We start from the raw sequence: 112,245 nt of genomic DNA on the forward strand, positions 1-112,245 counted from the left end.
CGGGTGAGGCGGTGACGGTGGGGGTGCCGACCGGGCCGTTGCGCAGTTCGTAGGCGCCCATCAGGTAGAAGTTGCGCCAGGTGCCGTTCTCGCTGCCGTAGCCGAGCTGTTCGAGGGCGTCGGCCTGGAGGGCGCGGGCCTCGGCGTGGTCCGGGTCGGCGAACACGACGTGCCCGACGACCTGTGCCACCCAGCGGTGGTCGCCGTCGGCGTACGACTGCCGGGCGCGGCGCAGGACTTCGTCCGCTCCGCCCATGAACTCGACGTACCGCTTGGCGGCCTCGACCGGCGGGTGTTCCCACAGGTGGGCGGGGTTGCCGTCGAACCAGCCCAGGTAGCGCTGGTAGATCGCCTTGGTGTTGTGGCTGACCGAGCCGTAGTAGCCGTGGGTGTGCCAGGCGCGCTCCAGCGCCGGGGGCAGCTCCATGCGTTCGGCGATCTCGGAGCCGGTCAGACCCTGGTTGAGCATGCGCAGGGTCTGGTCGTGCAGGTAGGCATACAGGTCGCGCTGACCGGACAGGTACTCCACCACCCGTTCGCGGCCCCAGGTGGGCCAGTGGTGGGAGGCGAAGGCTACGTCGGAGGCGCCGGTGAACAGGTCGATGGCCTCGGTCAGGTAGCGGGACCACACGCGCGGGTCGCGGACCTGGGCGCCGCGCAGGGTCAGCAGGTTGTGCAGGTTGTGGGTGGCGTTCTCGGCCATGCACAGGGCCGCGTGGTCGGGGAAGTGGATGTTCAGCTCGGCCGGGGCCTCCGTGCCGGGGGTGAGCTGGAAGACCATGCGGATGCCGTCGACGGTCTCGGTCTGTCCGGTGCGCGTGATGTACGCGGTCGGCGGGATGAGGGTGACCGCGCCGGTGGAGGTGGTCTGGCCGAGGCCGGCGCCGATCTGGCCGCGTTCTCCCTTGGGCAGCGCGGCGCCGTACATGTAGGCGGCGCGGCGGCCCATCGCCGTACCGGCGTAGACGTTCTCGCTGACCGCGTGCTCCAGGAATCCGTGCGGGGCGAGGACGGGAACGCCGGCGGCCACGTCGTCGTCGCCGATGATCCCGCGCACGCCGCCGAAGTGGTCGACGTGGCTGTGCGTGTAGAGGACGGCGGTCACCGGGCGGTCACCGCGGTGGGCGCGGTACAGGGCGAGGGCGGCGGCCGCGGTCTCGGCGCACAGCAGCGGGTCGATGACGAGGATCCCCCGTTCGCCCTCCACGACGGTCATGTTGGACAGGTCGAAGCCGCGCACCTGGTAGATGCCGTCGGTGACCTCGAACAGCCCGTGCTCGGAGCAGAGCCTGCTCTGCCGCCACAGGCTCGGGTTGGCCGTGGCGGGGCACTGCCCGTCGAGGAAGCCGTAGGCGTCCAGGTCCCAGACCACGCCGCCGTCGACGTCCTTGACGACGCGGTCCGCGGCGGTGCCGAGGAAGCCGCGCCGCGCGTCCTCCAGGTCCCGGGTGTCGTCGAACGGGAAGCGGCTCAGCACCTCGGCGTTGGCCCGCTCGACGGCGGGTTCGGCGGGCTTGGCCTCGGTTCGCTGGGGCATCGGCGTCTCCTCCGGGGACCGCGGGCCGCCGTCGCTTCGCCGGACGCGGCCACCGCCACCTTCACCCGGGACGTGCGCCCGCACGACCGCAGTCACGCCGTACGGATGAACCGGGGCCCGCGCAGCCCGGCCTCAGCTCTTTACGTCATATATGACATTTGTGGCAATATGTCCCGTATGGTTTTTGGTGAAGTAGGCAGGCGAAAGGAGTAAACAATGATCGCCAAGCTGCTCGGCAAGCTGTCCTTCACCCGGCACTACGGTGCGTACGGCTCCAACGAGTGGGACGCGTACGCCGGCGACTGAGGACCGACCGCATGGCCGGCGGACGTCCACGGGCGACCGCCGGTTTCCCGCCGCGCTTCCAGGGACGACCTCATGGGCCGAAGGAATGAACCGCCTCGGCTGGCCGACGGCGGCTTCGCGGTCTGGAGCCGCGACCGGCTGGCGTGCGCGCGCCGGGGCGCGGCGGAGTGCGGGGACGTCTGGCAGCTGGAACCGGGGGTCTACGTGGCCTCCGCGGCGGCGCCGTGCGAAGCGGTCCTGCGCCGGGCGCGGGACTTCCCCAAGGCGCCCGCACCGCTCTTCCCGCCGTTGCGGCGGCCCGGCGGAGCGCTCACCCCCGAGGAACGGTCGTTCGCGCACACCGCGCGCATGCGCGGGCTGCGGGCCCAGGCGGTCGCGGCCAGGACCGGCCGGATCGCGCCCCGCACGGCCCGGTTCGCCGACCGGTGGCCCGACGGCGAGGACGTCGAGGTTCTGCCCCGGGTCCGGCAGGCGCTGGCGGAGATCGGCGTGCACTACCTCTTCTCCGAGGACGCTCCCCTCCTGCTGCCCCGTGCCGCACAGCTCTTCCTGGCCAGGGAAGCCCTCGTACGGCCCTCGCGCTGGGTCTGGCCGCGCTGGGTGCCCACTCCGGCACGGCGGTTCCGCACCCGGCAGCAGGTCGCGTTCACCGACGCCCTGCGGCCCGTCGTGCGCCGGCGTCGCTCCTCGGGCCTGCTCGGTGACGACCTGCTGGGACAGATGCTCCAGCCCTCACCGCACCACGGCCTGCTGGCGGAGGAGGCCGTCCTCGACACGCTCCCCGGCATCACCGTCGCCACCTTCGAGACGCCCACCCGGGCGGCCGGATGGATCCTGCTGCAGCTGGCCCGGCATCCCGAGGCGGCCGACCGCGTGGCGGAAGAGGCCGACATGCTGCCCGCGGACCCCGCGGCGACGACCGGCGCCCACCTCGGCGGCCTGCGCTACACCCAGGCGCTGGTCAGCGAGGTGCTCCGGCTGTATCCGCCGAGCTGGCTGCTGACCCGGCAGGTCGCGCGGGAGACCCGGCTCGCCGAGTACACCCTCGACGCCGGGTCCACCGTCCTCGTCTGCCCTTACACCGCCCAGCGCGACCCTCGGGAGTACGCCGAGCCGGACCGGTTCCGGCCCGAACGCTGGCTCCAGGACGGGGACACGCCCTCGGGAGGCGGGGTGTTCCTGTCGTTCGGCACCGGGCCGCACGGCTGCGAGGGAACCGCCCTGGCCATGACGATGCTGACGCTCCTGACCGCGCAGACCGCCCGCCGCCACCGCCTGAGCGAGCCGCCCGGACCGCGGCCCAGCCACCAGGTCACCACGCTCGAAGGTCTCGCGACGGTCGGTCTGCGGCTGCGGGCCACCGCCCGCGGCTGAGGACGGTTCCGCTTGCGGCGGCAGCCCGCACCTCACGGCCCGCTCGTGGCGTGGCGCCGGTCGAACTCGTCGACGAGCATGCCCATCAGGACGAGGTCGTGGTGCCGGCCGGCGGCGAAGACGTGCTCGCGCAGACGGCCCTCCTCGGTGAAGCCGAGCCGGCGGAAGAGCGCCAGCGACGCCCTGTTGTGGTCGAGGACCGCCGCCAGGCACTTGTGGTAGCGGCGCTCGGCGAACATGAAACGGAGCAGCAGCGACACGGCCTCCGCCGCGTAGCCCCGGCGCCGGTGCTCGGCGCCGATGGTGACCTCGCACTCGAACCAGCCCGAGCGGCGGCCGGTGCGGTGCGAGCCGACCATGCCGACCAGCTCTCCGGTGGCCGTCGCCTCGACCGCCAGGCGGAAGAGGTCGTCGTCGCCCGGGGCGACGGCCTGCTCCTTCGCACGGGCACGGTGGCTCTCGGCGGACCGCGGCAGTTCCCGCCCGCTCCCCGGCGTTCCGTCGTCGTCGGCGAAGCTGAGGAACGCCGTCCAGTCCTCGGGTTCGACGGCACGCAGGCGTACCCGCTCGCCGTTCCAGGACGATGCCATGCCTCATTCGATCACGTGTTGCCGGGAGCGGGCATCCGATCGACCGGCGCCGTACGCACGGATGGCGGTCCCGCGTTAGCCTTGATGGTTCGACACCGGCTTGCGGGTCTCCAGCTCCCGACATCCCAGGGAGGCCGGGTTGAGAGTCGTCGCTCACCTTTCCCGACGCGCGGGTCGCGCGCGGTGCGCGTTCCCGGCTCCGGAGGCGTTCCGGACGCGGGGCGCGGGAGCAGTCGTGCACGGCCCGGATCCCGGTGACGCCCGGCGCGGCCGGGCGGGGCGGCGGGCACTAGCCGGGGCGGGAGCGCCGTGACCGGGACCGGCGGCCCGCGCGCGCTCGGGCGGACCGGCTCCGTCGTGGTCGTCGGGGCCTCGCTGGCGGGGCTGCGGGCCGCCGAGGCTCTGCGGGACGAGGGATTCACCGGCTCGCTGACCATGATCGGCGACGAACCCGGCGAACCCTACGACCGGCCTCCCCTGTCCAAGCAGGTCCTCACCGGGTGGGTGCCGGCCGGCGGCACCGCCCTGCCCCGCCGCCGTGACATCGACGCGCGGTGGCTGCTGGGCGTGCCCGCCACCGGACTGGACCCGGCGGCGCATCACGTGCGTCTCGCCGACGGCCGCGAGGTCCCCTTCGACCGGGTGCTGATCAGCACCGGCGTACGGGCCAGGCCCTGGTTCGCCGAGTCCGAGGCGGCGCTGGACGGCGTGTTCGTGCTGCGGACGCGCGCGCACGCCGAGCGCCTGCGGCGGGCGCTGGCCGCCGGGCCCTCCCGGGTGCTGGTCGTCGGCGCCGGGTTCACCGGCTGCGAGATCGCCTCCGCCTGCCGCGAGCGGGACATCCCGGTGACGGTCGCCGAACTCGGGCCGGCGCCGCTCGCCGGGGCGCTGGGCACCGTGATCGGCGAGGTCGCGGGCGGCATCCAACGTGCTCACGGGGTCGACCTGCGGTGCGGTGCGGGCGTGGTCCGGCTGGAGGGCGACGCGCGTGGCCACGTCCGCCGTGCCCACCTGGACGACGGCACCACGGTCGACGCCGACGTGGCGGTGGTGGCGTCCGGGAGCATCCGCAACACGGAGTGGCTGTGGGGGTCGGGCCTCGCGGCCGGGGCGTGGGGAGTCACCTGTGACGCGGGGTGCCGGGTCCTCGACGTCGACGGCCGGGTCTCCGGCGACGTCTTCGCCGCCGGGGACGTGGCACGCTGCCCGCACCCGCGGTACGGGAACCGGCTCATCGCGCTGGAGCACTGGGCGAACGCCGTGGAACAGGCACAGGTCGCCGCACACAACATGGCCGGCGCACCGCCCGACGGCCGATGCCACCTGTCCGTCCCGGCGTTCTGGTCGACCCAGTTCGACGTCGGCATCAAGTCCGTAGGCGTGCCTGCCTTCGCCGACGAAGTGATCGTCGCCCAGGGGTCGTTGGACGACCGCCGCTTCGTCGCCGTGTACGGCTGCCGGGGTCGCGTCACGGCCGCCGTGAGCTTCGACAGCGGCAAGTGGCTCGACCACTACCGCCGGTTGATCGAGACGGGCGCGCCGTTCCCTCCGCCCTCTCCCGCACCGGACGGGCCGCCCGGCGCACGGCCGGTGCCCGTCGACTTCCCCGGCACGGACCCGGCACCGCTCGCGCCGCACATCGGGCCGTACGGCGCGGACCATGACGGCGCGGCAGCCGGGCACCGGCGTCGGCACCGGCGGGCGGGCGGCCGGACGCCCGCGACCGGGACGGCCGGCACGCTGGCACGCCTCTTCGACCACTCCGCCCGGTCCGACCCCTACCCGCTGTACGCCGAGTTGCGCAGGACGCCGGTGGCCCGGCAGGAGGACGGCAGCTATGTCGTCAGTACCTACCGCGAGATCAGGGACGTCCTCAACGACCCGCGTCTCAGTTCCGACGTACGGAATCTGTCGCGGCGGATGCCCCCGGCCGACGGCGAGGCCGCGGCGTCGTTCATCCACCGGGACGCGTCCGAGCACGACCGGCTGCGCCGCATGGCGACGCGGCCCTTCGGTCCCCCGCACAGCCCCGGCCTGGTGACCGGACTCGACGGCTTCCTGACCGCCACCGTCGGCAGCCTGGTCGACGACCTGGCCGGCCGGGAACGCGTCGACGTCGTCGACGACTTCGCGGTCCCGTTCCCCGTCACCGTCGTCTGCCACCTGCTCGGCGTGCCACGCGAGGAGGAGCCGGAGTTCCACCGCTGGGTGAACGCCATCATGAACTCGGTCGACTACGCCCCGGAGACCGACCCGAAGGAGCGGCTGGACAGCGGTGTACGGGCCCGCGAGGACCTGCGACGGCGTCTCGCCGAGCTGGTCGAGGAGCGCCACGGCCGGGCGGGAGAGGACCTGCTGACCCGGCTGGCCAACGACGACGGGCCCGACGGGCGGATGACCGACGCGGACATCGTCGCGACCGCCAAACTGCTCCTCGTCGCCGGCAACGAGACCGTCGTCAACCTCGTCGCCAACGGCATGCTGACCCTGCTGCGCCACCCACCGGTGCTGCGGCGGCTGCGGCACGAACCGGGCCTCGTGGTGCCCCTGGTCGAGGAACTGCTGCGCTACGAGCCACCCGTGCAGATCATTCCCTGGCGGGCCGCGAACGGCGACATCACGGTCGCCGGCACCGTCATCCCCCGCGGTTCGCGGATCATGCTCATGCTCGCGTCGGGCAGCCGCGACCCGAGGCGCTTTACCGATCCGGACCGCTTCGACCCGGACCGGCGGGACAACCAGCACCTGGGCTTCGGCGGTGGCAGCCACCTGTGCTTCGGTGCCGCGCTGGCCCGGCGGGAGACCCAGATCGCGCTGACCGAGCTGGTGCGCAGGCTGGACCGGCCCCGGCTGGCCGCCGACCCGCCGCCGTACCGGCGCAGCCCCGTGCTCCGGGGCCCGGTCCATCTGGTGGTCGAACAGGGCGGCGGCTGACTCCCGTCGCCCGGCGGCCCGCCGGGACCGGACGGCTCACGCCACGACGGCGAGCCGGTCCACCAGCAGCCGCACCCTGCGCTCGGCGTCCTCCGGCGGCAGCCGCCCCGCCCGGGTCAGGGTCGCCAGCCCGTGCAGGGCCGCCCAGAACACCTCGGTGAACAGGCCCGGGTGGACGCCCTCCCCGGCGACCTCGCCAAGGCTCTCCAGCAGGGCCGCGAAGGCGTCCTTCAGGGGTTCCGGGGTGTCCTCCCGCGCGAACGCCAGTCCGCCGTCGAGCTGGAACATGGCGTCGTAGACCGCGGGGTTGCCTTCGGCGAAGCCGAGATAGGCACGGGCGAGCGCGACGACCCGGTCCCGCGGCCCGTCGGCGGCCAAGGCCGCGGCCCGCACCGCGGCGGCCATCTCGGTGGCGCCCTCCAGGGCGACGGCGCCGATGATCTCGCGCTTGCCGCCGAAGTGGCTGTAGAGGACGGGCTGGCTGTACTCGATGCGCTCGGCGAGCCGGCGGGTGGTGACCGCGTCCCACCCCTGCTGCTCGGCGAGTTCACGGGCCGTCGCCACGATGAGGCGTTCGCGGTGCGCTCGTTCGCGCTCCTTGCGTTCCTGTACCGACATACCCCGATCCTAGCATCGCTAGACAATCGAGCTACAGCAGCGCTAGCGTTGCACCATCATCTAGCATTGCTAGCAACGAGGAGTCGTCATGCTCACCGCACTCGAGGTGTTCACCACCGTGGTCGTCGGCGTGATGGTGGGGGTGGAATTCTCGGTCGCCTTCTTCGTCAACCGGATCTTCGACGGCCTCCCCGGCGACGACGGCCTGCGCGCCCGCACCCACGGGGCCCGGCTGCTCGGCAGCGTGATGCCGTTCTGGTACGTCGGCGCGCTCGCCCTCGCCGCGGTCTGGGCCGTCGCGGGCCGGCACCGCGACGGCGCGGGCCTGGTCGTCGCCGCCGTCGCGCTGCTCGTCGTCAGCGTGGCGATGTCGGTCCTGCTGCTCGTGCCGATCAACAACCGGGTCAGGACGTGGACCGCCGACGGTCTCCCGGCCGACTGGAAGCGGCAGATGAACCGCTGGGACCGCCTCCACCACGTGCGGGTCGCCGTCATCGTCGCCGCGTTCACCCTGCTGGCCGCCGCGCTCGCCTGAGCCGGTCAGGGACCGCGGCGCGCGCCCGCCGGGTTCCGGCCGGCGGCCGGGGAGCAGGTCACCGAGCGACTGCGGCACACACCTCGGCGACCAGTCGGTCGGCGTCGTCGAGTGCCGCGCCGAGCGTCCGCGGAGTGGTACCGGGCGACGCGAACAGCGCGTGCGCCCGTGCCGCGAAGTCCGCGGGCGCACCGGCGAGTTCACCCGCGGCCCGGACGGCGCCCTTCTCGTTGAGCACCCAGCACCCGGCATGGGCGTGCAGGGCGTGCGCCAGCAGTCCGACCGCACGGAAGAGGCAGCCGGCGACGTAGAAGGCGTCGCCGCGGGCGGCCCCTTTGCGGGCGCCGGCCAGGATGAACGGCGCCTCCCAGCGGGCGTTGTCGACCAGCACCTCCCTGAGCGGCTCCGGATAGACACGCGTCAGCTCCTGCAAGGCCCGCAGCTCGCCCGCGGGGTCGGCCAGGATCTGCCCCAGGGCCACCTCGCCCGCGTAGGCGTGGGAGTACACGCCCAGGGGGTGACCGGGCTGGGCGCCGATCTCGAACCGTCCGGCCGAGCACTCCCGCCAGATCCGGTGCACGCGGTCCAGGTCACGGTAGATCCAGTCGACGGGCCGGCCGTCCACGGTCAGCCAGGCACCGCCGTCCACCCACGGCCCCCAGCCGCCCGGCTCGGTGACCTCCACCGGGCCACCGCTCAGCTCGGCCGCCAGCAGGCGCAGCGCCGCGGTGTCCAGCGGTCGCCGGTAGTAGAGGCCGAGGTCGTGGTCGGAGTCCGGGCGGTGCGTGCCCCTCGCCCTGCTTCCGCCCAGGCACACGGCCACGACACCGTCGACCTCGGCCAGCCGTGCGGCGATCTCCTCCAGGCGGTCCACGGCCCACAGTCTGCCGAGGCCGGTCATCGGCCGCGACCGATTTGCCGGCCGGTCCGCCCCCCCTCACCGGGCGCGGCGGGCGCCCCGAGGCCGGGCCCCGAGGGGCGCTATAGGGTGAAAACGGGCAGAAGCCTGGGTGGCCGTTCGGGGTGGCCGCGCAACAGTGACCGCCCTGGAGGTGTGTGCCGTGCCCGATGACGGGTCGTTCATGCTGGTCGCGCGGGACGGACGGGTGACCGGGTGGTCCGCCTCGGCCGAGGCGGCCTTCGGGTGGTCCGCGCAGGAGGCCGTGGGCAGACACATCGGTGAACTGGTGGCGCGCGCGGCCGACGGCGAGGGAGGGCGGGCCTCCGCCGTCCTGGACGCCCTGTCGGCGTGCTCGCCGATGATCTTCCATGTGCTCGACGCCGACCTGCGCGTCCTGGGCACCGGCCGGGCGTCCGCGCAGGGGGCCGCCTCCCCGGATCCGGCGATCGGTGAGGTGTTCCCCGAGGCGTACGGCCTCGCCGGGCCCGCCGAGGAGAAGATCGCGCGCGAGGTGCTGAGGTCCGGTGAGCCGGTGCTCGACCACGTGGTGCGGGCCCGCGTGCCCGGCGGCCCCCGGTCCCGGTACTACTCCCTGTCGTACATCCGGGTGGGCGACGCGCGCGACGACGGGAGCGGGCTCGTCGTGCTCGCGCTCGACGTCACCGACCGCGTCCGGGCCGTGCACCGCCTGACCGTGCTGGAGGCGCTGCGCGAGCGCATCGGCGAACAGCTCGACGTCATCGCCGTCTGCCGGGCCCTGACCGACGCGGTCGTGCCGGAATTCTGCGGGATCGCGGTGGTGGAGGTGATCGACGGGATCGTACGCGGCGAGGATCCGCCGCTGGCACCGGTCGACGGGACCGTACGGCTGCTGCGCGCCGCCTTCCGCGGGGTGGTCTCGGCGCACCCCGTGGGAGAGGTGAGCGGGCTGCCCGACGGCACGCCGTTCTCACGGGTGCTGACCGACCTGCGTCCGAGGCTGGTACGCGTGCAGCCCGATGCGCTGTGGCTGTCGGCGGACCCGGCTCGCGCGGCCTCGATCGCGCGGTCGCAGGCCCATTCGCTGATCGTCGCCCCGCTCGCGCTGCGCGGCCAGGCCATGGGGGTGGTCAGCTTCTACCGGGCCGGGACCGAGGAGCCGTTCGAGGAGAGCGACCTCGCCCTGACGGCCGACGTCTGCGCCCATGCCACGCTGTCCGTCGACAACGCCCGCCGGTACACGCGCGAACGCACGATAGCCGCCACCCTCAAGCGCCGGCTGCTGCCGCAGCGGCCCGCGGCGACCCCGGCGGTCGACATCGCGCGCCTGCACCTGCCCGGTCCGGGCGCGGGCGGCGCCTGGTTCGACGTCATAGCGCTCTCCGGCGCCCGCACCGCGCTGGTCCTCGGCGACGTCGCAGGCCGGGGCGTCGCGACCGCCACGACCATGGGCCAGCTGCGGACCGCCATCCATGCCCTGGCCGCCCTGGACCTGGAACCGGACGAGCTGATGGCCCGGCTCAGCGACACCGCCGCGCGTCTCGCGGACGAGCGCGCGGCCCTGCCGGCCGGGGACAGTCTCCAGGCCCAACCACTCACCGCGGGATGCCTGATCGCGGTGTACGACGCGGTCGAACAGCACTGCACGATGGTGCGCGCCGGGCTGTCGGACCCGCTCGTGGTCCATCCGGACGGCACGTCGGGCGTGGTGCCGGTGCCGGAGGGTCCCGTACTCGCCGGACACGGGCACGCCCCGTTCCCCGCCGTCACCGTCGACTTGCCCGAGGGCAGCACGCTCGCGCTCAGCAACGAGGACCTGGTGGTACCGACGGGCCCGGTGGCACCGCTGCTCGCCGCGGGGGCCGAGGAGCCCCTGGAGGACCTGTGCGACACCGTCGCGTACGCCCTGCGGGGCCGGGACGAGACGGAGAAGCTTCTGCTGCTGGCCCGCGTCAGGGCTCTGCCGGCCGACCGGGTGATGGCCCTCGACCTTCCCGCCAGGAACGAGGCCGCCCCGCTCGCGAGGGCCGCGACCCGGCGCCGGCTCGCCGCCTGGAGCGTCGCGCAGGAGCAGAGCTTCACCGCCGAGCTCGTCGTCAGCGAACTGGTCGGCAACGCGGTCCGCTACGGCGCCCCGCCGCTCCAGCTGCGGCTGATCCTGGACCGGGACCTGACCTGCGAGGTCCGTGACGCCGCGCAGTGCGCCCCGCACCTCAAGCACGCGCGCACCGTCGACGAGGACGGACGCGGCCTGTTCATCATCGCCAGCCTCGCCGACAACTGGGGCACCCGCTACGGCCCGGGCGGCAAGACGGTCTGGGCGCAGGTGCCGGTGCAGCCGCCGTCGTGAACCCGGGCACCGCGGCACCCTTGCGTCCGGCCCGCACGCGGCCGCCCGGACCGCTGCCCGTAGCCTGTCGAGGTGGCAAACTCACACGCGTCTCGCGCCCCGCACGCACACGGGAAGCGTCCCCGGGTCGGGCACATCCAGTTCCTGAACTGCCTGCCGCTCTACTGGGGACTGGCCCGCACCGGCACCCTTCTCGACATGGAGCTGACGAAGGACACTCCTGACCGGCTGAACAGTCAGCTGGTCGAGGGGAGTCTGGACATCGGTCCGATCGCCTGCATGGAGTACCTGAAGCACGCCGACGACCTCGTGCTCTTCCCGGACATCGCGGTCGGCAGCGACGGTGCGGTGACCTCCTGCCTGATCGTCAGCCAGGTCCCGCTGGGCGAGCTGGACGGGCGCCGGGTCGCCCTGGGGTCCACCTCGCGCTCGTCGGTACGCCTGGCCCGGCTGCTGCTCGAAGAGCGGGAGGGGGTCCGCCCGGAGTACTTCAGCTGTCCCCCGGATCTGCCGCTGATGATGCAGGACGCGGATGCCGCGGTCGTCATCGGTGACGCCGCGCTGCGCGCCTACCTCCACCAGGCCGAGGACCTCGGCCTGCGGGTGTACGACCTGGGTGAGATGTGGAAGGAGTGGACCGGCCTGCCGTTCGTCTTCGCGGCCTGGGCCGTCCGCAAGGACTACCTGGAGCGCCATCCCCGAATCGTCCGCGAGGTCCACCGCGCGTTCCTGGAGTCCCGGGACCTGTCGATGGCCGAGGTCGACAAGGTGTGCGAGCAGGCCGCCCGATGGGAGGCGTTCGACGAGCAGGCGCTGCGCCGCTACTACACCGAGGCACTGGACTTCTCCTTCGGCGAGCGCCAGCTGGCGGGCGTCCGCGAGTTCGCGCGCCGGGTCGCCCCGGACTCCGGCTTCGATCCCGAGCTGGAGATCTCGGTCCTGAAGCCGTAGCCGTCGCCAAGGTGCCACCGGGAGTACCCTGGGCGGCCCCGACGTGCGCGACGGCGTCCGGGAGGCGGTACGAGGACACTCCGCCGCATGGCTGCGGGAGCGTCCGGAACCGCCCACGGCCCTCCTCACCGGTGCGCGTCCCGTCGCGGACGGGCAGAGCCCGGCGGCGCCCGCGTGAGCAGCGTCGTCCGGCCGGAAGCGCACGTCCGTCCGGCCGGTCCCGGGGCCGGCGGATACAGTGCGCGCGACGGCAGTTCTGCCGTGCGAGGAGGGGAAACGTGACCAACAGCAGTGAAACCCGAGTGGCCGACGACGCGGCGCGGGAGCCCGACCACGGCCGGCTGCGCCGCCTTATGCGGTACATCCCGCTGATCGCCCCCGTCCTGCTGTGGGCCGTGCCCTGCTGGGTGCTGCTGCACGCCGGACAGCAGTGGCCGGCGGCCGTCAGACTGGCCGGCACCGCCGTGTTCGTCCTCGGCCTGGTCGGTATGCCGCTCGCGATGATGCACGGTCACGGCCGGCGGCAGCAGGACCGGGCGGCGATCGCCGGTGACGCCCTGCTGGGCATCAGCTGGGTCCTGTTCACCTGGTCCGTCCTCCTCGGCGTGCTGCTGCGGCTCGCCCTGACCCTGGCGGACGTCGGCGACGGACAGGACCGGGCGCGGATCGTCACCTGGTCCGTCCTCGGCACCGCAGCGGTGCTGCTCGCCTGGGGCTACGCGGAGGCCCGCCGGGTGCCCCGCGTACGCCGCCTCGACGTCGAGCTGCCCCGCCTCGGGGCCGGCCTGGACGGCACCCGTGTCGCCCTGATCACCGACACCCACTACGGCCCGCTCGACCGCGCCCGCTGGTCGGAACGGGTCTGCGAGACGGTGAACACCCTGGAGGCGGACCTAGTCTGCCACACCGGCGACATCGCGGACGGCACGGCCGAGCGCCGCCGCGCCCAGGCGGCTCCGCTGGGAACCGTGCGGGCGACCCGGGCCCGGGTCTACGTCACCGGCAACCACGAGTACTACAGCGAGGCCCAGGGCTGGGTCGACCTCATGGACGAGCTGGGCTGGGAACCGCTGCGCAACCGCCACCTGCTGCTCGAACGCGGAGGCGACACGCTCGTGGTCGCCGGTGTGGACGACGTCACCGCCGAGTCCTCCGGCCTGCCCGGCCACCACGCCGACCTCGCCGGAGCCCTGGACGGCGCCGATCCCGGCCTGCCCGTCCTGCTCCTCGCCCACCAGCCCAAGTTCGTCGAACGGGCCGCGGCCGACGGCATCGACCTCCAGCTCTCCGGCCACACCCACGGCGGCCAGATCTGGCCCTTCCACCACCTGGTCCGCATCGACCAGCCCGCCCTGGCCGGTCTCAGCCGGCACGGCACCCGCACCCTCCTCTACACCAGCCGGGGCACCGGGTTCTGGGGCCCGCCGTTCCGCGTCTTCGCCCCGAGCGAGATCACGCTGCTCGTACTCCGCTCCCCGCAACGGCCCGCCGCGGCCTAGCGCACGGAGAACGCGGGGCGGCGCGAAGTCATTCGGTGACCCACGGCTCGGTGCCCGAGGCGAGCGCGCCCCGGGCACCGAGCCGGGCACCGCATGGCTGCGCGGGAAACAGCCCGCTCTGTCCGAGAATGTGGCCATGACAGAGCCGGTTCAGGAGTTCGGGGAGTCGACGCCGTTCGGCGAAGAGCGTGATCCCGCGCGGGTGGTGGCGTTCAGCGACGCCGTCATCGCCATCGCCGTCACGCTGCTCGTGCTGGAGATCCGCCCGCCGCACGACACCCGGGACCTGCTGCACGGACTCGCCGCGCTCTGGCCTTCCTACCTGGCCTACGCCATCACCTTCATGCTGATCGGGCAGGTGTGGGCCAACCACCACATCATGTTCGACCACGTCCGCAGCGTCGACCGGCTGGTGCTGTTCCTGAACACCGTGCTGCTCATGGACCTGTCCTTCCTGCCGTTCGCCGCTTCGGTGCTGGCCGACACGTTCCGCGACGGACACGGGCAGCGCACCGCCGTCGTCCTGTACGGCCTCTCCTTCGAGCTCACGGCCGTCCTGTTCAACCTCATCTGGTGGCACGCCCGACGCGACCGCCGGCTGCTCGCGCCGACCATCGACGAGGCCGGGGTGCGGGCCATCACCCGGCGCTTCCAGCTCGCGCTGCTGTGGCTCGGCGCCGGAACCGTGCTCGGCGCCCTGCTGCCCGCCCTCGGCGTGGCCGTGATCTTCGCGTTCATCCCCTACTACTGGCTCCCGATCGCCGGCGAGATCCGCACGTCGAGGCGCCACCGCCGCAGGGACCGGACCTGATCTTCCCCGACTCCGCCGCCGGACCCCGTCCGCCGGCAAGAAGGCCAGGTCAGCGGGTACGGAGGTGGGGACAGCCCCATGCCGTGGCGGGGGCCCGGCCCCCTTCCGGATCTCGGGCTGACAGGCTGGTCCCGGCGGGACGGCCGTAGCGAGACTCGACCGCATGACACCTTCCTCCGCCGCCCCGCCCTCCACCGCATCGGCCCCGCTCCGCTCCCGGGGACAACACCCCACCGGGGGCAGCGACTTCGCGCGGCTGTCCCAGCGCATCACGGACGCGGGTCTGCTGCGGCGGCGCACGGGCCACTACGCGGTGCGGCTCACCGCCGTGACCGCAGCGCTGGCGGCGGCCTGGGCGGTGTTCGCCGCGCTGGGCGACACCTGGTGGCAGCTGGCGGTCGCGGCCTCTATGGCTCTGATCTTCGGCCAGATCGCGCTGGTGGCCCACGACCTGGCGCACCGGCAGGTGTTCCGGCAGCAGCGGACGAGCGCGCTGTGGGGCCGGCTCTTCGGCAATCTCGGCATCGGCATGAGCTACGGCTGGTGGATGAACAAGCACACCCGCCACCACGCCAACCCCAACCACGAGGAACTCGACCCTGACGTCGCCCCCGACATCCTGGTGTGGTCCACCGGGCAGGCCCGCGGCAGCAACGGCCTGGCTCGTCTCATCGGCGGCCACCAGGCGTTCCTGTTCTTCCCGCTCCTCACCCTCGAAGGCTTCAACCTGCACGTGTCGAGCGTGCGGGCGCTGTTCTCGCCGTCCATGAAGAGCCGTCGCCTCGAAGGCGCCCTGCTTCTGCTGCACCTCGCGGCCTACCTGTCCGCGCTGTTCGTCTTCCTCTCCCCCGGCAAGGCGGTGGCCTTCCTCGCCGTGCACCAGTGCCTCTTCGGTGTGTACCTCGGCAGCATCTTCGCGCCCAACCACAAGGGCATGCCGACCTTCAGCGGCGACGACCGGCCCGACTTCCTGCGCCGCCAGGTGCTCACCTCCCGCAACGTGCGCGGCGGCCGGTTCACCGATCTGATGCTCGGCGGGCTCAACTACCAGATCGAGCACCATCTGTTCCCGAGCATGCCCTCGCCTCATCTGCGGAAGGCCCAGGTCCTCGTGCGCGCGTACTGCGAGGAGATCGGCGTGCCGTACCACGAGACCGGGTTGCTCCGGTCCTACCGCGAGGCGCTGACGCACCTGCACCGGGTGGGTGCGCCCATCAGGCAGCGGCGGAGGGCGTCCTGACGGGAAGCGGCCGAAAGCGGTACGGCGGGCGGGGATTCAGGAGCGGGGCGTGAAATGGACCAGGATCCGGCTCGTGTTGGCGGTGTCGACCTCCAGCCTGTCGTACAGCCGCCTGATGTGCTTCTGATTGAGGAACGCCAGAACGCGTCCTCTGAGTTGTCCGGTGCCCTTTCCGTGAATGATCTGCACGACGGGCTCGCCCGTGTGTTTCGCCTGGAAGACGATCTGCCGCAGCGAGAGTTCGATGTCGCGGTTGTTCCGGAAGACCGGATGCAGATCCAATGTCAGCAAGGTGCCACCTTCCGCCGCCGCTGTCGCCACCTGTGACGATCCGGTCCCAGTCTGACACGGGGCGCCCTGGGGCACGGTCCGGATTCCGGGGCCGGACGGCGGGCACCGGCGGGACCCGGCCGTACGCGGACCGCCGTATTTGCGACGCGGTCGCGAAAAAGGGCGGCCGCGGAATGACACTCCACATGGAAAGACACTCGACGCGCAATTCACCTTCCGCCCCTTTTCGTCCTTTACGCTTTCTTCACCGCATAACGTGAGGATTGATGTGAGAAGCGTGATCGAAGCGCTGCGTAGTCCGCGGCGCCCCCTCGTGCTCGGCTCCGTGCTGACCGTCGCCCTTGTCGCGCAGTCAGCGCTGATCATCACCCAGCAATTGCAGATCGACGACCTGCAGCTGCAGCCCGTCAACGTCCAGGAAAGCCTTGAGCCCGGTCCGCCCGGGCCGTCCGGTCCGCCCGGACCCACCGGCCCCGCCGGTCCGATCGGTCCGCCCGGGAAGGACGGCACGGACGGCCAGGACGGCCAGGACGGCTCGAACGGACGGGACGGCAAGGACGGAAAGGACGGGAAGGACGCGGTCGCCCCGCCGGCGAGCTAGCCGCACCCCCGTCCGTCACCCGAGGAGCGCCCGGCGCAGCGGCTCGTCCGCGCCGGGCGCTCCTCCCTGACCCCTGTTCGTCACACGACGTGAGGAATGCCGTGATCCGGATCAAAGAGGCCTGGCAGAGTCCGCGACGCCGCCTCGTGCTAGGCGCCGCGCTGGCCGTGCTGCTCGTCGCGCAGACGGCCGTGCTCATCGCCCATCAGCAGCAGCTCGACGAACTCCAGGAACGGCGTATCGCCCTCCAGGGAAGTGCCGCGCACGAAGGCCTGCCGGGACCGCCCGGCCCGTCCGGTCCCTCGGGGAAGCCGGGTCCCACCGGGCCGACGGGCGTGCCGGGACGTCACGGCGTCGACGGCGACCACGGACGGGACGGGCACGACGGGCGGCGGGGCAGGAGAGGGAGGAACGGCGTGGTCATCTATCTCCGATGAGACCGGCCACCGCGGACATCGGATTCACCTCACCAAAGAAATCAAAAGTAATAATTACTTATTGAATGGACTTCGTGGATCCGCCATCTCTTGGCGGATCCGCCGACCTCGCCGCCGAGCCGTTCCGCGCCGCCCGGGTCCGTCCCACACTGACCCAGCCGGCAACGCCGCCGGATCGCGAGGAGAGGTCAGCACGATGCCCATGTTCAACGACGGGATGTCCGAGACCGCGCTGCCGGCCGACTCGGCCGTCACCACCGACGTCGTGGTCGTCGGTTCCGGTCCCGCGGGCGCCTCGGCGGCGCTGCTGCTGGCGACCCTGGGCGTCGACACGATCATGATCACGAAGTACCGGTGGACGGCGAACACCCCCCGCGCGCACATCACCAACCAGCGCTCGATGGAGATCTTCCGCGATCTGGGCATCGAGGCGCAGGTGCTGGCGGACGCCACCGACCACTCCCTCGTCGGCGACACCGTGTTCTGCACCAGCATCACCGGCGAGGAGATCGGCCGTATCCACACCTGGGGCACCCGGCCGGACCGCGAGGCGGACTACCGGCTGGCCTCGCCGTGCCTCACCGTGGACATCCCGCAGACGTACCTGGAACCGATCCTGGTCCGCAACGCGGCCCGGCGCGGCGCGCAGACGCGGTTCTCCAGCGAGTACCTGTCGCACACCCAGGACGCCGACGGAGTCACCGTGCGGGTCCTCGACCGGCTCACCGGACACGAGTACAGCATCCGCGCGAAGTACCTGATCGGCGCGGACGGCGCCCGCTCCAAGGTCGCCGCGGACATCGGCCTGCCCTTCGAGGGCGCGATGGACATCGCCGGCTCGATGAACATCACGTTCAAGGCCGACATCAGCCGCTACGTCGCCCACCGGCCGTCCGTCCTGTACTGGGTGATCCAGCCCGGCTCGAACGTCGGCGGCATCGGCGCGGGGCTCGTGCGCATGGTGCGCCCGTGGAACGAGTGGCTGATCGTGTGGGGTTACGACATCGCGGGCGAGCCCCCGGTCGTCGACGAGGCCGCCGCCGTACAGATCGTCCGCAGCCTCCTGGGAGCGCCCGACCTGGACGTGGAGATCACCGGCACCAGCCTGTGGGGCAACAACGAGATGTACGCGACCCGGTTGCAGCAGGGCCGGGTGTTCTGTGCGGGCGACGCCGTGCACCGGCACCCGCCGAGCAACGGCCTGGGCTCCAACACGTCCGTGCAGGACGCGTACAACCTCGCCTGGAAGCTCGCGGCCGTCCTCAAGGGCCATGCGGGAGCAGAGCTGTTGGAGACCTACACCGCCGAACGGGCCCCGGTCGCCGAGCGCATCGTCCGGCGCGCCAACAGGTCCAGCCGTGAATTCGTCGACATCTTCGAGGCGTTGGGCGTCCTCGGCGCGCCGGACGAGGCGTCGATGACCGCCGCCATCGAGGAGCGCAAGGCCAACACCCCCGCGGGCGCAGCCAAACGGGCCGCGCTGGTGCGCGCGATGGAGCTGAAGAACTACGAGTTCAACGCGCACGGCGTCGAGCTGGGCCAGCACTACACCTCGACGGCCGTGGTCGCCGACGGCAGCCAACTCCCCACACCCGCACGCGACGCCGACCTGTACTACGAGATGTCGACCGTCCCCGGCGCGCACCTTCCGCACGCCTGGGTCGGGGACAGCGCCCGGCGTCAGGCGCTGATGGACCTCGCGCCGTACGACCGCTGGACGCTGCTCACCGGTATCGCCGGCGAGGCGTGGGAGCGGGCGGCCCAGAAGGTCGGCGAGGAACTGGGCATACCTCTCACGGCCGTCGTCATCGGCCCCGGACGTGAGGTGACCGACCTCTACTACGACTGGGCCAAGCTGCGCGAGATCGACGAGAGCGGTGCGCTGCTGGTGCGGCCCGACAAGCACATCGCGTGGCGGTCCATGGAGTTGCCCGCGGATCCCGAGGACCGGCTGCGCACCGCTCTGCTCTCCGTCCTGGGAAGGAACTGATCCATGCGGTTCGTTCACGACACCCTGCCGCAGCGGGTGCGGTTCGCCTCCGGCGCGGCCGCGGAGTCCCTGGCCGCGGAGGTCGCGGCGCTCGGCGCCCGGCGGCTGATGGTCGTCGCGGGCGCGAGCGCGCGGGAGTCCGCCGACCGCGTCACCGCCGGACTGCCGGTGGTCCACCGGCACGACGACGTCGTCATGCACGTGCCCGCCGAGGTCGCCGCACGGGCTCGCGCCGCGGCCGCCGAGCGGGACGTCGACGCCCTCGTCAGTGTCGGCGGCGGCTCCGCCACGGGACTGGCCAAGGCGGTCGCGCTGACCAGCGGACTGCCGATCGTCGCCGTCCCCACCACGTACGCGGGCTCGGAGGCCACCGCGGTATGGGGGCTGACCGAGGACTCTGTGAAGACCACCGGCACGGACCCGAGGGTCCTGCCGCGGGCCGTCGTCTACGACGCCACGCTCACGCTCTCCCTTCCGGTCGGCCTCAGCGTGGCCTCCGGACTCAACGCGCTCGCCCACTGCGTGGACTCCATGTGGGCCCCGCGCACGGATCCGATCGACCAGGCCCTCGCCGCCGAGGGCGTGCGGGCGCTGCGGACCGGGCTGCCGCTGGTCGTGAAGGACCCGCGGGCGCTGGACGGCCGGGAACAGACCCTGTACGGCGCCTACCTGGCCGCCGCGGCGTTCGCCTCCGCCGGGTCGGGGCTGCACCACAAGGTGTGCCACGTGCTCGGAGGCATGTTCAACCTCCCGCACGCCCAGACCCACGCGGTGGTCCTGCCGCACGTCCTCGCCTTCAACGCGCCCTTCGCCCCGGACGCGGAGCGGCGCCTGGCCGCGGCCTTCGGTTCCCCGACCGCCGTCGAGGGACTGACCGGCCTCCGTGACCGGCTCGGCGCACCGCGCTCGCTCGCCGCCCTCGGGATGCCGCGGGAGGGTGTGGCCGCCGTGGCCGAGGCCGTCGTGGCCGCCGCGCCCGCGGACAACCCGCGGCCCGTCACCCTCGACGCGGTCACCGCTCTCGTACGGAACGCCTGGGAGGCCCGATGAACGACACCCGCACCGATCGCGAGCCCGTTCCGGCCGAGCAGCGGGAGCGTGAGGAGCAGGTCACCCGGCAGGTGCTGGCGTCCTTCGACGGCTGCGCCGACCCGAGGCTGCGCGAGATCATGCGGTCGCTCGTCGGCCATCTGCACGCGTTCGTCCGGGACGTCAGGCTCACCGAGGACGAGTGGGCCAAGGGCATCGACTTCCTCACCCGCACCGGGCACCTCACCGACGACCGCCGCCAGGAGTTCATCCTGCTGTCCGACGTGCTCGGCGCCTCCATGCAGACGGTCGCCGTGAACAACGCGGCGTACGGCGACGCCACCGAGGCCACCGTGTTCGGCCCGTTCTTCGTCGAGGACAGCCCCGAGATCGCCCAGGGCGGCGACCTCGCCTTCGGCGCGGCCGGAGAGCCCTGCTGGGTGGAGGGCACCGTCACCGACGACGCGGGCGAACCGGTGGCCGGGGCCCGGATCGAGGTGTGGGAGGCGGACGAGGACGGCTTCTACGACACGCAGTACGGGGACGACCGGACGGCGGCTCGGGCGCACCTGTTCAGCGACTCCGAGGGCCGCTACCGGTTCTGGGGGCTGACGCCGACGCCGTACCCCATTCCGCACGACGGTCCGGTGGGAGGGCTGCTGGCGGCGACCGGCCGGTCGCCGATGCGCGCCTCGCACCTGCATTTCATGGTGAGCGCGGCCGCGCGGCGCACGCTGGTCACGCACATCTTCGTCCGCGGTGACGAACTGCTGGACCGGGACTCCGTGTTCGGGGTGAAGGAGTCGCTGGTGAAGGACTTCGTGGCCCAGCCGGCCGGCATGCCCACGCCGGACGGGCGGGACCTGGGCGGGCGGTCGTGGTCCCGGGTCCGCTTCGACATCGTGCTGGCACCCGACGGCACGTGAGCGTGCGGGGTCCTCGTCACGAGCGGGCGCGGGCCTCGCGCAGGACGTCGCCCGCGCGCAGGCCGTAGTGCTCTCTGAACCGGTGCGAGAAGTGGGCCGCCGACGCGAACCCGCAGCGCGCGGCCACCTCAGCCACCGTCGCCTCGCCCCCGGCGCCCAGCAGGGTGCGGGCGCGTTCGAGGCGGCGCCCCAGCAGGTACCGCGGCACGCTGGTGCCGCCCGCGGCGAACACACGGGACAGGTGGCGTTCGCTGATCCCGATGCCGCGGGCGATGCGGGCCGCCGACAGGCCCGGGTCGGCGAGGTGGTCGTCGACGTAGGTCTTCGCGACGGTGAGGTGCACGGTGGACAGGGCCGGGGCGCGGCCGTTCGCGGAGGAGACGAGCAGGTCCAGGACGGCGTCCTCGTCGACGAGGACGGCGTCGGAGGGTTCCGGCCGCAGCGCCTGGGCGACGAGCGCGGCCAGGGTCCGGGTGTGGACGGCGCCGGCGTCGACGACCAGCGGCCGGGGCAGGGCGGGCGGCCCGCCGAGGTCCCGCCAGACCTGGTGCGGGATCTTGACCGCGAGCTCTTCCAGGCCGTGCGAGAAGCCCCGGACGAAGGGCTGGTCGGCGTCGCAGACGAGCAACTGGCCGGGGCGCAGCAGCCGTACGCCGTCGTCGCAGTAGAAGAAGGCGTCGCCGGCCAGGGTCAGGTAGCAGGCCACGGCGTCCGAGGGCACGCGGCGGATCTCGGCGTCGGGCCGTTCGACGATGTGGGGGCTGCCGAGGACGCGGGCGAGATGCGCCCGGGACAGCTGGAGGTTGATCTCCGTCGCGTCGAGGGCGGTGTCGTGCAGGGAACGGCAGCGCAGGCCTATCAGCGCCTGGGCGTTGTGCTCCTCCCACAGGGCGATGCGTTCCGCCTCGGGGAGACCGGTCGTGCTGAAGCGCACCGGCGCAGCTGCTGTGCCGCTCGTCATTCCCCCAGCGTAGAGGGCGGGGTCCGCCGCCGGTCGGGGTCGTCCACACATTCCCTGATCACCGACGCGACCTGGTCGGTGGCGGGGGTGGCGCGCCGGGCGTGGCCGGCGAGGACCAGGTCGACGGACTCCGTCCGGGCCAGGGGCACGTAGGCGACGCTGGCGAGACGCAGGCTCTGCACGGGCGCGGGCACGAGGGCGACGCCGTGTCCGGCGGCCACGAAGACGACCAGGGTGGCGGTCTCGCCGACCTCCATGAGCGAGGCGGGCCGGAATCCGGCGCGCCGGCAGGCGGCCAGGACCCGGCCGTACATGGAGGAGCGGGAGGAGTGGACGACGAAGGGCTCGTCGGCGAGGGCTTCGAGCGGGATGCGCCGGCGGGCCGCGAGGGGGTGGTGGGAGGGGAGGACGGCTACCAGGGACTCGGTGCGCAGGGGTGTGGTGCGGATGTCCTCGTGGTCGGCGGGGCCGCGCAGGACCGCGAGGTCGTAGGTGCCGGCGAGGAGTCCGTCGACCAGGTCGGGGGTGAGGAGTTCGCCGCGCAGGTCCATGGTGATCCCGGGGAGCCTCGCCCGTACGGTACGGGCGACCTGCGGCAGCAGGTCGTAGGTGGCGGTGCCGATGAAGCCGGTCGAGACCCGTCCGGTGTGGCCGTCCGCCAGCTCGCTCATGTGCCGGCGGGCGCGTTCCTCCTCCGCGACCAGGGTGCGGGCGTGCTCCAGCAGGTGGTGTCCGGCCTCGGTCAGCGCGACGTGCCGGGTGGAGCGGGTGAACAGCTGGGTCCTGAGTTCCTTCTCCAGTTGCTTGATCTGCTGGGACAGCGCGGGCTGGGCCACGTGCAGGCGCGCGGCCGCACGGCCGAAGTGGCACTCCTCGGCCAGCGCGAGGAAGTACCGGATCTGACGCAGCTCCATGCCCCGAGTCTATAAGGGTGGCTTATCAATCCATAGGGATTGGGTCTTGGACGCCGTGCAGTCGGCGCTCCTACCGTGACGGTATGACGGACAGCTACCTCTATTCGGCGGTGCGGACGCCCTTCGGCCGCTTCCGGGGCGCCCTCTCCGAGGTCCGGCCCGACGACCTCGCGGCACAGGTCATCGGCGGGGTTCTCGCCAGGACGCCCGCGCTGGACCCCGGCCGCATCGACGACGTCGTCTGGGGCAACGCCAACGGCGCCGGCGAGGACAACCGGAACGTCGGCCGGATGGCCGTCCTGCTGGCGGGCCTGCCCACCTCGGTGCCCGCCACCACCGTGAACCGCCTGTGCGGGTCCTCCCTCGACGCCGCCCTCATCGCCTCGCGCCACATCGAGACCGGTGACGCGGACATCGTCCTCACCGGCGGAGTCGAGTCGATGACCCGTGCCCCGTGGGTGCTGCCCAAGCCCGGACGCGGCTTCCCTGCCGGGGATGTGACCGCCGTCTCCACGACCCTCGGCTGGCGTTTGGTCAACGAGCGCATGCCCGCGGAGTGGACGGTCTCCCTGGGCGAGGCCAACGAACAGCTCGTCGACCGCTTCGACGTCTCCCGCGAACGCCAGGACGCCTTCGCCCTGCGCTCGCACCGGCTGGCCGACGACGCCTGGAACGCGGGCTTCTACGACGGCCTGACCGTCCCCGTCACGGACGGCGGGCGCACGCTGCTGGAGCGCGACGAGGGCATCCGTCCCGGCTCCACCCTGGAGAAGCTCGCCACCCTCAAACCCGCCTACCGGCCCGACGGCCGTATCACGGCCGGGAACGCCTCGCCGCTGAACGACGGCGCCTCCGCGGTGCTGCTCGGTTCGGCCGGGGCCGCCGACCTGATCGGCGCCGATCCGCTGGCCCGGGTCGCGGGCCGCGGGGTGGCCGCGGTGGACCCGCAGATGTTCGGCTACGCGCCCGTCGAGGCCGTCAACAGGGCGCTGAAGCGCGCGGGCATCTCCTGGTCGGACGTCGACGCCGTCGAGCTGAACGAGGCGTTCGCCGTGCAGGCGCTGGCCTGCGTCGACGCGTGGGGCGTCGATCCGGAGATCGTCAACGCGAAGGGCGGGGCCATCGCGCTCGGTCATCCCCTCGGTGCGTCCGGCGGCCGTCTGCTGGGCACGCTCAGCCGACGGCTGCAGGAGTCCGGCTCCCGGTGGGGTGTCGCGGCGGTCTGCATCGGCGTCGGGCAGGCCCTCGCCGTGGTCCTGGAGAACGTCGCCGGGGGCAGCCGGTGACCACACAGCTGTGTGCCGGTACCGACGAGGCGGTCGCCGGCGTCCAGGACGGCGCCACGGTGCTCGTCGGCGGCTTCGGCATGGCGGGCATGCCGGTGGCGCTGATCGACGCGCTGATCCGGCAGGGCGCCACCGGCCTCACGGTCGTCTCCAACAACGCGGGCAACGGCGACACCGGTCTGGCCGCGCTGCTGGCCGCGGGGCGCGTCCGCAAGGTGATCTGTTCCTTCCCCCGCCAGACCGACTCCTGGGTGTTCGACGGGCTGTACCGGGCGGGCCGCATCGAACTCGAAGTGGTCCCCCAGGGCACGCTGGCGGAACGGCTCAGGGCGGCCGGAGCGGGCATCGGCGCCTTCTACTGCCCCACCGGCGCCGGCACGCTGCTCGCGGAGGGCAAGGAGGTGCGCGAGATCGACGGCCGCCTCCATGTGCTCGAACACCCGATCCGCGGCGACGTGGCGCTGATCGGCGCCCATCGGGCGGACCGCATGGGCAACCTCGTCTACCGCAAGACCGCCCGGAACTTCGGTCCCGTCATGGCCACCGCGGCCACCACCGTGGTCGCCCAGGTCCGCGAGGTCGTCGAGACCGGCGCGATCGATCCCGAGACCGTCGTGACCCCCAGTATCTTCGTCGACCGCGTGGTGCAGGTGGCTGATCACTCATGACCCGGACTTCCCCGACGCCCGGCGGCCAGGGCCCGCTGGACAAGCACGCCATCGCCGCCCTGATCGCCCGTGACATCCCGCACGGATCCTTCGTCAACCTGGGCATCGGCCAGCCCACCCTGGTGGCCGACCACCTCTCCCCCGGTTCCGGTGTGGTGCTGCACACCGAGAACGGGATGCTCAACATGGGCCCCGCCGCCCCCGAGGACCGGATCGACCCGGACCTGACCAACGCGGGCAAGGTGCCCGTCACCGAACTGCCGGGCGCCGCCTACTTCCATCACGCGGACTCCTTCGCGATGATGCGCGGCGGCCACCTGGACATCTGCGTCCTCGGCGCCTTCCAGGTCTCCGCGCGGGGCGACCTGGCCAACTGGCACACCGGCGCACCCGACGCCATTCCGGCCGTGGGCGGCGCCATGGACCTGGCCGTCGGGGCCAAGCAGGTGTTCGTGATGATGAACCTCTTCACCCGGGACGGAGCGCCCAAGCTGGTCGCCGAGTGCGGCTATCCGCTCACCGGCCTGGGATGCGTGGACCGCGTCTACACGGACCTGGCCGTCTTCGACATCACGCCGGACGCGGTGCGGGTGCGGCAGACCTTCGGCATCGGCGTACCCGAACTCGCCGACCGCCTGGGCCTCCCGCTGGAGACCGGTACGCCGCAATAGGGGGAACGGAGGGCCGGGGCGCCGCGCACGCATATGCTGGCCTTCACGTTGTGTGCATCCCGAGGAGACGGAGGTGGTCGCTTGCCACGGAGCACCACCGTGATGGATGGTTGCCTTAGTGCAACGTTTCCGTCGAGGTGAAGAGGTGAGGGATTCGCGCAGCGGGTCCTCGATATTTGGCTTCCACGCAAGCGCAGACCCCCGTACCGGCTAGGGACTTCCCCTGGGGCAGTGCACCCTACCCGGTACTGGTCGCCGACCCGCGGGGCACGCTCGTCCAGCGTAACGACATCGCCGCCGCGCTCCTTCCCGGGGCCGAGCCGGGAGCCCGCCTCGACGACGTGGCTCCGCCGTGGCTGGCCGCGGCCCATCACGCGCTGCTGTTCCCCGGCCCGCGCAGGGAGTCGGATCTCGACGCCCCGCAGCCGCTGACCGGGGCGATCGACGGCCGTCACTTCGAGGCCCACCCGAGCGTCCACGACGACGGAGCGGTGGCCTGGTGGCTGGTGGACGACACCGACCACCGACTGGCCCGGGAGGCCCTGCGCGTGGAGCGGGAGCGGACGGCGTTCCTGGCGAAGGCGTCCAACACCCTGCTCGCCTCCCTCAACCTGGGCCGCTGCATGGACGTGACCGCGCAGCTGGCCGCCGAGAGCCTCGCGGACGCGGCGCTGGCCATCGCGCCCTCGCGCGGCAAGCAGCTGCCGGTGGTCACCTGCCTGCGCGGCGGCACGCCGACGAAGACCCAGGAACGCCTCAACCCGGACGACATCCCGGGCCTCGGCGAGGCCCTGCGCGGGTTCCCGCCGGTCCCGTCCCGGTGGATCGATCCGACCACGGCCCCGGAATGGATGGTGCCCGAGGGGTTCGGCCCGGTCGGCTCGGTCGTGATCACCCCGCTGCCCGGTCACGGCGTCCCCGCCGGTGCGCTGGTCCTGCTCCGCAAGGTGCGGACCGCGGCCTTCACCGAGGAGGAGGAGGTCTTCGTCCGGCTCTTCGCCGCCCGCGCCGGCGCCGCGATGTCGGCCGCCCGCCTGTACGCCGAGCAGACGGCGATCACCGACGTGCTCATGCAGGAGCTGCTGCCGCCGACCCTGCACCGGATCTCGGGCGTCGACTTCGCCGGCCGCTACCGCCCCTCCGCGGACGAGGAGCGGATCGGCGGCGACTTCTACGACGTCCACCCCGCCGCCGTGGACGGCGAACCGTCCCTGGTGACCCTCGGGGACGTGTGCGGCAAGGGCCTGGAGGCCGCGGTCCTCACCGGCAAGATCCGCAACACGCTGCACGCGCTGCTGCCGCTGGCCGACGACCACCAGCGGATGCTGAACCTGCTCAACACGGCGCTGCTGAACTCCCAGCACACCCGGTTCGCCACCCTGGTGCTCGCCTCCGTGGCCCGCAGGGACGACGGGGTGGACCTGAGGGTGACCAGCGGCGGACACCCGGCCCCGCTGATCATCCGCAGGGACGGCACCGTGGAGGAGACGGACACGCGCGGCACCCTGGTCGGCGCCGTCCCGCACGTCAACGCCCGCACCGCCTCGGTCACCCTCGCGGAGGGCGAGTCCTGCGTGCTCTACACCGACGGGATCACCGAGGCCAAGGGCGGCCCGATGGGCGACGCCCTGTTCGGTGAGGAACGTCTCAAGCAGGCCCTGGCCGGATGCGCGGGCATGCCGTCGGAGGGCATCGCGGAGCACGTGCAGATGCTGGCCGCGCAGTGGCTGGGCAACCGCCGTCACGACGACATGGCGGTCGTCGTGATCTCCGCGCCCCGCACCCGTCGTCCGAGCGCGGTGAACGGGCGCATCCGGGGCACATTGACCGGATGAGCACCAGTACCCCGCCCTGCTCCCCCGGCACCACCGGCCTCGATGCGCTCGCCGACCTGCTGTGGGACGCCGTCTACGCCGGGGACGAGTACGCCGCCACCGAACTCGTCACCCAGGCCCTGGACGAGGGCGTCGACGCGGAGAGCGTGCTGCTGGACGTGGTCGCCGCCGTACAGGGACGCGTCGGCGAGGAGTGGGCGGCCAACCGGATCAGCGTCGCCCAGGAGCACGCCGCGACCGCGATCAACGAACGGGCCATCGCCGCGCTCGCCACGCATCCCGTCGCCCGCACCACGCCGTCCCGGGGACGGATCACGGTGGCGTGCGTCGACGGGGAGTGGCACGCGCTGCCCGCCCGGCTCCTGGCGGAGGTGCTGAAGCTGCGGGGCTGGCAGATCGACTATCTCGGCGCCCAGGTGCCCACCCCGCACCTCATCTCCCACCTGCACGCCACCGGGGCCGACGCGGTCGCCCTGTCCAGCTCGATCGCCACCCGCCTGCCGACCGCGCACGCCGCGATCACCGCCTGCCAGGCGGTCGGCGTCCCGGTCCTGGTCGGCGGCGCCGCCTTCGGCCCCGACGGACGGTACGCGCGCCTGCTCGGTGCCGACGCCTGGGCCCCCGACGCCCGTGCCGCGGCCGACCGCCTCGCGCGCGGGCCGCTGCCGCGCCCGCACTTCGACCACCAGCAGGTGGACGACCTGCCGCACCTGGCCGACCAGGAGTACACGATGGTGGCCCGGAGCCGCCCCAATCTGGTGCGGACCGTCTTCACCGCGCTGGAGGACGCGTTCCCCGCCATGCGCGGCTACGACGAGGCGCAGCGCGAACGCACGGCCGAAGATCTCGCGCACATCGTGGAGTTCCTCGCCACCGCCCTCTATCTCGGCGACGAGGACCTGTTCGGGTCGTTCCTCACCTGGACCGCCCGGATACTCGTCGCCCGCGGAGTGCCCGCGCAGTCACTGCCTCCTGCGCTCGCTCTGCTCGCCCGTGAGCTGAAGGACTTCCCGCGGGCCGCCCGCATCCTTGAGCGTGGCACCGAAGCCCTCACCACGACCGATCACATCACCGCCGCCGGGAATCCTGCATGACCACGATGCCACTGCCATCCGACCACCTGCGTCTGACCACGGTCGACGCCGACGACCGAGTCCGCATAGAGATCCACGGGGACCTCGACTACGAGAACGCCTACCTGCTCCAGGACGAAGTCGCCGTCCGGCTCACCGGCCGGGTCGGCGTGCGGCACCTGGACATCCACTGCGCGGGGCTGGGCACCATCGACTCCACGGGCCTGTCCGTGCTGCTGATGATCCACCGCAGGACCACCGCCGCGGGCGTGTGCCTGCACCTGGAGGACCGGCCCGCGAACCTGGAGCGCCTCCTGGACATCACCGGAACGCTCGACCTCCTGACGGCACCGCCCGCCGGCGGACCGGGGACCTCCGGCTGATCCCCGGTCCGGCGGGCCCGCCCGCGGGGTCGGGTCAGCCGGCGAGGCTGAAGTCACCACGCGTGCGGCGCGCCGGGCGCGCTCGCGTGTGCGGTGACCGGGACGAATGCGACGGCGAGGGAGCAGAGCGCGGCGGCGAGCCGGCGGCCGGTACGGCGGGAGAGACGTGCGGACGTTCTTTCCAAGATCACGGACAACGCGTGATCTTCGTAGCGGCCGCGGCCCGCACCGCCCCTCCCGACGCGGCCCGGTTCACGCGGCCTGCGGACCGACCGCGCTCTCCGGTGAGCCGGCCTCTCAGGCGCCGGGCGGCGAGCACTCGACGTCAGCGACGGCGGCGGGCGCCGGGGAGGCGGCGGGCTCGTCGCCTCCGCGCGCGGCGTGGATCCGGAGCAGGCCCTCGATGCCGCGCAGCAGGGTCTCGCCGGCCAGGACGGGATCGCCGAGGCAGCCCGCGCTCATCGCGCCGTCACGGAGCATGACGAAGTGCCGTCCGGCGTGGTCGGCCTGGGCCGTCGTGATCTCGGCGAACAGGCCGGTGATCGTCCGCAGGAACCATGCGCGGTGCTCGACGACGGCGCGGTGGACCGGATGCCCGGGATCGGGGAATTCCGCCGCCGCGTTGAGGAAGGCGCAGCCGCGGTAACCGGGCGAGCCGATCTGCTCGACCAGGGAGGCGCCGATGCCGCGCAGGATGCCGTCGGGCGGCACGTCCGAGGCCGTCAGGGAGCCGATCTGGGTGCGGATCGCCTGGTCGACGCTTTCGATGTAGGCGACGGCGAGGTCTTCCTTGCTGCGGAAGTGGCGGTAGAAGGTGGCGTTGGTGACCTTCGACTCGGCGACCAGGCGGTCGACGCCCACCGTGTGGATGCCCTCCGCGTAGAAGAGCTGTCCGGCGGTCCTCAGGAGCCGTTCCCGTGCCTCGGAGACTCGCTTGCCGGTGCCTGCGCCTGCTGCCGTCGTGGTCATACCGCCCATGGTAGCGGGTAGAACGCTCTCTCTTGTTTCCTCGCCCGGGATGTGCCAGGCTGCGTCGAGAGAGAACGTTCTCTCTCCCACGTGTCTCCCACCTCGTCACTGGAGAACCCCATGGCATCCACCGCTCCCGCCCGGACCGTCGGCGCCGCGCCCGCGCTGCGCCGGCTGTACGTCGCCCGCTTCGTCTTCGCCGCCGCGTGGGCCGCGCTCCTGCTGGCGTCCGGCTCCCACCTCACCGCCGGCACCAAGCTGCTGCTGGTCCTCTACCCGGCCTTCGACGTGGCCGCGGCCGTCGTGGACGCCAGGTCGGCGCAGGCCGCCGGGCCGGTCAAGGCGCTGTACGCCAACATGGCCGTCAGCGTGCTCGCCGCCGTCGGCATCGCGGTCGCCGGTACCTCGGGCGTCGCCGACGTGCTGCGGGTCTGGGGTGCCTGGGCGGTCGTCTCCGGCCTCGTCCAGCTCCTGGTGGGCCTCGCGCGCCGCGCCATGGGCGGCCAGTGGGCCATGATCCTCAGCGGCGGCATCTCCGTCCTCGCGGGCGCCTCGTTCTTCCGCAGCGCGACCCAGGACGACCCCTCGCTGACCGCCCTCGCCGGCTACGCGACGCTCGGCGGGATCTTCTTCCTCGTCTCGGCGATCCGCCTGACCCGCTCGGGCCGCCGGAGCTGACCCGAGCCCGGCGGGGAGCACGAAGTGGGTGCGCGGAAGGCCGCGGTGGAACTCGTGCGCCGTCCCGGCCGGTGGCGGCATGGCCGGCGACCACGCCGCCACCGGAGAACCGGAGCGCCGGTCAGTGACTGCCGGTCAGGTACACCGAACGCAGCTTCAGGCGGTCCGTGGCGGGGTTGCCGTGCGGGCTCAGGGTCCAGGAGTCGCCGGTGCAGTCGGGTCCGGTGAACACGACCGCCCATTCGTCGGTGTCGTTGTGCGGCGCGAACGCGGGCTCGGAGGAGCCCGGGTCCGCGACCTCGGGCAGCACGAGGCAGCCGGGGCTCCGCGGGTCGTGGACGGTCGCCGACTGGGCCTTGCCGTCGAGACCCACGAACTTGTACGAGAAGTCACCCGTGGCGGCGCTCGCGGACGCAGGCAAGGTGACGACGAGGGCGAGCGCGCCGACGACGGCGGCGGCACTGCGGAGAAGACGCATGAGAACCCTGTTCAGGTCGGAGGGACGACTCCCGGGAGAGCCCGGGGACTCGTGAGGCGGCCGGGACCGCCACGAGGTCCCTCCCCCGCGCCCCGGCGCCCGGATACGGAGGGTCACCCGTGCGAGGGCCGGTAAATCGATCCTTCGGACGGCAGACGGGTGAAGCCGCGGCCGAACGCGCCGGCCGCACCGACTGGGGAAATCACGGATTCCGGACGGCGCGGCCCGCGTCCCGGCGGACAGCGGCAGCGGCCCCGAACTCCTCGCCCGCCTCCACGACGACGTCCTCGAATGACGGGCCGACGACTCCGCCGCACGCCGGGCACGCGGGTCCCTCACCCGGTGACCGGATCGGTCCGCCCCCGGACCCGATGAGGCCTGTCGCCGCGTGCGCCCCGTCCGTCAGGCTGGGCCGCATGACCCGAGCACTGATCGTCATCGACGTCCAGGAATCCTTCCGCGCCCGACCGCTGTGGGAGACCATCTCCGACCCGAAGATCGCCGGGCAGGTGGACCGGCTGGTCCGGCTGGCCCGGCGGGCGGGCGACCTGGTGGTGTGGGTGCTGCACGCGGAGCCCGGCAGCGGGGACGTCTTCGACCCCGCCCTCGGCCATGTCCGGCTGATGGCCGAGCTGGAGCGCCGGGACGACACGGAACCCCTGATCCACAAGACCTCGCACAACGCGTTCACCACCACCAACCTGCAGCAGCTCCTCACCGAGCGCGGCATCCGCGAACTCACCGTCTGCGGCATCCGCACCGAGCAGTGCGTGGAGACCACCACCCGCGTCGCCGGCGACCTCGGCTACCTGGTCACCCTCGTCATCGACGCCACCGCGACCAACCCGATCCCGCACCGCGACGCGCCCGCCGACCTCAGCGTCGCCGAGATGCTGTCGGACCCCCGAACCCTGAGCGCCGAGGAGATCATCCGGCGGACCGAGTACGCCCTCGCCGGACGCTTCGCCACCATCGCCACCGTCGAGGAGCTGGAGGCCGCGGCCGGATCTCCGGCATGATGACCGGATCGTGAGCCACGTCGTCTTCCTCCTGCTGCCGGGACTCCACCTGCTGGACCTGGCCGGTCCGGCCCAGGTCTTCTCCACGGCCGCCGACTTCGGGCAGCCGTACGCCCTCAGCTACGTCGCCGAACGGCCCGAGGTGCCCACCGCCCAGGGCCTGCCGCTGGTGGCCCGGCTCGACTGGCCCGCCCTCGGCCCGAATGACCTGATCGTGGTGCCCGGCTGGCGGGCACCCACCCTCGCGGACAGCCCCGCCGTCGGCGGGGACTCCCTGCGGCGCCTGCGGGAGCACCATGCCGCGGGCGGCACCGTCGCCAGTGTCTGTGCCGGGGCCGAGGCGCTCGGCCGGGCCGGTCTGCTCGACGGCCGCCGCTGCACCACCCACCACGACGTCCAGGACGAACTCGCCCGCCGCTACCCGGGGACGACGGTCGTCCGCGACGTCCTCCACACCGCCGACGACCGCGTGGTCACCTCGGCCGGCATCGCCAGCGGCATCGACCTGGCCCTGCACCTGATCGCCACCCGGCACGGCCCGGCCCTCGCGGCGCAGGTGGCCCGGGACATGGTGGTCTACGCACGTCGCAACGGCCACGATCCGCAGGCCAGCGCCATGCTCCGCCACCGGTCCCACCTCGACGACACCGTGCACCACGCGCAGGACCTGCTCGACGCCCGCTTCGACCAGGCGCTGCCGCTGTCCGCCCTGGCCGCGGCGGTGGGGGTGAGCGAGCGGACCCTGACCCGCCTGTTCACCCGCGCCACCGGCGGTCTGACCCCGCTGCGCTACCAGCAGACCCTCCGGCTCGAACGCGCCGAGCACCTCATCGGCCACGGCGCCACGACCGACGCCGCCGCCCGCGCCGTCGGCTTCGAGGACCCCCGCATGCTGCGCCGCCTGCGAGCGCGCAAGCAGTGACGGGCGGCGGTTCCCCGAGTCCTGGACAGCGGCCGACAGCCGGTGGGCCGCACTACTCTGTGACCATGTCGGCGGAACAGGCCCCTGAGAGCGGCTTCCAGGTGAAGTGGGAACTGACGGGCCATGGTTGGGCCAGGTGCCGGCTCGCCGAGGGTGCCATGGAGGTTTCGCTCGTCGCCGGTTACTGCACGGACGCGCTGGCGGATCTCGTGGCCGGCGCGGGTGGGGTGTACGGGGAGCCGCGCACGGTCCGGTTCTTCTTCGACGCCGAACCACGGGAACTCCGCTGGACCCTGCGCGCGACGGGCGAGCGCGTCGAGGTGACCGTCCGCGGCTTCGACGACATCGGGGTCAGCCCCGACCTGCCGGACTCCGAGGGCGAGGTGATCTGGCGGTCGACGCATCCGCGTGCGGTGTTCGTCCACGCCGTTCTCGACGCCGCCCGGCACGTGCTCGCGGAGCACGGTGAGGCCGGTTACCGCGCCACGTGGGCAGAGCACCCGTATCCGGTCGCCCTGGTCCAGGATCTGCGCAGGCATCATCTGCGCGACGACGACTGCACGTTGCCCCACGACCTGGTCCGGCCCTGACGGCGGGTCGACAGGAGCCGGACACGGCCGCCGGGTTCGCCCGCGCGGGGCGCCGTCCGGCGGCGTTGTCAGTGGTGGGCGGCAGGATGCGGGGCATGACATCACCCGCAGCAGAGATCGTTGACGCCGCCGCCTACGCGCGGGCGGTCGAGGACGCCGTCGCGGCGGCGGCCGCCTACTACGCGGGCGGCACGTCCTCGTGGGACGACGACGCCTACGACCGGACGGTGCGCGCGATCGCCGCCTACGAGGCCGCGCACCCCGGGCAGGTGCTGCCCCGCTCCCCCACCGGAAAGGTGGCCGGCGGCGCGGCGGAGGGCGACGTCCCGCACACGGTGGCGATGCTGAGCCTGGACAACGTGTTCAGCGCGCAGGAGTTCACCGCCTGGACCGAGTCGCTGGCCCGCCGTGTCGGACACGAGGTGACCCGGTTCCACGTCGGCCCGAAGCTGGACGGCCTCGCGATCGCCGCCCGTTACACCGACGGCCGCCTCACCCGGCTGGTCACCCGCGGCGACGGGACGGCCGGGGAGGACGTCTCGCACGCGATCGGCACCGTCGAGGGGCTGCCCGAGCGGCTGGCCGAGCCGGTCACCGTGGAGGTGCGCGGCGAAGTCCTCATGACCGGCGCCCAGTTCGAGTACGCCAACGAGGTGCGCACCCGGCACGGCGGGCTGCCGTTCGCCAATCCGCGCAACGCCGCGGCCGGCACCCTGCGCGCCAGGGAGCGCGTCTACACGGTTCCGATGACGTTCTTCGGCTACGGACTGCTGCCCCTGGCCGGCACCGACCCGCGGCTGGCCGAGCGGCTGACCGGGTCCGCGCACAGCGACCTGATGCGGCTGGCCGCCGGCCTCGGCGTCCACACCAGCGCCGGTACCGCGGTCCCGGACACCGTGGCCGAGTCCGCGGAGGAGGTCCTGGCACGCGTGGCGGAGATCGCCGCGGCCCGTGCCGGGCTGCCGTTCGGGATCGACGGCATCGTCGTCAAGGCCGATCTCGCGGCCGACCGGCAGGCCGCCGGGTCCGGTTCGCGGGCTCCCCGATGGGCGATCGCCTACAAGCTCCCGGCCGTGGAGAAGATCACCCGGCTGCTGGCGGTGGAGTGGAACGTCGGCCGCACCGGGATCATCGCCCCGCGCGGCGTCCTGGAACCGGTCGTCATCGACGGCTCCACCATCACCTACGCCACCCTGCACAACCCGGCCGACATCACCCGCCGCGACCTGCGCCTCGGCGACCAGGTCATGGTCCACCGCGCCGGTGACGTCATCCCCCGCGTCCAGGCCCCCGTCGCCCACCTGCGCACCGGCGAGGAGCGGCCGGTCGACTTCCCGGAGGTCTGCCCGCGTTGCGGATCGGAGATCGACCGGAGCGAGGAGCGCTGGCGGTGCGCGCAGGGCCGTACCTGCCACCTCGTCGCCTCGCTCTCCTACGCGGCGGGACGCGACCAGCTCGACATCGAGGGTCTCGGCCACACCCGTGTCGTCCAGCTCGTCGACGCCGGTCTGGTCGTCGACCTGGCCGACCTGTTCACCCTCACCCGTGACCAGCTCCTCGGCCTGGACCGGATGGGCGCCACCAGCACCGACAACCTCCTCGCGGCGATCGAGACGGCCAAGCGGCAGCCGCTGGCGCGGGTGCTGTGCGCCCTCGGTGTGCGCGGCACCGGCCGGTCCATGTCCCGGCGCATCGCACGCCACTTCGCCACGATGGACCACCTCCGTGCCGCGGACGCCGAGGCGATACGGCAGGTCGACGGCATCGGGACGGAGAAGGCGCCGTCGATCGTCGCGGAACTGGCCGCCCTCGCCCCGCTCATCGACAAGCTCGCCGCCGCCGGCGTCAACATGACCGAACCGGGCGCCGTCCCGCCGGCCCCGACGGTCCCCGACGGCGGGACGCCCGAGGCCGCCGCGGAGACCGGGCCGCTGGCCGGGATGACGGTGGTCGTCACCGGCGCGATGACCGGAGCCCTGGAGAAGCTCTCCCGCAACGAGATGAACGAACTGATCGAGAGGGCGGGCGGGCGCGCCTCCTCCAGCGTCTCCAGGAAGACCACTCTCGTCGTGGCCGGGGAGAACGCCGGATCGAAGCGGGCCAAGGCCGAGCAGCTCGGCGTCCGGCTCGCCACGCCCGACGAGTTCGGCGCGCTGGTCGCGGAGCTTCTGGCCTGAGCCGTCGAAGGCGCCGTCCGAGCTTGGGGGTGGCGAGCCGAACTGCTGCCGGTGTGCGGGGTATTGACGCGCAGCTGGTCTAGTCCATACCGTCATCACCCGTCGATGGTTCAGCAGAGGAACCATCGTTCAGCTGTGTGAACAGCTGCTGCAGCTTCCGAACGTGTCTCGTCACCCCCACCTCGCGCGTCCCGCGTTCACGACAGGAGCCGTCCTGTGATCAGATCCGCTGCCAGAGCCCTCGTCGCCGTTCCCGCCGTCCTCGCGACGGCCGCCACCGTCCTGGTCGCCGCCGGCGGCTCCGCGAGCGCCGCGGCCAACCCCGGGCCCGGCTTCCCCGCCCACTACGCCGCGCCGTACGTGGAGACGTGGAACTCGCCCTCGGCCATGACCAACGCCCGCAACGCCACCGGCCTGAAGTACTACACGCTGGCCTTCGTCATCGACGGCGGCGGCTGCAACGCCATGTTCAACGGCGACACGCCGGTCACCGACGCCGGCTGGACCTCGGCGATCAACTCCCTGCGCGGCGCGGGCGGCGACGTCATCGCCTCCTTCGGCGGCGCCTCCGGCACCGAGGAGGCGCAGGCCTGTACCACCGTGGCCACGCTCAAGGCCCAGTACAAGAAGGTCATCGACACCCTCAACCTGACCCGGGTCGACTTCGACATCGAGGGCAGCGCGATCGCCGACACGGCCGCCAACGACCGGCGCAACAAGGCCCTCGCGCAGCTCCAGCAGGACTACGCCGCCGCCGGACGCAAGCTGGACGTCCAGTACACCCTGCCGTCCATGCCCAACGGCCTCGACGGCAACGGCACGAAGCTGCTCTCGAACGCCAAGAGCAACGGGCTGAACGTCAACCTCGTCAACATCATGACGATGGACTACTACGACGGAACCCGGGACATGGGCAAGGCCGCCACCGACGCCGCCACCGCCCTGCGCTCGCAGCTCGGCAGCATCTGGCCGGAGAAGTCCGACGCCCAGCTGTGGGCGATGGAGGGCAACACCCCGATGATCGGGGTCAACGACGACACCAGCGAGATCTTCACCACCGGCAACGCCACCACGCTCGCCAACTTCGCCAAGTCCAAGGGCATCCAGGAACTCGCCTTCTGGGCGCTGGGCCGCGACAAGGCGTGCGCCACCAACGGCCAGCTCTCGGACACCTGCAGCGGCACCCCGCAGAGCGCCTGGCAGTTCTCCAGCACCTTCAACACCCTGACCGGCGGCACCACCACCCCGCCGCCCACCGGCTCCACGGGCCAGATCACCGGCCTCGGCGGCAAGTGCGTGGACGTGGCGGCGGCGAACAGCGCCAACGGCACCGCCGTTCAGATGTATGACTGCAACGGCACCACCGCCCAGCAGTGGACCGTGGGCTCCGACAACACCCTTCGCAGCCTGGGCAAGTGCATGGACCTCGCCGCCGCCGGCACCGCCAACGGCACGAAGGTCCAGTTGTACGACTGCAACGGCACCGGCGCCCAGGTCTGGCAGCGCGGCTCAGGCGACACCCTGGTGAACCCCGTGTCCGGCAAGTGCCTCGACGTCACCGACAAGTCGACGGCCAACGGCGCCCGGCTGCAGATCTGGACCTGCGCCGGCGGCACCAACCAGCAGTTCCACCTGCCGGCCTGACCGACCGGCGGACCGATCAACAGGAACACCCGCTGACGCCCGGCGCGCCGCTTGCGCGCCGGGCGGAAGCGTGCGCGACCCGTCCCGCGATCGACTCGGGCCGCGGCACCCCCGCGCCCCCGCGGCCCGTGCGCCTGCGACGGCCCAGGTGTTACGCGCGTAAATTCTGCCGCCGATGCCTTGCCGAAGGCCCCTGAACTCACGATACTTCAGGATTGAACTTGTCAGGAGCACGTCCGACCCGCCCACCGGCGGGCTCGTGCAGTACCCGCTCGCCCCTCTGACCCGCATCCCCCCACAGGAGGAACGCATGCGGATCAAGAAGCACAGCACCGCGAGACGCACGGGACCGATCCTCACAGCGTCCGACCCGAGGGCGGAAGCCGCACCCACGACACCCGCCACGCGCACCACCGCCCGCCCCGGCGACTCCCCGCCGGCACACCACCCGCCGTCCGCCGGGCCCCGGCCCGCCGTCGCGCAGGCACCGCCCGCGACGCAGGCACGACCACCGGCCACCGCCTCCGCACCAGGCGCAGGGTGCACACTCCCCCTCCCGCGACCCGAGTCCGTGACCGCTCCACCGGACACGTACGGCACCGGCATGCGCTGACGGCCGATCAGCCGCGGCTCCGCGGCACCCGCACCGCCCCCACCCGGTCCGCCGGGGGCGCCCACCGCGCCCTCGCGGCGGTTATCCCTGCCGTATCCGCTCCCCGACCCCGCCACGGGGCCGACAGGGCGCGAACACGGGGTGCCGCCCGAGGGTTGAAATGTCATGCCCACGCCATCTCCACGCTCCGTTCGTGCGCCACCCGCAGCAGACCGGCATTCCCCTTCTGGAGGTCCCGTGAGATCGACCAAGTCGCTGTCCGTGCTCGCCGCCCTGGGCGCCGCGGTACTCGTCAGCCTGGGTCTGGCCGCTCCCGCCGAGGCCGCCGGCCCGGTGTACGTCGCGCTCGGCGACTCGTACTCCGCCGGCAACGGCGCGGGCAACTACGACAGCGCGAGCGGGAGCTGCCACCGCAGCCTCAGCTCCTACCCCTACCTCTGGAAGAACGCGCACGCCCCGTCGTCCTTCGCGGACACGGCCTGCTCCGGCGCGCTCACCACCGACGTGACGAACTCCCAGCTCGGTCCGCTCAACTCCGCCACCACCCTGGTCTCCGTCACGATCGGCGGCAACGACGCGGGCTTCGCGGACGTCATGACGGCCTGCGCCACGGACTCGGACTCCGACTGCGTCAACCGGGTCAACCAGGCCGAGACCTACGCGCGCAACACCCTGCCCGCCCGTCTCGACGCCACCTACGCGGCGATCCGCGCCAAGGCCCCCAACGCCAAGGTGGTCGTGCTGGGTTACCCGCACCTGTACACCCTCAACGTCTTCTGCGTCGGTCTCAGCGACACCAAGCACCGCAAGATCGACGAGGCCTCGGACGTCCTGGACAGCGTCATCCAGGGCCGGGCCGCCGCGCACGGCTTCGTCTTCGGCGACGTCCGCACCACGTTCAACGGGCACGAGCTGTGCTCCGGCGACGACTGGCTGCACTCCATCGTCATCTCGCCGAGCTGGGAGTCGTACCACCCCACCGCCACCGGCCACGCCTCCGGCTTCTACCCGGTCCTGAACGCCAACAGCTGACCGGTACACCGTCGCGCGCGGGCGTCCCGGGCCACCGGGGCACCCGCGCGCGGACCGTCGGACTGCCCTGCGGAAGGGCCGTCGCGCGGCCGGTCGTCGCACTGCTCCGGCCCGGTCATCGCGCCGGACTGAGGCAGAATGTCCCAGGGGCGCCCGCCGTGGCGGGCCGGGGCGAGGGGGCGGCGACGTGGCGCACTGGCAGGGCACCGACTTCACCGTGGACGGCCGCGAGCCGGCCACCGCCGAGGACCACTACCGGATCGGTCTGCACTGCTGGAACAGCGGACAGCACCGCGCCGCGGCCCCCTACTTCCTGGAGACCGCCGCCGGCGCCGGTCACGAGGCCGCCGTCGAACTCCTCGGGCACATCACCTACCTGCAGGGGCACTACGCGATCGCGGTGCCGCTGCTGCGGCGGAGCACGGGGTCGCCGCGTGCGGCCTACTACCTCGCCTCCCTGTACCAGCAGGGCTGTCCCGAGGCCGGACTGGCCCGGTCGCTCGACGAGGCGGCCCACCACTACCGGGCCGCGGCCCGGCTGGGCGAACCCGAGGCGATGCTGGCCCTGGGCGAGCTGTACCTGGAGCGCCTGCTGCCCCTGACGCGGACGCCCGCCGAGCACGCGCTGGAGTACTTCCTGACGGCGGCCGAGCGCGGCCATCCCTACGCCCAGTACCGTGCCGCGGAGCTCTACCACACCCTCTACCAGGACATCGAACGCGCCGCCGCCCTCTACCGGGCCTGCGTCGACAACCCGATGACCGCCCGGCACGCACTGGGCTCGATGATGACCCTGCAGAGCCAGGCGCACCTGCGCGAGGAGGCCGCGACGCGGGCGGCCCGCGCGGCGCGGCAGCGACGCGACGCCGTCAACCCGGTGGAGCGACGCGGCGACTTCATCTGAGGCGGCGGACCGGGGGTACCGGTGCCGCGCGCCGGCAGGTCAGGCGCACGCCAGCGCCCACAGGAAGGCGGAGAGCGACCGGACCAGGTCCCGCGTCTCCTCGGTCCGGTCCCGCAGGGCGTCCGGTACACGGGCCGACTCCCAGTCGGCGGGGTCGCGCGGCCGCCGCGGCTCGGCCGCCCACAGGAACCGCACTTCCTCGGATCCCGGCCGCAGTCCGGCGCAGGCGCGCGCCGTGGCCGCGAGGACCTGGGCCGACGGTGCCCCGCCTTCGCCGTCCGGCAGCGCGGCGGCGGCCGTGGACAGGACGTCGGCGAGGCCGGCCAGGTGCGTCGCACGGGCGAGCCAGTCCGGGATCCTGCCCTCCGGGGTGCCGGTTCCGTCGGCCGGTTCCCGGTCCAGGGCCAGACGTCCGTACAGGGACCGCTCCCCGGCGCCGGGCCGCCAGGCGCCCCGTTCCCGGAGGTCGTCCGCCCGCCGCATCGCCTGCCGGGCCTGCGCGATCACCGCGGGCCAGTCGCCCGCCTCCCAGTCGGGTGTCGCCAGGATCTCCCGGACCCGGTAGCCCACGGTCGCCGCGGGCCGCTCCCCGGCGGAGCCCGCGCGCGGACGGTCGGGGGTGAGGTGGGCGAGCAGTACCTGCCTGGCTCCGGCCACCGCGTCGGCGGCGCCGACCCCGATCCCGCCGTCGCGGGCCCCGTCGTGCATCGGGCCCGCCGCCGCGGGAGCGGACGCGGGGTCGCAGTGGCGCAGGACGTCGGCCAGGAGGACCTCGTCGACGAGGATCCCGGCGTCGCGGGCGGCCCGCCAGAGCAGCAGCCCGAGGGTGTGCGGGCCGCTCCCCCAGGGCCACTTCACGCGTGCGCCCGGATCGGAGGCGGCGGACCGCCGGGACGCCTGCGCTCCGAAGAGAGGATCCTGCTCCCGGTACCAGGCGGTCATCAGGCCGCCCTGACGGCGCGCCCGTTCCCAGGCACCGCATCCGTAGGCGGCCCGGTGGCGCGCCTCCCACCGGTCCGCGTCCGACTCCAGGTCCACGTCCGGCTCCACGTCTGCGTCCACGGGCCGAACCGTAGCGGAGTCCGCCCGGCCGTCGGCGTCGTCCTGGTTCGGCGACGGACCCGCCTCCTACCCGCGTCGGCGGCCCTTGGGCCTGCGGGGGTAGGGGAAGAGGCGTGGGCGGCGCCTGGCCGCCACGTCCTCGATCCAGCCGAAGAGGAGGATCGCCAGGCAGATGAGCGGAACGGCGATCACCAGCGGGGTCCACTGGCTCGCCAGCAGCCACTGCAGGTGGTCGTAGAAGAAGCCGTTGCTCCACAGCGGGTCGATCAGCGGCTCGGTCAGCACCAGCGCGAAGGAGTGCCACAGGTAGACGGTGACCGCGCGGGAGTTGAGCAGGCTGATCACGCCGTTGAACCGCTCCAGGGGTCTGGGCCAGGTCTCCCAGGAGGGGCTCAGGTGGAGCAGCAGCAGGACCGCGCCGAGCGACCAGATCGCCTGCGCGACCGGCACCGCCTCCAGGTCGTGCCCGAGCCGCGGGTTGTCCACCGGCGACCGCAGCAGCCACCAGTAGCCGAACACCAGCATCAGCGGCGCCAGCGACGGCACGACGTACTGCGGGATCCTGCGGAGCAGCCCCTCCTGGTGGGCCATGCCGAGCAGCCAGCAGGCACCGAAGGTGGTGAAGTCGGTGACGGCCTCCATCAGCCGGCCGGACTGGTCGACCAGGCCGGAGTTGACGAGGAACGCGAGCGCGACGGGCACCAGCAGGGTGACCCAGGGCAGCTTCCGCATCGCCTTGAGCATGAGCGGCGACAGCAGCACGTACCAGAGGTAGGCGCGCAGGTACCACAGCGGCACGCATATCTGCTCGGCCCAGGAACTCGGCAGGTGTCCGCCGAAGGTGTGCAGCGTGGCGCCGAACGGCGGCTCGCTGAGCGGCAGGACCCAGTAGGCCAGATCGGCCCACCACCAGGTGGGATGGTGGACGTCGGGCCGCCAGCCCGCCAGGAGCATCAGCGGCACCACCACCGCGCCGAACAGCCACATCGGCGGGAGCAGTCGGCGCAGCCGGCCGCGGATCACGCTCAGCGCCGGCCGTTCGAGCGAGCGCGCCATGAGCGACCCGGCGAGCGCGAACATCACGCCCATGGAGGGGAAGACGATCGGCAGCCAGTTCCAGCTGAAGTTGTGGTAGACGACCACGCGGACCAGGGCGAGCGCCCGCAGCAGGTCGAGGTAGCGGTCGCGGCCGGGCCGGCGCGCGGGCGCCGCCGCGGTGTTCTCGGCCGGGAGGGCGGACCGTGCAGCCGGCGCCGCGGGGTCGATCACCCGCAGGGCGACGGTGGAGGCGTCCTGGGTGCCGAGGGCTCCCGGTTCCGCGGTACTCATCGAGAAGTCGCCCCCGTCGTGACGTCCAGCCCTACCTCGCCGGTGCGCCGCAGCTTCTGCCAGCGCAGCCGGCCTCCGGTCAGTGCGGTGATGAAGGACTGCATCAGCACCATGTACATGAGCACGCGGTAGACCACCTGCTGGGCGGGGAGCGTGATCAGGTGCCACGCCTTCTCCCTGTCCAGGCGGAAGGACCACCAGGCGCAGACCGCCTGCAGCGCCATCACCGCGAACCACGCGGCGAGCGTCCGGTAGGCGTCGACGAAGACCACGCCGTAGACCATGCCGATGTCGATGGCGGGCGCGAGCATCGGCGTGACGACCATGAAGAGGGCGACGAACGGCAGGCCCACCCGGCCGAAGTGGCCGGCCGCACCGCGCTCCAGCACCGCGTGCCGGTGCTTCCACATCGCCTGCATGGTGCCGTAGCTCCAGCGGTACCGCTGCGACCACAGCTGCTTCATGCTGACGGGCGCCTCGGTCCAGGCGCGGGCGTCCTCGGCATAAACGATTTTCCAGCCGGCCCGGTGCAGGGCCATGGTCACGTCGGTGTCCTCCGCGAGCGTGTCGTCGCTCATGCCGCCGGCCTGCTGGAGGGCGGTGCGGCGGAAGGCGCCGACGGCACCGGGGATGGTCGGCATGCAGTCGAGCACGTCGTACATGCGGCGGTCGAGGTTGAAGCCCATCACGTACTCGATGTGCTGCCAGGCACCGATCAGGGTGTCGCGGTTGCCGACCTTGGCGTTCCCGGCGACCGCGCCGACACGCGGGTTGCCGAAGGGCTGCACCAGTTCGCGGACGGTGGCGGGTTCGAAGACCGTGTCGCCGTCCATCATGACGATCAGGTCGTAGGAGGCCGCGGCCACACCGGTGTTGAGGGCGGCGGGCTTTCCGCTGTTCTGCTGCCGGATCAGCCGGACCATCGGCAGGTTCAGTTCCTCGACGATGGCAGCCGTGTCGTCGGTCGACCCGTCGTCGACGACGATCACCTCGATGGGATGGTCGCTCCTGGCCAGGGACAGCAGGGTGTTGGTGATGCACTCCTGCTCGTTGTAGGCGGGGACCACCACCGTGACCGGACCGGTGACCGGGTCGCCCCAGGAGAAGCCCGGTCTGCGGATGCGCCGCACGTGGACGGCCGACAGCACCAGCATCAGCACGAACCGCGCCATGACGAGGACGCCGACGACCGCGAGCAGGCCGACCAGCCACGGCAGCAGCCGTACCGAGAAGGTGGTGCACCACAGGAACGCCTTGCCGACCCACAGGTCGTAGCCGGTGACCGCCGTGTTGGCGGAACCGGTGCCGAGCGCCTCGCCGATCGTCTTGAAGGCGTAGCCCTGCGCCTTGAGTTTGGCGATGATCACCGGCAGCGCGGCCAGCGTCTGCGCCCGGTTCCCGCCCGCGTCGTGGAGCAGGATCATCTCGCCCTGGCCGGGCAGGTCGGGCATCGCGGACTTGACGATGGAGTCGACGCCGGGCCGCTTCCAGTCGTCGGTGTCCTTGTCGATGAAGGCGGTCAGGTAGCCCTCCGAGCCCGCCTGCCGGGTCACCGGCCAGGACCAGTCGTCCAGGGCGTCCACGGTGGAGGAGTAGGGCGGGCGGAACAGGCTGGAGTGGATGCCGGCGACACCGGCCAGCGCGAGCTGCGTCTCGCCCAGTTCCCAGGTGAGCCTGGTGCCGGAGTGCAGCGCGAGGTCGGGGTGGGTGAAGGTGTGCAGTCCGATCTCGTGGCCGTCGGCGACGATCCGGCGGATCAGCTCCGGGTTGCGGGTGACCATCGAGCCGGTGACGAAGAAGTCGGCGCGGACGTCCTCCTTCTTGAGCACCTGCAGGATCCTCGGCGTCCACTGGGCGGACGGTCCGTCGTCGAAGGAGAGGACGACGGTCTTGTCCGGGATGGTGTAGTTGACCGGTCGGCTGTTCTTGTCGCCGCGCGCGTCGACGACCGGCCCTCCTTCCAGCACGCGCGTCGGGACGGTGCCCTTGTCGACCGAGACGGCGATGCGCTCGTCGTGGAAGACCTCGTTGTTCGCCATGCCCCGGAGCACCATCAGCGCCAGCAGGGTCGCCAGCACGGTCACCGGCAGGAAGAAACGCAAGGGAGGCGCGGCCAGCCTGCGCGGCCGCGCGAGGGACTGCCGGGAACGTTGACGGCGGGAGCGGGACATGGACTTCCTGGTCGTTCGCGTCTGGCTACTGCGCGGTGGCGGTGGCGGAGTTCTGGTCCGCCGTACCGGCCGTCGCCGTCACGGCGCCCGGCACGGTGGCGTCGGGCGTGGTCACCGCGGCGGTGTCCGGCGCGGACCGGGCGGTACCGGGGGCCGCGGGCAGCGGCGCGTTCAGGTACCGGCCGGGCGGTGTGGTGTCCGCGGTGCCCGGGACGGTGAGCGCGGGCGCCTGCGACTGGGTGCCGGCCAGGCCCGAGACCATCGCGACCACGAAGCCGGTGCAGACCAGGCCCAGCACCCAGCCGAGGCCGCGCAGACGGCGGCCGCGCAGACCGGTCTGGTCCACAAAGACGGGAGCCGGGTCGACCTCCGTGGAGGCACTGGTCATCGACAGCCTCGAGCTTCCTAGTCGTGGTACAACTGCCGGCCCGGAGCTGCCGAGAACGGTACATAGTACGGAAAAACGTTCAACTCACCGAAAGGGGAGGCCATCTCGGACCTCCCGATCTTGCGGCAAGATTAGTATGGAGATTCAGTGAATGTCACGTGGGTCTCGTAGAGTCCCTGCTACGCAGCTTGACTCCAGCCCGATCGGACACCTCCCGCATGGCCATAGCCCGCCACCGCAGCCGCCGCACGGCCGCCGCGCTCCTCATGGCCGCCGTCTGCCTGTCGGCGAACGCCTGCGGCGGCGCGGGCGACGGGGACGGCACCGAGCAGGGCCGGGCCACCGCCGCGCCCGCGCACTTCCGGGTCTCGTCCATGCTCCGGCCGTCCGGCCGCGCGCTGGGGGTCGTCGACGACAAGACGCCCTGGCAGTACGGCATCGTCACCGCCTTCACCCGGGAGACGGGGCGAGCCCCCGACATCCGCGAGTACTACAGCTCCTGGGGCGAGGACTTCGACCCGGAGGGCAACGCCTTCCTGTGGAAGCACGGCCGGCTGCCGATGATGGCGCTGGTGCCCTCCGACACCTCCCTCGCCGACATCGCGAAGGGCGCGGACGACGCCTACATCGACCGGCTCGCGGACCAGATCGCCGCCTACGACGGCCCCTTGGCGTTCTCCTTCGCCGGCGAGATGAACGGCCCCTGGAACTCCTGGGGTCCCGGGCACACCGGGCCCGCCGACTTCGTCGCGGCGTGGAAGCACGTGCACGACCTGTTCACCGCGCGGGGTGTCACCAACGTGATCTGGGTGTGGACCCCGCACGTCGTCGACACCGGCAGCACCGCACCCCTGCGCCCCTACTACCCGGGCGACGCCTACGTCGACTGGGTCGGCCTCATCGGCTACTACGGGCCGATCGACGGCGCCGCCTTCTCCACCCTGTTCACCCCCACCCTGCGCCAGGTCGCGCGCTTCTCCGGCAAACCGGTGCTGATCGCGGAGACCGGCGTGGCGCAGGGCAAGGACAAAGAGGCACACATCCGCGACCTGTTCCAGGGGGCGGCGCAGGCGGGCGTCATCGGACTCGTCTGGTACGACCAGCGCAAGGACTGGCCGGGCAGCGACCAGTTGATGGACTGGCGGATCGGCACATCGACCGGGGCGCTGGCCGCGTTCCAGGTGGAATCGGCCCGCAACGGCTTCGGCCACTCCTTCAAGAGCGGCTGACCGGAGCGGGCAGGACGCCCCGGGCACGCACCCGCGAGCACGACCCTTTCCACCGCGCGGCGATGCGATCGGCGCATGCGCAAGCGAACACCCGATCAGGGGGGATCACGGAGATGACGACCGATTCGTCACCGGGCCAGGAAGCTCCGCGCGAGGAACCGGGCTGGGCCTTCCGGCCCCGCACGCCGTCGGCCCGGCCGTCCGCGCCGGCCGCGGGCACGCGGTGGGACTCCACCATGCCGCTGCGCATGCCGCAGCCGCGCGACGGCGCCCACGAGGCGGTGCCCGAGGCGGACCGCCAGAGCTGGGGCGCGACGGCGGGCCACGACCCCGGCCCCGTACCGTCCGCCTCCGCCGTCCTCGACCCTCCGGCCGCCGCACGGCAGCAGACCCCGCACGCGGGCACGGACGCCAGGCGCGTCCGGAAGGCCCGTCCCGCGGCCCGGATCGCACTCGTGCTCGCCGTCCTCGTCGCCGCCTGCGCGACCGCCGCCGTCCTGCTCAGGCAGGAGGACGCCGCGGCCGTCGCCTCCCGGACCCGCACGCAGGCGTGGCAGATACCGGCGCCCGCCGCCGACGACACGCTCACCGGGAGCTGGCTCACCGGCCACCTGCTCGTCCGGGCCAGCACCCGGGGCGGCCTGCGGGCCTACGACCTCGCCGACGGCGCACAGGTCTGGAGCCTCGCCCCCGGCGCCCACGCCGCCGGGCGCGGCACGGTCCCCTGCGCCATGTCACCGGCGCTCGGCGCCCGGGGCATCGGCACCGTCGCCTTCGGCGAGGACGGCAGCACCTGCACCTGGCTGGCCGGCGTCAAGGCGTCCACCGGCAGGATCCTGTGGACCATGCCGCTGACCGACCACAAGCACCCCACCGCCGTGACCGCCACGACGTATCTCCAGGACGACGTCGCCACCGTCGTGAGCGAGAACTTCCTCGGCGGCGTGGACGTCCGCACCGGCAGCCGCGTCTGGGGCTACCAGGCCCGCGGCCACTACTGCAACGCCTACGACTGGGGCACCGACGGCACCGTGCTGGTGAGCGACTTCTGCCTCGACCGGAAGACCAGGTTCACCCTCACCGCGTACGACGGGAAGACCGGGAAGAGGATCTGGCGCAGGGCGGAGAGCGCCCACTCCGACGTGACGCACATCCTGTCCGGCTCACCGCTGGTCGCCGCCGTGCACACGGCGCACCAGGACGCCGTACGGGTCTTCGACTCCACCGGGTCCGGCCGCAAACTGGCCGTCGGCGACGACGAACTCACCGGCGGCAACGGCACCGGCGCCGACCACTCCGCCCGGCTCCACGGCGACGTCCTGGTCACCCCGGCCACGCACGACGGCACGGTCCTCGACGGCTTCGACACCGCCACCGGCGCGAAGCTCTGGACCCGGCGCTCCGCCGTGCTCGCGGTGCCCGCGCCGGGCGCGGACGACACGGTGTACGCCGTCACCACGTCCGGTTCCCCGCAGCTCGTCACCATCGACCCGCGCACCGGCCGCACCACACCGGTCGCGGGCCTGCCGGCGGGCACCGGTCCCTGGAGCTTCACCTCGGGCACGGTGTACGTCACCGCGGACGGCGGCGTGCTGGAGCTCAACGCCCTCGGGGCGGACGGCGGCGTACGGATGTACCGGTAGGGCCGGCACCCGCACCCGGCATTCAGCGACGTCGCTTCTCAGTCCCATGCGCAACAAATGTTGGACCTCTGAATCATCGGTTCCTAGGCTCGGTCGGGCAGGCCTTCCGCACGAGAAGGCCTCGTCCACCTGTCCTCCCCGTCCGAAGGAGACGTCCGATGAAGCAGCGCACGATCGGCGGACGGACGGTCTCGGCGATCGGGCTCGGCGGCATGCCGATGTCCATCGAGGGCCGTCCCGACACCGGCAGGTCGATCGCGACGATCCACGCCGCACTGGACGCGGGGGTCACCCTCATCGACACGGCGGACGCGTACCACCGCGACGCCGGCGAGGTCGGGCACAACGAGGAGCTGATCGCCGGGGCGCTGCGCGCGTACGGCCGGGCGGCGGACGACGTGCTCGTGGCCACGAAGGGCGGCCACCTGCGGCCCGGCGACGGCAGCTGGACCGTGAACGGCGACCCGGCGTACCTCAAGCGGGCCGCCAAGGAGTCGGCCCGACGCCTCGGCGTGGAGGCGATCGGCCTCTACCAGTACCACCGCCCCGACCCGCGCGTCCCGTACGCCGATTCGATCGGTGCCCTCCGGGACCTGCTGGACGAGGGCGTGATCCGCATGGCGGGCATCTCCAACGCGACCGTCGAGCAGATCGACGAGGCCGACGAGATCCTGGGCGGCCGGCTCGCCTCGGTCCAGAACCAGTTCTCCCCCGCCTTCCGCTCCAGCCTGGGCGAGCTGGAACACTGCGCCGCCCTCGGGATCGCGTTCCTGCCCTGGAGCCCGCTCGGCGGCATCGCGAACGCACCCGACCTCTCGGCACGGCACGCCGTCTTCCGCGAGGTCGCGCAGGAGACCGGAGCCGGCGTCCACCGCGTGGCCCTGGCCTGGGAACTCGCCCTCGCGCCCGTGGTGGTCCCGATTCCCGGGGCCTCCCGTCCCGAAAGCATCCGCGACTCGGCGCAGGCCCCCGGCCTCGACCTCACCCCCGAGCAGATCGCCCGGCTGTCGGCGGCCTGAGCCACCCGGTACCGGCACCGCACACCCGCAAGGACAAGGACCCGATCGTGAAGACGTTCCAGCTGACCGGCACCGACATGGTCGTGCCGAACATCGTGCTCGGCCTGATGCGCATCCAGGACAAGAGCGACGCCGAGGTGCGCGAACTCCTCGCCACCGCCATGGACTCCGGCATCACCTTCCTCGACCACGCCGACGTGTACGGCCGTGAACTGCACGGCTGCGAGCGCCGTTTCGCCGAGGCCATGCGGCTGACCCCGGCGCAGCGCGAGAACCTGGTCATCCAGTCGAAGGCGGGCATCGTCCGCGAGGGCCCCTACTTCGACTTCTCCTACGAACACCTCGTCGAGTCGGTGGAGGGCTCGCTCAAGGCGCTCGGCACCGACTACCTCGACATCCTGCTGCTGCACCGCCCCGACGCCCTGGTGGAGCCGGAAGAGGTCGCGCGCGCCTTCGACGACCTCGCCACGGCGGGCAAGGTGCGGGCCTTCGGCGTCTCGAACCACACCCCCCGCCAGATCGACCTGCTGAAGCGCCACGTCAGTCAGCCGCTGGTCGTCAACCAGCTCCAGCTGTCCGTCACCCACGCCCCGCTCGTCGCGCAGGGCGTCGCGGCCAACATGCAGGGCCTGGACCAGTCGGTCAGCCGTGACGACGGGCTCCTTGACTACTGCCGGCTCCACGACATCACCGTGCAGGCCTGGTCGCCGTTCCAGGCCGGTTTCTTCGACGGCCCGTTCCTCGGCTCGGACCGCCACCCCGAACTCAACGCCGTCGTCGACCGCCTGGCGGAGCGGTACGGTGTGCCGCCCCTCGCCATCGCCACCGCCTGGATCACCCGCCACCCCGCCCGGATGCAGGTGGTCATCGGCACCACCACACCGCAGCGCGTCGCGGACGCCGCCCTCGGCTCCGACGTGCCGCTGACCCGCGCGGAGTGGTACGAACTGTTCCGCGCCGCCGGGCACATCGTGCCCTGACCGTCACCCGCGCCCCGTCACGCGGCCGTCCCGGAGTCGACGGCACCAGGCGCTGAGAACCCGGCCGTCCCGGTCGCGGAGGACCGAGCCCGGCCGGCCGTTGAACTGCCGCGGCTCGGCGACGCCGCCGTTCCCCGCGACCAGCGGGACGAACGACGCCAGCACCCTGAGCACGTTCGCGGCGCCGAGCACCACGGGCCGGGCCTGCGGGGCCTTGCCGCGGCCGATCCCCCTGTTGGTGCTGGTGACCAGCGCCACCTCTTGGTCCGTCGTCCCGTCGTCCCGTCGTTCATCGTCCGCTCCTTGTCGCCGAGGCCCGTTCGTCTGACGGCCCTGCCTTCACGACCTGGGACGAGACAGCCCGGCCGTCCCTGACACTCGGACCGAGAAGCCCTGCCGGGAACCGCGGTCACCGGCGACGACGCCTACGCCGACTCCGTGAACTCCCGCGCGGTGAGCCGGTAGGTGGTTCCGACGCTGGTCTGCACCCAGGCGTCCGGCAGGGCCGCCGCGAGGGCGTGCTGCGCGCGCCAGCCGGTGCAGTGGCCGGGGACGATCAGCTCGGGGGCGAGGTCGGTGAGCGCGGCCACCGTCGGGCCGATGACCGGTTCGAAGGCGGGGCCGCTCAGATGGAAGCCGCCGACGAGGGCGAGCAGGGTGCCCACGCCGGTCAGCCGCATGGCGTGCCGGACGATGTTGACCACTCCGGCGTGGCCGCATCCGGTGATCACGACGAGTCCCCGGCCGCGTACGTGCACGACGAGCGCCTGGTCGTCGAGGACGGCGGGGTCGTGCCGCCAGCCGGTCCCGTCCCAGGCCTGGTGCGCGGGCGGCATGCCGTGCTCGAACCCGGTGACGCGGTCCACCTCGCCGGTGACCAGGATGCCGCCGGCCAGCAGCGAGGGGTACCGCCGCTCGATCACCGCGAACCCCTCGCGTTCCAGGGCCCCTCGGGACAGCGTGGGCATCTCCAGCCGCTGCCCAGCGGGCAGTCGAAGACGGCGGCGGGTCCACACCGCGGGGTGGACGGTCAGCGGCAGCCCGGAACGCCCGCGCAACCGGGCCAGCCCGTCGAAGCCGCCGGCGTGGTCGAAGTGCCCGTGGCTGAGCACGACGCCGTGCAGGTCTCCGACGTCGATGCCGAGGCGTTCGGCGTTCACCGCCAGCGCGTCCGGGGAGGCGCCGGTGTCGAACAGCAGCGTGCTGCGCGCCCGTTCGCTCCGGACGGAGACCAGGGCGGAGAAGCCGTGTTCGGCACGCAGCCCCGCGACGGTCTCCCCGCCGTCGAAATGGCGCGCGGCCGTCCGCCCGGCGCCCAGCGGTGCCCGGGCGACGCCCTCGGCGGAGGCCAGCAGCGCGTCGAAAGTGTTGTCGACCATCGTCGTGATGGTGACCTCGTCGACCTCGGGGAGTGTCACCGGGTCGACTGCGGGGCCGTCGGCGGGGCGGGGCGCCGACCACGCGGCCTCGGCCGCCGACCGCCCGTGGTCATCGCACATGCCGGACTGCGCCTCCTCGCCCACTCGACCTGCCGGGTCCCGGACCGGCTCCGCCCGCCGTCACGCGTCTCCCGTTGCGGCCGGCACCACGACGTCGACCAGCCCGGTCGCCACGTCGTACACGAGCCCCGTGACGAGCACCCCGGGACGGAGTGCTCCCTTGAGGATCCCGACGTCGGCGCGGACGGCCGCCCTCGGGTCGGTGACCGCTTTGGCGGGCAGGTCCGCGGCCGGGACCTCGAAGTACTCGGCCAGCAGATCGGGGAACGCGGCGAGGTCGGTGATCCCGCAGTCGGTGTGGTGCAGGACCGCGTAGTGGCCGATGCCGGGTCCGGACCCGCCCGTGCGGGCCTGTACGACCTTCGCCAGCATGCCCAGCGTCCTGAGGGTCGCGGGTGTGACGCGTCCTCCGACGTTGCGGATCACCGCCGCCTCACCGAGGTCGAGCCCGAGCACGCCGGACGGGTCGACGCGGGGGTCGACGCATCCGATGACGGTGAGGCCGCCGCCGGGCATGAGCCCGAGCCCGGCGTACGACCCGCGGTCGGCGAACCCGGCGTTGCGCCGGACCAGCTCATCCGTGTCGATCACTGTGACGACAGCCCCTTCCCCTCACGCCCCGGGCTCCGGCGATGCCGACGGAGCCTCGCACACCACCCACCCTGGACCGCCGCCGTGCGCGACGCCACCGGGCCGTGCGGTACGCCGTGCGCGCGAAGGCGACCGGTGGGATTCTGTACTTCCCGGAACCCAAGGGAGGCCGGCCCGACCGCGGGCGCCGGCCGTCGCCCGAGGCGGTGGAAGCGATGGACATCACGAGGACGGGACGTCCACCACGGGGGTCCCTCACGCCGCTGGCCGCCGTCGCGTACGGCGTCGTCGCGGGGGTCGCGGGGACCGTGTGCATGGACGCCGCGCGGTATCTGCGCTATCGGCGGTCGGGAGGCACCGAGAGCCCGAGGGAATGGGAGTTCGCGCCGGTCACGAGCTGGGCGGAGGCCCCGGATCCGGGCAAGGTGGGGAAACGGCTGCTGGAGGGGTTCACCCAGCGCGAGGTCCCGGACCGGTGGGCCTGGCTCACGAGCACCGCGATGCACTGGTCGTACGGGTCCGCGTGGGGCGCGGTGTACGGGATCGTCGCCGGATCGGTCCGGCGCCCGAGCCCGTGGCTGGGCGTTCCCTTCGGCGCGGCCGTGTGGACCACCGCGTACCTGGCCCTGCCGGAGGCCGGTCTCTACGAGCCGATCTGGAAGTACAGCCCGCGGACCCTGGCCGAAGACCTGAGCGCGCACCTGCTGTTCGGCCTGGGAACGGGCACCTGCTTCTGGCTCACCGGCCGTCCGCGCCGGGCGGGCGCTCCCGCGTGCTGACGGCCTGACGTCACCGGGGTGACGGTTCCTCAGGGTTCGATGACGAGGGATCCGATGCGGCCGTCGACGAGCGCGAAGCGGTAGTGCAGGTCCACCACCCCGCCGGGGAAGTCGCCTTCGAGGTGCTGGGTGGCGACGTAGTGGTCCGGGCCGGTCTTCCGCGCCCGGGTGAGTTCGGTCGTGTACGTGTACTGGCTCGCCTCTCGGGAGAGCCAGGTCCTGATCGCCTCGGCTCCGCGGTGGGTCCTGCCGTCGTCGGTCACGGTGGCGTCGGGCCGGAAGGAGCCGAGCGCGGTGTCGGCGTCCCGCACGCGGTGGGCGTCGAGGTAGCGGGTGATCGCTTCGGGGAGGGCGTCGGGGTCGATGGTCTGAGACTGTTCGGTCGACATGTCGCTTTCCTGATCGGTGGGTTCAGACGGTGGGCAGGGTGCCGCCGTCGATGACGTGCTCGGCACCGACGATGGCGGAGGCGCGGTCGGAGGCGAGGAAGGCGACGAGTTCGGCGACTTCCTCCGGGCGGTTGGGGCGGCCGAGCGGGATGCCTCCGAGTGAGTTCATCAGCCGTTCCAGAGCGGCCTCCTCACTGGTACCGGCGTCCTCGGCGATGCGGCCGACCAGGCGGTCGGCCGCGGCGGTCCTGACGAAGCCGGGGGCGACGGTGTTGACGCGGACGCCGTGCGGGGCGACCTCGTTGGCCAGCCCCTTGCTGTAGGTGGTCAGGGCCGACTTGGCGGCCGCGTAGGCGAGGGTGCCGTTCCACAGCGGCATGCGGCGCTGGATCGAGGAGACGTGGATGACGACGCCGCGTCCGGCCTCGATCATCGCGGGCAGCAGACCGCGGTCCAGGCGGACGGCGGCGAGGAGGTTGACGTTCAGCTCCCTGGTCCAGTCGTCCTCGCCGAGGGCTGCGTATCCGCCGGAGGGGGCGTCCGAGCCGCCCAGGTTGTTGATCAGGATGTCGACGCCTCCGAGGCGCCGCACCTGCTCGACCACGGCGGCGGCCCCCTCCTCGGTGGCCAGGTCCGCGGTGATCATGCCGTGGGCCGCGACGCCGTCGGGCCGGCTGCGCGCGGTCACGAGGACGGTGGCGCCGGCCTGGGCGAGACGCCGGGCGACGGCCGCGCCGACTCCCTTCGTGCCGCCGGTGACCAGGGCGCGCCTGCCCTCCAGCGATTCGCCGGTCGTGCTGACTGCTGTGGCGGGGGTGGTCATGGTGAGTCCTGTTCCTGTGCGCGGGCAGCCGGAAGCGCCACGCCTCCAGTTACTGCTAAAATAGAAGCTAGTAACTTCGACTTTAGCAGTAACCCGCGGGGAGTGGTCGATCTTGACGAGTCGCATCAGGGCAGAGGACCTCGAATGCCCGCTGTCCACGACCGCGCAGCACGTCGGCGAGTGGTGGACGCTCCTGCTCCTCCACGACGCCTTCGACGGGTACACGCGCTTCGACCAGTTCCAGGAGAACCTCGGGATCTCGACCAGCATGCTCACCGCACGCCTGAAGAGGCTGGTCGCCGACGGCCTCCTGGAGCGCCGGCCGTACCAGACCAATCCGGTCCGGCACGAGTACGTCCTGACCGACCTGGGCCGCACGCTCCGGCCGGTGATCGTCGCACTGGCCGCGTGGGGCAACGCGCGCCTCGCACCCGAGCAGCGGAGCATGATCCTGGTCGACGCGGACAGCGGCGAGGAGGTCGAGCCGGTGGTCGTCGACGCCAGGACCGGGCGCCGTCTGGACGACAGTCACTCGTACGTGTTCACCGCCGGTCCCGCCGCAGGACCGGCCATGCGCGCCCGCTACACGCCCGCCACTCCGGGGTGAGCGGCGTGGCGCGGGGTGGCGTCACGGTGCCGCATTAACGTGTGCGACATGAGCGAATCCTCCTTTCAGGACGACGTCCTGGGCGAACTCGGTGACGACAGGATCGACGAGATCGCCGCGCTGCTGACCACCGACGCCGACGGGGCGCGTGCCGCGGTCGCCGAGACGGTCGGGGAGATGACGGGTGGTCTGCGCGAGCAGGCCGTGCGGGACGACGACGACGGCGAGGAGGCGCGCCAGGCCGTCTCCGAGGCGACGGATCCCCCGCTGGAGGGCGTGGCCACGCTCGGCGGCCTCGGCGGCATGCTCGGGGGCGGCATGATGGCCGGGGTCCTCACCAAGTTGAGCAGGCCCGTCGCCAACGCGGTGTCGAAGAAGACCGGGATTCCCGCCCCGACGATCACCCGGGTCATCGAGGTGCTCATCCCGGTGGTGCTGTCCGTCTTCGCCCGGCGCGCCGACGGCGCCCGGACCACCGGCGCCGGAGCCGCCGACACGCACGGCGCGGGCCGGGGCTCCGGCGGACTCGGCGACCTGCTCGGCCAGATCCTCGGCGAACGCAAGAGGTAGCCGCGGCCGTCGCCGTGGCGAGACCGGCACGCCGAAGCCGTCGGCCTACGGCTCAGGCGGCGAAGCCGATGGTGGTGACGTACTCGTACTGACCCCACTGCGAGCCGAGGTCGACGACCTGGTCCACCCACGCCTCGTCCAGGGCCCGGTCGTCGGCGACGGCCCACGCGGCGACGATCCGGTCCCACCGCCGCACGTTCATCGTCCGGAACCCCACCATCCGCTGACGCGGCGACGACACCCCCGACTGGTCCAGCGGATGGATCTCCACCCGCGTACCGCGCCCGCCACGGTTCAGGCGCGCCAGCAGATGACGCGCCACGTTCGCCCGCCGCACCACGCGATACGCCCGCTCGATCCGCTCCAGGTTCGCACGCGACGGAGCACGCGTACCGGCCAGCCACGCCCGCACCGTACGGTCCGTGACCGTCAGACCCGCCGCCCGCGCCGCCGCGCGCGCCGCGTCCGAACGCGTCAGATAACGCAGCCGCGCCAGCCACCCACGCCGCACCGTCACCGGAGTGGTGACATACCCCGCCAGCGCGTCCAACTGCCGCGCCACCGCCTCATGGCCTTTCACCCCCCGCGCACCGAAACGCCCGAAGTCCAGAGTGCGCTCAGGCATGCCCCACCTCCTCCGGAGCCATGGTCTCGGCGCCGCCGACGCCGTAGACCTCCTTGACCTTCACCTCGGTCACGCCGCGCCCTTCGGGGAAGACGGCGCGCCAGTCACCGATCACGTGCAGTTCGTCGGTGCCCATGGCGCGGACCACCATGAGGCCTTCGTCGTAGGCGCGGTGGGCCTTCCACCACAGGTTCGCGAACGCCTGGGAGCGGATCAGGTGCATCCAGTCGGTGCGGTAGAGCTCCCGGTTGTAGTTCGACTCCCCCATGGTCGAGACGAACTTGGAGTACATGGCCTTGACGTACTCCAGCGTTGCTTCGTCGTCGGCGGCGATCGCCCGGTCCCGGGCGTCCTTGAGCGTGATCCGGAACTTCTCCAGCAGACCCTCGGTGGCCCCGGACGTCCACGACTCGTGGATCACGGGCGGGTCGCACAGCCCGTACTTCGGGCCGGAGATCCGCAGCAGCAGGCGCAGGGTCGGCTCGGTCACCCACAGCGGGCCCGGCTCGTCCCGGCTGCCGATCGGGTTGGGCAGGACCGCGTCGTGGTCCCAGTCGGGCGGGGTGATCAGGTGGATGCCGGCCCGGCGGCGGTCGTGCTGCCCGCCCTCGGAGTGCTCCAGCTGCCCCAGCGGCAGATGCGTCTTGAGCGCGGACAGGTACGCCCCGTTGACGTCCAGCGCGGTCACCTCGTGCTCGCCCGCGGGGAGTTCGGGGCGGGTCCACTTCGGCCGGGCCTCCCAGACCTGGTCGGCGCCCCGTGCGGACTGCTTGCGCAGGACGTCCGGCAGCCACGGGTGCGCGACGACCTCGTACCGGCCGCCCGTGCGGGACTGGTCCAGCAGGGCCATCGCGTCCGGGATGGCCCGCTTCACGAGAGCCGCCGTCGCGTCCGCGGCGTCTCCGCCGTGCTCGCTGAGCGCGGCAGCCACCGCCGAGGAGATGCGGGCCGCGAGCGGGTCGGGGGCGGCGGCGGGCCGCACCCGGCGTCCGGCCGCCACGACCTTCATGCCGCCCGGCGCCCGGCGGGATCCTGCCGTGCGGTCCGCGCCGGGTTCCGCGGCCGCCGGTTCGGGTGGCGGGGGCGGAGTGGCGGATGCGGCATGCACGGCGGATGCGGCGGATGCGGCGGCGCATTCGGCGGGGTCCAGGTGCTGGGGGAAGCCCTCGATCTGGTGGCGGGCCGGCTGTCCGCACAGCACGCAGGGCTGCGCCACCGCGAGCTGCTCGGTGTCCTCGTCGGGGCCGGCCGGCGGCCCGGCTTCCTCGGCGGCCTCTCCTGCGGGGCTCTGTTCGGCGGCCTCCGTCGCCAGTTTGGCCTTGGCCCCGTCCAGGAAGTACGCGTACTTCACCCTCGTCTCGCCGCTCGGGTCCCGTCCGGCCTCCCAGCCGCCGACCGTGGAGGGGCTCACCCCGAGGGCCTGGGCGAGCTGGGCGCGCGAGAGGTTCAGCTCCTCGCGGAGGGTGCGCCGCTCCCCCGCGGGCGGCAGCGGGACTTCCTTCGCGGCGCCGGCGAGGAGGGCGTCGATCGCGCCGAAGTCCGTCATCGCGCTCCTCCCGCGGCAGCGGCGGAACGCCGGGCGCCGGCCTCGCGGCGTGGGCCACGGCGGCGCGCGGACGGCAGCGCCTCGGTGGCCCGCGTGGGTCCCGACAGCAGGTCCAGGACGTCGATGCCGTAGTGCGCGGCGACCGCCTCGCAGTCCGCCAGGGTCCAGGCCGCGGTGCCGCGCTGACGGCGGCTCACCTGCGCCTGACTCACTCCCAGGACGGCGCCGAGGGCGGACTGCGACTCGCCGGTCGCGTACAGCAACGCGGCCACCGCCGACCTCACCCGCTCCTCCAGAGCCATAGCCATGGCGCGCAGTCTACCACCTGATCCCCATATCCCATTCGATCATCGCATGAATATTGCGTAATAAGCATGAGCGTCGTCCGCCGTCGGAGTAGGGTCTGCGGGATGACCGCGACGCCCACGGACCTTCTCGCACGGGCCCTCGACACCACCGGCGAGCCTCGCCTTCGGCAGCTGCCGTCCGAGGTGAGCGAACTGCTGCGGCTCCTCGACGCCCCGCCCAGGCTGGCGGCGCACCTGCGGGCCGTCCATGACGTGGCGGTCGACCTGGTGGACTGGGTGCGGGACCGCTGTCCGGAACTCGCCGTGGACCGCGACGGCGTTCTCTTCGGCGCGGCGACGCACGACGTGGGCAAGATCCTGCACCCCGAGGAACTCACCGGGCCCGGCTCGGCGCACGAGGACGCCGGCCGCGATCTGCTGCTGAGCCACGGGTTCGCACCGGCACGGGCCCGGTTCGCCGCGACCCACGCCGACTGGGACTCCCCCGCCGTGACCGTCGAGGACCTCCTGGTCAGTACGGCGGACAAGGTGTGGAAGGACAAGCGCGTGGCCGGCCTGGAGGACAGGCTCGTCGCGGCGCTGGCGGACGCCGGTCGCCGGGCGCCCTGGGAGGAGTACCTCGCCCTCGACGACCTCCTCACCCGGCTCGGCGCGGACGCCGCCGCCCGCCTGGCCTTCCAGTCGGCGTTCCCGGTCCGCGCCTGAGCACCGCCGCACCTAGGCCAGCTGCTGGGCCAGTCCGACGATGACGCCCTCCGGGCCGCGGACGTAGCAGAGCAGGTAGCTGTCCTCGAACCGGGCGATCTCGCCGAGGAGTTCGGCGCCGTGCGGACGCAGCCGGGTGACGGTGTCCTCGATGTCGTCGACGGCGAACATGACGCGGTGCGTGCCCAGGATGTTGTGCGGGCGGTCGCGCGGTCCGTCACTGATCGCCGCGGGGCTGCGGTACCGGGCCAGTTCGAGCCGGCTGTGGCCGTCCGGGGTCCGGAGCATCGCGATGTCGCAGCGGACGCCGTCGAGTCCGGTGCACCGGTCGGCGACGAGGCCCTCGACCCGCGCCCTGCCCTCCAGTTCCATGCCGAGTTCCTCGAAGTACGCGACGGCGGCGTCCAGGTCCTCGACGACGATGCCGACGTTGTCCATCCGCTGAATGGCCATGCTGTTGCTCCTTCTCCTCCTGCGGCCGGTCGTGGCCGCTGACACTCCTGGGACGGAGCCGGTGGCACGTTCTCGACATCCACGGCCCGCCGAGCCCCGAAAGATCTGCGTCCCGCCCGCGTTCCCCGGCCGCCGGGCACGACGTGTGTCTCCTCTGACTACAGTGGCCGCGGGGCCGGGGCGGGGCTGCCGCGCCGGATCGAGGGACGGGGATACCGCTGGTGCACACGGTTCGACAGCGGCCGGTCTGGCCGTTCGTACTCACCGGCTCGGTCCTCGGCCTGGCGGTCCTCGCCGCCGTCGGAACAGGGGCGTGGGTCATCTACCGCATGTCCGACCCGGCGACGACCTTCCTGGCGGGCATCCGCGTCGACGGTTCCCGCGTCTCGGTCAAGATGCCGGCCTGCCGCACGGACGCGGTGGAGTCGGTCGAGGTTCACGACTTCGACTCCGAGGCGCTGTTGTGGCGCGCGACCGGCCCGAAGACCCCGGAGGGACGGCGGGGCGTGATCGCCCTGTGGAACGCGGACGATTTCCGCGAGGCGACCTCGGGCTCCCGGCCCGGAACCCTGCCGGCGAATCTCGACGTCTCCGTGACGTTCGCCGGGACCGGAGACGGCACGGGCGACGTGTTCGACGTCCACAGGGCCCGGACGGCACACCTTTCGGACGGGCAGTACTGGACCCGCGACGGCGCGAGGACCGCCGCGCAGATCGACGCGCAGTTCGGCTGTCACGACGGGGGATGACAGCGTGCCGCTCCGGTGTGCAGCCTCGGCGGAACCGGCCTGATCACGGACTCGTCCGGCCTGCACCCGCAGACGCCGGAGCCTGCTTCACAGCGGCAGGGATCCGTAGAGGGCCGCACCGACCGCGGCGAAGAGCGGACCCGCCCACCTGGACCGGGACGGCGCGCGTCGGCGCGCCGTGAAGTCGAGCGCCGAGGCGGCCATGACGGGCCAGAGGATGCCGAACGCGGCGCCGGCCCAGGAGAACCGGCCGGTGACGACGGCCGCGGCGGCGTACCCCACAGCGGCCGCGGCAGCGACGAACAGGAAGCCCGGTCCGTACGGGTTCCAGCTGCCGGACGGTGCCTGCCGCCGTCCCGCACGCACGGACAGCACGATCGTGGTGATCAGCGCGGCACCGGCGATCACGGTCCACAGCACGACGGGGACGACCAGGGCGGGGCTGGGCGAGCTCATGGGGTTTCCTTCTCGAAAGCCTGCTCCGGCCGGAGCAGGCTGTGTGGGCGGATGAGGTGGTGGTGCCCTGGGATGGTGCCGGAGTCGGCGCCGCCGGCGCGAGGTTTCTACAGCTTGGTCTTGATACATCTGTCGTAGACGCTGTCGAGGCCCAGGATCGCCGAACCCGAGGTGATCATCATGGTGGCGAGGCGTTGCCCGCGCAGGTAGCGGGTGCGTGCGCTCATCACGCGGGAGACGGCGGCACGAATGCCGCCCCAACTCCGGATGACCTGCCGGATCCTGCGGATCTTCGCGGTGGCGAAGCAGGCCGTGCCGAGGACCCGGAGCACGGCGCTCACGCACACGGTGATCCGCCAGGCCCGGCCCCAGGAGACCCAGCCCCTGCCCGTCGAGGTCGTACATGGTGACCGGGTCCGGCGAACAGCCGTATGCGTCGGCTCCGCTGATGGCGCCCGTCACCGGCCACCGCCGATTCCGTACCCTGGCCGCATGCGCATGCGCCCCACCCTGAGCTGGACCCCCGCCGCGGATCTGCCGCCGGGCACCACCGACCTGGGACCGGTGGTCGACGCGCTGAGCGTCGGCGGTGTGCTGGTGCTCAGCGGGGCGGGCATCTCCACGGAATCGGGTATCCCGGACTACCGGGGCAAGGACGGGAGCCTGACCCGGCACACCCCGATGACGTACCAGGACTTCACCGGCAGCGCCCACGCGCGGCGGCGCTACTGGGCGCGCAGTCATCTCGGCTGGCGCACCTTCGGGCGTGCCCTTCCCAACGCCGGGCATCTGGCCGTGGCGGCTTACGCGCGGCACGCGCACGTCACGGGTGTGATCACGCAGAACGTCGACGGTCTGCACCAGGCCGCGGGCAGCGAGGGCGTCGTGGAGCTGCACGGCAGCCTCGACCGGGTCGTCTGCCTCTCCTGCGGCACCTTCAGCGCGCGCCGCGACCTCGCCCGGCGGCTGGAGGCCGAGAACCCGGGCTTCGACCCGGTGGCCGCCGGGATCAACCCGGACGGCGACGCCGACCTCACCGACGCGCAGGTCGGCGACTTCCGGGTCGTGCCCTGCGCCGGCTGCGGCGGCGTGCTCAAGCCGGACGTGGTGTTCTTCGGGGAGGCGGTCCCGCCGCAGCGCGTCGAGCACTGCCGGCGGCTGGTCCGGGAGGCGTCCTCGCTGCTGGTCCTGGGTTCCTCGCTGACGGTGATGTCCGGGCTGCGGTTCGTCCGCCAGGCACACCAGGAGGGCAAGCCGGTGCTGATCGTCAACCAGGACCCGACCCGCGGCGACCCGCACGCCCTCACCCGGGTCGCGCTCCCCCTGGGACCCGCCCTGACCACCGTGGCCCGTCGGCTGGGCATTCCCGACGGCGGCGGACCGGCGGACCGAGGCCGCACCGGACCCTTCGGCGGCTCGCTCCCGCCCGGCGGTGGTGGCGGGCGGCGTATGCGGACAGAATTGTGATCAGTTCGACCGCTTCGCACAGCCAGTCGCCGCGAGGCCGGTGTCCCGCCGGCGGAAGGTGGAGGACATGCGGCACTACGATCTCGTCATCCTGGGGGCGGGCAGCGGGAACATGCTGCTGTCCGAGGAATTCGGGCACCTGCGGACCGCCATCGTCGAGCCCGGCCGTTTCGGCGGTACGTGCCTGAACCGGGGCTGCATCCCGAGCAAGATGTTCGTCGTCGCCGCGGACGCCGCCGAGGACGCGCGGGCGGCACGCCGCCTCGGTGTCCACGCGAGCGTCGAGCACGTCGACTGGAAGTCGGTACGGGACCGCGTGTTCGACCGTATCGATCCGCTGCACGAGAGCGCGCTGGAGTACCGCAGGAGCCAGGGCGTCGACGTGTTCACCGAGGCGGCGCACTTCGTCGCCCCGAAGGTGCTGGAGGTCGGGTCCGAGCGGATCACCGCCGAGACGTTCGTCGTCGCGGTCGGGTCCCGGCCGGTCGTGCCGGACATCCCCGGCCTCGACACCGTCGCCTTCCACACCTCCGACACGATCATGCGGATCGACGACCTGCCCGCCTCCCTCCTGGTGCTCGGCGGCGGCTTCATCGCGGCGGAGTTCGGGCACGTGTTCCAGTCGTTCGGCACGGACGTCACGATCGTGCAGCGCGGGCCGCGCCTGCTCATGGCGGAGGACGAGCAGGTCTCGCAGCGCTTCACCGAACTCGCCTCGCGGCGGCACCGCGTGCTCCTCGACTCCGAGATCACCTCGGTGGCACCGGAGGGGGACGGCGTGTCGGCCCGGGTGGCGGGCCCGGACGGCGAGCGGACGGTCGAGGCCGAGATGATGCTGGTGTGCGTCGGCCGCAGGCCCAACACCGACCGGCTGCGGGCCGCCGACGGCGGTCTGGAGATGGACTCGCACGGTCACGTCGTCACCGACGGCGCCTACCGTACGTCCGTGCCCGGCGTGTGGGCGCTCGGCGACGCGGTGAACCACTTCCAGCTCAAGCACGTCGCGAACGCCGAGTCGCGGGTGGTGCGGCACAACATCCTGCATCCGCAGGACATGCGGACGCTGCCGAACAACGTGGCCCCGCACGCGGTGTTCACCAGCCCGCAGATCGCCAGCGTCGGCCTCACCGAGCAGGAGGCGCGGCGGCGCGGCGTGGACTTCGTGGTGAGCGTCCGCGACTACTCCCAGACCGCGTACGGCTGGGCCCTGGAGGACACCACCAGTTTCGTCAAGCTGCTCGCGAGTCCCGCCGACCGCCTGCTCCTCGGCGCGCACATCATCGGCCCGCAGGCCGCCACGCTCATCCAGCCGCTGATCCAGGCCATGTCCCTGGAGCTGACGGTGGACCGGATCGGGCACGACGTCATGTACATCCACCCGGCTCTGACGGAGGCCGTCGAGCAGGCGCTGCTGGAGCTGTAGTCCGCCCGGTGCACGGAGGTCACCGTGCCGCGCCGAGCAACCGGCACGGCACGGCCCGCTCCGCGCATCCGCCGTCGCCGTCGGGTGCGACCTCGTACAGGCGGGCCTGCGCGGTGCGGGTCACGGCTTCCGTCAGGAGGCCGTCCGTGAAGAGCGCGCCGGCACCGTCCTCCAGCGCCCATCCGGCGCCGAGCGAACCGTCGGCCACCGCCGCGCGGTAGGAGGCGCGGCGGCCCGGCTCGCTGTCGTAGTGCGGGCAGACCGAGCCTCGCAGCAGGCCAAGTCCCTCAGGGAGGAACGTCAGCGGTCCGAAGGAGTCGGTGTGCGAGCCCTCGGCCCAGCAGTTGGCGCCGGCGCTGACACCGCACAGCAGCGTGCCGCGATCGCAGGCCTCGCGCAGCAACCGGTCCACGCCGTGCACGCGCCACACCGCCAGCAGGTTGGCGGTGTTCCCGCCGCCCACGTAGACGACGTCCTGGGAGATCAGGAACGCGCGCAGCGCGGCGTCGTCGAGCTCTCTGCGGAACAGCGGCAGGACGCCGGGCTCACAGGCCCGGTCCCGGAACGCCGAGAGGAACCTGTCGATGTAGGCCGCGGAGTCGCCGCTGGCCGTCGCCAGGAAGCACACCCTGGGCCGGGGGCTCCGTGCGTGACCGAGCACCCAGTCGTCCAGCAGGCCGTCGTCGTCCATGGAGAAGCCACCGCCGAGGAGAGCCACCCGGCGTACGGGAACCACGGTCACCGGAATACCTCCTCGGCACACGGGCCCGCCGGAGCGGACGGTGTCGAACGATGCCCGGCCGACGGCCGTTCCCGCAATCACGGGCTCCCGGTCACTCCCCCCCGCCGTCACCGACCGGTGCCGCCCGCGCGGACGGTCAGGCGGTGACGTCCAGGACGACGCGGAACCGGGCCTTGCCGGAGAGCATCCGCTCGTAGGCGTCCATGGCCCGCTCGAAGGGCATCGTCTCGATGGCGGGACGGATGCCGTGGGCCAGGGTGAAGGCGAGGTTGTCCTCGTTCTCGATCGAGGAGCCGGTCAGGCTGCCGACGATGCTCCGGGTGCCGAAGATCAGGTCGGCGGTGGTCACCGACAGCGGGTCCGGGGCGGCACCGACCACGACGAGCTTCCCGCCGGGCGCCAGACCGCGTACCAGCGGGTTCATGGAGGCGCCGCTCGACGCCGTGGCGACGATGACCGAGGCGCCGCCGAGGGCCGCCAGCGCCTCGCCGGGGTCGGTCTGCGCGCTGTCGATGTACTCGTGCGCGCCCAGCTGACGGGCGAGCGGCTCCTTCTCCTTGCCGCGGGCGACCGCGGCGACCCGGAAGCCGAGGCTGCGGGCGTACTGGAGGGCGAGGTGCCCCAGCCCGCCGATGCCCTGCACGGCCACCAGGCTGCCCGCCCGGACGGAGTCCTGCTGGAGCGCGGAGAAGGTGGTCAGCCCGGCGCAGAGCAGGGGGGCGGCCTCGGCCGCGGGCATGCCGTCGGGGATGCGGACCAGTCCGCTGGCGCGCGCGTAGGTCACCTCGGCGTACCCGCCGTCGGTGGTCGTGCCCGTCTGTGCCTGGTCGAGGCAGTTGACGAAGTCGCCGCGCCGGCACGGCTCGCACTCGCCGCAGTGCCCGTTCAGGAAGCCGACCCCGACGCGGTCGCCGGGATGCCAGGCGGTGACGCCCGGCCCCACGGCGTCGATCACGCCGACGATCTCGTGGCCCGGTACGAGGGGAGTCGACGGGTCGGCGCGCAGGCCCTCCACGGCGAGGACGTCGGAGTGGCAGACGCCGCAGGTCTCCACCCGGAGCCGGACGTGTCCGGGCGCCGGGTCGGCCAGTTCGCGCTCGACCAGCCGGAGGTTGTGGACGCCGGTGGCCTCGAAGGCCCGGTAGGTGGTGGACATGGAAGCTCCTCGGTACCGCGCCCGGCCGGTACGGACCGGCGGGGCTCTGGGGGACGGTGTCTCATTCAATATGACCGGTCGTCTTGAGAATCGCAAGCCCTGCCGGCCGGCACACGCGGACTCATGGAACCGGGCTTGACGGCGGGCAAGACGACCGGACATATTAATGAGGAGGTGATCAGAATGGCACGTGCGTCCAAGCGCGAGGAGATCGCGCAGGCGGCTCTGGAGCAGTTCCGCACCCGGGGCTTCAACGCCACCGGCATCAGTGACATCACCTCGGCCGCCGGCGCACCGAAGGGTTCGTTCTACAACCACTTCGCCAGCAAGGAGGACAGCGCCCTGGAGGCGCTCGAACGCTATGCCGCCGGTCTGCGCTTCGACATGCTCGACGCGGCCGGGCAGCCTCCGCTGGAAAGGCTCCGGGCGCACTTCGCGTTCATGGGCGCGGACACGGTGGACAGCGGCTTCGCGCGGGGATGCCTGGTCGGCAATTTCGGCGCCGAGGTGGCCGACCACTCCGAGGAGATCCGCTCGGCGGTCCAGCGCGGCTTCCAGCAGTGGGCCGCGCACATCGCGCGTGTGCTGACCGAGGCCCAGGAGGCGGGCGAGGTCGGTACCGGGCTCGACGTGCGGGCGACCGCGCTCTTCGTCCTCAGTGCCTGGGAGGGCGCGCTGATCGCGGCCCGCGCGGACAAGTCCTCCGCCCCCATCGACGCGTTCTTCCAGCTGGTGTTCGACGTCCTGCTGCGCTGAGCCCGCCCGCGCGGCACCCCGTGCGCACCGGTTGTGCGGCCGGCGGTCGGCCGCCGGCCGCACGATCACGCGGGATCACACCGCCCGCGACCGCCGCAGCGCGGTCCGCGGGCGACGGTCAGTGCTGCTCTTCCTGGCCCAGGCCGATGCCGGTCGTCCAGGACGTGATGTACACCCCGCCCTTGTAGATGTCGGTGGTGCCGGGGAAGAGGAAGCTCGTCGCACGGCTGCTGCCGTCGGGCATGGCCAGCTGGAGCCCGTTGACCTGCGCCTTGTTCTCGGGTGCGTCCGGGACCGAGTAGGCGATGGTCGTGTGCAGCGGCGAGTCGGGGCGCAGCACGAGGGTGCCGCCGCGGCCGTTGACGGTCACCGGGATCTTGTCGGTCTGGTCCGGCGGAGAGCTCAGGGTGATCAGCGGGGTGTCGCTGAGGCTGCAGGTGATGCCGTCGTGCGCGAGCAGTGTCAGGTCGAAACTGCGGTGGCCGAGCCCGTAGGAGTAGCCGCCGAAGTAGAAGGAGACATTGCCGGTGGTGCAGGGACGTACGGCGGGCTTGGCGGGGCTGGCGCTCGCCATCGCGGAGCCGGTCAGGAGCATGACGGACAGTGCCGCCGCTACGGCCGTGGCCCGAGTTCTTCTGCGCATGGGGGCGGGTCCTCTCGATTCTCGTCGGTGGAAGCCGGATCAGGGGTGACGGACGGGACGGGTCAGAACGCGCCGAGACCGTGGGGCATGCCGATGCCGGTCAGCCCGTCCCAGCCGGCGCCCGCGGTGCACAGCGAGGCGCGGATCCCGGGGTAGTCGGCGCACTGCCGGTAGTCCTCGTTGGTGCCGCCGGTGACGTCGGTGAAGTCGGACGCCGGGGCCTGGTAGAGGGTGTTGGGTCCCTGGACGGCGGAGAGGTGCCCGGCACGGGCGTACAGCCCCGCTATGTAGGGCGCGGAGGCGCTGGTGCCGCCGACGATGGTCCAGTCGACGGGTTCGCCGCTGCTCGGCGCGTACGTGTCGTAGACGGCCAGGCCGGTCGCCGGGTCGGCGTCCGCGGAGACGTCGGCGGCCGCGCGGTGGTGGCCGCAGGCGGCGGTGACCGCGGCGGGCTGGCCGGTGGCTGCGGTGAAGTCCGTCTCGCAGCCGCTTCCGGCGGCCCACCAGCCCGTCGCGGGGCCGTCGGCGGGCAGGGTGACGCCGCCGACGGCGGTCACCGAGGGCAGGTTGGACGGCCATGCCTGGTGGATGCCGCCGTTGAAGCCGGAGTCGCCGGTGGAGGCGGTGATCGCGACGCCCTTGTGCCTGAGCGACTTGAGAGAGGCGCCGCTGGTGTTGGTCACGTCCGCGGTGTAGCCGTAACTGATGCTGACGGCCGAGGCGCCGGCGGCCACCGCCGTGTCGACCGCCTTGGCGAAGTCGCCGGTGGAGACGTCGTTGTCGTCCTCGCCGTCCTGCCAGGGCACGGAGATCTCCAGCAGGTGGCAGGTGGGGCAGGCCGCGGAGGCGGCGTCGAGGTCGAGCGAGGTCTCGACGGCGACGTCCTCCTCCAGCGCCGCGCCGGGACCGCTCTTCTGCGGTGCCGGCTGCTTGCCGCCGGTGTAGTTCTTGAGCGTCAGGCAGCCGGACGCCGTGTCGCAGGCGGGCAGCCCGAAAGCGGCGCGGTAGGCGGCCAGGTCGGAGGCCAGATTGGCGTCGACGCCCGCGTCGATGATCGCGACGGTCGCGGTGCTCTTCGACTTCGCCGGCAGGCCGTAGGCCTTGGCGAGGTCCTGCGGCCCGTAACCGGCGGGCGCGGACGCGTGCAGCGGAGTGTCGCTGCCCTTCTTCTCCGTGACGATCTGGGCCGCGCACCGGGGGCAGACGGCGCGCGCGCCGTGCGTGTCCAGCAGGGACCCGGCCCGCACCTCCTGCCGCAGCCGTACGACCGGATCGCCGCCGCCGTCGGCGGCTGCCGTCCGTACGGTGCCGCCGCCCGCGGGTGCCGCGGCCACGGCCTGCGTGCCGGACAGCGCCCCGGTCAGCAGGGCGGAGACCACGAGCAGGACGGCCGCGCCGCCGGTCGCCCGACGGCCCCCGACGACCGCGCGTACGCCCCTGCGCAGGGCGGTTCTTCCTCTTCTACGATCCACGGATCCACGAATCCCTTCTGCGTTCCCCTGGTGGGGTGCGACGCGAGACGACGCGTCACGCTCGTGTGATCCACACCGACGCGGAAAGGTTCGCCGGGCGGGCGACTTTTTTTTCTGACGGGTCGTCATGCACGCCCTTTGCAGGGCGAGTCGAGGGCGACGGGAGCCGGTCCGGCCGTCAGCTCGACGGCAACGGAGACCAACTGCGTTCCGCGAAGGGCTCGTTCGCCGGGCATGCGGCACCGGCGCCGGCCCACGGCAGTCGGGTGCGGCGGAAGCGAGGGGTCGAGCGGGCACTCCCCCAGCCGTGACGGCACCGGACGCCCTTCCGATGCCGGGAGCGGGCCGGGCGGGTGCCGGGGCTTCGATGGCCGCGGCCGGCGGAAAGTTCGGACGGAACCGAGAGTTGGCGAGATGTTCGCGAAGCGGGCGGAGCGCCCACCGGGATGGTCATCTCGCACACCCTGAACCGATACCCGCGGTCTGCCGGGCAGGTGTGCGGTGGTCGTTGCGCGCCGGGAGCACCGGCGCGCACGACTGCAAGGACAGAACCCACATGACACTTCGCGAGAAGAGACCCGCGCCCGCCGGCCCGCGCCGCACGGCGGTGGCCGCGGTGGCCCTGGCGCTCATCGCCTCCGTGACCGGAGCGGGCATCGCCTTCGGCTCCGACGCCGCCACGGCCGGCGGCGGCCACGGGCACGGCCACACGGCACCGGGCGACTGGCTCCCGGACACCCCGGAGAACTGGCCGCTGGTGGTGGACCGGACCCGTACGCCGTCCGAGACCGTCACCCGCGGCCTGAAGCACTACAGCGAGACCTACGACACGGTCGGCGGCCGGCAGCACATCCAGGTCCTCCAGGCCGACCTGACCGACCCGAACCTGCGGGTGGGCATGGTCGAGGCCGACGACACCCTCACCGACCCGGCGGACGAGACGCCGTCGTCGATGGCCCACCGGACCCACGCGGTGGCCGGTGTCAACGGCGACTACTTCGAGATCCACGCGAGCGGGCGCCCCGTCGGCGGCGTCATGACCGACGGCCGGCTGCTCAAGAGCCCCAAGGCGGGCTTCGCCTCCCAGCTCGCCGTCAAGGCCGACGGCACCCTGGTCATGGGCCCCGAGACCTTCTCGGGCACCATCACCGCCGGGACCGCGACCCGTGCGCTCACCTCGGTGAACACCGTGAACGACGTGGCGGGCGGCGGGATCACGGAGGTGACCCCCGACCTCGGCGAGACCCCCGGTCTGACCAAGGCGTCCACGCTGGTGGCCGGGCACGGCACCGCCGGCGGGTTCGTCGTCGACCGGGTGCGGACCGGCATCACCACCGTGCCGCGGCTGGCCGCGGACGAGACCGGCCTGCTGGGCGCCGGCGACGGCGGGCAGTGGCTCTCCGACACGCTGCACACCGGCGACACCGTCCGGATCGCCACCCGGCTGTCCCCCGATAACGATGTCACGCAGCTGATCAGCGGCGTCGACACCCTGGTCAAGGACGGCAAGGTCTACCAGGACCCGACCGGCACCCCGCCGAGCGGCGCCAACCCGGAGACCGCCGTCGGCATCACCAAGGACGGCAGGCACGCCATCGTCGTCGCCATCGACGGCCACGGCGGCGCCGACACCGCCTTCGGCGTGACCCCGGAGCAGGCCGCGGGCTACCTGGTCGCGCACGGCGCGTACACCGGCATGCTCTTCGACGGCGGCGGCTCCACCGGCATGGTCAGCCGCGCCCCCGGCGCCGACCGGGCCGAGGTCGTCAACACGCCCTCCGACCTGCCCGGCAACACCGAACGCCCGGTCGCCAACGGCATCTTCTTCTACTCGACGGCCAAGCAGGCCGAGGCCGCCCGCACGGTGGTCGTGAACGACGGGAAGACGGTCACCACCGTGACCGGCGGCTCCGTCCCGCTGCCGGTGCACGCCGTCGACCGGTTCGCCAACCCGGCGTCCGGTGAGACCCACGTCCGCGTCGAGCCCGCGAGCCTCGCCGGCTACCAGGACGGCAGGCTCACCCCGCACCGCTCGGGCACCGGCCGGATCATCGCCTGGAACGGCAGCGCGTCCACGTCGGAGAAGCTGGAGGTCGTCAGCAGGCTGAAGACCCTCACCGTCTCTCCCGACCAGGCCGACCTCGACAACGGCGGCACCCGGCAGCTGACCCTGTCCGGCACCGACCAGGACGGCGACCGGGTGCAGATCCCCGCCGAGGCCGCCACCTGGCGGACGGACCCGGCGAACCTCGGCGGCGTGGACGCCCACGGGCTGTTCACCGCGGGCGCCGACGACGGCGGCCTCGCCGACGTGAGCGCGAGCGTCGCGGGTGCCACCGGCACGGCGTCGATCGCGGTCGGCAGTGTCAGCAAGGTCATCGACCCGATGAACAGCCTCGACCACTGGCGGCTCAGCAACAACACGACCGGCAAGCCGGCCACGCTGTCCGCAGACGCCGGGGTCGTACCGCCCGGCTCCACCGAGTCCGGATCCCTGAAGCTCGACTACGCGATGCCGGCCGGTTCCGGCGTCAAGCAGCTCGTCCTCACGCCGAACGTCACCCTCAAGACCGACACCGCGGGCGGCCACGTCCCCACCGCGATCGGCATGTGGATCAAGGGCGACGGCAACGGCATCGAGCTGGCCGAGCGGTACATCGGCGTCAACGGCGCGGCGACCACGCTGTATCCGACGTACGTCACCTGGAAGGACTGGCACCTCGCCGTCGCGCAGCTGCCCGCGGGCATGCAGTTCCCGCTGACCATCAGCTTCGTCGACTTCCTGGCCATCAGCCCGAGCACCGCCTACGACGGCTCGCTGAACGTGGCGGGCCTCCAGGCGCTGTACTCGCCCCGGCCGGTGACCGAACCCGACTACCACGCCGTACCGGACAACCCGAAGTGGCTGTCCCACGAGGAGGACTCGGCGGACTTCGCCCGGCACGGCAGCACGCTGCTCGCCGGTGACGACGCCCACCTGCTGGCCTCCGACCCCGGGTCGGTCAGCAGCAACGTGATGGACTCCGTCGCCGGTCGGCTGCCCTCCCTGAGCCCGCAGGCCCGCCCGGACGCCGCGCAGTTCCTCGGTGACATGGCCGACGACGGCAAGCTCGCCGACCTCCAATTCGCCAAGTCGAAGATGGACGCGCTCGGTGTCCCCGAGCGGGACATCGTCGGCAACCACGAGATCACCCAGGGCGCAGACGCCGAGAACGGCAACTACAGCGACACCTTCGGCGACACCCACTACGCCTACGGCCTGGGTGCGGCGCGGCTGATCGTCACCGACAACGCGCACGGCAGCCTCCAGTCCTCGGACCCCTTCCAGGACCCCGAGGGCGCCCAGTACCCGTGGCTGGTCCAGCAGTTGACGGACACCACCGCCAAGGACGTCCTGGTCATCACGCACATGCCGGCCTACGACCCGCACCCGGCCGCGAACAGCCAGTTCACGGACCGCTGGGAGGCCCGCATGTACCTGCGGCTGGTGCAGCGCTTCCAGCAGACCCACCCGAAGCAGCACGTGATCATGATGTACGGCCACGCCCGCGGCTTCGCCGAGCAGATCCTCGACCCCGAGGGCCACCCCACCACGGTGGAGAAGGGCGGCATCCCGCAGTTCACCTTCGCCGACCTCGGCATGCCCGCCTATGCGCCCGCGGACCAGGGCGGCTTCTACCACTTCGGGCTGGTCCGCATCGGCGACGACGGTGACCTCCAGTACACCGTCGAGCCCGCGCTCGCCTCGATCACGGTGCGGGGCCCGAAGGACCCGATCGCCAAGGGCGACCACGTCACCCTGACCGCGGACGGCGACCAGGTCACCGGCGACAACATCGCTCCGCTCACCGTCCCGGTCGCGGACCCCGCCTCGCACGTGTGGTCCTCCGCCGACCCGAGGATCGCCTCGGTGGACCCGGCCACCGGTGCCCTCACCGCCCACCGTCCCGGCAGCGTCACCGTCTCGGTGACCTCCGGCGGCGTCACGGGCAGCACGCGGGTCGTCGTACGGTGACCCGCTGACCGACGAGGGGGTGCCCGGCGCGGCCGGGCACCCCCTCCCCCGGCGGGAGCGCACCGCCCTACGATGACGCGGTGAAGTTCCTCATGGTGCCGGGCGGTTGGCAGGGCGGCTGGGTGTTCGACGCGGTGGCCGCCGAGCTGCGCCGGGAGGGTCATCGGGTCGAGGCGGTGACGCTGTCGGGTCTGGAGCCGGACGTCCCGGCCGACCCGGACCGTCCGCCGAACCTGGACGACCACATCGCGCAGGTGGCCGGGACGGTCGAGCGGAGCGACGGATCGCCCCTCGCCCTGTGCGGGCACAGTTACGCCGGTCTGGTGATCGCCGGTGTCGCGGACCGGCTCGGCGACCGGCTCGCCCAGCTCGTCTTCATCGACGCCTACGTGCCCGACGACGGCGACTCGTGCTGGTCCTTGACCAGTGACGGTTTCCGCGAGCTGTTCATCGCCGGCGCGCGGGGCGACGGCCGGTGGGTCGCCGTCCCGGACGGCCTCGACCCTCGTGCGCGTCCGCATCCGATGGCGAGCTTCGTCCAGTCGGTCAGGCTGGAGGGCGGCAGCGGCGGCACGTACGGCCGGACGTACATCAGCGGTGGCGCGTGGGCGGGCAGTCCGTTCGTGGCCCTCACCGAACGGCTGCGCGCCGACTCGGGGTGGCGGGTCCACGAGATTCCGGTCGGCCACAACATCGCCCGCCGCGACCCGCAGGGCCTCGCGGCCGTCCTCGGCGCGCTGCCGCCGGGTCCCGCCCGCCCCGCGGACCGGTGAGACCGTCCGCGGCGGGCGGGAGCCGTCGCGCCCGCCGCGGACGGGTCACTTGATGCCGGTGGTGGCGATGCCCTGGACGATCTGCCGCTGGAAGACCAGGAAGACCGCGATGAGCGGGATGAAACCGAGGACCGAGGAGGCCATGATCTCGGCGTACTGGGGGCTGGTCGGGTCCACCAGCGAGGCCAGGCCCACCGGGATGGTCTGGGACTTGGTCTGGCTGAGGACCAGCAGCGGCCACAGGAAGGAGTTCCAGGAGCCGATGAAGGTGAGGATCGCGACCGTGGACACCGCCGGACGGCAGATCGGCATGCAGACGGTGGCGTAGACCCGCCACCAGCTCGCGCCGTCGATGCGGGCCGCCTCGATCAGCGCCGTCGGGATGCCGCGGAAGAACGAGTGGAAGACGAACACCGAGATCGGTGCCGCGACCGACGGCAGGACCAGCGCCCAGAACGTGCCGAGCAGGTGGAAGGACCGGTACTCGATGAACTGGGGCAGCACCAGCGCCTCGGTCGGCAGCATCAGGCCGGCGGTGACGACGGCCATGACCAGGGCCCGGCCGCGGAACCGCAGGAAGGCCAGGGCGAATCCGGCCATCGAGCAGAACGCCACCGTGAAGATCACGGCGAGTACCGAGATCACCAGGCTGTTGAGGTACCAGGTGCCGATCGGATGGTTGTCCCAGGCGGTCGCGTAGGCGTCCAGTGACCAGCCGCCCGCGAAGATCGACGTGGGACTCCGGGTGATGGCCGCGTCGTCGCGCAGCGAGGTGATCAGCGCCCAGGCGAAGGGCACCAGCCAGATCAGCGCGAACAGGGTCAGGCAGGTGGCGCAGAGCCGGTTGAAGAGCTTGGCGCCGTTGACCGCGCCCTTCGGTTCGGCGGTCCGCGGCTGGGTGATGGTGGTCATGGGTCCTCCGCTCAGGCCGCGCTGCCGGTCGCGCGACGGCGTCGCAGCCCGTACCAGGCCGCCGAGATCGCGACGATGATGACGAAATACACCATGGTGGCGGCAGCGCCGTAGCCACCTCGGTAGGCGGTGAAGCCGGTGTCGTAGATGTACTCGATGACCGGCCGGGTGGACTGGTTGGGTCCGCCGCCGAGCAGCTGGTAGATCTGGTCGAACACCTTCAGCGAGGCGAGGATCTGCAGGATCAGCACCAGGCTGGTGGTCCGGCCGAGCAGCGGGACCGTGATGTGGCGGATCTGCTGCCAGGGGCTCGCGCCGTCGATGGCCGCCGCTTCGTAGACGTCCGCGGGGACGTCCTGGATGGCGGCGGTGTAGAGGACGAAGTTGAAGCCGAACGTCCACCACACGGTCATCAGCACGACGGCGGTCCAGCCGCCCGAGGTGCTGCCGATGAAGTCGGGCACCGGCAGTCCGACGGCGCCGAAGACCTTCGGGAGGAGGCCGATCTGCGGGGTGTACATCCACAGGAAGATCAGGGTGACCACGGAGGACGGCACCACGTAGGGCACGAAGAAGGCGATGCGGTAGAAGAGCCGGCCGCGGCGGATGCGCGAGGCGAGGATGGCGACGCCCAGCGCGAGGACGACCAGCGGGGGTGTGGTCAGCAGGGTGAAGAGCACCGAGTGCCACATGCTCTCCCAGAAGAGGGAGTCGGTGAGCACCTCGTGGTAGTTCGACAGGCCGACGAAGTCCCCGAGGCCGCTCTTGACGGTGGTGGTGTTGAAGAAGCTCAGCACCACCCCGACCAGGAGCGGGCCGACCAGGAAGAGCAGGTAGATCACGAGGAAGGGGGCGGCGAGGAGTCTGCCCGCCCGGCGTTCGGAGGGGGCGGGCCGGTCGGCGGCGGGCTGTGCCGGGGATGCGGCTCGTGCCGGTCGCGTCGGGACGACGGTCGTCATGGTGACTGCCTCCTACTTCATCGTGACCGGCGGTCGGGACGTGGTGTACCGCTTCAGGGCGGAGCGCATCGCGGCCGCCGTGCCCGTGGGCGTGATGCGCCCGGCGAGCGCCTCGATGACCGTGCCGCCGATCACGCCCTGGAAGTCCGAGCCGGCGCCGGTGTACCAGGCCACCGGGTCGTACTGGGCGTCGAACGCGGCCTGGACGTAGTTGCGTTGCGGTGACTGGTCGAGGAACGCCTTGCTGCGCTGCGTCGGCAGCCACGCCGGGATGTGGCCGCCCTCGGCCCACACCGCGCTGCTGTCGAGGAGGCTCTTGACGAACGTCGCCGCGTTGCGGGTGCGGGTCTCGTCGCCGCGGTCGTTGCGCGGCAGGACGAGCGCGTGCGAGTCGGCGTACGCCACCGGCTTGGGGCCGAGCAGCGCCGGGAACGGCACGACGTTGAACTTGAGGTCCTCGACCGCGCGGTAGGTGGGGATCTGCCATTCGCCGTCGAAGAGGAAGCCGGCCTTGCCGGTGCTGAAGAGGGCGTTGGCGCCGGCTCCGGTGAGGTTCTTCGGCATCAGGTCCGGGCCGGTCAGGCTCTGCATGAAGGCGACCGTCTCGCGCATCGCCTCGTCGTCGATGGCGATCCTGGTCCCGGAGTCGGTGACGATCGGGCCGGCCAGGCCGGAGTAGACCATGCTGAAGAAGCGCCAGGCCGTGGACGGGTCGGCGGTGATCGACATGACCGCGCCGTACTGGGCGCCGCCCGCGTCCCGCATCGCCTTCACCGCGCCGACGAAGTCCTCCTTGCCCTTGAGGGGCACGAGATCGTCGCCCGAGGCGTTCAGCAGGCCCGCCTTGCGGGCGATGTCCACGTTGTAATAGAGCACGAAGGGGTGCGTGTCGAGCGGTACCGCGTAGGGGGTGCCGTCCACGGTGGCCTTCCGCCAGGCCGCCGGGGTGAACTTGTCCTCGGTGACGCCCAACTCCGCGAGCGGCGTCCGTGCGATCGGTTCCAGCAGGCCGGAGGCGGCGAGGAGCGGGAGCCGCGAGAGGTGGGTGATGCCCACGTCCGGCGGCGTGCCGCTCGCGATGGCCAGCGCCAGCTTCGTGTAGTACGGGTTGCCCCAGCCCAGGACGGTCGCCTCGACCGTCGTTCCCGGGTTGGCTTTTCGGAACGCCTTCTCCATCAGCACCATGTTGGCGCCGTCACCGCCGGTGAAGAGGTTCCAGAAGATGACGTCCGCGGTGTCCGGCTGTGAGCCCGTCAGGCCGGACACGAGCGGGGAGGAGCACGCCGCGAGCCCTCCGGTCAGGGCAAGGCCGCCGCCGAGGGCCAGAAACCGCCGGCGTGCCATCGCTCCGCTCATAGGGGTATTCACCTCGTTAATTCGATGTGAACTCGATGGCGCAGACCCTCGCACACGTTTTGCAACGATGCAATAGATCCCCGGGAAGAAGTCCCGACCGGCGCCGCCGGGGCCCTCGGGCCGCCCCGGAGGGGACCCGAAGGTCACCCCGGGACCGGCCCGCGGCTCACTCCGGAAGGGGCCCTCGGCGGGAGGACTCGCGGACGATCAGCCGGTACGGCGTGGCCACCTGGGGGGCCGCCGCGACCCCTCCCGCCTGCGGTTCCTCGCCGGACGCGGCCTCCCCGGACCCGCCGGGGGCCTGCATCTGCTCCTCCAGCAGGGCCAGCGAGCGCTCGGCGATGGCGTCGAGGTCGGGGGCGACGGAGGTGAGCGGCGGGTGCGTGTAGGCGGACTCCTGGACGGCGTCGATGCCGACGACGGCGACGTCCTCGGGCACCCGCACCCCGGAGGCGTCCAGGGCCCGCAGCGCCCCGACGGCGAGCGCGTCGTTGAAGGCGAAGACGGCGTCGGGCAGCGGGCCGTCGCCCTCCAGCAGCTCGCGCACGGCGCTGTGGCCCTGCTCCCTTGTCCAGTCCTCGACCGGTACGACCAGCCAGTTCACCCGCCGCACCCGGGCCGCCGACATCGCCTGCTCGTAGCCCTCGGTGCGCTGGCGGCCGTTCTCGCTGCCGTTGCGGCCGAGCGCGACGATCCGGCGGCAGCCCTGCTCCAGCAGGTGCTCCACGGCCGTCCGGGCGGCCGCCACGTTGTCGATGCCGACCCGCGGGAACTGGTCCCCGACGCTGTGCTCGCCCAGCATGACCAGCGGAAAGTCCGGCTTCTTCGCGGCGATGTCGGCGGCCGGCAGGGTCAGCGCGCTCAGCAGCACACCGTCGGCGACATTGGTCAGACCGCCCTCGATGATCCGCCGCTCCACCGCGCTGTCGCCCGCGGTCGACTCCACGAGCACCGTGATGCCGCGGCGGCCGGCGGCCCGGATCACGGCCTGGGCGAGTTCGGCGAAGTAGGGCTCGGCGAGGAACGGCACGGCGAGCGCGATGAAGCCGGTACGGCCCGACCGCAGGCCGCGCGCGAGGTAGTCCATGCGGTAGCCCAGCTCGTCGAGCGAGCGCTGCACCTTGGCGCGGGTGTCCGGGCTGACGTGGGAGAAGCCGTTGACCACGTTCGACACCGTCCGCACCGACACTCCGGCGTGCTCGGCCACGTCCCGCATCCGCACCTTGGCCACTGGGACCTCCTTCCCGTCGTGTCGGCACTCGGACCCTGCCGGGGCCCCGATCGGGCGCCCGGCGGGCTACCCGAGTCTGCCGCACCGGGAAGTCCCGGCCCATCGTCGCATCCCACCGAGGCCTTGCATCGATGCAAACGATCACTCATGATGGCAGGGCTTCGACCGTAGAAACGCCTATGCCGGGAATTCCGGAAAAGGCAGGAGGAGGGTCCGTGAAGGCGAGCGAGCAGGACGGGACGTATCCGAGGCCGATCCTGCGGCGGGACCGGTGGCACAGCCTCGACGGCGTCTGGGAGTTCGGGTACGACGACGGCCGCGTGGGCGAGCGCGAGGCGTGGTTCTCCGACGCGTCCACGGGCGGGTTCGACCGGGAGATCACCGTCCCGTTCCCGCCCGAGGCCCCCGCCTCCGGCGTCGGTGAGACCGCCGCCCACGCGGTGGTCTGGTACCGCCGCCGCATCCCCCACGAGATCCTCGCCGTCGACGGCGGCGACCGGGCGCTCGTGCACTTCGGGGCCGTCGACCACCGCGCGAAGGTCTGGCTGGACGGCCGCCCGGTGGCCGAACACGTCGGCGGCCAGACGCCGTTCACCGCCGACGTCACCGACGCGCTGCGCCCGGGAGCCGACGCGCACGTGCTCGTCGTCCGCGCCGAGGACGACCCGGCCGACCTGGCGCAGCCGCGCGGCAAGCAGGACTGGCAGGACCGCCCGCACGCGGTCTGGTACGAGCGGACCACCGGCATCTGGCAGACCGTGTGGACCGAGACCGTCGCCGCTCGCCACGTCACCGACCTGGCCTGGATCCCCGATCCGGCGCGCGGCGTCACGGCCGAGATCACCCTGGCCTCGGCACCCGACGGCCCGGTCAGCGTGGAGATCGAGCTGAGCCACGACGGCACGGTGCTCGCCGGGTCCACCACGGCCGTCCGCACCCCGCGCAGCCGCGTCGACCTCGTCGTGCCCGCCCTGCGCAACGGGATCGACCGCGAGGACCTGCTGTGGAGCCCCGAGCGGCCCACCCTGCTCGACGCCCGGGTGACGGTCCGCGACGCGGCCACCTCGGAGGTGCTGGACACCGTCGACAGCTACGTCGGCCTGCGCAGCGCCGGTGTCGGCCGCGGCGCCTTCCTGCTCAACGACCGTCCCTACTACGTACGTTCGGTCCTCAACCAGGGTTACCGTCCCGACACCCTGATCGCGAACTCCGGCACCGCCGAACTGCGCCGCGAGGTCGAGCTGATCAAGGCGATGGGCTTCAACGCGGTCCGGATCCACCAGAAGGCCGAGGACCCCCGCTTCCTGTACTGGGCCGACCGGCTCGGCCTGCTGGTGTGGGGCGAGACCGGAGCCGCCTACGAGTACGGCACCGAGGCCGTGGAGCTGCTGACCCGCGAGTGGCTGGACATGGTGCGGCGGGACCGCAGCCACCCCTCGATCGTCACCTGGGTTCCGGTCAACGAGAGCTGGGGCTGCTCCGACATGGCGAACGACCCGGCCCAGCGGGCCTACACGGTCGCGCTCGCGAACCTCACCCGCGCCCTGGACCCGACCCGCCCGGTCATGTCCAACGAGGGCTGGGAGCACACCGACAGCGACATCATGGGCGTGCACGACTACGCGTCCGACCCCGCGCTGCTCACCCGCCGCTACGGCGACGCCGCCGGGTTCGAGGCGCTGCTTGCCTCGCCGGGTCCGGCCGGGCGGACCCTCTCCCTCGACGCGCGGCAGACAAAGCGCTACCGCGCCGGCGAAGTCCCCCTGATGGTGACCGAGTTCGGCGGCCTGTCGGTGGGCGCCGAGGAGGACGAGTTCTCCTACACACGGACCACGTCGGACGCGCAGTACGCCGCTCTGCTCGGCGACATCTTCGGGGTGCTGCACACGAGCCCGATCGTCGCGGGCTTCTGCTACACGCAGTTCATGGACACCGCCCAGGAGACCAACGGCCTCCTCTACACCGACGGTTCACCGAAGCTGCCGCTGGAGACGATCCGCCGCATCGTCACCGGCACCGAGCCCGCCCCCGAGGTGAAGCCGGAGCCGCAGGACGTGGACGGCGCGGAGCGGTGACCCGTGGCGGACCTCGGCGCGCCGACCGCGCCGAGGTCCGCCGGCCCCTGCTCCCCCGCTGTCCGAACGCGACGGCGGCTCCGGCGCGGACGCTCCGGGGACACGGCGGTCCGTGGGACGTCGCGGCGGGGAAGGTGTCAGAGCACTCTCCGCCTCCGGCCGAGCCAGGTCTGCGCGACCACCACCACGGCCAGGAACGCCCCGCTGACGACCTGCTGGTAGGCGGAGTCGAGCGAGCCGATCTGGTTGATCACGTTCTGGATGACCTTCAGCAGCAGCACGCCGACCAGGGAGCCGCTGATGAATCCGGAACCGCCGCTGAGCAGGGTGCCGCCGATGACGACGGCCGAGATGGCCTCCAGCTCCATTCCACTGCCGAGGATCGTCACTCCGGACAGCAGCCAGGCCGCGTTGAGCGCGCCGGCCAGTCCGGCGCACAGCCCGGAGAGCGTGTAGACGGAGATCTTCGTGCGGGCCACCGGCGCGCCCATCAGGGCGCCGGCGTCCTCGTTGCCGCCGACCGCGTAGACGTACTGCCCGAACCTGGTCCGGCGCAGCACGACGGCCCCGACGGCGAACAGCGCCACGGTGATCCACACGGGTACTCCGATGCCGCCCAGGGAGCTCTGTCCGAGGGTGGCGAAGAAGGAGTCCTTGTCGACGAGGTAGGTCGTCGAGCCCTCGTCGGTGAGGGCCAGCAGGACGCCCCGGGCGCCCAGCATCGCCGCCAGCGTGACGATGAACGGCGGCAGCCCGACGCGTGCGATCAGCACGCCGTTGAGCAGGCCGACCAGTCCGCAGCCGGCGAGCGGCAGCAGCAGGGCGACGGCCGTGCCGTACTGCGAGCCCCAGGCGGCGAGCACACCGCCGAGCGCGAACAGCGAACCCACCGACAGGTCGATGCCGCCGGTGACGATCACGAACGTCATGCCGAGGGCGACCACGGCGAGGAACGCCGAGGACAGCGCCATGTTCTCCAGGTTGTCGCCGGTCAGGAAGGTGTCGAAGCTCAGCGACGCCACGGCCATGGCGATCACGAGGGTGACCAGGGCGCCGTGCTGCTGCGCGAGCCCGCTCAGCCGCTCGGAGCGGTTCATGCGCCGGGGACCGGCGTCCGTGCCGTTCAGGGTCTCGCCCGGCATTCCGGCCTCTTCGGTCTGTGTGGTCATCTCCCGCCTCGCTCCCGGGCCGCGTAGACGGCGAGGACGATCACCACGGCCTGAGCGATCTGGGTCCACGACGGCGGCAGGTCGTGCTTGATGAGGGTGGTGGTGAGCAACTGGATGAGCACGGCACCCGCGACGGTGCCGCCGATGCGCACCCGTCCGCCGCTGAGCGGGGTGCCACCGACGACCACGGCGGTGATGGCGGACAGCTCCATCAGCGTGCCGAGGGAGGTGGGGTCGCTCGCGGCGAGGCGGGCGGTGGCCAGGACGCCCGCGACCGCGGCGAGGGCGCCGGAGCAGACGTAGACCACGACCAGGACCCGGCGTACGGGGAGGCCCGCGAGCCGGGCCGCCGGACGGCTGTCGCCGACGGCCAGCACCTGCCGCCCGAACGTGGTGCGGCGCATCACGAACGTGACCAGCAGCGCGAGCGCGGCGGCGATGAGGACCAGGTAGGGCACCCCGAGGACGGCGCCGGAGCCGAGCGCCGCGAGGCCCGGGTCGTGCACGTCCTTGAGCTGGGGCAGCAGGACCAGGGCCAGTCCGCGTCCGGCGACCATCAGGGCGAGGGTGGCGACGATGGGCTGGACGCCGACGAACGCGATCAGGGCGCCGTTGGCGACGCCGACCACGGCACCGGCGAGGACCGCGATCAGGAGGGCGATCCAGGGGCCGTAGCCGAGGTAGAGGGAGAGGAGGGAGGTGGCCAGCGCCATCACGGAGCCCACCGACAGGTCGACGCCCTCGGTGCCGATCGCCAGTGCCATGCCCAGCGCGACGATCAGGACCGGTGCCACCTGCACGGCCTGGGTGCGGAAGTTCTCCGTGGAGGCGAAGTGCGGGGTGAAGGCGAAGTTGAACAGCAGCAGCACCAGGACGCCGGTGTACACGCCGTAGTCCTGGAGCAGGCGCAGCAGCCGGGTGCGGTCCAGCGTGCCGCGCGCGAGCGTGAGGTCAGTCATCGCGTTCTCCCGCGGGTACGGCGGCGATGGCGCGCATCAGCTCGCCCTCGGTGACGGCGTCGCCGGTGAGTTCGCGGACCACGGCGCCGTCCTTGAGGACCACCACGCGGTCGCTGCCCTCGATCAGTTCCTCGGTGTCGGAGGAGATCAGCAGCACGGCCAGGCCGTCGTCGGCGAGTTCGTCGACGAGGGCCTGCACCTCGGCCTTGGCGCCGACGTCGATGCCGCGGGTCGGCTCGTCCAGGAGCAGGACCTTCGGGTGCAGGGCGAGCCAGCGGGCCAGCAGGACCTTCTGCTGGTTGCCGCCGGAGAGTTCGCCGACCTTCTGGTGCGCGCTCGCGGCCTTGATGCGGAGCCGTTTCATGAACGTCTCGACGATCCGGTCGACGCGGGCGTCGTCGACGAGGCCGAAGCGGGACAGGCCGGGCAGCGCGGCGAGCGCGATGTTCTCGCGGACCGACAGGCCCGGCAGGATGCCCTCGCTCTTGCGGTCCTCCGGCAGCAGGCTGATGCCGGCGCGGATCGCCGCGGCGGTGGAGTTCGCCCGTACCGGGACGCCGGCGACGACGACGCGGCCCGAGTCGGTGGGCAGGGCGCCGGCGATGGCCTTCGCGGTCTCGCTGCGGCCGGAGCCGAGCAGGCCGCCGAGGCCCACGACCTCGCCGGGCCGCACCGACAGCGACACCTTCCGCAACTGATGGCGGATCGTCAGGTCGGTTGCGGTCAGGACCGGTTCGGCCTCGGTGTCGTGCGCTCCGGAGAACTTGGTCATGCCCTCCGCGCGCACCTCGCCGATCTCCCGGCCGAGCATCATGGCCACCAGGCGCAGTCGGTCGAGTTCGGCGAGCGGGCCGGTGTGCACCACCCGGCCGTCGCGCAGGACGGTGATCGTGTCGCAGAGTTCGTACAGCTCGTCCATGCGGTGGCTGACGTAGACGACGGCGACGCCGCGTTCACGCAGCATGCGGATCACCTCGAACAGGGTCTGCACCTCGCGCGGTTCGAGGGAGGAGGTCGGTTCGTCCATGATGACGACACGGGCCTCGACGGCGACGGCGCGGGCGAGCGCGACCATCTGCTGGGCGCCGACGCCGAGTTCGCGCAGCGGCCGGCGCACGTCGACCCGGATGCCGAGGCCGCGCAGCGCCTCCTCGGCCTCCCGGTGCATGCGCCGGAAATCGATCAGGCCCAGCCGGTTCAGCGGTTCGCGGCCGAGGAACAGGTTGCGGGCCACGCTCATCAGCGGGACGAGGTTGACCTCCTGGTAGATGGTGGAGATGCCCGCCTGCTGGGCCTGGAGCGGGGTGGTGAAGCGGACGGGTCCGCCGTCGTAGGTCACCTCGCCGTGGTCGGGCCGGTACACGCCGGTGAGCACCTTGATCAGCGTCGACTTGCCGGCCCCGTTCTCGCCGACGAGCGCGTGCACCTGCCCGGCGCGCGCGGTGAAGTCCACGTCGGACAGCGCGCGCACGCCGGGGAAGGTCTTGGACAGCCGGCTGACGGAGAGCACGTCAGTAGGCCTTGCCGAGGTCCGCCTGGGCGTTGCTCTTGTCGTAGGCGCTGTCCTTGATGACGATGTCCTGCCCGACCTTCTCGCCCTTGGTGAAGGTGTCGAGGGTCTGGAAGGCGAGCGGTCCGAACCGCGGGTTGGACTCGATCACCGCGGAGATCCAGCCGTCCACGATGCCCTGGACGGCGTTGCGGGTTCCGTCGATGGTCACGATCTTGACGTCGCCGGGCTTCTTGCCCGCGCCCTTGAGGGCGTTGACGGCGCCGAGGCCCATCTCGTCGTTCTCGGCGTAGATCCCGGTGATGCCGGGCTTGGACTGGATGAGGTTCTCGGTGACCGACTGGCCCTTCTCGCGGGCGAATTCGCCGGTCTGGCGGAACACGATCTTCAGGCCGGGTGCCTTCTCCTTGATGCGGTCCTCGAAGCCCTTGGTGCGCTCGGTGGTCACGTTGTTGCCGGCGGCGCCGAGGAGGATGGCGATCTCCCCCTTGCCGCCGGTCGCGGCGATCATCTGGTCCGCGGCCCGTTTGCCCTGCTCGACGAAGTCGGAGCCGATGAAGCTCACGTAGTCCTTGCAGGCGGTCGCGTTGATCTTGCGGTCGATGGTCACGATCGGGATGTGCTTGGCGGCCGCGGTGCGCAGCACCGGCTCCCAGCCGTCGGAGTTGAGCGGGGCGATGACCAGGAGGTCGGCGCCCTTGGCGATGAGGTCCTGGACGTCGCTGATCTGCTTGGAGAACTGCGACTGGGCGTTGGCGGTGAGCAGTTTGACGCCCTCCGCCTTGGCCTCGGCCTTGATGGAGGCGGTCTCAGCGATCCGGAAGGGGTTGGCCTCCTTCTCGGACTGGGAGAAGCCGACGGTGGCGGACTTCAGGTCGGTCTTCTGGCCGCCGTAGGCGTCGATGGTGCAGGTCGGGCCGGAGGCGGTGCCGGGTGAGGCGACCACCTGTCCGGCGTCGTCCCCTTTCGAGGCGGCGGGCTTGGTGCTCGCATCGTCCTCGGACTTGGTGCATCCGGTCGCGAGCGCGAGGCCCGCCACCAGGCCGGCGGCGAGAAGGGTGCGTGCGGAGGTGCGACGGGCAAGTGCGGTGGGCTTCATCAGGGGTCCCCAAACGGCACGGCCCCGGAGCCGAGAGCGCTCTCGGGGAGGCTTGCTCTTGCGTCAACTCAGCGTGCTCGTCGTTCAGGGGAGGTTTTTACATCGTTGGAAGGGCCGTGTAAAGCCTTCCGTCCGAAATCTCGTCACCGCCGGCCCAGGGTGCTCTCCCGCTCGACGAGCTCGAATTTCGCGATCAGTTCGCGCCCGCCGGGCTCCTCGCGGCCCGACAGGCTGCGCAGCAGCGAGGCGACGGCCATCTTCGCGATGGCCTGCTTGTCCGGCGAGACCGTCGTCAGGGTGACGGCCCCGAACCGCCCTTCCGCGATGTCGTCGAAGCCCACCACCGCCACGTCCCACGGCACCCGCAGACCCCGCTCGTGCAGCACCCGCATCGCCCCGATCGCGATCAGGTCGTTGAAGGCGAACACGGCGTCCGGTCGCACGCCGGAGTCCAGCAGTTCGGCCATCGCGCGCGCCCCGTCGTCCCGGTCCCAGCCGCCGACCGGCACCACCAGGCTGTCCGGCGCCGGCACCCCGGCCGCCGCCAGCTCCGTGCGCCAGCCGTCCAGCCGCAGGTGGGCGGGCTCGTTCACGGAGTCGGTGCGCACGCCGAGGTAGGCGATCCGGGTGCGGCCACGGCCCAGCAGATGGCGCACCGCGCACCGGGCCGCCGCCACGTTGTCGATCGCGATGTGGTCGAAGGGCAGGCCGTACTCGCGCTCGCCGAGCAGCACCAGCGGCACGTCTGCCGACCTGCCCCGCAGGTCCTCGGCCTCCAGGGTCAGCGGGCTGAGGATCAGCCCGTCGATCACCCCGCCCCGGAATCCCTGGCTGACCAGGATCTCCTGCTCGCGCTCGCCCCGCGTGTGGTCGAGCAGGACGGTGAACTCGTGCTCCGCGGCCGCGTCGATCACGGCGCCGGCCAGCTCAGCGAAGTACGGGTTGCCGAGTTCGGGGACGGCGAGCGCGATGATCCCCGTCCGGCCCTTGCGCAGATGCCGCGCGGTGAGGTTGGGCCGGTAGCCGAGCTCGTCGATCGCCGCCTGCACCCTGGCGCGCATGGCCGGGGTGACGTGCGGATAGTTGTTCACCACGTTGGACACGGTCTTGATCGAAACGCCCGCGCGTTCCGCCACGTCCCTCAGGCTGACCCGCAAGGGATCTCCTCAGCGTCGATGAGTGCCCCGTCCCCGGGGATTGTCATGCCCCTGGACAGAGGCCGAGAGCCGTGCTCTCATGCCAACTGCCGTTCCTTCCAACGTTGTACAGACTGAAGCAACGAGCCGCCACCCTTCCTCACCCAAGGAGGATTCGTGCGCATCAGACCTCTCGGACAACGCCTCGCCCTGCTGCTCGCCGCGGCACTGGGCCTCACCGGCCTCACCGCGGCACCCGCCGCCACCGCGGCCGACGACCCCGTGGAAGTCCACGGCCTCAAGGGCGAGTACTACACCCAGTCCGCCCCCGGCGCCTTCGACTTCGACAAGCTCAAGGCCACCGGGTTCGATCCGAACCTCGACTTCGACACGCTGGAGCCGCGCCTGAACTTCGCCACCGGCCAGTCCGACGACGTCAGCGTCCGCTGGACCGGGAAGGTCGTGCCGGAGAAGACCGGACCCACCACGTTCTCCGTCATCGGCGACAACGGGTTCCGGCTCTGGGTCGGCGGCCAGTTGGTCATCGACCACTGGGTGGACGACTGGGACCGTGAACAGACCGCCCAGCCGGTCGAGTTGACCGCGGGCACGGCCTACGACATCAAGGTCGAGTACTTCGAGCACTACGGCGGATCCAACCTCCACCTCCGCTGGACCCCGCCCGGCGGCACCAAGACCGCCGTACCCCAGTCGGCGTTCCGGCTGCCCGACGGCTACGACTACGACGGAGCCGTCTCCACCACCGTCGTGAGCAGCGGCCGCACGCTGGCCCTCGAATTCGCGAAGCCGCTCGGCGCACCGCCCGCCGGTCTCGGCGAGCACGTCGACGCCGTGATCGGAGGCGCCGCCTGGCCCCTGGGCAGTGCCCGCCTGGACTCCGCCGACCCCCGCAAGCTGCTGATCACGCTGAAGGAACCGGTCGTCGGCAACAAGACCGGCACCGCCTCGGGTCTCGCCGACGTGCGCTACGACGGCCAGGGCGGTCTGACCCGTGCGGATGGCAACGTTGTCAGCTCCTTCTGGAGCAGCGGTGCCAACAAGTCGACGTACGAGTTGCGCACCCGGTGGGCGGACAAGGTCTCCCCGGACAACGCCCATCCGGAGTACCCGAGGCCCCAACTCACCCGTGACTCCTGGCAGAACCTCAACGGCACCTGGCAGTTCGCCGCCGCCACGGCGGGAGAGCAGCCGCCGGTGGGCAGGAAGCTCGGCGAGAAGATCCTCGTCCCGTATCCCGTCGAGTCGCAGCTGTCCGGGCTCGAACGGCACGAGGACCGGATGTGGTACCGGCGCACCTTCACCGTCCCGGCCGGCTGGAAGATCGGCTCCGGCAAGCGGCTGCAGCTGAACTTCGGCGCGGTCGACTGGCGGGCCACGGTGTACGTCAACGGCACCGAGGTGGCCGAACACCAGGGCGGCTACGACAAGTTCAGTGCCGACATCACCGACGCCCTGAAGCCCGGCCGCACCCAGGAGCTGATCGTCGGGGTCTACGACCCGACCGACGCCGCCGCCGGCGAGAACCCGCCGGTCGGCAAGCAGCGCCTGGACCCCAGCGGCATCTGGTACACGCCGACCTCCGGCATCTGGCAGACGGTGTGGATGGAGCCGGTCGCCGCCGACCACGTCGACCAGCTCAAGCTCACCCCGGACGTCGACGCCGGCACCCTGACCGTGGAACCGCAGGGCGTCCGCGACGGTCTGCCGGTCACCGCGACGGCCTACCAGGGCAAGCGCGCGGTGGCCACCGTCACCGGCCGCAGCGGCGGACCCCTGACCCTGCGCATCCGCAACCCGCGGCTGTGGTCGCCCGACGACCCGTTCCTCTACGACCTGAGGGTGAGCGTCGGGGCCGACCGGGTCGGCAGCTACTTCGGGATGCGGTCGGTGAAGGTCGAGAAGGTGAACGGCGTGCCGCGCACCCTGCTCAACGGGAAGCCGGTCTTCATGATGGCCACCCTCGACCAGGGATTCTGGCCGGACGGCCTGTACACCGCGCCGACCGATGAAGCACTCGCCTACGACCTGAAGATGCACAAGAGCATGGGCTTCAACGCGGTGCGCAAGCACATCAAGGTGGAGCCCGACCGATGGTTCTACTGGGCCGACCGGCTCGGTCTGATGGTGTGGCAGGACATGCCCGCGATGACCGCGGGAGTGAACCCGTCCGCCCAGGCCCGCGCCGAGTACGAGCGCGAGATGAAGCAGATGATCGACGAGCACTACAGCAGCCCGTCGGTCGTCATGTGGGTCACCTTCAACGAGGGCTGGGGCCAGTACGACATGGCCCGCGTCGCCGACCAGGCCAAGGCCTGGGACCCGACCCGGCTGGTCAACTCCATGTCCGGGCTCAACCTCGGCGAGGACGGCGGCACCGGCGACATCATGGACGAACACGGCTATCCCAGTCCGGCCCTGCCACCGCACCCCGACGGCCGGCGGGCCCTGGTCGCCGGCGAGTACGGCGGCCTGGGCCTGGCCGTGCCCGGTCACGCCTGGTCGGTGCAGCAGTCGTACGTCGACGTCGACCCTGCGGCCTACACCGACGACTACCTGGCCAAGCTGGCCGAGGTCCACGCGCTGGCCTGCGAGGGCGGCAACGGCGCGGTGTACACCCAGATCTCGGACGTCGAAGGTGAGCTCAACGGCCTGCTGACGTACGACCGCAAGGTCGTCAAGCCGGATGTCCAACGGCTCAGGACGGCTCAGCGGGCGTTGATCTCCGACGCCTCGCGGGCCACGCCGGCCGGGTGCGCCTCCTGACGCCCGGCCGGAACCGGCGGACGCCTCCCCGCGCCGCGCCGCCTGTCCTGCGCCGCCCGTGAGAGGAGCGTGGTCCGCCGTCGCCCGAACGGCGGCGGACCACGCTCCCGACTCCCCCGGCCTGCCGGAGGAGTCAGTCCCGCGTCACCGGGACCCGCCACACCAGCGTGGTCCCGCCGTCGCGGGGGCAGTCCCAGTCCAGCCGGCCGCCGAGCTGCTCGGCGCGCTCCGCCATGTTGCGCAGGCCGCTGCGGCGGCCGGAGGGCGGGATGCCGACGCCGTTGTCCCTGACCGTCAGGCGCAGTTCGCGGCCGTCGGTGGCCAGGGTGACGTCGGCCCGGTCGGCGCGGGCGTGCCGGGCGATGTTGGTGAGGGCCTCGGAGAGCACGGCCACGGCGTGGTCGGCGGTCTCCCTGGACACGTCGGTGTCCAGGAGCCCTTCCATGCGGACGCCGGGGGCGAAGCCGAGCACCGGCGCCGACTCCCCGGCCACCCGTACGGCGCGGGCCCGCAGTCCCGTCCCGGCGTCGCCGTCACGGGTCCGCAGCCCGAAGATCGTCGACCTGATGATCCTGATGGTCTCGTCCAGGTCGTCCACGGCGCGCGCCACCCGCTCGGCGGCCTCGGGGTGCTCGACGAACCGGCCCGCGCTCTGCAGGGTCATGCCGGTGGCGAACAGCCGCTGGATCGCCAGGTCGTGCAGGTCGCGGGCGATCCGGTCACGGTCCTTGAGCACCGCGACCTCCTCGGCGTCCTGCCGCCGCTGCGCCAGCTCCATCGCGACCGCGGCCTGGGCGGCGAAGGCCTGGAGGGTCTCGGTCTCCGTCGGGGTGAACGTCGGCCGGCCGGATTCCCGCGCCAGCAGCAGCACGCCCCGGGCCCCGCCCTCGCCGGTGCCGATGGGGACTGCCACGGCGGGTCCCAGGCCCTGGAAGCGGGGCGGCTCCGGGGAGATGCGCGGGTCGTGGCAGACGTCCGCGGAGACGGCGGGGGCCGCCGAGGCGAACGCGCGTCCCATCAGGGTGGAGTCCAGCGGCAGGACGAGTCCCCGGTGCGCCTCGGCGTCCATGCCGACGGCGATCTCCACCGCGAGCGACCCGGTCCCGGCCATGGGCAGCGCGACCGCGGCGAGCGCGGAACCGGTGATCTCACCGGCCCGTTCGGCGATCTGGCCGAGCACCTCGGCGGGCCCGCGGCCCGACATCAGGTTGTGTGTGATCTCCGCGTTCGCGCGCAGCCAGCGTTCCCGCAGCCGGGACTCCTCGTAGAGACGGGCGTTGTCGATGGCGACGCCCGCGGCCACGGCCAGGGTCGACAGGACCGACTCGTCCTCCTCGTCGAACTGCGCCCCGCCGTGCTTCTCGGTGAGGTACAGGTTTCCGAAGACCTGCTCGCGCACCCGGATGGGGACGCCGAGGAAGGTGTCCATCGGCGGGTGGTCGACCGGGAAGCCGTAGGAGGCGGGGTGCTCGGAGAGCTTCGCCAGGCGCAGCGGCTCGGGGCGGCGGATCAGCTCGCCGAGGATGCCGTGGCCCTCCGGGTACGGCCCGATCCGGGCGATCTGCTCGTCGGTGACGCCGATGGTGTGGAAGGCGGACAGCCGCTTGCCGTCCGGGCCGATCACGCCGAGGGCCGCGTACTCGGCGTCGACGAGGACCGCGGCGGCCTCCACGATGCTGTGCAGGGCCTGCTCCAGGTCCAGTTCCCGGCCGACCGAGAGCACCGCCTCCAGCAGACTGTGCACCCGGTCCCGGGTGCCGCGGGCCGCGTCCAGCCGCGCCTGCAGCTCCTCCAGCAGCTCGTCCAGCCTGAGCTGCGGCAGGCGTACGCGAGCCTGCTGGGGCTCCTCGGGGCTTCCCACCTGGTTCTCCTCGGGCACTTCGGGCGGGGTGACACCGGCCGCTCCAGTCATTTGTCACGTTACCGGCCGAAGGCGGGCGACGGTACGGATTCGGACGCGCCGGGACCGTACGGGTCCGTGCCGGGGCCGATCGGCCCTGGGAAAGGACCGGCACCGCGGGAGACAGTGGCCAAAGGAGCGGCACCGGTCCCCCGCGGTGCCGCTCCGCACGCCTGCCCGCCGACACCGGGCAGTCCGCCGGCCCTCCGGAAGCCGTCATGATCCACGACCACGACCGGCCCGTCACCGCGGGCGGACGCCGCCGCGTCGACCTCGACGCCGCCACGGCGCTGCGCCTGCTGGGCAGCGTGTCCCTGGGCAGGATCGTCTTCACCCGGCACGCCCTGCCGGCCGTCCGTCCGGTCGACCACGTCCTGGACGGCGGTGAGATCGTCGTCCGCACCCACGCGGGCGCCGACGTGAGCGCGTACGTCCGGCAGGGCGGCGGTCTCGGCGCCGTCGTCGCCTACGAGGCCGACAGCATCGACCCGGACACCCGTCTGGGCTGGAGCGTGGTGGTGACGGGTTACGCCCGCCTCGTGACCGACCCCGTCGAACTCGCCCGCTACCGGGCGGTGTTGCGTCCCTGGGTGGATCAGGCGACGGACCGGGCGATCCGGGTCCGCCCGGAGCTGGTCACCGGGATCCTGCTGAGCGCGGACGGCGGCCCGGACGAGGTCTGAACAGGAGCCGGGCGACCGGTCCCCGTCCGGCGGGGCCGGGCGGCCCCGGGGACCGGGGACCGTTCGGCCCTTCCGCACCTTCCGCGGGCGGCGCTTGGATCGCTGCATGTCCGAGAACCCCACGGAGCCCGTGCCGTCCTCTGCCGTCCGCACGGTCGGCGGGACGACCGTGATGACGCTGCACGGCGAGATCGACCTCGAGACGTCGATCCCGCTGATGTCCCGTCTCGACGCGCGTACCGCGGGGCCGTGCCCCGATCTCGTCCTGGACCTGCGTCCGGTGAGCTTCATCGACTGCGCCGGGCTGAGCGTGCTGTGCCGGGCCCTGAACCGGGTCAGGGCGCGGCACGGCAGGCTCCGGCTGGTCACCGACAGCGGCCGCTTCCACAGGATCCTGCGGGCCGCCGGTCTGGGCGAGGTGTTCGAGCTGCAGGCGCAGCTGCCCGAACCGCTCGCCCCGAAGCCCGTCGCCGCGGTCTGAACGGGCTTCGGGGGTGGGGGCGTTCAGGCGTTCCAGCTCCAGTCGGCCACCTCGGGCAGGTCGGTGCCGTGCGCACGGATCCAGGCGTGATGGCGGGTGCGGGCGTCGGCCATCAGCTGGCGTACCGCTGCGGCGCGGACCGCGAGGCCGGGGACGCGGTCGATGACGTCCATGACCAGCCGGTAGCGGTCCAGGTCGTTGCGGACGACCATGTCGAAAGGAGTGGTGGTGGTGCCCGCCTCCTTGTAGCCCCGCACGTGCAGATGGCGGTGGCCGGCCCGCCGGTAGGCGAGGCGGTGGACCAGCCAGGGATAGCCGTGGTACGCGAAGATCACCGGCTTGTCGGCGGTGAAGAGGCCGTCGTACTCGAAGTCGGTCATCCCGTGCGGGTGTTCCTCGCGCGGCAGGAGCCGGGTCATGTCGACGACGTTGACCACGCGCACGGCGAGCCGGGGCAGGTGGCGGCGCAGCAGCTGGGCGGCGGCCAGGATCTCCAGGGTGGGCACGTCGCCGGCGCAGGCGAGGACGACGTCGGGTTCGCCGCCGTTCTCCGTGCCCGCCCAGTCCCAGATGCCGGCGCCGCGCGCGCAGTGGGCGCGGGCCTGGTCCATGGACAGCCAGTCGAAGCAGGGCTGTTTGCCGGCCACGACGACGTTGACGTAGTCCCGGCTGCGCAGGACGTGGTCGGCGACCGACAGGAGGGTGTTGGCGTCCGGTGGTAGGTAGACGCGGACGACCTCGGGGCTCTTGTTGAGGACGTGGTCGACGAAGCCGGGGTCCTGGTGGGAGAAGCCGTTGTGGTCCTGGCGCCACACGTGCGAGGTGAGCAGGTAGTTGAGGGAGGCGACAGGCGCCCGCCACGGCAGCCGGCGTGCCGTCCGCAGCCACTTGATGTGCTGGTTGACCATCGAGTCGACGATGTGCACGAACGCCTCGTAGCAGGAGAACAGTCCGTGCCGCCCGGTGAGGAGGTAGCCCTCCAGCCAGCCCTGGCAGGTGTGTTCGGAGAGGATCTCCAGGACCCGGCCGTGCCGGTCGAGGTGTTCGTCGACCGGGAGCCGTTCGGCCTGCCAGGCCTTTCCGCTGGCGCCGTAGACGGCCTGGAGCCGGTTGGAGGCGGTCTCGTCCGGGCCCACCAGGCGGAAGTCCCGGCGGGCGCGGGTGTCCCGCATGATCTGTTCCAGCAGGTCGCCGAGGACGCGGGTCGGTTCGTGCAGGGTCGTGCCGGGCTTCTCGACCGGGACGGCGAACCCGTCGAGGTCGGCGATGGGCAGGTCGCGGAGGAGGAGGCCGCCGTTGGCGTGCGCGGTGGCGCCCAGGCGGCGGGGGCCGTCGGGGACGCAGGCGAGGACGTCGGCGACGGGCCGGCCGTCCTGGTCGAACAGCTCCCCGGGCCGGTAGGAGCGCAGCCACTCCTCCAACTGCCGCAGGTGGGCGGGGTTCTCGCGGACGCCGGGCAGCGGGACCTGGTGGGCGCGCCAGGTGCCCGCCACGGGTTCGCCGTCCACCTCGGCAGGGCCGGTCCAGCCCTTGGGCGTGCGCAGCACGATCATCGGCCAGTGCACACGGCGGGTGCCGCCGTCCTCGCGGGCCGTGCGCTGCGCGAGCGCGATGCGGTCCAGGGCCTTGTCGAGCGCGGCGGCCATGGCGCGGTGGACCTGTGCGGGGTCGTCGCCCGTGACGTGGATCGGCTCGTGCCCGTAGCCGCGCAGCAGGGCGTCGAGTTCGGCCTCGGGGATGCGGGCGAGGACCGTCGGGTTGGCGATCTTGTAGCCGTTGAGGTGCAGGATCGGCAGGACGGCGCCGTCCTGGACCGGGTCGAGGAACTTGTTCGAGTGCCATGCGGTGGCCAGCGGCCCGGTCTCCGCCTCGCCGTCGCCGATCACGCAGGCGACCAGCAGGCCGGGGTTGTCGAAGGCGGCGCCGTAGGCGTGCGCCAGGGAGTAGCCGAGTTCGCCGCCCTCGTGGATGGAGCCCGGCGTCTCCGGGGCCACGTGGCTGGGCACGCCGCCGGGGAAGGAGAACTGGCGGAACAGCCGCTCCATCCCGGCCACGTCCCGGGTCACGTCCGGGTAGGTCTCGCTGTAGCTGCCCTCCAGCCAGGAGTTGGCCAGCACGGACGGGCCGCCGTGTCCCGGTCCCCACACGCACAGCGCGTCCAGTCCGCGGGCCTTGATCACCCGGTTCAGGTGGGTGTGGACGAGGTTCAGGCCGGGTGAGGTGCCCCAGTGGCCGAGCAGCCGCGGCTTGATGTGCTCCGGCCGCAGCGGCTCGGTGAGCAGCGGGTTGGCCATCAGGTAGATCTGGGCCGCGGCGAGGTAGTTCGCGGCCCGCCAGTGCGCGTCCAGGGTGCGCAGCTCGTCGTCGGACAGTACGGTGGCGTCCTGGTGTTCGACCTTGGACATGGGGGAAACTCCGGGAGTCGTTGAGGTCATCGGGCGGTGGAGGCGGCATGGCCGGCAAGCGGGCGGCGGAGCTGCCGCGCAAGGCGTACGAGAAGGAACTGCTGCGTCTTCAGACCGAGTTGGTCAAGATGCAGGAGTGGGTGCGGGCGACGGGCGCGCGGCTCGTGGTGGTCTTCGAGGGCCGGGACGCGGCCGGCAAGGGCGGCACGATCAAACGGGTGACCGAGCACCTCAATCCGCGGGTCGCCCGGATCGCGGCGCTGCCGAAGCCGACCGAGCGCCAGCGCACCCAGTGGTACTTCCAGCGGTACGTGGAGCATCTGCCGGCGGCCGGGGAGATCGTGCTGTTCGACCGGTCCTGGTACAACCGGGCCGGGGTCGAGCACGTGATGGGCTTCTGTACGAAGGAGGAGTACCAGCTCTTCCTGCGCCAGTGCCCGATCTTCGAGCGGATGCTGGTCGAGGCGGGGGTCCTGCTGCGCAAGTACTGGTTCTCGGTGAGCGACACCGAGCAGCAGGAGCGGTTCCGCAAGCGGCTGGAGGATCCGCTGCGGCGCTGGAAGCTGTCGCCGATGGACCTGGAGTCGATCACCCACTGGGAGGCGTACTCCCGGGCCAAGGACGAGATGCTGGTGCACACCGACATCTCCGAGGCGCCCTGGTTCACCGTGGAGAGCGACGACAAGCGCCGGGCCCGGCTGAACATGATCGCCCACCTGCTGTCGTCGGTGCCGTACGCCGAGGTGCCGCCGCAGGTGCTGGAGCTGCCCGAGCGGCCGCCGTCGACCGGCTACCAGCGCACGCCGCGCGATCTGCAGAGCTACGTGCCCGACCACGCGGCGACCCTCTGAGCGTGCGGTCATCGCCGTCACTCCCGCTCGGGCACGACGACGACCGGGCAGACCGAGTGGTGCAGGACGCTGTGGGCGACCCGGCCGAGGTGGAGGCCGAAGGTCCGGGGGCGGCGCCGGGCGCCGACGACCAGGAGGGCGGCGTCGCGGGAGGCGGCGGCGAGCACGGAGCGGGCGCGGCCCTCGACCGTGCGGGGGTGTGTCTCGATGCCCGGGGGGACGTCGCGGAGCGCCGCCTCCAGCGCCTGCGCGGCCTCCTGTTCGTGGAGCCGGGCCAGCTCGCCGGAGGTCCTGGGGAGGTCGGTGGTCTCGTACACGGGGCTGCGCCAGGCCCGTACGGCGTCCAGGGGCACCCCGCGCCGTCGCGCCTCCTCGCAGGCGAAGCGCACGGCCCGCGACTCCTCGGGGTCCTCGCCGACGCCCACGACGATCCGGCCCGGCGACGGCGCGGCGGCCCGGTCCTCGGGGCTGCCGCGCACGACGGCCACCGGGCAGTGCGCGCGGCCCGCGAGCGCCAGGCTCACGGAGCCGAGCAGGGCCTCGACGAGACCGCTGCGGCCCCGGGTGCCCGTCACCACCAGGGCGGCCGCCCTGCTCTCGCGGACCAGCGCGTACTCGGGCTCCTCGGCGACCACGCCGGTGGACACCGTCACGTCGGGCTGCCGGTGCCGGGCGCGCCGGGCCGCGGTGCGCACGACGGCCTCGGCCATGATCTCCTCGGACGGCCGGTCCGGGTCGTCGGCGGGATGCGTGCCCTCGTACCGCTCCCACAGCGAGGCGTACACCAGGCGCAGCGGCAGCCCGCGCAGCACGGCCTCGTCGGCCGCCCAGCCGACGGCGCGCAGGCTCGGCTCGGACCCGTCGACGCCGACCACGATCGGCAGGACCGGACGCGTCTGCATGATCTGCACCTCCTACGGTGAGGGTCCCTCAGACAGGCGGTCCGCGCGCGGGGGCCGGTGCCATGGTGGGGTGCGGAAGCGGCCCGGGGCAGGGGCCGGTGGTCCCGGGCGGGGGCCCCGACGGCCCCTGCCGTTCCCCGGCGGTGGCGTGCTCCGGGCCGGGTCCGGCGGCGTACGGCGCGTCCGGTCCGCACCTGCGCGCGCTCGCGCCGGGAGCGGACGGCAACGGGGGCCGGTCGGCCCCGCCGCAGGACCGGGTGGCCCATGGCCGCAAGGGGGGCGCCGGCGGGACGCTGGGCGTGCGAGTTCCGCAGTCACCGGGAGGCACGCCATGTTCACCACTTCCGCGCCCGGCATCCTCCGCGCGCTGCCGGCCGGACACCGGGAGCGGCTCATGCGGGCCGCGTGCGAGGTGTCCTTCCCGCAGGGCGCCCGGCTGTTCGAGGAGGGCGGCCGGGCCGACCGGTTCTGGATCGTCCGCACCGGCACGGTGGACCTCGACATGCACGTGCCCGGGCGCCGCGCGGCCGTCATCGAGACCCTCCGGCACAACGAACTGGTCGGCTGGTCGTGGCTGTTCAGCCCGCACGTGTGGCACCTGGGGGCCGAGGCGACGACCCCGGTGCGGGCCTACGAGTTCGACGCCCTGGCCGTCCGCATGATGTGCGCGGACGATCCGGCCCTTGGCAGCGCCGTCGCCCGGTGGGTGGGTGACGTCCTGGCCCACCGGCTGTGCTCGGCGCGCACCCGGCTGCTCGACCTGTACGCCCCGTACGGCGCCGGTACCCGCGTCTGAGCACGCCCGGGGAGGGCCGGTCGGCCCTGGTGCATCCGGATCCGGCGCGCGATGATCGTCGTGACGGGCGGACCGAAGCCTGTCCGCCACCGGGGAGCAGGGGGTCGCCATGACCGCGGCACGCACGTTCACGGAACGGGATCCGATCCGCGTCTTCCTGCTCGACGACCACGAGGTCGTACGGCGCGGCATCACCGACCTGCTCGGCGCCGAGCCGGACATCGCGGTGGTGGGCGACGCGGACAGCGCCGAGCAGGCCCTGGTCCGCGGCCCGGCGCTGCGTCCGCACGTCGCCGTCCTCGACGTACGCCTCCCGGACGGCGACGGCATCACGGTCTGCCGGGAGCTGCGCAGCCGGATGCCGGAGCTGGCCTGCCTGATGCTGACGTCCTTCGACGACGAGGAGGCGCTGCTCGACGCGATCATGGCCGGGGCCTCGGGGTACGTCCTCAAGCAGATCAAGGGCTCCGACCTGGTCACGGCGGTGCGCACGGTCGCCTCCGGCCAGTCCATGCTGGATCCGGCGACCACGGCCCGGCTGATGCGTTCGCTGCGGGCCGACCCGGCGGGGCCGCCGGACGTCGCTCCCGAGCTGGCCAGTCTCTCCCCCCGCGAGCGGGACATCCTCGCCCTGATCGGGGACGGCCTCACCAACCGCGAGATCGGCGACCGGCTCTACCTCTCCGAGAAGACGGTCAAGAACCACATCTCGCGGCTGCTGGCCAAGCTCGGCGTCCAGCGCCGGGTCCAGGCCGCCGTCCTCGCCTCCCAGCTGGACCGGCCCGAGGGCGGCGAACGGCCCGCGAGGTGACCGCGCCGGGCCGCGGCTCGCCCGCTACGGCCCGTCGGCCGCCACGCCCAGTTCGGCCGCCGCGCGTACGGCGAACCAGACCTCGGTGAAGGCGGCGGTCGTGGTCAGGTCGCGGCCGGTCACCTCGCCGAAGCGGCGCAGCCGGTAGCCGAGGGTGTTGGGGTGGATGTGCAGGGCCGCGGCGGCGTCCTCGGTGCGCCGGTCGCGCTCCATCCAGGTGCGGACGGACACCAGCAGCTGCGACCCGTGCGCGCGGTCGTAGCGCAGGACGTCGCCGAGGACCTGCTCGACCAGCGCGGCCAGCAGCCGGCGGTCCTCGGGCAGCCAGCGCCCGGTGGCGTCCTCACCGTAGTGGACGAAGGGCCTGCCGGCCTCCGCGGCCCGGCCTGCCGCCCACTCCGCCTCCTGCCGCGCGACCCGCAGCGGCTCGCCGACGGCGAAGGGCCGGCTGACCCCGCACACCGTGCCGGGCAGGTCGGCCAACGCCTCGGTGAAGCCGGGTTCGGCGAGCACCAGCCGGTCCTCGCCGCGGCGCAGGGTCAGGTGCGGGTGGTCGGAGAGGGCGAGGCCCAGTTGCTCGTCCGGGGTGCCGCGGACCACGGCGAGCACGACCGGCCGCCGCGCGTCCAGGCCGTGGTGGGCCAGCCGGCGCTGGGCGCCGGCCGGGTCCAGGGTGTCCTGGAGCATCTCGGCCAGGGTCTCGGCGCCCTCGCGGCGCAGCACCTCGCGTTCCTGGCGGACCATGGCGAGCCGCAGGGCGGCGACGGTGGCCAGGTGCTGCACGACGGCCAGTCCTGCGGGGCGGGCGCCGGACCGTTCCAGGGCGACCAGGTAGCCGGCGGCGCCGCCCGGGCCGAGCACCGGGAGGACGAAGCCGCCGGGCACGGTCGGCGGGGCGTCCGGGTCCGCGGGGAGCACCGAGAGGTCCTCCGGCGCGGCGACGCCGGGCAGCAGGGGGCGGCCCTGGGGGGTGCACAGGAAGATCCGGTAGCCGCTGAGCTGCTCCAGGCGGTCGAAGAGGGCGGGGATGTCGAGGTTCTCCTCGGCCATCCAGCGCAGGGCGCCGAAGACCTGGAGCTGGGCGCCGAGCCGTTCGGCGGACTTCTCGCTGACGGCGGCGGCGACCTCCTGTGCGATAGTGACGAAGGGAACGGCGAGCGGGACCTCCAGCACCGGGAAGCCGCGTTCCTCGGCCGCGGTGAGGAAGGCCTGGCGCAGCGCGGGGGTGCGCAGCCGGGTGCTGAGGACCAGCGCGGCCACGCCGGCGTCGTCGAGCCGCTCCAGGTAGCGCCGCTGGGCCTCGCCCGCGCGGGGCACGGCGAGGCCGACGGTCATGAGGACCTCCGATCCCGCCAGCCACGGAGTGGGGTCCTCCAGTTCGCTGACGTGCGCCCAGGAGACCGCCCGGCCCAGGCCGGAGGCGCCCGCGAGCAGTCGCATCTGCAATGCGGGGAAGGACAGCAGGTCGCGCACGGTGAGGACGGACGGGGCGGTGGCCGCGGGGAGGTCTTTGTGGTCGGACACAAGGAAACTGTAGTTCTTCGTGCCCTCGACAATTGACCACCCGGGCGGCCGCTTCGCAGACTGAGCCATCCCCCGCTACTGGAACCGTTCACTCCGCGTACGGGATCCGTTCTCCCCCGGCGGTGCCCGACCGGGTTCGACAGGAAGGTGCCGGATGACGACCGAGCCACGTGGACCCGTGGACTCCTCCCGCGTGCCGCGCTACGCCGGCCCCGCCACCTTCGCCCGGCTGCCACGGCTTGACGAGGTGGAGCGGGCGGACATCGCCGTCGTCGGCGTTCCCTTCGACACCGGCGTCTCCTACCGGCCCGGCGCCCGGTTCGCCCCGGCCGCGGTGCGCGAGGCGTCCCGGCTGCTGCGCCCGTACCACCCGGCGCTGGACGTGTCGCCGTTCGCGACGGCGCAGGTCGCCGACGCCGGTGACATCCCGGTGAACCCCTTCGACATCAACGAGGCGATCGAGACCGTCCAGGCGGAGGCCTCGCGCCTCCAGGCCGACGGCACGAAGCTGGTCACCGTCGGCGGCGACCACACCATCGCGCTGCCGCTGCTGCGCGCGGTCGCCGAGCGGCACGGCCCGGTCGCGGTGCTCCACTTCGACGCGCACCTGGACACCTGGGACACCTACTTCGGCGCCGAATACACCCACGGCACCCCGTTCCGCCGCGCCGTCGAGGAGGGGATCGTCGACACCGAGGCGCTCAGCCACGTCGGCACCCGCGGCCCCCTGTACGGAAAGCGGGACCTGGAGGAGGACCGCCGGCTCGGCTTCGGCATCGTCACCTCCTCCGACGTGCTGCGGCGCGGCGTCGACGAGACCGTGGACGCCCTGCGGCAGCGCATCGGCGACCGACCGCTCTACGTGTCCGTGGACATCGACGTCCTGGACCCCGCACACGCTCCCGGCACGGGCACCCCCGAGGCCGGCGGCATGACCTCGCGCGAGCTGCTGGAGATCCTTCGCGGCCTGGCGGGACTCGATCTGGTCGGCGGCGACATCGTCGAGGTGGCTCCCGCCTACGACCACGCGGACATCACCTCCTTCGCCGCGTCCCATGTCGCCTACGACCTGATCAGCCTGTTGACCCTGGACCCCGCCGTCCCCCGCGAGGAGCACAGATGACCACCAGTCCCCACGGCGAGCAGCACGACGCCCCGGCGCTGACCGAGATCGAGACCTACGGCGTCGAGCGCATCCCCGACGCCGACCGCACGGCCCGGCCGCTGGACCTGTTCCGGGTCGCCTTCGGCGGTGCGAACACCTTCGCCACCTGTGTCCTCGGCGCCTTCCCCATCCTCTTCGGCCTGTCCTTCTGGCAGGGCCTGGCGGCCACCGGCCTCGGCCTCGCCGTGGGCGCGCTGATCCTCGCGCCGCTGGCCGTGTTCGGGCCGCTGAACGGCACCAACAACTCGGTCTCCTCCTCCGCGCACCTCGGGGTGCACGGCCGGGTCGTCGGCTCCTTCCTCTCCCTGCTGACCGCGGTCGCGTTCTTCTCGATCTCCGTGTGGTCCTCCGGCGACGCCCTGGTCGGCGGCGCGCACCGGATGTTCCACCTGCCGACCAACGAGGGGGTGTACGCCCTCGCCTACGGGCTGTTCGCGGCCCTCGTGCTGACGGTGTGCATCTACGGCTTCCGGTTCATGCTCTTCGTGAACAAGATCGCGGTCGCCGCCGCCTCGCTGCTCTTCGTCCTCGGCCTCTTCGCCTTCGGCGGCGACTTCGACGCCGGCTACCAGGGCAGCTTCCACTCGCTGAGCACTCCGGGCTTCTGGCCGGCGTTCATCGGCTCGGCGCTGATCGTGCTCTCCAACCCGGTCTCCTTCGGCGCCTTCCTCGGCGACTGGGCGCGCTACATCCCCGCCGACACCCCGCGCCGCCGGGTGATGGGCGCGGCCTTCCTGTCCCAGATCGCGACGATCCTGCCGTTCTTCTTCGGCCTGGCGACCGCCTCGATCATCGCCGCCAAGGCCGGGAACTTCCTCGACCCGAGCGCCCCGGACTACGTCGGCGGGCTGCTGGCCGTCTCGCCCTCCTGGTACTTCCTGCCCGTCTGCCTGCTCGCGCTGATCGGCGGCATGTCCACCGGCACCACCTCGCTCTACGGCACCGGCCTCGACTTCGCCAGCGTGTTCCCCCGGTTCAGCCGGGTGCAGGCCACCGTGTTCATCGGCGTCCTGTCGATCTCCTTCATCTTCGTCGGCCGGTTCGCCGCGAACCTCACCCAGTCCATCTCCACCTTCGCGACGCTGATCATCGTCTGCACCGCGCCGTGGATGGTCATCATGATGCTGGGCTTCCTCACCCGCCGCGGCTGGTACGACCCGGACTCGCTGCAGGTCTTCAACCGCCGTCAGCGGGGCGGACGGTACTGGTTCACGCACGGCTGGAACTGGCGCGGCATGGCGGCCTGGCTGGCCTCGGCCCTGCTCGCCGTGCAGTTCGTCAACCTGCCCGGTCAGTTCGTGGGCGCCCTGGGCGACCTGGCGGGCGGCGTGGACATCTCCCTGCCGGTCGGTCTCGGCCTGGCCGCGGTGAGCTACCTGGCGCTGCTGTGGCTGTTCCCGGAGCCGCGCGCCGTCTTCGGTCCCGAGGGCCCGCGGCTGGTGCGCGCCGTCGACGCCCCGGTGCCGCCGATCACCTCCGCCGACGGCGTGCCGGTCACCGCCCCCGAGCCGGCGGAGGTGTGAGCCGATGCGCCTGATCGACCTGTCCGTGCCGCTGCGCACCGGCATGCCGGTCTACCCCGGTGACCCGGAGGTGGACATCCGGCCCGCGCTCACCGTCGCCGAGGACGGCGTCAACGTCCTCCACGTGCGGATGGGTTCGCAGTCCGGCACCCACGTGGACGCCCCCTCCCACATCGAGGACGGGCTGTCCGCGCTGGACCAGTTGCCGCTGGACCGGTTCGACGGAAGCGCGCACGTCGTGGACGTCCGGGGCCTGGCGCCCCGGACGGCGATCGGCGCGGACCGGTTCGCCGGCGTCCCGGAGGGCCGGATCGTGCTGATCGCGACCGGCTGGTCCGCGCACTGGGGCACCGACGCCTACCACGGCCACCCGTACCTGACCGAGGAGGCGGCCGCGCTGCTCGTCGCCCGCGGTGTGCGCACCGTCGGCATCGACGCGCTGAGCGTCGACCCCACGCCCGGGGAGACGCTGCCCGCGCACCGCGTCCTGTGCCGTGCCGACGCCGTCATCGCCGAGAACCTCACCCACCTGGCCGAGGTCCTCGACGCCCAGCGGGCCGGCCACGGCGTCCACGTCAGCCTCTTCCCCCTGCACCTGCCCGGCGCGGACGGCGCACCCGTCCGTGCCGTCGCCAAGATCACGGAGCCGCAGTCATGACGACCGACCACGACGCCGTCCTCGCCGCGGCCGACGCACTCGTCGCCGCGTTCGCCGGGGGCCGCACCGAGGACTACTTCGACGCCTTCTCGGCCGACGCCAGCTTCGTCTTCCACACCGCGGACCGGCGGCTGGACTCCACCGAGGAGTACCGGGCGCTGTGGCGGACGTGGGCCGAGGAGGACGGCTTCCGGGTGCTGGCCTGCGCGTCGGAGGACCGGCGGGTGCAGCTCTTCGGCGACACCGCCGTGTTCACGCACGCGGTGACCACCCGGGTGGCCACGCACGCCGGGGAGGAGACGGTGCGCGAGCGCGAGACCATCGTCTTCCACCGCGGCGGCGACGCCGGCGGCTGGCGGGCCGTCCACGAGCACCTGTCGCCGGACTCCGCCGCCGCGACCGCCTGAGCCGCCGGGACCCGGCTACCTCGGGCCGACTCCGTCCAGCAGGTTGTCGACGAGCCCCACGACGAACTCGTCGGTGACGGGTTCGTCGGGGATGAGCAGCCGGTGGTAGACGGCTCCCCAGAGCTGGTCGACGAGGATCTGCACGTCGGTGCCGGGACGGATCTGGCCCAGCTCCTGGGCACGGAGCAGGCGTTCTCCGGCCAGCCGGCGCCGCTGCGAGGAGTACAGCCTGCGGTAGGCGGTGGCCAGGTCCTGGTCGGTCTGCGACGCGCCGATGAGTTCGGCCAGCACCCGGCCGCCCGGCGTGCGGGTCATGACCTGCGCGAAGGCGCGGAGCTGGGCGAGCAGGTCGGCGCGGATGTCCCCGGTGTCGGGGAAGGCGAGGGTGTTCTCGACCGCGTGGAAGTAGCCGTCCAGGCAGAGCGCGCCCCTGGACGGCCACCACTTGTAGAGGGTGGTCTTGCTGACGCCCGCCGCACGGGCGACACGTTCGAAGGTCAGGTCGCCGATGCCTTCGGCGAGCAGCAGGTCCCCGACGGTGCGCAGCACGTCCGCCCGAACCTCGTCCGCGGGCCGGCGCCCCCGCCCGCGGACGGGTCCCTCCCCGGCCGCCGGTGGGTTCGCGTCGTTCGCCATGGGTGCTCCTGTTCGGTTGCCGGGGGTCGGACCGGGACGGTCCGCGGTGGGTGCCGCACGCGTCGGGTACGCGTGGTCCCTCCCGCGCGCTGCCGCGTCCGGTCGCACGGACCGGTCCGCAGGCCGGCGATCAGCCCGTCGCGCGGGCGGAAGGTCATGGGACCGGTGCCGACGTACCCGTTGCCGGTCACGGTGAGGGCCGCGACATGGGTGCCGGGTGACCGGCCGGGCTCGATCGCGTCCAGGATGAAGTGTGCCTGCACGCCGATGCCGTCCGGTCCCAGGCGCGCACGCCGTCGCGGCCATGGTATTCGCGGCCCCGGTCGCCGAGTTCGGCGTCGTGGGTGAACACGGCCGCGAACGCCTCGGCGAAGGTCCTGACGGCCGCGGGAGTCCCGGTGCCGGTCATGGCGGACGTCACCTCCCGACGGTGAGCAGGTCGGCGAGGCCGATGCGGGTGAGGAAGTCGCGGCGGATCCGGTCGGCGGTGTCGGAGACCTCCTCGGAGCCGTCGCCCGCGGGGTCGACGTGCACGCGGAAAGGGCGCTGTCCCGCGGGCAGCGCGACGACCCGGGCGATCTCGTCGGAGACGAGCGAGGCGGGCGCGTCCTCGGGAGCGAGGGCGGCGAGTTTCGCCGCCACCTGGTCCATCAGGCCGGGGTACCGGCTCTCGTACTCGGCCTCGACGGCGGTGTCCTCGGGGCGGCCGGAGTGCGCGAAGTGTTGGGTGCCGCTGGTGAACGAGCCGGGTACGACGATCGAGGTCTCCACGCCCCAGCGGGCGAGTTCGCCGGCGTAGGACACCGCGAGGGAGTCCATGGCGGCCTTGGCCGCGAAGTACGGGGCGAGGTAGGGCGGGGTACCGCCCTTGACGCTGGTGCTGGACACCCAGACCACCAGTCCCGCGCGGCGCCGGCGCATGCCCGGCAGCGCGGCCCGGTTGACGCGCTGGGTGGAGAGGACGTTCACGTCGTACAGCTCGGCGAGCTGGTCGGGGGTGAAGGCCTCGGCGGGGCCGGTCACCATGTGCCCGGCGTTGTGGATCAGTACGTCGATGCGCCCGTGCTCCGCTTCGATCCGTGCGACGGCGGTGTCGACGGACGCCTGGGAGTTCACGTCGAGTTCGACGGGGCGCAGGTCGACGCCGTGCTCGTCGGCGTAGTCGGCGGCGGCCCGGACCTGGGGCGCGTTGCGGCCGGTGGTCCGGCGCATGCCGGCGTGGACGGTGTGGCCGGCGTCCGCCAGCGCGCGGGCGGTGAGCGCTCCGAAACCGCTGGAGGCGCCGGTGATGAGGACGACGTTGCCGGTGGTGGACATGGAGGTGGTCCCTTTCGCTGTGTCGGTGGGGCGGCGGGGCGGCCGGTGTGTTCCGGGGTCAGGCGAGTCCGCCGTTGGCGTAGAGGACCTGGCCGTTGACCCAGCGGGCGGGGCCGGCGAGGAACGAGACGACCTCGGCGATGTCGTCGGGCCGGCCGAGGCGCTCCAGCGGGGTAGCCCTGCCGAAGTTCTCGATGGTGGCGTCGTCCTTGCCCTCCAGGAACAGCGGTGTGGCCGTGGGGCCGGGCGCGACGGCGTTGACGGTGACGTCCCGGCCGCGCAGCTCGCGGGCGAGGATGAGGGTCAGGCCCTCGACGGCGGCCTTGCTCGCGACGTAGGCGCCGTAGCCGGGGAGCTGGGTGCGGACCACCGAGGTCGAGACGTTGATGATCGCGCCGCCCGGCCGGACCCTGCGGGCCGCCTGCTGGGAGACGACGAAGGTGCCGCGGATGTTCGTGCGGTGCATCCGGTCGAGGTCGGCGAGTTCGAGGGTCGCGACCGGCGAGAGGATCATGATCCCGGCGGTGTTCACGACCACGTCGATGCCGCCGAAGGCCGCCTCGACCGTGTCGAAGGCGGTGCTCATCTCGTGTTCGTCGGCCACGTCGCCGCCCACGGCCAGGGCCCGGCCGCCGGCGGCGGTGATCGCGGCCACGGTCTCCTCGGCCCTGGCCTTGTTGCCCGCGTACTGCACGGCGACGGCGAACCCGTCCGCGGCGAGCCGTTCGGCCGCGACGCGGCCGATGCCGCCCGAGCCTCCGGTGACCAGGGCGACGCGGTCGGTGGTGGGGGTGCTCATGGGGGTCTCCTCTGCGGACGCACCTAAATGAACGACGCGTTCATATAACCATGAAATGAACGCGCCGTCCATATCTTGTGGGCGCCGGATGTCAGGCAGCCTTCGCCACCAGGTGTCCGCCGCTTCACGCAGGGGCCTTCGCGTCCGGCTGGGATGGCCGTGCGGTGCGTTTCGGTCGGGCGGCACCGCGCGGTCGAGTCGTACGTCGGGAGAGGCATGTCTGTCGGAGCCAGGACGTTCGGATACGCGGTGCGGGACGTACGACGCAGAGCGGGACGGGGGTTCGCGCTGGGAACCGTGCTGGCCCTGGTGGCGTTCGTGCCGCCGGCCGACGCGAGCGCGCGGACCGGGCACGGCGCGGCGGACGCCGTCACGTGGACCACCCGGCACGTGGCGCCCGGGGTCGAGGTCAGGACCGGAGTGCTCCGTGACCCGCGGGCCGCCGGCACGTGGACGGTCACCGTGCAGGCCCCGGCGGTCGACCGGCTCACCGGAGCCGCCGCCTGGGCCCCGCTGGGCGAGCACGGCTGGGCCGGCACCACCGCAGGACGGCTGCGCGCCGCCGGTTTCGCGCCCCGCGTCGAGCGCGTGGCGTGGGACCCGTACGCCGACACCCCGCGGGGCACGATGGGGTGGCAGGTCAGGGTCGGCGGATACGCCACGCAGGCCGAGGCGGTGACCGCGGGCGCGGCGGTGTCGGCCGCGGGATTCCGCACCTCCGTCGAGTGGACGGGCTACGACGGGCGCCGGCGCCCCGACGCGGAACGCGTCCACGTCGCCGTCGTCGATCCGGCCGGGCTGCGCGGCACCGTCGAGGTCAGCGACGGCGGCGACACGGCCGACCGGGAGAAGACCTCCACGGTCGCCGCCCGGCTCGGCTCCCTGGTCGGCGTCAACGGCGGCTTCTTCGTCACCTCCGACGCGGACGGCGTCCAGGGCACCTCGGCCGGACTGTCCGCGGTGCACGGCGCGTTGCAGTCGATGGCCGCCGGATCCCGTGCCGCGCTGATCCTCGCCGACGGCGGCCGGCACGTCCGCGTCGCCGACCTGTCCACCACGGTGACCGTGCGGTCCGGCTCGGCCGTCCGCGCGGTGGAGGGCATCAACCGGGTGCCGGGCAAGGTGCGCAACTGCGGCCGCCCGGGCACCGTGCCCACCGCACTCCCCCGCCAGGACGTCACCTGCTCCCTCGCCGACGACCTGGTGAAGTTCACCTCCGCGTTCGGGGCGCCGCTGCCCACGGGCGCCGGCGTCCAGGTGGTCCTGGACCGGCAGGGTGTCGTCGTCTCGCGGGGTGACCGGGGCGGCTCCGTGCCCGCCGGCGGCTCGGTCCTCCAGGGCACCGGCACCGCGGGCGCCTGGCTCGCCGCGCACGCCGGGCCGGGCAGCAGGCTGACGCTGCGGGAGACGGTCCGTGACTCCTCGGGCCGGCAGGTCCGGCTCGGTCCCGACGACAGCGTGGTCAGCGCGGCCCCGACCCTGGTCGAGGACGGCCGGATCCACATCGACGCCGCCACCGAGGGCACCCTGGACCCGCTCGACCTCTCCTTCGGGTTCGCCTGGTCCAACGTGCGCCAGCCGCGCACCCTGGCGGGCGTCGACGCCCGCGGCCGGCTGCTGCTGGTCACCGTCGACGGCCGCCAGCCCGGTGTCAGCGAGGGCTTCACGCTCGCCGAGGCCGCCCGGTTCATGCGCTCGCTCGGCGCGGTGCAGGCACTCAACCTGGACGGCGGCGGCTCCAGCGCCATGGCCGTCGACGGCAGCCTCGTCAACGTCACGTCGGACGCCACCGGCGAGCGTGCCGTCGGCGACACGGTCCAGGTCCTGCCGCGCCCCGGACGCGGCTGACCACCCGCGCGCGGCACGGGCGGGCGCCACCGGCACGGGGAAGGGCCCGTCCGCGAGCGGACGGGCCCTTCGCCGGACGCCGGGCCCCGCATGAGCCCCGCCCGAGCCGGTCCGGTCACGGCTTCCCGGTCGTCGGCAGGCCGAGCGTGAACACCGCGCCGCCCTCCGGGCCCCGGGACCGGGCAGTCAGGGTGCCGTCCAGCCGGGTCGCCAGGCGGTGTGCGATGGCGAGGCCGAGACCGGTGCCGACCGGACGCAGCCCGCGGTACCGCTCGTGCAGGGCGCCGCGTTCGAACGCGACCGCGAGGTCGTCCTCCGTCAGGCCCGGCCCTCCGTCGCGCACCTCGATCTCGGCGCCGTCGTCCCGTACCCGGATCGCGAGCACGACCGGAGCGCCCGCAGGAGTGAGCCGCAGGGCGTTGGCGAGCAGGCAGTCCGTCAGCTGCCGGACCCGGAAGCCGTCGGTGCGTGCCGGCACGGGCCGGCCGGTCCGCTCCAGCCTGAACTCGACGCCGTGCCGCGCGCACCGCTCCCGCCAGACCGCCGCGGCCTCGCCCACGAGCGCGTCGAGGTCGGTGTCCGTCACGTCGAGGCGGAAGTCGTCGGCTTCGAGGGCGGCCAGGTCGAGGAGGTCGGCGAGGAAGCGGTCGAGGCGGCGGGCCTCGGCGTGCAGGACGCGCGCCGCCCCGGGCAGCCGCTCGGCCGGTACGACATCGTCGGCGAGGGCTTCCGCGTAGCCGAGGACGCTGGTCAGCGGGGTGCGGATCTCGTGCGACACGGACAGCAGGAAGTCCCGCTGCCGACGCTCCCCGTGCGCCAGCGCCGCGTCCAGGACGCCGAGGGCGCGGCCGAGTTCGACCGCCTCGGCGGGGCCGGGCGTCGCGGCCGGGTCGGGATCGGTCACACCGCGTTCTCCCGCGGCGAGCCGGGCGGCGACGTCCACGGCGTGGCCGAGCGGGCGGGCCAGGCGCCGGGCCAGCAGCACGCCGGCCGCGACGGCGCCCGCCAGGCCCGCGCCGAGCGGGAGCAGCAGGTCCCGGCGCATCCGGGCGGCCGCCGTGTCGACGTCGGTGAGCGGCCTGGTGAGGACGACGGCGCCGCCCCGGCGGGCCGGGATGCCCTCGACGAGCACCTCGGTGCCCCGCAGTGCGCCGGTCGCCGACAGGGGCCTGCCGGACAGCAGGACGTCCCGTTGCGGTGTGCCGAGCGCGGGTGCCGCGGGTCCGCTGACCACACCCGCCGCGTCGACGACGGCGATCTCGACGCCGTTGGCGCCCGCGATCCGCTGCTCCCCCTCGTACAGGAGGGCCGACAGGGCGGGCACCCGGCTGAGCACCTTGGCCTGCCGGGCGAGCTGGTCGCGTTCCTGGGCCTCGGCGGTGCCCCGCACGGTGTGCCAGGCGACCAGGCCGGTCAGCAGGACGGCGACCGTGGTCACGGCACCGGCCAGCAGGACGAGTTCGCCGGCCAGACCCGTCCTGCGGCGCGCCCGTCCCGCGGCGCGGAACCCGGTCATCGGGCCGGGTCCGTGGTGCCGTACCCCACCCCGCGCACCGTGCGGATCGGGCTCGCCCCGCCGAGTTTGCCGCGCAGCTGGGACACGTAGACGTCGACCACGCGCGGGTCGCGGTACGCCGACTCCTCGCCCCACACGTGTGCCAGCAGCTCGCGCCGGGTGAAGACGCGGCCGCGCCGGTCGAGGAGGTGGACGAGCAGGTTGAACTCGGTCGCGGTCAGCTCGATCTCCGCGCCGTCCCGGTGCACGGTGCGCCGGGCCGTGTCGACCCGCAGGGCGCCGGCCACGTGCGTACGGCCGCCGGGCGCGCCCCGGCCGCGGCGCAGCACGGTGTTGACCCTGGCGACCAATTCGCCCGGGGAGAAGGGTTTCGTGATGTAGTCGTCGGCTCCGAGTTCCAGGCCGAGGATGCGGTCGGCCTCGTCGGCGCGCGCGGTGACCATCAGGACGGGGGTCCAGTCGCCGCGGTCCCGCAGCCGCCGGCAGAAGGTCACGCCGTCCAGTCCTGGCAGGGCCACGTCCAGCACCACGGCCACCGGGCGGAGGCGGGCGACGGCCTCCAGGCCGCGCAGGCCGTCGGTCTCGACGCGGGTGCCGAAGCCGTTGCGGGCCAGGTACAGCTCCTGGAGAGCGGCGATGTTCGGATCGTCCTCGACGATCAGCACGAGTCCGCCGCCGGTGTCCATGCCCGCCTCCGTCCGCCGCTCGGTCGCCGGGCCCGCACGTCCGGGGCCCGCAGCGATCCTAAGCAGCGCGGACGGTGGGCCCGACGCCGCGGCCGGGTCCGCAGGGGCGGCCTAACAGTCCCCTAACACTGCGCCGATGATCCTCTTGTCCTCCGCGGGTCATGATCGGGGCCGACTCCTGGGCGGCCCGCCGACGGCCGGGCCGGGGAACGCCGTGCGCCGTTCCCCGGCCCGGTCGCGGCCGGCGCCCCTCCTCGACCTCGGGAAGCAGGCATGCGACGCATCGGTCCGACCACCGTGACACCCGTGAAGGACACCGGCCCGCCCGGCCGCGGACTGCTGTACGGCCTGGGCCGTGCCTGCGCCCGCCACCCCTGGCGGGTGATCGGTGTGTGGCTCCTCGTACTGCTGGCCGCGGTGGCCGCCGACCGCGCCTGGGGCGGCTCCTACGCCGACGACTTCGACCTGTCGGGCACCCCGTCCCGCACCGGCTCCGACCTGCTGAACGCCCACGGCGCGGCGGGCTCGCGCGGAGTGGCCGCGCAGATCGTCGTACGTTCGGACGCCGGACCGCTCTCCGCGCACCGCGACACGCTGGCGGCGGCCGGGCAGCGGCTCACCGCGCTGCCCGAGGTGATCTCGGTCGCGGCACCGCTCGACACGGCGGGCGCGGTCACGGCCGACGGCCGCACCGGCTACTACACCGTCCGGTTCCGGGAGAATCCCGCGCAGTTCGAGAAGTCGTACGTCGGCCGGGTCGACGCGGCCGTACGCGCGCTGCGGGCCGACGACGTCACCGTGGAGTACGGCGGCCCGCTCGGCCAGCTGGCCCGCCCGGCGGCGGCGGACCGGGCGTCGGAGGCCATCGGCATCGGCACGGCGGTGCTGGTCCTGCTGCTCGGCTTCGGGAGTGTGGCGGCGGCCGGTTTCCCGCTGCTCACCGCGGTCATCGGGCTGCTCGCGGGGCTGAGCGTCCTCGGACTGCTGGCGAGCCGGTACGCGTTCGCGGCGGCCTCGCCGACGCTGGCGACGATGATGGGGCTGGGCGTCGGCCTGGACTACTCGCTGTTCCTCGTCACCCGGCACCGCAAGCTGCTGCACTCCGCCGAGGGCCCCGTCGAGGCGGCCGCGCGGACCGTCGCCACCAGCGGACGGGCCGTGCTGGTGGCCGCGCTGACCGTCACCGCGGCCCTCGCCGGGCTCTTCGCCTCCGGGGTGGATTTCATCGGCATGCTGGGGGTGGCCGCCGGCACCACCGTCCTGGTCGGTGCGCTGGCCGCGCTCACGCTGACCCCGGCGCTGCTGGGGCTGGCCGGGCGGCGGATCGACCGCTGGCACGTCCGCACCCCGGTGGACGAGCCCGACGACAGCGGCGACATATGGCACCGGTGGGCCGCGACGGTCCGCCGGCGCCCGTGGACGTTCCTGCTGCTGGGCCTCGTGGTGCTGGGCGTGCTCGGCGCGCCCGCGGCGGCGCTGCGGCTCGGGCACGTCGACGCGGGTGCCTCTCCGGTGTCGTACACCGAGCGGCGCGCCTACGACCTGGTCGCGGACGGCTTCGGGCCGGGAGCCGACGGGCCGCTGACCGTGGTCGTCACCCTCGACAAGGACCATCGCACGACCGGCGCGCAGCGTGACGCGCTCGCCCGCGCGCTGCGCGACGCGCTCACCGCCACCCCCGGGGTCGCCGCCGCCACGCCCCCCAAGGCCACCGAGGACGGGGCGCTGCTCGTGTCGACGGTCACGCCGGACACCGGGCCGCAGGCACGGGCGACCACCGCCCTGGTGCACCGACTGTCGGACGACGTGCTGCCCGGCGTCCTGTCCGAGGAGGGCGCGACCGGCTATCTGACCGGAACCACCGCCGCCCAGCAGGACTTCCGGGACATCCTCGCCGACCGGCTGCCCGTGGTCGTCGGTGTCGTGGTCGCGGCCGCCTTCGTGCTGCTCCTCGCGGTGTTCCGCAGCCCGCTGGTGGCGCTCAAGGCGGCGGTGCTGAACCTGCTGTCGATCACCGCCTCCTTCGGCGTGGTGGTCGCGGTCTTCCAATGGGGCTGGGGATCCCGGCTGTTCGGCATCGACGAGGCCGTTCCGGTGGAGTCGTACGTGCCGATGATGATGTTCGCGATCGTCTTCGGTCTCTCCATGGACTACGAGATCTTCCTGCTGTCCCGGGTGCGGGAGACCTGGCTGGAGACGCGCGACAACCACCGCAGCGTGGCGGTCGGGCTGGCCGGCACCGCGCGGGTCATCACCTGTGCCGCGCTGATCATGACCAGTGTGTTCCTCGCCTTCCTGCTGTCGACCAGCGTCGTCATCAAGATGCTGGCGCTGGGACTTGGCGTCAGCGTGGTCCTGGACGCCACCGTGGTACGGCTGTTGCTGGTGCCGGCCGCCATGTACCTGCTCGGCGAGGCGAACTGGTGGATCCCGCGGTGGCTGGACCGGCTGCTGCCGCGGCTGGATCCGGAGGGCTCGCGGGGCCGGGCGGAGTCCACGGGCGCGGCCGTGCCGGCGGGACCGGTGACCCGGTGACGGGCCGCACGGGCGGTACGGCCTCGCGGGCCGCCCGCTGCGCGGCACCGGGGCGGGCCGCGGTACCCGGACCGCGCCGTCGGCCGCGCGGCCGACGGCTCCTCGTCTCCGCCGTGGTCCTTGCGGCACTGCTCGCCGGAACCGCGGAACTCGTCGCGCGCGGGATGGTCGACGGGCGGATCTCCGGCCGGCTGCGGACCAGGATCGGCGCCAACCAGGTGCACCTTGGCGGATCCGCGCTGCTGGGGCTGGCCCGGGGCCGGTTCGACCGGGTGCGGGTCACGGGCTCGGACGCGCGGCTCGGCCGGATCACCGGGGCCTCGGTGGACCTGCGGCTGACGGACGTGACGGTGCGGGGCGCGCCGCGCGTCGGACGGCTGCGCGGCCGGATCACGGTGCCGGCCGACGCCGTCGCGCGGTCCCTGGAGCGGAACGCGCGGGGACCGGCGGTCTCCGGGGTGGCCGCCGACCCGGCGCACGGCACACTGGTGATCTCGGTGCGGGGCGGGCTGGGCACGGTCACGGTCCGGCCGTCGCTCCGGGACGGCCGGACGGCGTTCGAGCTGGTGGACGCCCGGGTCCTGGGCCAACCCGCACCCGCCGGGCTCGCCGCCGCGATCGAGGAGGCGCTGCGCGAGCGGTCGGCGCGGCAGCCCGGCCCCGGCCCGGTGGAGGTGACCGCGCTGGAGGTCACCTCGGCGGGACTGGTGGGCACGGTCCGCGCCGACGACGTGGACTTCGGCCGGAGCGCGGGCTGAGGAGCCGTACGGCACACCGGCCGGAGCCGGGCGGGCACGCAGCGCGTTCGCGGCCGGGCCGCTTGCCGGCTTCCTTGCTTAACTGCGTTTTAAAGACGCCTTAAGTGTCCCTGGGTTGCGTACGAGTCATCAAGTAGGCGCAGCTCAGGGCCATTTGGGTCCTTCGCGTTCCGGTTGGCGGGAGCAACCGGCGTGGCTATGGTCGGGGCTCACCGGTGGCGCGCGACGCGATCGTGAGAGCGCTCTCAGACGGCGGGTGCCGGTCCGTGCCCTCAGGCGGACCGCGCCCGCCCGCACCCTCCGGTGCCCCCGCCTCCCCCCACACCCGAGGAGCCCCGCACATGCCCCGTCACCAGCGCGACCTGTCCCGCCGCAAGATGCTCATCGCCCTCGGGGGCGCGGCCGTCGCGGCTCCGGCGGTCGCGGCCGTCGCCCCGCACGCGCTCGCGGACCGGGCCACGGCGCGGACCACGGCCGCCTCCGGCACGCTCCCCGTCACCGTCGTCAACGGCACCGGGTCGTTCGACAACGCGTCCGTGCACCTGTACGTCGTCGGCAACCAGGACGGCAAGCAGGTGCGGCTCACGCCCGACGGGCAGCTCGCGCCGGTCGCGCTGGCCGACAACGGCGCCGACGGCTTCACCGACTACGCCATCCCGCTCTCCGGCAGCGGCGACACCGCGCTCTCGCTGCCCTACATGTCCGGCCGCATCTACGTGGCGCTCGGCGACAAGCTCAGGTTCAAGGCCGTGACCGACGGCGCGGGCAAC

At 72.8% G+C, this 112,245-nt stretch carries 101 protein-coding genes and 1 pseudogene (2 of these 102 only partly in view); 56 read left to right on the forward strand and 46 right to left on the reverse strand.

Features of this window, described 5'->3' with window-relative positions:
* A protein-coding gene (locus tag ACIQOE_RS32360; protein WP_401415217.1) for an alkyl/aryl-sulfatase crosses the window boundary here: on the reverse strand, positions 1-1,537 show its 5' portion. 365 nt of this gene lie to the left of the window's left edge; the window shows 1,537 of its 1,902 coding nt (coding positions 1-1,537); its start codon is at positions 1,535-1,537; the stop codon falls past the left edge of the window.
* A gap of 378 nt (positions 1,538-1,915) precedes the next feature.
* Between ACIQOE_RS32360 and ACIQOE_RS32365 the strand changes: the two genes are divergently transcribed.
* Positions 1,916-3,217 carry a cytochrome P450 gene (locus ACIQOE_RS32365; RefSeq protein ID WP_401415219.1) on the forward strand — a complete coding sequence of 434 codons (1,302 nt, stop codon included), beginning with the start codon at positions 1,916-1,918 and terminating at the stop codon, positions 3,215-3,217.
* Between the two features lie 32 nt (positions 3,218-3,249).
* Here the strand turns inward: ACIQOE_RS32365 and ACIQOE_RS32370 are convergent, their stop codons facing one another.
* Complete coding sequence (locus ACIQOE_RS32370; RefSeq protein ID WP_351323343.1) at positions 3,250-3,807, reverse strand: GNAT family protein; 558 nt, start codon at positions 3,805-3,807, stop codon at positions 3,250-3,252.
* Positions 3,808-4,116: 309 nt separating this feature from the next.
* Between ACIQOE_RS32370 and ACIQOE_RS32375 the strand changes: the two are divergent.
* Positions 4,117-5,454 (forward strand): annotated as a pseudogene (locus ACIQOE_RS32375) (NAD(P)/FAD-dependent oxidoreductase); the annotation flags it as partial.
* Positions 5,455-5,619: 165 nt separating this feature from the next.
* The gene (locus ACIQOE_RS32380; RefSeq protein WP_401415472.1) at positions 5,620-6,741 is read left to right on the forward strand and encodes a cytochrome P450; all 1,122 of its coding nucleotides are present in this window, start codon (positions 5,620-5,622) and stop codon (positions 6,739-6,741) included.
* Positions 6,742-6,777: 36 nt separating this feature from the next.
* Here the strand turns inward: ACIQOE_RS32380 and ACIQOE_RS32385 are convergent, their stop codons facing one another.
* Complete coding sequence (locus tag ACIQOE_RS32385; RefSeq protein WP_399010517.1) at positions 6,778-7,359, reverse strand: TetR/AcrR family transcriptional regulator; 582 nt, start codon at positions 7,357-7,359, stop codon at positions 6,778-6,780.
* Positions 7,360-7,447: 88 nt separating this feature from the next.
* Between ACIQOE_RS32385 and ACIQOE_RS32390 the strand changes: the two genes are divergently transcribed.
* A complete protein-coding gene (locus tag ACIQOE_RS32390; RefSeq protein WP_401415221.1) occupies positions 7,448-7,894 on the forward strand; it encodes an anthrone oxygenase family protein in 447 nt (148 codons plus the stop codon).
* Between the two features lie 58 nt (positions 7,895-7,952).
* Here the strand turns inward: ACIQOE_RS32390 and ACIQOE_RS32395 are convergent, their stop codons facing one another.
* Complete coding sequence (locus tag ACIQOE_RS32395; RefSeq protein WP_401415223.1) at positions 7,953-8,795, reverse strand: nucleotidyltransferase domain-containing protein; 843 nt, start codon at positions 8,793-8,795, stop codon at positions 7,953-7,955.
* A gap of 160 nt (positions 8,796-8,955) precedes the next feature.
* On the opposite strand from ACIQOE_RS32395, the gene ACIQOE_RS32400 reads away from it, so the two are divergent.
* From ACIQOE_RS32400 to ACIQOE_RS32420, 5 genes are all read left to right on the forward strand, one after another.
* Entirely contained in the window at positions 8,956-11,124 is a 2,169-nt protein-coding gene (locus ACIQOE_RS32400; protein ID WP_401415225.1) for a SpoIIE family protein phosphatase, read from the forward strand.
* Positions 11,125-11,196: 72 nt separating this feature from the next.
* Positions 11,197-12,075 (forward strand): menaquinone biosynthesis protein, encoded by an 879-nt coding sequence (locus ACIQOE_RS32405; RefSeq protein WP_365574294.1) that lies wholly within the window; start codon positions 11,197-11,199, stop codon positions 12,073-12,075.
* A gap of 278 nt (positions 12,076-12,353) precedes the next feature.
* Positions 12,354-13,574 carry a metallophosphoesterase gene (locus ACIQOE_RS32410; RefSeq protein ID WP_401415227.1) on the forward strand — a complete coding sequence of 407 codons (1,221 nt, stop codon included), beginning with the start codon at positions 12,354-12,356 and terminating at the stop codon, positions 13,572-13,574.
* 136 nt (positions 13,575-13,710) lie between these two features.
* Entirely contained in the window at positions 13,711-14,385 is a 675-nt protein-coding gene (locus ACIQOE_RS32415) for a TMEM175 family protein (RefSeq protein WP_399010526.1), read from the forward strand.
* A gap of 163 nt (positions 14,386-14,548) precedes the next feature.
* Complete coding sequence (locus ACIQOE_RS32420) at positions 14,549-15,625, forward strand: fatty acid desaturase family protein (RefSeq protein WP_401415229.1); 1,077 nt, start codon at positions 14,549-14,551, stop codon at positions 15,623-15,625.
* A gap of 36 nt (positions 15,626-15,661) precedes the next feature.
* On the opposite strand, the gene ACIQOE_RS32425 is transcribed toward ACIQOE_RS32420, so the two are convergent.
* Positions 15,662-15,946: a Smr/MutS family protein gene (locus tag ACIQOE_RS32425; RefSeq protein WP_401415231.1), complete on the reverse strand. Its 285-nt coding sequence runs from the start codon at positions 15,944-15,946 to the stop codon at positions 15,662-15,664.
* 247 nt (positions 15,947-16,193) lie between these two features.
* Between ACIQOE_RS32425 and ACIQOE_RS32430 the strand changes: the two genes are divergently transcribed.
* From ACIQOE_RS32430 to ACIQOE_RS32445, 4 genes are all read left to right on the forward strand, one after another.
* Positions 16,194-16,517 (forward strand): hypothetical protein, encoded by a 324-nt coding sequence (locus ACIQOE_RS32430; RefSeq protein WP_351323331.1) that lies wholly within the window; start codon positions 16,194-16,196, stop codon positions 16,515-16,517.
* Positions 16,518-17,150: 633 nt separating this feature from the next.
* Positions 17,151-18,944: an FAD-dependent oxidoreductase gene (locus tag ACIQOE_RS32435; protein WP_399010529.1), complete on the forward strand. Its 1,794-nt coding sequence runs from the start codon at positions 17,151-17,153 to the stop codon at positions 18,942-18,944.
* A gap of 3 nt (positions 18,945-18,947) precedes the next feature.
* Positions 18,948-19,994, forward strand: a complete 1,047-nt coding sequence (locus tag ACIQOE_RS32440; RefSeq protein WP_401415234.1) for a maleylacetate reductase — start codon at positions 18,948-18,950, stop codon at positions 19,992-19,994.
* A complete protein-coding gene (locus tag ACIQOE_RS32445; protein ID WP_399010531.1) occupies positions 19,991-20,899 on the forward strand; it encodes a dioxygenase in 909 nt (302 codons plus the stop codon). Before ACIQOE_RS32440 ends, ACIQOE_RS32445 begins: the two co-directional genes overlap by 4 nt.
* A gap of 16 nt (positions 20,900-20,915) precedes the next feature.
* On the opposite strand, the gene ACIQOE_RS32450 is transcribed toward ACIQOE_RS32445, so the two are convergent.
* Complete coding sequence (locus tag ACIQOE_RS32450; protein WP_401415236.1) at positions 20,916-21,860, reverse strand: AraC family transcriptional regulator; 945 nt, start codon at positions 21,858-21,860, stop codon at positions 20,916-20,918.
* Positions 21,857-22,774 (reverse strand): LysR substrate-binding domain-containing protein, encoded by a 918-nt coding sequence (locus tag ACIQOE_RS32455; RefSeq protein WP_401415238.1) that lies wholly within the window; start codon positions 22,772-22,774, stop codon positions 21,857-21,859. Before ACIQOE_RS32455 ends, ACIQOE_RS32450 begins: the two co-directional genes overlap by 4 nt.
* Positions 22,775-22,857: 83 nt before the next feature.
* Here ACIQOE_RS32455 and ACIQOE_RS32460 point away from each other — a divergent pair, with 83 nt between their 5' ends.
* From ACIQOE_RS32460 to ACIQOE_RS32485, 6 genes are all read left to right on the forward strand, one after another.
* Positions 22,858-24,060, forward strand: coding sequence for a thiolase family protein (locus tag ACIQOE_RS32460; protein ID WP_365557068.1), 1,203 nt, complete (start codon positions 22,858-22,860; stop codon positions 24,058-24,060).
* Positions 24,057-24,728 carry a 3-oxoacid CoA-transferase subunit A gene (locus tag ACIQOE_RS32465; protein WP_365557066.1) on the forward strand — a complete coding sequence of 224 codons (672 nt, stop codon included), beginning with the start codon at positions 24,057-24,059 and terminating at the stop codon, positions 24,726-24,728. Before ACIQOE_RS32460 ends, ACIQOE_RS32465 begins: the two co-directional genes overlap by 4 nt.
* The gene (locus tag ACIQOE_RS32470) at positions 24,725-25,399 is read left to right on the forward strand and encodes a 3-oxoacid CoA-transferase subunit B (protein WP_401415241.1); all 675 of its coding nucleotides are present in this window, start codon (positions 24,725-24,727) and stop codon (positions 25,397-25,399) included. Before ACIQOE_RS32465 ends, ACIQOE_RS32470 begins: the two co-directional genes overlap by 4 nt.
* A 176-nt stretch (positions 25,400-25,575) precedes the next feature.
* A complete protein-coding gene (locus tag ACIQOE_RS32475; RefSeq protein ID WP_401415243.1) occupies positions 25,576-27,234 on the forward strand; it encodes a PP2C family protein-serine/threonine phosphatase in 1,659 nt (552 codons plus the stop codon).
* On the forward strand, positions 27,231-28,328 hold the full coding sequence (locus tag ACIQOE_RS32480; RefSeq protein WP_401415245.1) for a B12-binding domain-containing protein: 1,098 nt from the start codon (positions 27,231-27,233) through the stop codon (positions 28,326-28,328). The genes ACIQOE_RS32475 and ACIQOE_RS32480 overlap by 4 nt, the downstream gene beginning before the upstream one ends.
* Entirely contained in the window at positions 28,325-28,690 is a 366-nt protein-coding gene (locus ACIQOE_RS32485; protein WP_351323320.1) for an STAS domain-containing protein, read from the forward strand. The genes ACIQOE_RS32480 and ACIQOE_RS32485 overlap by 4 nt, the downstream gene beginning before the upstream one ends.
* Positions 28,691-28,987: 297 nt before the next feature.
* Here the strand turns inward: ACIQOE_RS32485 and ACIQOE_RS32490 are convergent, their stop codons facing one another.
* The gene (locus ACIQOE_RS32490) at positions 28,988-29,668 is read right to left on the reverse strand and encodes a TetR/AcrR family transcriptional regulator (protein WP_401415247.1); all 681 of its coding nucleotides are present in this window, start codon (positions 29,666-29,668) and stop codon (positions 28,988-28,990) included.
* 111 nt (positions 29,669-29,779) lie between these two features.
* On the opposite strand from ACIQOE_RS32490, the gene ACIQOE_RS32495 reads away from it, so the two are divergent.
* A complete protein-coding gene (locus ACIQOE_RS32495; protein WP_401415249.1) occupies positions 29,780-30,337 on the forward strand; it encodes a hypothetical protein in 558 nt (185 codons plus the stop codon).
* A gap of 121 nt (positions 30,338-30,458) precedes the next feature.
* Here the strand turns inward: ACIQOE_RS32495 and ACIQOE_RS32500 are convergent, their stop codons facing one another.
* Positions 30,459-30,815, reverse strand: a complete 357-nt coding sequence (locus tag ACIQOE_RS32500; RefSeq protein ID WP_365557048.1) for a hypothetical protein — start codon at positions 30,813-30,815, stop codon at positions 30,459-30,461.
* Positions 30,816-31,231: 416 nt separating this feature from the next.
* On the opposite strand from ACIQOE_RS32500, the gene ACIQOE_RS32505 reads away from it, so the two are divergent.
* From ACIQOE_RS32505 to ACIQOE_RS32535, 7 genes are all read left to right on the forward strand, one after another.
* Positions 31,232-31,834 (forward strand): isochorismatase family protein, encoded by a 603-nt coding sequence (locus ACIQOE_RS32505; RefSeq protein WP_365574321.1) that lies wholly within the window; start codon positions 31,232-31,234, stop codon positions 31,832-31,834.
* 10 nt (positions 31,835-31,844) lie between these two features.
* The gene (locus ACIQOE_RS32510; RefSeq protein WP_401415252.1) at positions 31,845-32,756 is read left to right on the forward strand and encodes a GlxA family transcriptional regulator; all 912 of its coding nucleotides are present in this window, start codon (positions 31,845-31,847) and stop codon (positions 32,754-32,756) included.
* Positions 32,757-32,821: 65 nt separating this feature from the next.
* A complete protein-coding gene (locus tag ACIQOE_RS32515) occupies positions 32,822-33,346 on the forward strand; it encodes a hypothetical protein (protein ID WP_401415254.1) in 525 nt (174 codons plus the stop codon).
* A gap of 95 nt (positions 33,347-33,441) precedes the next feature.
* On the forward strand, positions 33,442-35,523 hold the full coding sequence (ligA, locus tag ACIQOE_RS32520) for an NAD-dependent DNA ligase LigA (protein WP_401415256.1): 2,082 nt from the start codon (positions 33,442-33,444) through the stop codon (positions 35,521-35,523).
* Positions 35,524-35,739: 216 nt separating this feature from the next.
* Positions 35,740-37,167 carry a ricin-type beta-trefoil lectin domain protein gene (locus tag ACIQOE_RS32525; protein WP_401415258.1) on the forward strand — a complete coding sequence of 476 codons (1,428 nt, stop codon included), beginning with the start codon at positions 35,740-35,742 and terminating at the stop codon, positions 37,165-37,167.
* A gap of 850 nt (positions 37,168-38,017) precedes the next feature.
* Positions 38,018-38,812 (forward strand): SGNH/GDSL hydrolase family protein, encoded by a 795-nt coding sequence (locus tag ACIQOE_RS32530; protein ID WP_365557033.1) that lies wholly within the window; start codon positions 38,018-38,020, stop codon positions 38,810-38,812.
* Positions 38,813-38,999: 187 nt separating this feature from the next.
* A complete protein-coding gene (locus ACIQOE_RS32535; protein ID WP_401415260.1) occupies positions 39,000-39,716 on the forward strand; it encodes a hypothetical protein in 717 nt (238 codons plus the stop codon).
* Between the two features lie 39 nt (positions 39,717-39,755).
* Here the strand turns inward: ACIQOE_RS32535 and ACIQOE_RS32540 are convergent, their stop codons facing one another.
* The 4 genes from ACIQOE_RS32540 to ACIQOE_RS32555 form a co-directional block, all read right to left on the reverse strand.
* Complete coding sequence (locus ACIQOE_RS32540) at positions 39,756-40,778, reverse strand: hypothetical protein (protein WP_401415262.1); 1,023 nt, start codon at positions 40,776-40,778, stop codon at positions 39,756-39,758.
* Positions 40,779-40,844: 66 nt separating this feature from the next.
* Positions 40,845-42,107, reverse strand: a complete 1,263-nt coding sequence (locus tag ACIQOE_RS32545) for an acyltransferase (protein ID WP_401415264.1) — start codon at positions 42,105-42,107, stop codon at positions 40,845-40,847.
* A complete protein-coding gene (locus ACIQOE_RS32550) occupies positions 42,104-44,278 on the reverse strand; it encodes a glycosyltransferase (protein WP_351323303.1) in 2,175 nt (724 codons plus the stop codon). The genes ACIQOE_RS32545 and ACIQOE_RS32550 overlap by 4 nt, the downstream gene beginning before the upstream one ends.
* Positions 44,279-44,303: 25 nt before the next feature.
* Entirely contained in the window at positions 44,304-44,666 is a 363-nt protein-coding gene (locus tag ACIQOE_RS32555) for a hypothetical protein (protein WP_362641014.1), read from the reverse strand.
* A 218-nt stretch (positions 44,667-44,884) separates the two neighbouring features.
* Here ACIQOE_RS32555 and ACIQOE_RS32560 point away from each other — a divergent pair, with 218 nt between their 5' ends.
* The 4 genes from ACIQOE_RS32560 (at position 44,885) to ACIQOE_RS32575 (ending at position 49,537) form a co-directional block, all read left to right on the forward strand.
* Positions 44,885-45,895 (forward strand): glycoside hydrolase family 26 protein, encoded by a 1,011-nt coding sequence (locus ACIQOE_RS32560; RefSeq protein ID WP_401415266.1) that lies wholly within the window; start codon positions 44,885-44,887, stop codon positions 45,893-45,895.
* 113 nt (positions 45,896-46,008) lie between these two features.
* Positions 46,009-47,538, forward strand: coding sequence for a PQQ-binding-like beta-propeller repeat protein (locus ACIQOE_RS32565; RefSeq protein WP_401415268.1), 1,530 nt, complete (start codon positions 46,009-46,011; stop codon positions 47,536-47,538).
* A 158-nt stretch (positions 47,539-47,696) separates the two neighbouring features.
* Entirely contained in the window at positions 47,697-48,557 is an 861-nt protein-coding gene (locus ACIQOE_RS32570) for an aldo/keto reductase (protein WP_351323299.1), read from the forward strand.
* A 47-nt stretch (positions 48,558-48,604) separates the two neighbouring features.
* Positions 48,605-49,537, forward strand: a complete 933-nt coding sequence (locus ACIQOE_RS32575; protein WP_401415270.1) for an aldo/keto reductase family oxidoreductase — start codon at positions 48,605-48,607, stop codon at positions 49,535-49,537.
* A gap of 3 nt (positions 49,538-49,540) precedes the next feature.
* Here ACIQOE_RS32575 and ACIQOE_RS32580 read toward each other — a convergent pair whose 3' ends face one another.
* The 3 genes from ACIQOE_RS32580 to ACIQOE_RS32590 form a co-directional block, all read right to left on the reverse strand.
* Positions 49,541-49,795 carry a hypothetical protein gene (locus tag ACIQOE_RS32580; RefSeq protein ID WP_401415272.1) on the reverse strand — a complete coding sequence of 85 codons (255 nt, stop codon included), beginning with the start codon at positions 49,793-49,795 and terminating at the stop codon, positions 49,541-49,543.
* A 167-nt stretch (positions 49,796-49,962) separates the two neighbouring features.
* Complete coding sequence (locus ACIQOE_RS32585; protein WP_401415274.1) at positions 49,963-51,036, reverse strand: MBL fold metallo-hydrolase; 1,074 nt, start codon at positions 51,034-51,036, stop codon at positions 49,963-49,965.
* A gap of 60 nt (positions 51,037-51,096) precedes the next feature.
* Positions 51,097-51,627, reverse strand: a complete 531-nt coding sequence (locus tag ACIQOE_RS32590) for a carbonic anhydrase (protein ID WP_351323295.1) — start codon at positions 51,625-51,627, stop codon at positions 51,097-51,099.
* A gap of 215 nt (positions 51,628-51,842) precedes the next feature.
* Here ACIQOE_RS32590 and ACIQOE_RS32595 point away from each other — a divergent pair, with 215 nt between their 5' ends.
* Positions 51,843-52,406 (forward strand): hypothetical protein, encoded by a 564-nt coding sequence (locus tag ACIQOE_RS32595; RefSeq protein WP_351323294.1) that lies wholly within the window; start codon positions 51,843-51,845, stop codon positions 52,404-52,406.
* A gap of 29 nt (positions 52,407-52,435) precedes the next feature.
* On the opposite strand, the gene ACIQOE_RS32600 is transcribed toward ACIQOE_RS32595, so the two are convergent.
* Both ACIQOE_RS32600 and ACIQOE_RS32605 read right to left on the reverse strand, forming a co-directional pair.
* Entirely contained in the window at positions 52,436-52,795 is a 360-nt protein-coding gene (locus ACIQOE_RS32600) for a nuclear transport factor 2 family protein (RefSeq protein WP_401415277.1), read from the reverse strand.
* A gap of 22 nt (positions 52,796-52,817) precedes the next feature.
* Positions 52,818-53,618 carry an SDR family oxidoreductase gene (locus ACIQOE_RS32605; RefSeq protein ID WP_401415279.1) on the reverse strand — a complete coding sequence of 267 codons (801 nt, stop codon included), beginning with the start codon at positions 53,616-53,618 and terminating at the stop codon, positions 52,818-52,820.
* A 112-nt stretch (positions 53,619-53,730) separates the two neighbouring features.
* Here ACIQOE_RS32605 and ACIQOE_RS32610 point away from each other — a divergent pair, with 112 nt between their 5' ends.
* Both ACIQOE_RS32610 and ACIQOE_RS32615 read left to right on the forward strand, forming a co-directional pair.
* Positions 53,731-54,225, forward strand: a complete 495-nt coding sequence (locus tag ACIQOE_RS32610) for a helix-turn-helix domain-containing protein (RefSeq protein ID WP_351323291.1) — start codon at positions 53,731-53,733, stop codon at positions 54,223-54,225.
* 48 nt (positions 54,226-54,273) lie between these two features.
* Positions 54,274-54,795, forward strand: a complete 522-nt coding sequence (locus ACIQOE_RS32615; RefSeq protein ID WP_401415281.1) for a DUF937 domain-containing protein — start codon at positions 54,274-54,276, stop codon at positions 54,793-54,795.
* Between the two features lie 52 nt (positions 54,796-54,847).
* On the opposite strand, the gene ACIQOE_RS32620 is transcribed toward ACIQOE_RS32615, so the two are convergent.
* Genes ACIQOE_RS32620 through ACIQOE_RS32630 form a run of 3 tightly spaced genes read right to left on the reverse strand, consistent with a single transcriptional unit; the run spans position 54,848 to position 57,274 of the window.
* A complete protein-coding gene (locus ACIQOE_RS32620) occupies positions 54,848-55,420 on the reverse strand; it encodes a transcriptional regulator (protein ID WP_365574366.1) in 573 nt (190 codons plus the stop codon).
* Positions 55,413-56,966 carry a helix-turn-helix domain-containing protein gene (locus tag ACIQOE_RS32625; RefSeq protein ID WP_401415284.1) on the reverse strand — a complete coding sequence of 518 codons (1,554 nt, stop codon included), beginning with the start codon at positions 56,964-56,966 and terminating at the stop codon, positions 55,413-55,415. The genes ACIQOE_RS32620 and ACIQOE_RS32625 overlap by 8 nt, the downstream gene beginning before the upstream one ends.
* Entirely contained in the window at positions 56,963-57,274 is a 312-nt protein-coding gene (locus tag ACIQOE_RS32630; RefSeq protein WP_362641052.1) for a helix-turn-helix domain-containing protein, read from the reverse strand. Before ACIQOE_RS32630 ends, ACIQOE_RS32625 begins: the two co-directional genes overlap by 4 nt.
* A gap of 102 nt (positions 57,275-57,376) precedes the next feature.
* On the opposite strand from ACIQOE_RS32630, the gene ACIQOE_RS32635 reads away from it, so the two are divergent.
* Positions 57,377-57,979, forward strand: a complete 603-nt coding sequence (locus tag ACIQOE_RS32635) for an HD domain-containing protein (RefSeq protein ID WP_365556992.1) — start codon at positions 57,377-57,379, stop codon at positions 57,977-57,979.
* A 12-nt stretch (positions 57,980-57,991) separates the two neighbouring features.
* Here the strand turns inward: ACIQOE_RS32635 and ACIQOE_RS32640 are convergent, their stop codons facing one another.
* Complete coding sequence (locus tag ACIQOE_RS32640; RefSeq protein WP_401415287.1) at positions 57,992-58,432, reverse strand: VOC family protein; 441 nt, start codon at positions 58,430-58,432, stop codon at positions 57,992-57,994.
* A gap of 221 nt (positions 58,433-58,653) precedes the next feature.
* Here ACIQOE_RS32640 and ACIQOE_RS32645 point away from each other — a divergent pair, with 221 nt between their 5' ends.
* Positions 58,654-59,181 carry a hypothetical protein gene (locus ACIQOE_RS32645; RefSeq protein WP_401415289.1) on the forward strand — a complete coding sequence of 176 codons (528 nt, stop codon included), beginning with the start codon at positions 58,654-58,656 and terminating at the stop codon, positions 59,179-59,181.
* Positions 59,182-59,268: 87 nt separating this feature from the next.
* On the opposite strand, the gene ACIQOE_RS32650 is transcribed toward ACIQOE_RS32645, so the two are convergent.
* Both ACIQOE_RS32650 and ACIQOE_RS32655 read right to left on the reverse strand, forming a co-directional pair.
* A complete protein-coding gene (locus tag ACIQOE_RS32650; protein WP_401415291.1) occupies positions 59,269-59,637 on the reverse strand; it encodes a hypothetical protein in 369 nt (122 codons plus the stop codon).
* Positions 59,638-59,744: 107 nt separating this feature from the next.
* Positions 59,745-59,978: a hypothetical protein gene (locus ACIQOE_RS32655; protein WP_365574381.1), complete on the reverse strand. Its 234-nt coding sequence runs from the start codon at positions 59,976-59,978 to the stop codon at positions 59,745-59,747.
* Between the two features lie 151 nt (positions 59,979-60,129).
* On the opposite strand from ACIQOE_RS32655, the gene ACIQOE_RS32660 reads away from it, so the two are divergent.
* Together ACIQOE_RS32660 and ACIQOE_RS32665 are read left to right on the forward strand one after the other, a co-directional pair.
* Positions 60,130-61,104 (forward strand): NAD-dependent protein deacetylase, encoded by a 975-nt coding sequence (locus tag ACIQOE_RS32660; RefSeq protein ID WP_401415293.1) that lies wholly within the window; start codon positions 60,130-60,132, stop codon positions 61,102-61,104.
* A 67-nt stretch (positions 61,105-61,171) separates the two neighbouring features.
* A complete protein-coding gene (locus ACIQOE_RS32665; RefSeq protein WP_365556977.1) occupies positions 61,172-62,527 on the forward strand; it encodes a mycothione reductase in 1,356 nt (451 codons plus the stop codon).
* Between the two features lie 19 nt (positions 62,528-62,546).
* Here the strand turns inward: ACIQOE_RS32665 and ACIQOE_RS32670 are convergent, their stop codons facing one another.
* Together ACIQOE_RS32670 and ACIQOE_RS32675 are read right to left on the reverse strand one after the other, a co-directional pair.
* Positions 62,547-63,218: a Type 1 glutamine amidotransferase-like domain-containing protein gene (locus ACIQOE_RS32670; RefSeq protein ID WP_399010928.1), complete on the reverse strand. Its 672-nt coding sequence runs from the start codon at positions 63,216-63,218 to the stop codon at positions 62,547-62,549.
* A 187-nt stretch (positions 63,219-63,405) separates the two neighbouring features.
* Positions 63,406-64,425 (reverse strand): alcohol dehydrogenase, encoded by a 1,020-nt coding sequence (locus tag ACIQOE_RS32675; protein WP_365556971.1) that lies wholly within the window; start codon positions 64,423-64,425, stop codon positions 63,406-63,408.
* Between the two features lie 183 nt (positions 64,426-64,608).
* Here ACIQOE_RS32675 and ACIQOE_RS32680 point away from each other — a divergent pair, with 183 nt between their 5' ends.
* Positions 64,609-65,181, forward strand: coding sequence for a TetR family transcriptional regulator C-terminal domain-containing protein (locus ACIQOE_RS32680; RefSeq protein WP_401415296.1), 573 nt, complete (start codon positions 64,609-64,611; stop codon positions 65,179-65,181).
* Positions 65,182-65,299: 118 nt separating this feature from the next.
* On the opposite strand, the gene ACIQOE_RS32685 is transcribed toward ACIQOE_RS32680, so the two are convergent.
* Together ACIQOE_RS32685 and ACIQOE_RS32690 are read right to left on the reverse strand one after the other, a co-directional pair.
* Positions 65,300-65,824, reverse strand: a complete 525-nt coding sequence (locus ACIQOE_RS32685; RefSeq protein ID WP_351323281.1) for a DUF4232 domain-containing protein — start codon at positions 65,822-65,824, stop codon at positions 65,300-65,302.
* 62 nt (positions 65,825-65,886) lie between these two features.
* A complete protein-coding gene (locus tag ACIQOE_RS32690) occupies positions 65,887-67,296 on the reverse strand; it encodes a peptidase S8 (protein ID WP_401415298.1) in 1,410 nt (469 codons plus the stop codon).
* 556 nt (positions 67,297-67,852) lie between these two features.
* Here ACIQOE_RS32690 and ACIQOE_RS32695 point away from each other — a divergent pair.
* Positions 67,853-71,311, forward strand: coding sequence for a phosphodiester glycosidase family protein (locus ACIQOE_RS32695; protein WP_401415300.1), 3,459 nt, complete (start codon positions 67,853-67,855; stop codon positions 71,309-71,311).
* An 80-nt stretch (positions 71,312-71,391) separates the two neighbouring features.
* A complete protein-coding gene (locus ACIQOE_RS32700; RefSeq protein ID WP_401415302.1) occupies positions 71,392-72,084 on the forward strand; it encodes an alpha/beta fold hydrolase in 693 nt (230 codons plus the stop codon).
* Positions 72,085-72,129: 45 nt separating this feature from the next.
* Here the strand turns inward: ACIQOE_RS32700 and ACIQOE_RS32705 are convergent, their stop codons facing one another.
* The 4 genes from ACIQOE_RS32705 to ACIQOE_RS32720 form a co-directional block, all read right to left on the reverse strand.
* On the reverse strand, positions 72,130-72,996 hold the full coding sequence (locus ACIQOE_RS32705; RefSeq protein WP_365574398.1) for a carbohydrate ABC transporter permease: 867 nt from the start codon (positions 72,994-72,996) through the stop codon (positions 72,130-72,132).
* 11 nt (positions 72,997-73,007) lie between these two features.
* Positions 73,008-73,955, reverse strand: coding sequence for a sugar ABC transporter permease (locus ACIQOE_RS32710; protein WP_351323276.1), 948 nt, complete (start codon positions 73,953-73,955; stop codon positions 73,008-73,010).
* 12 nt (positions 73,956-73,967) lie between these two features.
* Complete coding sequence (locus ACIQOE_RS32715) at positions 73,968-75,311, reverse strand: extracellular solute-binding protein (RefSeq protein ID WP_401415305.1); 1,344 nt, start codon at positions 75,309-75,311, stop codon at positions 73,968-73,970.
* A gap of 166 nt (positions 75,312-75,477) precedes the next feature.
* A complete protein-coding gene (locus ACIQOE_RS32720) occupies positions 75,478-76,542 on the reverse strand; it encodes a LacI family DNA-binding transcriptional regulator (protein ID WP_401415307.1) in 1,065 nt (354 codons plus the stop codon).
* A gap of 215 nt (positions 76,543-76,757) precedes the next feature.
* Between ACIQOE_RS32720 and ACIQOE_RS32725 the strand changes: the two genes are divergently transcribed.
* Complete coding sequence (locus tag ACIQOE_RS32725; protein WP_401415309.1) at positions 76,758-78,617, forward strand: glycoside hydrolase family 2 protein; 1,860 nt, start codon at positions 76,758-76,760, stop codon at positions 78,615-78,617.
* A 137-nt stretch (positions 78,618-78,754) separates the two neighbouring features.
* Here ACIQOE_RS32725 and ACIQOE_RS32730 read toward each other — a convergent pair whose 3' ends face one another.
* From ACIQOE_RS32730 to ACIQOE_RS32750, 5 genes are all read right to left on the reverse strand, one after another.
* Positions 78,755-79,786 carry an ABC transporter permease gene (locus tag ACIQOE_RS32730; protein WP_401415311.1) on the reverse strand — a complete coding sequence of 344 codons (1,032 nt, stop codon included), beginning with the start codon at positions 79,784-79,786 and terminating at the stop codon, positions 78,755-78,757.
* Positions 79,783-80,745 carry an ABC transporter permease gene (locus ACIQOE_RS32735; RefSeq protein ID WP_362641098.1) on the reverse strand — a complete coding sequence of 321 codons (963 nt, stop codon included), beginning with the start codon at positions 80,743-80,745 and terminating at the stop codon, positions 79,783-79,785. Before ACIQOE_RS32735 ends, ACIQOE_RS32730 begins: the two co-directional genes overlap by 4 nt.
* Positions 80,738-82,255, reverse strand: a complete 1,518-nt coding sequence (locus ACIQOE_RS32740; RefSeq protein ID WP_401415314.1) for a sugar ABC transporter ATP-binding protein — start codon at positions 82,253-82,255, stop codon at positions 80,738-80,740. The genes ACIQOE_RS32735 and ACIQOE_RS32740 overlap by 8 nt, the downstream gene beginning before the upstream one ends.
* A 1-nt stretch (position 82,256) precedes the next feature.
* Positions 82,257-83,354, reverse strand: coding sequence for an ABC transporter substrate-binding protein (locus ACIQOE_RS32745; protein ID WP_351323270.1), 1,098 nt, complete (start codon positions 83,352-83,354; stop codon positions 82,257-82,259).
* A gap of 143 nt (positions 83,355-83,497) precedes the next feature.
* Positions 83,498-84,511 (reverse strand): LacI family DNA-binding transcriptional regulator, encoded by a 1,014-nt coding sequence (locus ACIQOE_RS32750; RefSeq protein WP_351323269.1) that lies wholly within the window; start codon positions 84,509-84,511, stop codon positions 83,498-83,500.
* Between the two features lie 156 nt (positions 84,512-84,667).
* On the opposite strand from ACIQOE_RS32750, the gene ACIQOE_RS32755 reads away from it, so the two are divergent.
* Positions 84,668-87,274, forward strand: a complete 2,607-nt coding sequence (locus tag ACIQOE_RS32755) for a PA14 domain-containing protein (RefSeq protein ID WP_365574416.1) — start codon at positions 84,668-84,670, stop codon at positions 87,272-87,274.
* A 133-nt stretch (positions 87,275-87,407) separates the two neighbouring features.
* Here ACIQOE_RS32755 and ACIQOE_RS32760 read toward each other — a convergent pair whose 3' ends face one another.
* On the reverse strand, positions 87,408-89,135 hold the full coding sequence (locus ACIQOE_RS32760) for a GAF domain-containing sensor histidine kinase (RefSeq protein WP_351323388.1): 1,728 nt from the start codon (positions 89,133-89,135) through the stop codon (positions 87,408-87,410).
* A gap of 257 nt (positions 89,136-89,392) precedes the next feature.
* On the opposite strand from ACIQOE_RS32760, the gene ACIQOE_RS32765 reads away from it, so the two are divergent.
* Positions 89,393-89,857, forward strand: coding sequence for a pyridoxamine 5'-phosphate oxidase family protein (locus ACIQOE_RS32765; RefSeq protein ID WP_401415317.1), 465 nt, complete (start codon positions 89,393-89,395; stop codon positions 89,855-89,857).
* A gap of 106 nt (positions 89,858-89,963) precedes the next feature.
* The gene (locus ACIQOE_RS32770; RefSeq protein WP_401415319.1) at positions 89,964-90,338 is read left to right on the forward strand and encodes an STAS domain-containing protein; all 375 of its coding nucleotides are present in this window, start codon (positions 89,964-89,966) and stop codon (positions 90,336-90,338) included.
* 23 nt (positions 90,339-90,361) lie between these two features.
* Here the strand turns inward: ACIQOE_RS32770 and ACIQOE_RS32775 are convergent, their stop codons facing one another.
* Positions 90,362-92,743 (reverse strand): phosphoketolase, encoded by a 2,382-nt coding sequence (locus ACIQOE_RS32775; RefSeq protein ID WP_401415321.1) that lies wholly within the window; start codon positions 92,741-92,743, stop codon positions 90,362-90,364.
* A 47-nt stretch (positions 92,744-92,790) separates the two neighbouring features.
* On the opposite strand from ACIQOE_RS32775, the gene ppk2 reads away from it, so the two are divergent.
* A complete protein-coding gene (ppk2, locus tag ACIQOE_RS32780) occupies positions 92,791-93,594 on the forward strand; it encodes a polyphosphate kinase 2 (RefSeq protein WP_351323264.1) in 804 nt (267 codons plus the stop codon).
* 17 nt (positions 93,595-93,611) lie between these two features.
* Here ppk2 and ACIQOE_RS32785 read toward each other — a convergent pair whose 3' ends face one another.
* A complete protein-coding gene (locus tag ACIQOE_RS32785; RefSeq protein WP_365574428.1) occupies positions 93,612-94,496 on the reverse strand; it encodes a universal stress protein in 885 nt (294 codons plus the stop codon).
* Positions 94,497-94,827: 331 nt separating this feature from the next.
* Here ACIQOE_RS32785 and ACIQOE_RS32790 point away from each other — a divergent pair, with 331 nt between their 5' ends.
* Both ACIQOE_RS32790 and ACIQOE_RS32795 read left to right on the forward strand, forming a co-directional pair.
* Positions 94,828-95,292, forward strand: coding sequence for a cyclic nucleotide-binding domain-containing protein (locus ACIQOE_RS32790; RefSeq protein WP_401415324.1), 465 nt, complete (start codon positions 94,828-94,830; stop codon positions 95,290-95,292).
* A gap of 109 nt (positions 95,293-95,401) precedes the next feature.
* Entirely contained in the window at positions 95,402-96,103 is a 702-nt protein-coding gene (locus ACIQOE_RS32795) for a response regulator (RefSeq protein WP_401415326.1), read from the forward strand.
* A 24-nt stretch (positions 96,104-96,127) separates the two neighbouring features.
* Here ACIQOE_RS32795 and ACIQOE_RS32800 read toward each other — a convergent pair whose 3' ends face one another.
* Complete coding sequence (locus ACIQOE_RS32800) at positions 96,128-97,627, reverse strand: PucR family transcriptional regulator (protein ID WP_401415328.1); 1,500 nt, start codon at positions 97,625-97,627, stop codon at positions 96,128-96,130.
* Between the two features lie 154 nt (positions 97,628-97,781).
* Between ACIQOE_RS32800 and speB the strand changes: the two genes are divergently transcribed.
* The 4 genes from speB to ACIQOE_RS32820 are packed head-to-tail and all read left to right on the forward strand — an operon-like array spanning position 97,782 to position 101,380.
* Positions 97,782-98,750, forward strand: a complete 969-nt coding sequence (gene speB, locus ACIQOE_RS32805) for an agmatinase (protein WP_351940884.1) — start codon at positions 97,782-97,784, stop codon at positions 98,748-98,750.
* Positions 98,747-100,315 carry a cytosine permease gene (locus ACIQOE_RS32810; protein WP_365556927.1) on the forward strand — a complete coding sequence of 523 codons (1,569 nt, stop codon included), beginning with the start codon at positions 98,747-98,749 and terminating at the stop codon, positions 100,313-100,315. Before speB ends, ACIQOE_RS32810 begins: the two co-directional genes overlap by 4 nt.
* 4 nt (positions 100,316-100,319) lie before the next feature.
* Positions 100,320-100,973, forward strand: coding sequence for a cyclase family protein (locus ACIQOE_RS32815; protein WP_365574437.1), 654 nt, complete (start codon positions 100,320-100,322; stop codon positions 100,971-100,973).
* Positions 100,970-101,380, forward strand: coding sequence for a nuclear transport factor 2 family protein (locus ACIQOE_RS32820; protein ID WP_401415330.1), 411 nt, complete (start codon positions 100,970-100,972; stop codon positions 101,378-101,380). The genes ACIQOE_RS32815 and ACIQOE_RS32820 overlap by 4 nt, the downstream gene beginning before the upstream one ends.
* Before the next feature lie 15 nt (positions 101,381-101,395).
* Here ACIQOE_RS32820 and ACIQOE_RS32825 read toward each other — a convergent pair whose 3' ends face one another.
* The 3 genes from ACIQOE_RS32825 to ACIQOE_RS32835 all read right to left on the reverse strand — a co-directional run bounded on the left by ACIQOE_RS32825 (position 101,396) and on the right by ACIQOE_RS32835 (position 104,132).
* Positions 101,396-102,016 carry a TetR/AcrR family transcriptional regulator gene (locus tag ACIQOE_RS32825; protein WP_401415332.1) on the reverse strand — a complete coding sequence of 207 codons (621 nt, stop codon included), beginning with the start codon at positions 102,014-102,016 and terminating at the stop codon, positions 101,396-101,398.
* Positions 102,017-102,433: 417 nt separating this feature from the next.
* Positions 102,434-103,333 (reverse strand): SDR family oxidoreductase, encoded by a 900-nt coding sequence (locus ACIQOE_RS32830; RefSeq protein ID WP_401415334.1) that lies wholly within the window; start codon positions 103,331-103,333, stop codon positions 102,434-102,436.
* Between the two features lie 58 nt (positions 103,334-103,391).
* A complete protein-coding gene (locus tag ACIQOE_RS32835; RefSeq protein WP_351323251.1) occupies positions 103,392-104,132 on the reverse strand; it encodes an SDR family oxidoreductase in 741 nt (246 codons plus the stop codon).
* Between the two features lie 216 nt (positions 104,133-104,348).
* Between ACIQOE_RS32835 and ACIQOE_RS32840 the strand changes: the two genes are divergently transcribed.
* Positions 104,349-105,980 (forward strand): phosphodiester glycosidase family protein, encoded by a 1,632-nt coding sequence (locus tag ACIQOE_RS32840; RefSeq protein ID WP_401415336.1) that lies wholly within the window; start codon positions 104,349-104,351, stop codon positions 105,978-105,980.
* A 115-nt stretch (positions 105,981-106,095) separates the two neighbouring features.
* Here ACIQOE_RS32840 and ACIQOE_RS32845 read toward each other — a convergent pair whose 3' ends face one another.
* Both ACIQOE_RS32845 and ACIQOE_RS32850 read right to left on the reverse strand, forming a co-directional pair.
* Positions 106,096-107,496, reverse strand: coding sequence for a sensor histidine kinase (locus ACIQOE_RS32845; protein WP_401415338.1), 1,401 nt, complete (start codon positions 107,494-107,496; stop codon positions 106,096-106,098).
* A complete protein-coding gene (locus ACIQOE_RS32850) occupies positions 107,493-108,182 on the reverse strand; it encodes a response regulator transcription factor (protein WP_401415340.1) in 690 nt (229 codons plus the stop codon). Before ACIQOE_RS32850 ends, ACIQOE_RS32845 begins: the two co-directional genes overlap by 4 nt.
* A 273-nt stretch (positions 108,183-108,455) precedes the next feature.
* Here ACIQOE_RS32850 and ACIQOE_RS32855 point away from each other — a divergent pair, with 273 nt between their 5' ends.
* The 3 genes from ACIQOE_RS32855 to ACIQOE_RS32865 all read left to right on the forward strand — a co-directional run.
* The gene (locus ACIQOE_RS32855) at positions 108,456-110,717 is read left to right on the forward strand and encodes an MMPL family transporter (protein WP_401415342.1); all 2,262 of its coding nucleotides are present in this window, start codon (positions 108,456-108,458) and stop codon (positions 110,715-110,717) included.
* Complete coding sequence (locus ACIQOE_RS32860; protein ID WP_399010591.1) at positions 110,714-111,475, forward strand: DUF2993 domain-containing protein; 762 nt, start codon at positions 110,714-110,716, stop codon at positions 111,473-111,475. The genes ACIQOE_RS32855 and ACIQOE_RS32860 overlap by 4 nt, the downstream gene beginning before the upstream one ends.
* Positions 111,476-111,816: 341 nt before the next feature.
* A protein-coding gene (locus ACIQOE_RS32865) for a glycoside hydrolase family 64 protein (protein WP_399010593.1) crosses the window boundary here: on the forward strand, positions 111,817-112,245 show its 5' portion. It continues 768 nt past the right edge of the window; the window shows 429 of its 1,197 coding nt (coding positions 1-429); its start codon is at positions 111,817-111,819; its stop codon lies off the right edge, out of view.

The organism is Streptomyces sp. NPDC091282 (assembly GCF_044757385.1).
Taxonomy (GTDB): domain Bacteria; phylum Actinomycetota; class Actinomycetes; order Streptomycetales; family Streptomycetaceae; genus Streptomyces; species Streptomyces gramineus.

Coding starts and splice junctions, on each gene's coding strand:
- ACIQOE_RS32495 (WP_401415249.1), top strand. CDS start 29,780: ATGGCATCCACCGCTCCCGCCCGGACCGTCGGCGCCGCGCCCGCGCTG.
- ACIQOE_RS32470 (WP_401415241.1), top strand. CDS start 24,725: ATGACCCGGACTTCCCCGACGCCCGGCGGCCAGGGCCCGCTGGACAAG.
- ACIQOE_RS32555 (WP_362641014.1), bottom strand. CDS start 44,666: ATGACCAGTGCCTCCACGGAGGTCGACCCGGCTCCCGTCTTTGTGGAC.
- ACIQOE_RS32830 (WP_401415334.1), bottom strand. CDS start 103,333: ATGTCCACCACCGGCAACGTCGTCCTCATCACCGGCGCCTCCAGCGGT.
- ACIQOE_RS32810 (WP_365556927.1), top strand. CDS start 98,747: ATGACCACCAGTCCCCACGGCGAGCAGCACGACGCCCCGGCGCTGACC.
- ACIQOE_RS32715 (WP_401415305.1), bottom strand. CDS start 75,311: ATGAGCGGAGCGATGGCACGCCGGCGGTTTCTGGCCCTCGGCGGCGGC.
- ACIQOE_RS32385 (WP_399010517.1), bottom strand. CDS start 7,359: ATGTCGGTACAGGAACGCAAGGAGCGCGAACGAGCGCACCGCGAACGC.
- ACIQOE_RS32675 (WP_365556971.1), bottom strand. CDS start 64,425: ATGTCCACCACCTACCGGGCCTTCGAGGCCACCGGCGTCCACAACCTC.
- ACIQOE_RS32500 (WP_365557048.1), bottom strand. CDS start 30,815: ATGCGTCTTCTCCGCAGTGCCGCCGCCGTCGTCGGCGCGCTCGCCCTC.
- ACIQOE_RS32485 (WP_351323320.1), top strand. CDS start 28,325: ATGACCACGATGCCACTGCCATCCGACCACCTGCGTCTGACCACGGTC.
- ACIQOE_RS32560 (WP_401415266.1), top strand. CDS start 44,885: ATGGCCATAGCCCGCCACCGCAGCCGCCGCACGGCCGCCGCGCTCCTC.
- speB (WP_351940884.1), top strand. CDS start 97,782: ATGACGACCGAGCCACGTGGACCCGTGGACTCCTCCCGCGTGCCGCGC.
- ACIQOE_RS32550 (WP_351323303.1), bottom strand. CDS start 44,278: ATGTCCCGCTCCCGCCGTCAACGTTCCCGGCAGTCCCTCGCGCGGCCG.
- ACIQOE_RS32395 (WP_401415223.1), bottom strand. CDS start 8,795: ATGACCGGCCTCGGCAGACTGTGGGCCGTGGACCGCCTGGAGGAGATC.
- ppk2 (WP_351323264.1), top strand. CDS start 92,791: ATGGCCGGCAAGCGGGCGGCGGAGCTGCCGCGCAAGGCGTACGAGAAG.
- ACIQOE_RS32705 (WP_365574398.1), bottom strand. CDS start 72,996: ATGACCACCATCACCCAGCCGCGGACCGCCGAACCGAAGGGCGCGGTC.
- ACIQOE_RS32660 (WP_401415293.1), top strand. CDS start 60,130: ATGCGCATGCGCCCCACCCTGAGCTGGACCCCCGCCGCGGATCTGCCG.
- ACIQOE_RS32695 (WP_401415300.1), top strand. CDS start 67,853: ATGACACTTCGCGAGAAGAGACCCGCGCCCGCCGGCCCGCGCCGCACG.
- ACIQOE_RS32730 (WP_401415311.1), bottom strand. CDS start 79,786: ATGACCACACAGACCGAAGAGGCCGGAATGCCGGGCGAGACCCTGAAC.
- ACIQOE_RS32790 (WP_401415324.1), top strand. CDS start 94,828: ATGTTCACCACTTCCGCGCCCGGCATCCTCCGCGCGCTGCCGGCCGGA.
- ACIQOE_RS32595 (WP_351323294.1), top strand. CDS start 51,843: ATGGACATCACGAGGACGGGACGTCCACCACGGGGGTCCCTCACGCCG.
- ACIQOE_RS32370 (WP_351323343.1), bottom strand. CDS start 3,807: ATGGCATCGTCCTGGAACGGCGAGCGGGTACGCCTGCGTGCCGTCGAA.
- ACIQOE_RS32365 (WP_401415219.1), top strand. CDS start 1,916: ATGGGCCGAAGGAATGAACCGCCTCGGCTGGCCGACGGCGGCTTCGCG.
- ACIQOE_RS32615 (WP_401415281.1), top strand. CDS start 54,274: ATGAGCGAATCCTCCTTTCAGGACGACGTCCTGGGCGAACTCGGTGAC.
- ACIQOE_RS32585 (WP_401415274.1), bottom strand. CDS start 51,036: ATGTGCGATGACCACGGGCGGTCGGCGGCCGAGGCCGCGTGGTCGGCG.
- ACIQOE_RS32845 (WP_401415338.1), bottom strand. CDS start 107,496: ATGACCGGGTTCCGCGCCGCGGGACGGGCGCGCCGCAGGACGGGTCTG.
- ACIQOE_RS32640 (WP_401415287.1), bottom strand. CDS start 58,432: ATGGCCATTCAGCGGATGGACAACGTCGGCATCGTCGTCGAGGACCTG.
- ACIQOE_RS32770 (WP_401415319.1), top strand. CDS start 89,964: ATGTCCGAGAACCCCACGGAGCCCGTGCCGTCCTCTGCCGTCCGCACG.
- ACIQOE_RS32600 (WP_401415277.1), bottom strand. CDS start 52,795: ATGTCGACCGAACAGTCTCAGACCATCGACCCCGACGCCCTCCCCGAA.
- ACIQOE_RS32605 (WP_401415279.1), bottom strand. CDS start 53,618: ATGACCACCCCCGCCACAGCAGTCAGCACGACCGGCGAATCGCTGGAG.
- ACIQOE_RS32455 (WP_401415238.1), bottom strand. CDS start 22,774: ATGGAGCTGCGTCAGATCCGGTACTTCCTCGCGCTGGCCGAGGAGTGC.
- ACIQOE_RS32710 (WP_351323276.1), bottom strand. CDS start 73,955: ATGACGACCGTCGTCCCGACGCGACCGGCACGAGCCGCATCCCCGGCA.
- ACIQOE_RS32415 (WP_399010526.1), top strand. CDS start 13,711: ATGACAGAGCCGGTTCAGGAGTTCGGGGAGTCGACGCCGTTCGGCGAA.
- ACIQOE_RS32840 (WP_401415336.1), top strand. CDS start 104,349: ATGTCTGTCGGAGCCAGGACGTTCGGATACGCGGTGCGGGACGTACGA.
- ACIQOE_RS32480 (WP_401415245.1), top strand. CDS start 27,231: ATGAGCACCAGTACCCCGCCCTGCTCCCCCGGCACCACCGGCCTCGAT.
- ACIQOE_RS32765 (WP_401415317.1), top strand. CDS start 89,393: ATGATCCACGACCACGACCGGCCCGTCACCGCGGGCGGACGCCGCCGC.
- ACIQOE_RS32795 (WP_401415326.1), top strand. CDS start 95,402: ATGACCGCGGCACGCACGTTCACGGAACGGGATCCGATCCGCGTCTTC.
- ACIQOE_RS32505 (WP_365574321.1), top strand. CDS start 31,232: ATGACCCGAGCACTGATCGTCATCGACGTCCAGGAATCCTTCCGCGCC.
- ligA (WP_401415256.1), top strand. CDS start 33,442: ATGACATCACCCGCAGCAGAGATCGTTGACGCCGCCGCCTACGCGCGG.
- ACIQOE_RS32680 (WP_401415296.1), top strand. CDS start 64,609: ATGGCACGTGCGTCCAAGCGCGAGGAGATCGCGCAGGCGGCTCTGGAG.
- ACIQOE_RS32490 (WP_401415247.1), bottom strand. CDS start 29,668: ATGGGCGGTATGACCACGACGGCAGCAGGCGCAGGCACCGGCAAGCGA.
- ACIQOE_RS32565 (WP_401415268.1), top strand. CDS start 46,009: ATGACGACCGATTCGTCACCGGGCCAGGAAGCTCCGCGCGAGGAACCG.
- ACIQOE_RS32850 (WP_401415340.1), bottom strand. CDS start 108,182: ATGGACACCGGCGGCGGACTCGTGCTGATCGTCGAGGACGATCCGAAC.
- ACIQOE_RS32420 (WP_401415229.1), top strand. CDS start 14,549: ATGACACCTTCCTCCGCCGCCCCGCCCTCCACCGCATCGGCCCCGCTC.
- ACIQOE_RS32625 (WP_401415284.1), bottom strand. CDS start 56,966: ATGACGGACTTCGGCGCGATCGACGCCCTCCTCGCCGGCGCCGCGAAG.
- ACIQOE_RS32825 (WP_401415332.1), bottom strand. CDS start 102,016: ATGGCGAACGACGCGAACCCACCGGCGGCCGGGGAGGGACCCGTCCGC.
- ACIQOE_RS32815 (WP_365574437.1), top strand. CDS start 100,320: ATGCGCCTGATCGACCTGTCCGTGCCGCTGCGCACCGGCATGCCGGTC.
- ACIQOE_RS32460 (WP_365557068.1), top strand. CDS start 22,858: ATGACGGACAGCTACCTCTATTCGGCGGTGCGGACGCCCTTCGGCCGC.
- ACIQOE_RS32570 (WP_351323299.1), top strand. CDS start 47,697: ATGAAGCAGCGCACGATCGGCGGACGGACGGTCTCGGCGATCGGGCTC.
- ACIQOE_RS32820 (WP_401415330.1), top strand. CDS start 100,970: ATGACGACCGACCACGACGCCGTCCTCGCCGCGGCCGACGCACTCGTC.
- ACIQOE_RS32440 (WP_401415234.1), top strand. CDS start 18,948: ATGCGGTTCGTTCACGACACCCTGCCGCAGCGGGTGCGGTTCGCCTCC.
- ACIQOE_RS32450 (WP_401415236.1), bottom strand. CDS start 21,860: ATGACGAGCGGCACAGCAGCTGCGCCGGTGCGCTTCAGCACGACCGGT.
- ACIQOE_RS32435 (WP_399010529.1), top strand. CDS start 17,151: ATGCCCATGTTCAACGACGGGATGTCCGAGACCGCGCTGCCGGCCGAC.
- ACIQOE_RS32745 (WP_351323270.1), bottom strand. CDS start 83,354: ATGAAGCCCACCGCACTTGCCCGTCGCACCTCCGCACGCACCCTTCTC.
- ACIQOE_RS32670 (WP_399010928.1), bottom strand. CDS start 63,218: ATGGACGACGACGGCCTGCTGGACGACTGGGTGCTCGGTCACGCACGG.
- ACIQOE_RS32630 (WP_362641052.1), bottom strand. CDS start 57,274: ATGGCTATGGCTCTGGAGGAGCGGGTGAGGTCGGCGGTGGCCGCGTTG.
- ACIQOE_RS32775 (WP_401415321.1), bottom strand. CDS start 92,743: ATGTCCAAGGTCGAACACCAGGACGCCACCGTACTGTCCGACGACGAG.
- ACIQOE_RS32785 (WP_365574428.1), bottom strand. CDS start 94,496: ATGCAGACGCGTCCGGTCCTGCCGATCGTGGTCGGCGTCGACGGGTCC.
- ACIQOE_RS32620 (WP_365574366.1), bottom strand. CDS start 55,420: ATGCCTGAGCGCACTCTGGACTTCGGGCGTTTCGGTGCGCGGGGGGTG.
- ACIQOE_RS32665 (WP_365556977.1), top strand. CDS start 61,172: ATGCGGCACTACGATCTCGTCATCCTGGGGGCGGGCAGCGGGAACATG.
- ACIQOE_RS32390 (WP_401415221.1), top strand. CDS start 7,448: ATGCTCACCGCACTCGAGGTGTTCACCACCGTGGTCGTCGGCGTGATG.
- ACIQOE_RS32685 (WP_351323281.1), bottom strand. CDS start 65,824: ATGCGCAGAAGAACTCGGGCCACGGCCGTAGCGGCGGCACTGTCCGTC.
- ACIQOE_RS32650 (WP_401415291.1), bottom strand. CDS start 59,637: ATGAGCTCGCCCAGCCCCGCCCTGGTCGTCCCCGTCGTGCTGTGGACC.
- ACIQOE_RS32545 (WP_401415264.1), bottom strand. CDS start 42,107: ATGAGTACCGCGGAACCGGGAGCCCTCGGCACCCAGGACGCCTCCACC.
- ACIQOE_RS32855 (WP_401415342.1), top strand. CDS start 108,456: ATGCGACGCATCGGTCCGACCACCGTGACACCCGTGAAGGACACCGGC.
- ACIQOE_RS32735 (WP_362641098.1), bottom strand. CDS start 80,745: ATGACTGACCTCACGCTCGCGCGCGGCACGCTGGACCGCACCCGGCTG.
- ACIQOE_RS32835 (WP_351323251.1), bottom strand. CDS start 104,132: ATGAGCACCCCCACCACCGACCGCGTCGCCCTGGTCACCGGAGGCTCG.
- ACIQOE_RS32445 (WP_399010531.1), top strand. CDS start 19,991: ATGAACGACACCCGCACCGATCGCGAGCCCGTTCCGGCCGAGCAGCGG.
- ACIQOE_RS32515 (WP_401415254.1), top strand. CDS start 32,822: ATGTCGGCGGAACAGGCCCCTGAGAGCGGCTTCCAGGTGAAGTGGGAA.
- ACIQOE_RS32635 (WP_365556992.1), top strand. CDS start 57,377: ATGACCGCGACGCCCACGGACCTTCTCGCACGGGCCCTCGACACCACC.